We start from the raw sequence: 111,382 nt of genomic DNA, 5'->3' as shown, positions 1-111,382 counted from the left end.
AAACCCTCTCTTATCAAATCGACCTAAAATGTCCCATTGGCGCTGACGTCAGACATACCATACAAAAGTAAAGCCCCCTGCAGTAGACACCAAGCCAAGTTTGTGAGCCACTCAGCCGTTGCTTTAGCCTTCGAATTCGCGTCTTTCAAAATATTCCCCCCCGCAGCGTCGCGCGCCTGATCTAGCGTCGGTAACCAACCGAGTGAGACCTGCATGCGACTATGAACAGGTTTTTTTCGAGCCGATTAGTTGTGCCAGTTTTGTGCCAATTGCTCGTGGAATCGCGTGAAATTTGTGCCAATTTGGGTGAAAATCGTACAATGCAATTTATAACGTGCAGTATGAGCGGCGCGATGAGATGCTAAAATATCGTTTATTATCAAGGGTTATGGCGGAGACGAAGGGATTCGAACCCTCGAAACCATTCCTGGTTTACTCCCTTAGCAGGGGAGCGCCTTCGACCACTCGGCCACGTCTCCGCTGGCGGGTATATCCTTGCCTGCGCACCAGATACAAGGCGATTTTCCTGCGCTTCGCCAATTTTCTAAAAACCGACACTCATTTGATATTCCAAGCTGGGTCACATGCGAAAGAACGGCAGAGCAGCCCCTGCTCGATATGCACCCAAGCCAATGAAAAACATGCAGAAAGTCAGGATACTTGCCAAAAGCACGATGTTTAAGGCATATTTGGTCAGACATATTTTAAGCCATATCAATAAAAAGACTGATTTTTCAGAGGTTCAAACCGGGCAGTGAGCACATCGCTCACGACATATTCTATTTGGGGGAATAGACGCTTGGCCTGGTTCAGAGTTATTTTTGTTATTCTTTGTGTGTCTCTTATGCCTGTTCAGGCGATTGCCAACATCGGGACGGTTATCGGAGTTAAACAAGGCGCCAAGATCACACGCGCCGGAAATTCGCAGCCATTGGAATCGGGAATGGAAGTCGTCTCGGGCGACGCGATATCCACTGATGGCAATGGACTGGTCCAGTTGGTTTTTGTCGATGAGACAAAGATCGCGATTGGCCCGAATGCCAGTATGGTTCTGGACGTGACGATGTTGCGCGGCAACCGCAAAGCCAAGTCATTTGCGGTACAGGCACTCGGCGGCAGCTTTCGGTTTATCTCGGGCAAAAGCAAGAAACGAGCCTATTCGATCCGAACGCCGACCGCGACGATGGCAGTTCGCGGCACGACGTTTGACATGTGGGTCGTCCCCGGCAGCCAAAGCGCCATGCTGGTGCTGGAAGGAAATGTTCAAATGTGCAGCCTCAGCGGAAGCTGTCGCGCAACCGGACGGCAGTGCAGCCTGTTCGCCACGAGCGAAAGCGGAAGTGTCGGTCGCCCTGTGGATCAAGCACAGTATGAGTTGGCTTTGAGCAATGGATTTCCCTTCATTCAGTCTCAGGAAAACTTGCTCAGCCCGTTGCAGATCGACATTGGTGGTTGCGCGGGAGAGCTTGCGCCGGTCCCGGTCCTGAAGTCTGATGCTCAGTTTCAAACGCCTGGAAGACCGCGCAGGGCAGCATTCCGCGAAACGCCTCGCAATGCCCCCCCTGCCCCAGAGCCCCGGTCGCCAGAGCCACCTGCGCCGGAGCCACCTGCGTCAGAACCACCAGCACCAGAGCCACCCACGCGGGAACCGCCTGCGCCAGAACCACCTGCACCGGAACCTCCGGCACCTGAGCCAGAAACCAAGACAAACCGGTCCGGCCATGGGGATGGCAGCAATCCCGGAGGGCAAACCAGAAATTCACGCGGCTTTGGCAATCCCGGAAAGGGCAAAGGTCCGGGGCACGGAAAGGGCAAAGGTAAAGGCAATCAAGCAGCGCGTTAACAAGGGCATAGCCCGCTGACTTCGGAGGTTAACGTGACCGTGAAGCCCAAAGAAAGAACACCTCGCCGGCGTGGTTTTCGACTGGTGGGTCTGGGTCTGATCCTGATCGGATGTTTCATCAGGGTCATGGATCCTTATCCCGTGCGGATGACGCGGCTGGTTTACTTTGACATTCTACAACGCGCCATGCCCAGAGAGTACAACCCTGATCTGCCTGTTCGGGTTCTGGACATTGACGAAAAGTCTCTGGCGAATTGGGGCCAGTGGCCTTGGCCCAGAACCTTATTGGCCCAGATGGTAGAAAACCTGGGCGAATATGGTGCCGCAGCCATTGCGTTCGATATGCTCTTTGCCGAACCAGACAGGTATTCTCCGGTTCGGTTGCTGAATGATCCAGCGCTCGCTGGCGTGGTGACGGTCGAAGATCACGCGCAAAAGATGGACTATGACGTGCTGTTCGGAATGGAGGTCGCCAATTGGCCCGTGGTCATGGGAACGGCTGCTCGATTGTCTGACGAAGGCAATCAGGTCAGCCCGACGGCAGGGATTATTGAAATTGGGGAAAATCCGACCGCTGGCTTGATCTCGGTTCCTTATTGGACCCCGATCGCCGCCCCTCTTGATCGCAGCACCGCCGGGATCGGCGGCGTCAACGTCTCACCTCTGGGCGGAACGGGAATTGTACGACGGGTTCCAGTTCTGTGGGGCGGCCCGAGCGGCCCCATGCCCGGCCTGGGGATCGAAGCCCTAAGGGTTGCCATCGGCGCGCCTTTTATCCTTGCCGAAGGTGCATCCGACGAAGAAGGCATCATGCTTGCTGTCGAACTGGGGGATTTTCGCTTGCCAACAACCGAAAACGGCGAGGTTTGGATCAGGTACAGACATGACCAGACAGAGCTGTACCTCTCTGCCGACGATGTGATGCAAACCCCGGATGACCCGGATTTGAGGGCTGAAATCGAGGGTCGGATAATTTTAATCGGGACATCTGCGGCCGGCTTGTTCGACATGCACCTGACGTCATTGGGGGAATCCGTTCCCGGCGTGTCGATCCACGCCCAGATGCTGGAACAGATCATTACGGGCGAGATGCTCAGCCGGTCTGACGTGACCGCCGCACTCGAGCTTTTGTCCTTTGTCCTGCTTGGCCTGATTGTGATCGCGGTCATGTCCAGCTTTGGCGCGGTCGCCTCATTCGTCGCCGGCGGTGCGGCGGCGGGTGTTGTTCTGGGCACCAGTTGGCTGGCCTTTCAGAACCAGCTTGTCCTGTTCGATGTGACATTTCCCTTGATGGGCGGAATGGCGAATTTTGGGATGCTTGCCGGCTATTTGTTCGTTTCGACCGAGCGGGAGAAAAGGGAAATCCGGCAGGTCTTTTCCCACTACGTCGCCCCCGAGATTCTGGACGAGATGGAAGTATCCGGTCACAGTCTGCAGCTGGGCGGTGAAACGCAGGAAATTACCGTCATGTTTTCGGACATCCGGGGATTCACGCCATTGTCGGAATCTGTGTCAGCCACCGATCTTGTCGCGTTGTTGAACGAGCTGTTCTCGCAAGTGGGCGATCAGATTCTGAAGGAACGAGGGACAATCGACAAATTCATCGGTGACGCGGTGATGGCGTTCTGGAATGCGCCCCTGCCCGTTGAAGATCATCCTTGCAGGGCAGCGTATGCCGCCTTGTTGATGCGCAAAGCACTGACAGAATTCAATGCATCGGACGTTATGCGAGGCAGACCTCCGATTGCCTTGGCAACGGGCTGCGCCACGGGGCAGGCCTGTGTGGGTAATATCGGGTCGCGCAGCCGGTTCAACTACACCGTCATTGGGGATGTTGTTAACGTCGCGGCGCGGATCGAACAAAGTTGTCGCCATGTCGAATACGATATCTTGGTCTCAAGCTCGGTGCACCGCCTTGCCCGGCAGGATCTGGCGATGCTTGAGGCCGGGTTTGTCGATCTCAAGGGTAAATCCGATCTCGAAGCCGTGTACGCATTGGTTGGCGACAAAACAGTGCTCGACAGTCCGAAATTTAGAAAACTGTCAACGGCACACGGTGATCTGGTGGCTGCCATGCGGGACCGCCAATCCCACGTGCAGATCGAAAAGATGTGCCAGCGTTGTGCCATGATGGCTAAGGAAATCGAACCCGGCCTTCAACGCTTTTATCTCTCACTGCCCGGGCGGGCTGCGGATTTTCGGTCGGACGTCCAATCAAGCCAAGTGGTGTTCAGCCATCATGGTCGGGAAAGGCAGCCATCCGCATAGCGTTCATTCGGTCGCCCGTTCGGTACACTTGCATGTTCCCAGAATTAGTTCTGCTCAAACTGAACCAAGGTGTTTTCAATAAGAAACTGCGCTGCGGGCTCCAGTTGTTCTGTCGACAAGATCGAACGAAGCTCCGAGTTCAATATGTCCGTTTCCCAAGACTTCGCTGCAAGGGCAATCCACACGGCAAGCGGTGAATTCTGCTGCAACTCGCGTTTGAAAATGTCCAATATCTGCGTCTGAAACTCTGACCGGGCTGTACCGGCATCGGTCAATGCTCGGACCAAATCGCGTTTCATGTCCTGGGACAGGCTCTGCTGTTTCAGGGATGCCTCAATCGCCGTAATCGCGGCAGCACCATCAACCTCAATTCCCGCAAGCGCCCAGTCATAAAGATTCGTGTCGCCAGAGGCCAACGCCTGCTGATAGCGTGTTCTGACGGCGGCTTTGGCCGCCGGGTCTGACTGAAGGCCCAATAGCCGGATCACAGCAGGCGCGTAGGCCAGCCGGTTCACGGACCGCAATTCCTGCAGCAACGCGGCGGAAGATCCCTGATCGCGCAATTGCCGGACCATTGCATAGGGCGCACGGTGAAACTCGATCAAAGCCGCGTTTCGCAGCAACGCATCCTCATGCCCAAGATACGAGCCAAAAAAGGCGACGCGCGATGGGTCGTCGGTCTTTCCAAAAGCCCAGGACGCGCCTTGATGGCGTATCGCCTCCACGAAATTCGCACGCTCTGGCGTCATCAAGAAGCCTTTGATCCATCCCATAGACAGGCTACGTCCAGCCTTGTCCGGATATCCTGCACCGTAAATAATCAACACGCGTCTGCCGGGATCGGTGCGAAACGCGGATCGGGTCACGCTGTCGACCAGAAAGGGAATTTCCGGCAATGCGGAAAGCTGTTTTGCCGTGCCCTTCAGAATTGACACGGGTGAATAACTGAACGGGTTGTCCAAAGCCGGTGCAGCCAGAACGATAACGCGGGCGGACAATATACGATCTGCCAACGAGTATTCCGGCAGCGTTATGCAAACCGGGCATGCGGCCGACGGGCGCGGCCCGGCCAGGCTGCCTGCCAGAAATACCAAAGCCACCACTGTGACCAGCACTGAGCGCACCAAAAACCCTTTCGTTCTAAAGGCATTTGGGGGCAAGCGTACCTGAACGCCGCAAATTTTGCGAATGAACTCAGGTCATCAGAGGGTATTTCCCGACCCTAGACCGTCACATAAGGTCATTTTCAACGTCTTCAGCCGAGATACCCAACGAATCCAAACCATTCTCAAGATGGTCTGATAGGTGCGGCGTTCCGATCAGGTAATCCGCGCAGGGTGTTGATGCCTCGGCCTTGGCGGTTGCGATGGCCTCGGCCAGATCTTCGGCGAAAAAGCTTTCGCGCCCGATCCACATGACGGCGACCAGTTCGGCCTGTTCATCCTCGCTCATCCGGTCGATGAAAGCGCGCAATTCGCCCTCGGCCCGGTCCAGTTCGCGCCCCATCATGGCGACCTGAGCGACTTTTCTTGCCGAGATTTCCAACATGGCCCAACTCCTTCGTGTTCCCGGTTTCCAACCTACCAAAAACACGCTGCCGGGGCCTGAGTCTTTGATCTTACGCAAACAACCCGGGCTTATGGCTCGCGGACCCGCGAGACTGCATGATCCGGGACAGGGGCAGAGCGAAACGGACGAAACCTGGCCTTTTTCAACTTCAGTTTCAGCGCCTGCCACAGGATCAGGGCAAAAGCGCGCCGCGCGCCGAACGGTCTACGTATCAACGACCAAAGGATCGTCCGGTCCGTCAGCGCAGAACGCGGGCCGGTAAGCGTTGCAATCAACCCACCATTCTTTCGCCCGTAATCTATCCACACGCCGACCCTGTCCGCGCGGTAGTCAAATCGGAAGGTATAAGCACCTTCGATCTTCTGGAACGGTGACACATGCATCAGCTTGTCTGCCACGATCCGGTCCGAGGGCTGAATTGGCGCAAAATTTTGGTTGTGACACAGATAGCTGTGGCGCGTGCCATAGGTATTGGTCACTTCGGCCACAACAGCATAAAGCACGTCTTCCGCGTCGAAACAGAACCAGAAACTAACGGGGTTGAACACGTGACCGAAAACGCGCGGCTGGGTCAATAACATGATCCTGTTCGGCTGCGTGACACCGAGGTCATGGAATTGCTCACGCAGCCACGCGGCGCCGCGCCCTTTGCCGGGTTCTCCGCCGTGATCGCGATCCCGCCAGTTCGTCACATTTACCCCGTTGACGGTGAACAACGCGGGTGTGGGCCCGGTGTTTTCCGGGTCCAGCAGGATGTAGTCGACAGAATAGCGAAAAGCGTTTTCAATCGACCCTTTGCGGCCGTGAAACGTATGCCCTGCAATGTGATCGACCCGGTTCATGCGGCCTTTTCCATTCTGACTGTAAACCGTTCAAACGGCGGTCTTTTCCTCAAACCTTATACAGATATTCTACGAAACGAACGCCCATATGGATTATTATTTGCTGCAGAAACTGATCCATCTTGGGCAGGCCCGCGTAATGTGGTTATGTTTACCGAGATCGATACCGCGAGCTTGGATGAACCGGTGGCCGACGGGCCCCTAGCAAAAACCTGGCACGCGAAAGAACGTGTCAGGGGCAGGCCGGTGAACGAAGCAAACGGCAGTTGCAATACCAAGACCGAGTGGGTTGAACACGTCACCCGCATTCGGGATGCGCAGGATCAGGCGGCATTTGCCGAGCTGTTCCAATACTTTGCGCCACGTATCAAGGCGTTCCTGATTAAATCGGGGTCTGATGCGGCGATGGCCGAGGAATGCGCGCAAGAGGTGATGGCGACCTTGTGGCACAAGGCGCATCTGTTCGACCCCTCGCGCGCGACAGTGGCCACTTGGGTCTTCACGATCGCACGGAACAAACGCATTGACGTCTTGCGCAAGCAGCGGCGACCGGAACCCGAAGATCTGGGTTGGGGTCCCGAGGCTGAACCGGAACAACATGACGTCATTGCGTTGCAACAGGAAACCGCGCAATTGCGCGACGCATTGTCAGCGTTGCCACAGGCGCAGAGAGAACTGATCGAAAAGGCGTATTTCGGTGACCTGAGTCACCGCGAGATTGCGTCTCAGACCGGGTTGCCCCTGGGAACGATCAAATCACGTATACGGCTGGCGCTGGACCGCTTGCGCCACGCGATGAACTGAGATGATGACGATGAGCAACAAGATCAAACATCACCTGACAGATGACCTGCTGATGGCGTATGCTGCGGGCGGTTTTCCAGAAGCATTCGACCTGATGGTGGCAACGCACCTGTCCCTGTGTGACCATTGCCGTGCGCGCGCCGAGAGCTTTGAGGCCGTCGGCGGGTGCGTCCTGCAAGATCAGGACGAAAGCGTTGCGCTGAGCGACGGTTCACTTGCCGCAACCATGGCGCTGATCGCCAATGGCGCGCCGATTGCCAAGCCTGATCAACCCGGCTGTTCCGTGCTTCCCGCGCCACTACAGGATTATGTGGGCGGCGACGTGAATGACATCCAGTGGCGCGCGATTGGGATGGGCGTCAAACAAGCGATCCTGCCCACAACGCGCGAAGCCACAGCCCGGTTGCTGTTTATTCCTGCAGGGGCTGCCGTACCGGACCACAGCCACAACGGCATGGAACTGACAATGGTCCTGCAAGGGGCATTCTCGGACGAAGTCGATCACTTTGCGCGCGGCGATGTCGAGATTGCGGATGAAGACCTGCACCACACGCCAACGGCGGATATCTATGAGGATTGCATTTGCCTGGCGGTCACCGATGCACCACTGAAATTCAACAAACTGATGCCGCGCCTGTTCCAGCCCTTTCTACGCATCTGATCTGCGTCGCCGTTTTGTGTTATACAGAGACTTCGACCCTGCAATCGGAGGATGTATTCATGAAAGCACTTGCCCTGACACTTGCCTGTATCGGTTTCGCCACATCTGCCAGCGCTCAGAGCGTTGCCGACGTAAAGTTCGAGACAGGCAACTATGGCACGATGGTCAACGGAACCGTTACGGGCAAAGAATATTTTGACTACCGACTGGGTGCGAAGGCCGGGCAGGAACTGTTCGCAGAGCTTCAGGTCAGCGACACCAACGGGTATGGCGTAATTTATTTTAACATCCTGCCTCCGGGCAGTGACGGTGCCGCGATCTATAACGGGTCCATCAACGGAAATACCGCACGGGTTGAACTGCCTGAGGACGGAGATTACACGATCCGCGTCTACCTCATGGGCAATGACCGAGACTCCGATAAGACGGTTGGGTACAATCTGGACCTTTCGATCCAGTAGCGTTTAAGCTTCACTTTTACCAAGCGGCACCACGTTGGCGTGATCCTCTGGCGCGAGTTCCTCGAAATCAAAATTGTCCAGACGTTGTGCGCGACGCCCGGCTTTTTCGGCACTGATCTTGATGTCCGAGATATCCTTGGCCGCCTGTCCAAAGTGACGGTCCAGATTGGCCACGCGATCGCCCAGTCGTTCGACATCTTTGTGCAGCATTCCTAGTTCCTTGCGGATCGCACCAGCCTGTTCGCGCATTCGGGCGTCTTTCAGGATCGCGCGCATGGTGTTCAGCGTCGCCATGCAGGTGGTAGGGGACACGATCCAGACGCGCGCGGCAAACCCATCGCGGACCACATCGGGAAGACGTGCGTGCAACTCGGCATAGATCGCCTCGGACGGAACGAACATCAGCGCGCCATCGGCGGTTTCACCATCCAGAATGTACTTTTCTGAAATCGCCTTGATGTGGACCTTCACAGCGGCACCAAATGCCTTCAGGCACATTTCGACGTCGGATTTGGTTTGAGCCGCCGCCAGTGCCTCGAAATCCTCCAACGGAAATTTTGCGTCAATGACAATGGGTCCGGGCGGGTTGGGCAGATGGATAAGGCAATCCGCCCGCTTGCCATTCGACAACGTGGCCTGCAACGAATAGCTGTCAGCAGGCAGCGCCTTCGAGACGATGTCGTTTAGCTGAATCTCACCGAACATCCCGCGTCGTTGTTTGTTCGACAGAATGTCCTGCAACGACAGCACATCGCCCGACAGCTTGGTGATATTGTCCTGCGCCTTATCGATCGCCGCCAACCGTTCCTGCAATTGCGTCAGAGAGGTCGCGGTCTGTTTCGACGATCCATGCAGTGATTCCTTCATCCTCTCCTGCATCTCGGCCAGCGCGCGGGCGGATTTCATCGCGTTATCCGCCAGCCGGTCATTCATCTGCTGCTGCACCGAAGAAAGCCGCGCCTCAACCGTCTGGATCACCTGCACCTGCGCATTGGCCTGCGTGTCCGAGACATGTTGGAGTCCACCGCGCAACTGCTCCTGCCCTTGACCCAACTGCTGCACATTCTGCCCCAGATGCGCCATCTGCCGCGCCAACGGTTCTGCCATCCGCGCCGAGCGATTGGCGGCACGCAAAGACAAGAACAACAACAGCAGGATCAGCGCCACCACCCCGCCCCCGATCAGGATCACGGGGTCGTTCAACGCAACTTCTGTGCCAGCAATCTCGATCATGTCGCCTCGGATGTTCTTGTTTTATTCTTCATATCGCACGCGCGCGGTGGGTTCAACTGCGTCCGAACAAACGTTCGATATCAGCCAGTTTCAGCTCCACATAGGTTGGCCGCCCGTGGTTGCACTGTCCGGAATGGGGCGTCGCCTCCATCTCGCGCAGCAGGGCATTCATCTCTTCGGCCCGCATCCGGCGACCCGACCGGACCGAGCCATGGCAAGCGACGCGGCTGAGGATCGCCTCTATCCGCGCCTGTACGGTTTGGCTTTCGCCCTGATCGGCCAGTTCGTCAAGGATATCCAAAATCATCGCCCGGGCGTCGACCTCACCCAATATGGCCGGCGTTTCGCGCACCGCGATGGCACCGCCGCCAAAGGGTTCCAGCGTCAGGCCAAGGCGTGACAGGTCATCGGCCACGGCCATTAGACGGGCGCAGTCGCCATCGGACAGTTCTACAATCTCAGGGATCAGCAGCGCCTGCGCAGCCACCCCATTTTCCGCCATCTGATGTTTGAGCTTTTCATAAACCAACCGCTCGTGCGCTGCGTGCTGGTCGACGATCACCATGCCGTCTGCATTCTGGGCGATGATATAGTTCTCATGCACCTGACCGCGCGCCGCACCCAAGGGCAAATCCTGCGCTGGGGGCTCTTCTGTGGCCACGGGCGCAGGTTCCACAACACTGCCGCTGTAGTCCTGTGACAGCTCCGCAAAACCCGGCGCTTGGGCCTGATACGCCACCTGTCGCGCGGCGGACGAGGGGCGGTCCATCTGATACACCCGCGCCGGGGTGGGTTGCGGGGGCAGCGCGGGTTCCGGCCGCATCGCACCCAGAGTCGCATTCGCCACGGTCGAGGATGCGCGATGTCCCGCCTCGGCCAGCGTGTGCCGCAGGGCCGAAACGATCAGCCCGCGCGCCACGCCGGGATCGCGGAACCGGACCTCGGATTTCGCGGGATGCACGTTCACATCAACCAGCGCCGGGTCACAGTCGATGAACAAAGCCGCTGCCGGGTGGCGGTCGCGGCTAAGGAAATCGAAATACGCCGCCCGCAGCGCGCCGGTCAGCATCTTGTCGCGCACCGGGCGGCCATTGACGAACAGGTACTGCGCCACCGCCGCGCCCCGCGAATAGGTCGGCAGAGCGGCATACCCATAAAGGCGAATCCCTTCACGCGTGGCGTCGATCTGCAAGGCGTTCTCAGCAAATTCGCGCCCTATGACCCAGGCCAGACGAGCGTGCAGGGCATCAAACAGATCACCGTTCTCGCGGTCAGCGCGAAAGGTCACGCGCCCCTCACCCCCGCCCGAGACATCGCGCAGGGTGAAAGTAATCGCCGGTTCGGCCATGGCCAGACGTTTGACGACGTCCGTGATGGCCTGCGCCTCGGCCCTATCGGTGCGCATGAATTTCAGACGTGCGGGCGTGGCAAAGAACAGGTCGCGCAGTTCAACCACCGTCCCCGCACGCAGAGCGGCGGGCTTCACGGCGTCTGTCTTGCCGCCCGCAACGTGGATAGAAGCGGCCTCGGCCCCCGAAACGCGGCTGGTGATTGTCAGCCGTCCTACCGCGCCCAGTGACGGCAGCGCCTCGCCCCGAAACCCGAAAGTATGAATGTTCAGCAGGTCCGATCCGTCGATTTTGGACGTCGCATGACGAGACAGAGCCAGCGGCAGATCCTTGCCGGAAATCCCACACCCGTCATCGGTGACTCGGATTAAAGTCTTTCCTCCATCAGCAATATCAATGGCAATGCGCGTCGATCCCGCGTCGATTGCATTTTCAGCCAGTTCTTTCACGGCAGAGGCTGGCCGCTCGACCACCTCACCCGCCGCGATGCGATTGATCGCAGCATCGTCGAGCTGTCGAATTACGGGTCGAGTTTCGCTGATATTGGGGTTTGCCTGCGCCATACCCCTAGACCTAGCACAGTCACAGACGATTCTGCCACAGGTTTGAGGACCGGATTTTAGGGGGGCGAGGGGGCGTTCGAACAATCGCGCCGTGTCACAGAGAGGCGGCGAACATCGCCGCGATTGTCCGAACGAACCATTGTGAGTGGTGGACGTCCTTTAGCAATGATTGTTTCGTAGCACGATGAAACGCATGTGACTCTTAAACTCTGGTCGGGGTCATTTGGTGGGCGGAGATCAGCCGAAAGACCGCATCCTCACATAGCAAGATCACGCCTAGTCAAGTCGTACCGGGCGCGCTGGTCCGCGTTCGACAAGGGCCCCAAATTGCGGCGCAAGCAAGGATCAAACCCGAAACCGTTGCGATCATTCCCGCCGCGCTGACAGCATCTACAGCGCCCAACCACAACGGCCCGTACCCCGCCAGCACATAACCCGCGACAGCCGAAACAATCGCGAAAACGATACTCCAAGCGATCTGAGTTTCCAATCGGTTGGTCATCATGCGCGCCGCCGCCGGGGGGCATATAAACATCGCGATCACGATGATCGAACCCACGGCATCAAACGCCGCAACGGCCGCAATCGCCGCAACGATCACCAGAGCCATGCCAAGCGCTCCGGTCCTGATTCCGATCGTTCGGGCAAACCCTTCGTCGAAGGTAGAGATCTTGAGCGGTCTCCAGAACAGCCAAGTGAACAAGAAGACACCGGCCAATGTCAGCGCGATACGGGGCAATTCGGGCGGCAGCCCCGCCAGCGCCTGAACATCCCACACAGACGCCCATCCCACCGCGTCCAACCAGATCAAACTTTCAAGGTTCCCGTACAATGCATGTTCGACATCCAGATGAACGGTCGACGTGTCAGTTTGCTCCAGCAACAGCACCCCGGCTGCGAACATTGTGGTAAAAACGACCCCCATTGCGGCACCGGATTCAATCTGACCCAGCCTGCGGATGGCCTCGATCATGATAACCGCCACCACCGCGGCACCTGCGGCACCCAGCATCATGGGCCAGGTCGAAATCTCTCCGGTCAGCAGAAAGGCCACAACGATACCGGGTAGAACAACGTGGCTAATTGCATCGCCGATCAGAGCCTGCTTACGCAGCACCAGAAAATTGCCTGGCAAAGCGCAGGCGATGGCCGCAAAAGTTCCGATCAGCAATGGCGTTAGGGACAGGGGGACGAATTCTTCTCCGCTCATGGGGTCACTCCCTGCGGGTCGCCGATCTGACGGTCAATTTCGGTGATCTGATCTGGGGTCAGGATAGTTTCAATGTCACGCAAACCGTCATACAGGGCAGCCGTGGCCTCGTGCGACTGATCCGCCCGGACGATCTCCCACCGTTTTTCGTCGCGCAGCGCCTTTGCAGCGCGTGCCCTGCCCGCTTCTGTCGCAACCCCATCAGCCCGCACCAGCCCCGCGCTGCGCAACAGGCGAAGCGTTAACGGCTCGTAGATACTTTGCCCCTGCGCCAGCGCCAAAAGCCCTTGTCGAATATGGACCCTGCGTTGGAATCTGAGATGCCGCAAGACAGCCGCCAGTACCCCCCGCACCGGCGCAAGCAATAAGGACACTGCAAACAGGGCAAAGCTGACCAGAACAATGATCGGACCGGTTGGCAGATTGGGAGCCGAGGCCGACAGTGCCGCCCCCAGATATCCCGAAAGCCCTCCGGTCAGACCGGCCAGCAGCACTACACGTTCCGACCGCTCGGTCCAGAAACGCGCGGCAACAGGCGGAATGATCAGCAACGCAACGATCAGGATCAACCCAACGATTTTCAACCCCACAACCGTCACGGCCATGACCAGCCCCATCATTGCAAGGTCAATGCGATGCACAACATGCCCGCGGGCCGCCGCATATTCGGCGTCAAACGCCACCAGAGTCATGGGGCGGCGAATGATCATAACCAAAGCCAGCGTTGCCGCGCCACCAACCGCGATAATCATGGCGTCAGCCCACAACATGCCCGCCGTAGAGCCCAGCAAGAACCCTTCCAGCCCGGCCTGGCGGCCCATACCCATCGTCTGAATCACCGTCAGCAGGACGATACCAACTCCAAAGAACACAGACAGAACTGCACCGATCGCTGCGTCCTCGGCCAGCCTTGTGTGCCGGGTCAACCAGTTCATGCACAGAAGGCCCACCCAAGCGGAAAGGGCTGACCCAACCAGCAGACCGATCAGATTGCGACCATCGCCCCCAAGCGCGACCAGAACCATGAACGCCAGACACACGCCCGGCAGAGTCGCATGGCTGATCGCGTCACTGACAAGCGCACGTTTTCTCAGGAATAGAAACGTTCCGGTGACCCCAGCCGAAATACCCAGCAAAGTCGCGCCGATGGCGACCAGCGTGGCGTTATAGCCAAGCTGCAGGGTCAGGGCATCCCAAAGCATGTTACCCCAGCGCGCGCGAAATCTGGTCGATCTGAGCGGTAGCAAGGCGGCCTCCATACGCAGATTGGAGCGTTTCAGCGGTGAATGCCTCGGACACCGGTCCTTCGGCGACTTTGCGCGTGTTGATCAGGAAGACGTGGTCAAAATAATCCGTGGTGGTCGCCAGATCATGATGCACGGCGACAACAGTCTTACCGGCTGTTTTCAGCTCCTTCAACACCGCTATGATCGCCTTTTCCGTGGCCGCATCAACGCCCGCGAACGGCTCGTCCAGCAGGTAAAGCTCTGCGTCCTGAGCCAAGGCGCGTGCTAGAAAGACGCGCTGTTGCTGGCCGCCTGACAATTGACCGATCTGGCGGTCGGCAAAGTCGCGCATTCCCACCCGGTGCAGACAGTCCATCGCCCGCGATATGTGACGAAACCGCACCCGACCAAGCAGCCCCAACTGACTGGACAGCCCCATCAGCACCACGTCGATCACACGGGCTGGAAAACCCCAATCGACACTCGCCCGCTGTGGGACATAGGCGATCCGTTCGCGCTGTTTGTCCAGCGGCTTGCCAAACACTGTCACCTGACCGGACAAAGGCGATACAATACCCAAAGCCGCCTTTAGCAGGGTGGACTTGCCCGCGCCGTTGGGCCCGATGATCGCAGTCATCGCGCCCGGCTGAACCGTCATATCCACAGAAAAAACCGCAGGTTTCTGGCCGTATGAGACTGTCAGACCCCGGATCGCCAACGGGCTATCATCAAGACAGTCCTCCGATATCGAAACACCCTGATCAGCGGCCAGTTCCAGCATCACTCAAAACCCCGCAGACAGCTTTCCGTTCATGCCACGGTCAGGCACATCCGCACCCAGCGCCCCGGCAATCACGGTGATATTGTGATCCAGCATCCCAACATAGGTGCCTTCATAAGTTCCCGGCTCGCCCATGGCGTCCGAGTAAAGTTCGCCGCCAACGCCAACCTCATGACCCCGTGCGGCAGCACCTTCAATCAGGGCGCGCATTGACCTGTCAGAGACCGAGCTTTCGACGAATACCGCCCCAAGCTGTTGATCCACCAGCGTATCGACCAGTTCACCAATCCGGTTCAGACCGGCCTCGGACTGGGTCGAGATCCCCTGAATGCCCATCACCTCGTAGCCATATTCAGCCCCGAAATAGCCAAACGCATCATGCGCTGTGACCAACACGCGGTTGTTTTCGGGGACAGAGGCAAGGACCTCAGCAGCATATGCTTCCAACTGTTCAATCTCAGCCAGATGCACCTGTGCGTTACTTGCAAAGAGGTCAGCGGCCTCGGGGCGCGCCTCGGTCAAGGCTGCTTGCACCTCGACCACCACGTCGCGCCAAAGGGCCGGGCTCATCCAGACATGCGGGTCGAACTTGTCGGCGTAGTCGTCATGCGCCCGCAGTTTAGAGGTATCTACCCCTTCGGCCACCGCCACGACGGGGCGTTTACGGCCCAGATCATGAAAAAAATCCTGCATCTGCGCCTCAAGATACAGCCCGTGCCACAGAATGAGGTCAGCGCGGGTCATGGCAACGATATCGCTGCGGGTCTGACGATAGGCGTGCGGGTCCACGCCCGGACCCATCAGGCCTTTGACGTCGACCTCATCACCGCCAATCTGACGAACGGCGTCTGCAATCATACCCGTGGTTGCCACCACCTTCAGCGGTGCCTCGGCCCATGCCGTAACGGGCAGTGCAGCGGCAAATGCCAGCGCTGCAATAAAGGTACGACGAATCATAGTGTGACCCCGGCTTTCTATCCCCTTGAGTCTGAATATGCGAACCATTCGCAACTAAGTCAACGCTATTGCGAATTATTCGCAAGAAAGGTGATCAATTTTGTCCATTTGGTCAAAAAAATAACACCCAGGCGGCCGCCACGCCTTCCATTTAGGCGCAACCCGTGCGATTTTGGCGCAAACTTCCCAAAGGATGTGAAGATGGATACGCAGAGCTCAGACAGCCCCGTGCGCACCGCGCATCTGCCGCAAGTGACCGAACCCCGGAACCCTGGAATGGATCTGGACCTTGAATGGGTTCGGGGGGTTCAGGCCAACACCTCGGCAATCGAACGCCGCGCCGCGACCCTACCGGGCCGACGGTCGGTGAAAAAAGACTATCAGGCCGCGTGGCTGTTGAAGGCAATCACGATGATCGACCTGACGACGCTGTCCGGTGACGACACTGTGGGGCGAGTGCGCCGCCTGTGCGCGAAAGCCCGTCAACCGGTCGCACCCGCGCTGCTGCGGGCGATGGATATGCCTGCGATCACCACCGGGGCCGTCTGCGTCTATCATGATATGGTCGAAACCGCTGTTGATGCGCTGAAAGGCACTGGCATCCCAGTCGCCGCTGTCTCAACCGGGTTTCCAGCAGGACTGTCACCGTTCCACCTGCGCGTGGCTGAGATCGAAGAAAGCGTCAAAGCAGGGGCGGAAGAGATCGACATTGTCATCTCTCGCCGCCACGTTCTGTCAGGCGACTGGCAAGCTTTGTATGATGAGATGAAGGCATTCCGAACCGCCTGCGGTGATGCCCACGTCAAAGCCATCCTCGCGACCGGCGAGCTGGGCAGCCTGCGCAATGTCGCGCGCGCTTCGGTCGTGTGCATGATGGCGGGGGCGGATTTCATCAAGACGTCGACCGGCAAGGAAAGCGTCAACGCCACGTTGCCCGTCACCCTAGTGATGATCCGCGCGATCCGCGACTACTATGACCGCACCGGGTATCGGGTTGGCTATAAGCCTGCAGGTGGGATTTCCAAGGCAAAAGACGCTCTGGTCTACCTGTCACTGATCAAGGATGAGTTGGGCGACCGCTGGCTGGAGCCGGACCTGTTCCGCTTTGGCGCGTCATCGCTGCTTGGCGATATTGAACGACAGTTGGAACACTATGTCACCGGGGCATACTCTGCCGGCTACCGTCACTCCATGGGCTGAGGAAAGAACAATGACAGTCAAAGAAATCTTCGAGACCATGGACTACGGACCCGCCCCCGAAAGCGCTGCCGAGGCTTTGGCATGGCTGGTCGATCAGGGTGGCAAGTTCGGCCACTATATTGACGGTGCCTTCACCAAGCCGGGCAAAGGCTTCGAAAGCCGCAACCCGGCGACCGGAAAGGTTCTGGCCAAGCTGACCCAAGCCAAGCAGGGCGACGTGGACGCCGCCGTTTCCGCCGCCCGCAAAGCCCAGCCCAATTGGGAGAAACTGGGCGGTGCTGGCCGTGCGCGATACCTCTATGCCATTGCGCGGATGTTGCAGAAACATTCGCGCTTGTTCGCGGTTCTGGAAAGCCTTGATAACGGCAAACCGATCCGGGAATCGCGCGACATCGACATCCCTCTGGTCCAGCGGCATTTCTACTATCACGCAGGCATGGCGCAGTTGATGGAAAGCGAGTTGCCCGATGCGCAGGCGTTGGGTGTGTGCGGTCAAATCATTCCGTGGAACTTCCCCCTGTTGATGCTGGCATGGAAAGTGGCCCCCGCTTTGGCAATGGGAAACACAGTGGTTCTGAAACCTGCTGAATACACCTCGCTTACCACGCTGCTATTTGCCGATATCTGTTCGCAAGCCGGGCTGCCTAAGGGCGTGGTCAATATCGTCACCGGCGATGGCGTGGTGGGCGAGATGATCGTGGCCTCGGATGTGGACAAGATCGCCTTCACCGGCTCAACGGTTGTGGGGCGGCGCATCCGCGAAGCGACGGCAGGCTCGGGCAAAGAACTGACGTTAGAGCTGGGCGGCAAGTCCGCCTATATCGTCTTCGACGACGCGGATATTGATTCAGCTATCGAAGGGCTGGTTGATGCGATCTGGTTCAATCAGGGTCAGGTCTGCTGTGCAGGTTCGCGCCTGTTGGTGCAGGAGGGAATCGCCGATCGTTTTCATACCAAACTGCGCGCGCGGATGGACAACCTGCGCATTGGCGACCCGCTGGACAAATGTATAGACGTCGGCGCAGTTGTGGACCCGGTTCAGTTGCAGACCATCAAGGATATGGTCGAAAGCAACACCGCAGGTGACCTCTACCAAGCCAATTGCGCGTTGCCCGATAATGGCTGCTACTATCCTCCGACCCTGATTTCGGGGTTGGAAACCTCGGACCCACTGATGCAGGAAGAGATTTTTGGCCCTGTTCTGGTGTCGTCCACCTTCCGCACCCCGTCCGAGGCGGTCGAGCTGGCCAACAACACGCGCTACGGACTGGCAGCGACTGTCTGGACCGAGAATGTGAACCTCGCGCTGGATATTGCGCCGAAACTTGTTGCGGGCGTGGTCTGGGTGAATGCGACCAACCTGTTCGACGCCGCCGCCGGGTTTGGCGGCGTGCGCGAAAGCGGGTTCGGGCGCGAAGGCGGCTGGGAAGGACTGACTGCCTATACCAAGCCCAAGGGCAAGTCCAATGCGCTGACAAAGCTTGACGCCACCACCGGCGAGGGTGCGCCAGTTGATCCAATCGACCGCACCGCAAAAATGTATGTCGGCGGCAAGCAGGCGCGACCCGATGGCGGCTATTCCAAACACGTTTGGGGTAAATCGGGCCTGTTGGGGCATGTGGGTCTGGCGAACCGCAAGGACGTACGTAACGCGGTCGAGGCTGCGGCAGGCGCAAAAGGTTGGTCCAAGACTACCGGCCATCTGCGGGCGCAGATTCTGTATTACATTGGCGAAAACCTCTCGGCCCGCGCAGGTGAATTCGCCGCGCGGATCGACGCCATGACCGGCGGCAAAACCGGCGCGGCCGAGGTTGAGGCCTCGATCCAACGCCTGTTCACCGCCGCCGCATGGGCCGACAAGTATGACGGTCAGGTGCATGGCGTCCCGATCCGGGGTGTCGCGATTGCGATGAAAGAACCCGTGGGCGTGATCGGCGCGCTTTGTGCGGATGAGGCACCTCTGCTGGGTCTGGTGTCAGCCATGGCCCCGGCAATCGCGATGGGCAACCGAGTGGTGCTGGCCGCGTCCGAGCCCTTTCCGCTGGCCGCAACGGATTTCTACCAGATCCTTGAAACTTCGGACGTGCCCGCGGGCGTGGTCAACATCCTGACCGGAAGCCATGCGGAACTGGCAAAACCGCTGGCCTCGCACCTGAATGTGGATGCAGTCTGGTCGTTCTCGTCCACCGACCTGTCAAAAGAAATCGAGGTCGTCTCAGCTGGGAACCTCAAGCGGACATGGGTCAACAACGCCAAGGCAACGGACTGGAACGTGGATCACACGCGCCAATTTCTGCAGGCGGCGACCGAGGTCAAGAACATCTGGGTCCCCTACGGCGAATAGGACGGCGCGGACCGGCCTGCCTGCTTTAAACGGGCGAAAGGTCGCTCATGCGTGAACATGTTGTGACGCGGGTCACATACAAGTTCACAGCCCCACCCCAGTTTAAGGCCCATTCAATCCCAGAATGGGCCTTTTTCATGCTGAATTTTCCATTAGATTTCCCAACGTCCCTTCAACTGGTCACAATGGTGGGCGTGTTCGGGGCGGGGCTTTATATCCTGAACTACTTTCTGCTGCAGATCGGCATCGTCCGGGGCAATGGGGCCCTTTACCCCTTGCTGGTCATCATCGCAGCGGGCTGCGTTTTGATCAGCATGGCCGAAGAATTCAATCTGGCCGGGGCGATCATCCAGATGTCTTACATCGCAATCTCTGTGATCGGGTTGTTGCGCGGATACCTCTCGCGCCATCTGGTGCGCTTCTCCGAGGCCGAACGACAATTCATCTCGCAACACCTGCACTCCCTCAAACCCCATCAGGCACGCAGATTGCTGAACACGGCTGTGATACAGACTTTCGATACCGGGGATATCCTGATCGAAGAAGGTGAGACGACCGACTTTCTGGGTTTCGTCCTAAAAGGGCGCACAACGGTTCTGAAAGACGGGCAGGTGATCAATCAATGCGGTGCAGATGAGATTTTAGGGGAACTGACCTTCAGCCTTGGCCTGCCCGCGACGGCCACGGTGATCGCCACGGAACCCACAACCTGCTTGGTGTTCGACGACCATCGCCTGTCCCGGCTGCTGCGGCGAAACCGGCATATCGACGACGCATTGAAAGCCGCGCATTTCAGACATGCGCGACAAAAGCTGTTGAACAGCAACAAACACACATTACAGGCCCAGAAACGGCCCACAGCGGCCTGAACTTTAGCCGTCCAGACCTTCGGGTTTGCCGACGACCGTGAAATGTAGACCCTCGGGGTCCAGCAGTTCTGACGCGACGCGGTTCACGTCTTCCAGTGTCACCGCGTTCACCTTGTCGTTGCGGGTCGAGATATAGTCGATCGGCAGGTCATCCATCTGCATCCCGACCATGATGCTGGCAATCTGACCGTTCCCGTCAAACCGCAGCGGATACGCGCCCGTCAGATAGGTTTTGGCATCATCCAATTCTTTCTGTGTGACGCCCTCTGATGCTGCGCGCGCCCATTCGTTTCGGATAACGTCAACCGCCTCGGCGATGCGGTCGTTTGAGGACGACACCGACCCCAGATAGACCGAGGCCAGATCCTTGGGGACAAGATAAGTTGCCACGCCATAGGTCAGTCCACGCTTTTCACGCACTTCCTGCATCAGGCGACTTTCAAATCCGCCGCCGCCAAGAATGTGGTTCAGAACAAACGCCGCAAAGAAATCGGGGTCATCACGATCAATGCCCGCATGTCCGAACAGAGCGACCGACTGAGGGGTGTCGAATTCGACAATACTGATCCCGCCGGGAATGGTCACTTCGGCACGGTCTGGAATGGGTTTCCCCGTTTCGGGTAGATCGGCAAGCAGTTTGTCCAGCAACGTACCCAACTCGTCGGCAGTAATGTCGCCAACCGCGCCTACGTATAGCCGATCTTTCGCGAACACGTTCTCAAAGGCCGAAACGACGTCGTCCCGGGTCAAGGCCGTCACGCTGTCAATGGTGCCTTTCCCCTCGGACCCATAAGGGTGGTCCCCGTAGGCCATGCGCGCAAAATTGCGCCCGGCGATATCATTTGGGTCTGTCTGGTCCGAGCGCAGGCCCGACAGAACCTGCCCCCTGACACGGTCAACGGCATCCTGATCGAACCGGGGTTCGTGGAGCGTGGTGTGCAGCAGATCAATCACGTCATCCCGGTTTTCGGTCAGAAACTGCGCCGAGACCGAAACCGTATCATCGCTCGCATTATAGCTGAACGAAGCTGCCAGCGATTCCAATTCGCGCGCATAGGTGCGGGCGTCCATATCCCCGGCCCCTTCTTCTATCAGGCCGCTCATCAGATATGTGGCCCCGCGCTTGTCGGGATCATCCAAAGACGTACCACCGCGAAAGCGCAGCTCCAGCGCCGTGAAGGGGATCGAGTGATCTTCGACAAGCCATGCCGTAATCCCACCGGGCGAGGTGACCTCCTGAATGTCGATCTCGGCCCATGCGGGCAACGCGATGACAAATGCGATCAGGGTTGTGAAAATCCGTTTCATTGCGTCACCTCGTCGTCACGCATCAGCCACCCGGTCACAGAGGATTCCGGCTGCAAGACCTCACGGGCAGCTGCGATAATCTCGTCGCCGGTCACAGCCTGAAGGATATCGGGCCACGCCTGAACATCCTCGACCGTCAGCCCGCTGGTCAGGGCACGGCCATACCGGTTCCCGATGCCGTCCACATTGTCACGCGCATAAGTTTGCGAGGCGCGGAGTTGCATCTTGATCCGGTCCAGATCCTCTTGGTTCACACCTTCGGCAATAAAGTCGGCTACGGCCTGATCCATTGCATCTTCGGCCTCCTGCAGAGAAACTCCCTGCGCCGGTACGACCAAAAGATCAAAGGTTGTGTCGTCCAGGGACACCCCACGGTAGAATGCGACCGTATAAATGGCCTTTTGCTCCTCGAACTGCAGCTTTTCGTTCAGGTAAGACGTGTTTCCGCCGCCCAGCAATTCAGCCAGCAAGAACAGCGCCGCCGCTTTTTCCTGCGCGCCGGGGTCACGCTCGGGCGCAAGATAACTGCGCTGAACATAGGGCTGAGACACGCGCGAATCCTTGTAGGTCAAGCGACGTTCAGCGGTTTGCGGCGGTTCCTGAGACCGCACCCGTTCGGGTAGGTCGGGGTTGGCCGGGATGACGCCGTAATACTGATCCGCCAGTTCCTTGACCGCGTCGGGCTGCACATCGCCGGTGACCACAAGAATCGCGTTATTTGGCGCATAGTGGGTCCGGTAGAAAGACAGCGCATCTTCCATGTCTAGCGTTTCCATCTCGTGCCGCCAGCCGATGATCGGAACGCCATAGCGATGGTTCAGGTATTGCGCGGCGTTCATCTGTTCGCCAAACAGTGCGCGCGGGTTGTTTTCGGTGCGCTGGTTGCGTTCCTCGAGGATTACATCACGCTCGGTGCGGATGTCCTCGTCGGACAGGCGGATGTTGCGCATACGGTCCGCTTCCATCTGCATCATCAATTCCAGCCTATCGGCTGCAACGCGCTGATAATAGGCGGTATAATCATAGGACGTGAACGCATTGTCATTGCCGCCGTTAGCCGCAACGGTCGCCGAAAACTCACCCGGCGCAAGCGTATCGGTCCCTTTGAACAGCAAATGCTCCAGGAAATGAGCCACGCCGGACGAGCCAATCGGCTCATCCGCTGACCCAGCGCGGTACCAGACCATATGCTGCACCACCGGGGCGCGGTGATCCTCGATCACGACGACATCCATGCCGTTGTCCAGCGTAAAGGTAGTGACCGCTTCAAGGCCATCCTCGGCAAAAACCGGTGTGGCGGCGATCAGGGCGGCCGACAATGCCAGGGCCCGAACCATGGGGCATCCTCCGTTTCGTTCTGTGATCTTCAAACTACGGTGGTGTGGCGCGGGTTCAAGGCCGATGACGAAAAGTTAAGGATTATTCATCGACCGGCGGTGCCGAGGGCGTCTCTATCCCCGCACGGCGCGCGGCTTCGTTCTGAATGTCAGCATCAAGGGCTTGGCGGCGATAGATTTGCGAGTAACGGTCGACCTTGAACAGGCGCAATCTGGTAAAGCGGCCCTGCTTTTTGCGGAACGCGGCATCTTCGCTGTCGACGACCTGACGCGTATTCGCTGGCACACCATAGCGGCTGGACGCTGTCACAAGCGCCCCATCCGACGACGGAATCGGCGTATTTGGGTTCAGCTCCGCAGCATTGCCGCCCAGCGCCACGACCGCGTCCGCATTGGGCGTCGGGTCTGTCAGATTGCCTCCGCCGGGTGTCGGTGCAGGCAGAAACTGATAATCCTTCGGCTGTGTCAGCGGTTTGACTGGCAGGACCGAGAATTCATCCGGACCCGGGCCGGGCGCTTCAAGATGGCGCAAGCCAATGTCAGAGCATCCCGCCGTAGCAACGGCCAATGTCACTGCAATAATGGAACGCGGCAACCGCATCAAAGTCTCCAGCCTGTTTGAGGGGCTTTTATCGCATTTCCCCGGGCGCGTCACGAGGCCTTTTTTCCATCAAACAACACAAGTCCGATGGCACCGGCAAAGATGAACACGTCGGCAAGGTTGAAAACAAACGGGTTGTTGATGCCGCAGCAGGACATGTTCAGAAAATCCAGCACATAGCCATAAAGCACCCGGTCCAAAACATTCGCCAGCGCCCCGCCGATCAGTAGCCCGCCGCAAAACTGCATCAGTTTCGACGGTGTGGACCGCAGCAACCAGATCAGCGCACCCAGCGAGATTGCCAGAGAAATCCCAATCAGCACCCAGCGCGCCGCATCCGTATCGCCCTGAAACAGGCCGAAATTGATGCCGCGATTCTCGCCGTACTTGAACACTAACAGGGGCGGCAGAACGTCAATACTGCCCTCGGACACGCGCATGACGTGAACGACCAGATACTTACTGATCTGGTCGATCAGAAATGCCGCAAGCGCGGCCCAGAGCAGAGGACGATACCGCATCAGTGACGGAAGTGGCGCATGCCGGTAAAGACCATGGCAAGGCCCGCCTCATCCGCGGCCGCGATCACTTCATCATCGCGCATCGAGCCACCGGGCTGGATCACACAGGTCGCGCCAGCCTCTGCCGCCTCCATCAGACCGTCAGGGAAGGGAAAGAACGCGTCCGAGGCCACGGCCGAGCCGATGGTCAGCGGTTGCGGCAGCCCCAGCACGTCGGCCATGCGTTCGGCTTTCTTGGCGGCGATCAGCGCCGAATCTACGCGGCTCATTTGCCCCGCACCCACGCCCACTGTCGCGCCATCCTTGACGTAGGCGATGGCATTGGATTTGACGTGTTTTGCCACTTTCCAAGCAAACAGAAGATCGCGCATCTGTTCATCAGACGGGGCCTTTTTGGTCACGACCTTCAAATCATCCATGCCGACAAAGCCGTTATCCTTGTCCTGCACCAGCAGACCACCAGCCACTTGCCGCACGGTCTTGCCGCCTGCGGTCACGTCAGGCAGCGCCTCGGTCGTCAGCAGGCGCAGGTTCTTCTTGGCAGCAAAGATCGCTTTGGCTTCATCCGAGGCACCGGGGGCAATTACGACCTCAGTAAAGATGCCCGTGATTTCCTGCGCGGTTTCCGCGTCCAGAGGCTGATTCAATGCCACAATTCCGCCAAAGGCGGACGTGCGGTCGCAGTCGAACGCAGCCTTATAGGCGTCGATCAGCGTGGCACCCGTCGCCACACCGCAGGGATTGGCGTGTTTGATAATGGCACATGCAGCACCTTGCGCCGGGTCAAACTCGGCCACCAGTTCAAACGCCGCATCAGTGTCGTTGATGTTGTTATAGCTCAGTTCTTTACCCTGATGCTGCAGGGCCGTCGCCACACCGGGACGGTTGGTGCCATCGGTATAGAACGCCGCTTGCTGATGGCTGTTCTCACCATAGCGCAGGGTCTGTTTCAGCTCACCCGCAAAAGCACGACGGCGCGGAGCCTTGGCAGCCAGCGCATCGGCCATCCAGTTCGACACGGCAGTATCATAGGCCGCCGTGCGCGCATAGGCCGTCTGCGCCAATGTCTGACGGAACGCATAGGATGTCTGGCCGTCATTGGCCGCCAGCTCTGCCAGCAGCGCGTCATAATCTTCGACATCAACCACAACGTTGACAAAAGCGTGGTTCTTCGAAGCAGCACGGATCATCGCGGGGCCACCAATGTCGATATTCTCAACACATTCGTCATAGCCCGCACCTTTGGCGACGGTCGCCTCGAACGGATAGAGGTTCACGACCAACAGGTCGATCGCGCCAATGCCGTGTTCGTCCATCGCCGCAACGTGGGTGTCATTGTCGCGCAGCGCCAGCAGACCGCCATGCACCATCGGATGCAGGGTTTTCACGCGGCCATCCATCATTTCGGGGAAACCCGTCACGTCGCTGACATCCTTGACCTCAAGCCCGGCCTCCCGCAGCGCCTTGGCCGTGCCGCCGGTCGACAACAGTTCGACCCCGCGCTCGGCCAGTGCCTTACCCAAGTCTATCAATCCAGTCTTGTCGGAAACGGAAAGCAACGCGCGGCGCACGGGGTGAAGATCGGTCATGGGTCCAAAGGTCCTTTTGGCGTCAGTCGAAATCGGGCTCGTCCCGGTGCATGTCGCGCACGGCATAGGCTGTATCCTGAGCCTTGCTCAACGTCCACCGGATGCGCGTCGCATACTCCATTGCGCGGCCAGATAGAACGATCTGTTTTGTCGCGCGTGGCTTCAAGCGCCCCTTCTCAAGGTAAACGCTTGGTTCAACTGACAATTTTGCCACGCCATCGTGGCGGAACACCCAGATCTCACCACTTTTCAGCGCCATGGACACCGCCGCGCCACCCAGATCAATCGCAGCATCCACATCCGGGTGCAGGTGAAACCTTACGTCAAACTCGATACCTTTGAGGTTCGACGCATCCAACGCCTTGTCGAACTGCCGCTTGGCCTTGTCGGTCGCCGTCAGCAAAATATCTTCACCAGTCAGCTCGCGACCGTCAAAGCGCAGCTCGAAGGTTCTGGCATGGGTCAGACCGAACACCTTGGCGTATCCGTCGTGGCCGATCATGAAACGCGCACCCTCGATGACGTCCTCGAACTCTGTCGGCACGTCCTTGGGAGTATCGACCAGCGCCTCTTTCTCGGTGCCAGGAACCGGCCCGGTCAGGCGCGCGCTGGAATAACCATCCAGACACAGGGTTGAATGCGATGGCGTCGCCCGCCCGGCCCGGCGCCACTCCAGCCCGAAACTCTCGCCCGAGCCGCAATTCACGATCAACGGCCGCCGACCAGACGTAAGCTCGAACGCCAATGTCGAGGCGTGCGCATTGTAAGACGCCGTGCCTTTGGGCGGGGCGCTTGCATCCACGATAACGCTGGTGCGCGCTGCGTATAGCCGGGCATATCCCATCGCCAGCCCACTTGCGTGCTGGGGTCGGACCCCGCTTTGCGCCAAGGCCTGATCCAGCCGCCCTTCAAGGCCGCGACCGCCCCCATGAAACCGGGCCAGCGCACCGTCCGAATGGCGCAGGTTGCGCAGGGTCGGCGCAATACGCTTGATTGCATCTGCCTGCGCCCCGGGTGTGCCACGCCCCAGATCGCTGAGCGCCGCCGACGTCCAGGTCAGCAGGGTAAACACCTCAAGCAACTCTTCGGGATTGCGCGTTGGGATGCCGCCCTGCGTGTCAATCTGTTTTTCGCACTCTCTCGCCAAAGCCCGCAGCGCCGGGTCCGCCATCTGCTCGAGCCCTTGCAACGCCAATCCTGCCTGCACCAACCCGGCCAAAGCCTCGAACCTTGGCAAACCGGGTGTTGCGGCCTGCCATCGTTTGGACAGGAACCAGGATTGCTGCGCCAAAGCCCGAAAAAACACCTTGGACCGTTCGTCATCCATGCCGCGTAACAGAAACGCCGAATGGTTGATCCACCGTATCACCCGGCGTCCGGTCAGATCCGGTGCCCAGCCCGGACCCTGCCCACGACCATGTGCGTCGATCCAACCCCACACCCAGCGCTGCGCCTTTTCACGGGCGCGCATATCTCCAACGGCGGCTAGATCATCCAGCCACGCAAACCCGTGGCGTTCATTGTCAAAACCAGTGCTAGGCGCAGTCACGTCCCACAGGCCGGTATCCTGCGCTTCGACCAGAAACCCCGCGAACAACAGGTTGCCAGCAACCAACTGACGACCCCGCGCGAACGAGCCCACGGTGCGCGGCTCGGGATCAGCCGCGAACCCTGCAACCGCCTTGCGACGCTGACTGAGCCGCGCATAAAGACGGTTCTGAAACCGCGTCCACCGATTGGCCATGGTATCTGAGTTCGACATGCCGCTCGTTACTCTGCCTCTTGCGCTCTGCTGGCGCCTGAGACCCAACGATAGACCGCGACGCCCGTCAAGTCACCGAAAAGCGTCGCCTTATTCCGTTTTGTTCAGACAGGCGATGTAGAACCCGTCCATTCCACCGCGATCCGCCCAGTAATCGGGCCGCAGACGCAGGCCGCCCTCTTCCGTGATCCAGCCTTTTTCGACCCCGGCCACCATGACGGCCCCGCGATCGACCTGCATGTCGGGATACTGGGGCAACGCCTCTTCGATCTGAACCTCACCTTCATCGGGCAGCAGCGAACAAGTGCAATAAACCAGCCGTCCGCCGGGTTTAAGCAGACCCCACGCATGAGCCAGCATCTGCGCCTGCAATTCGATCAACCCACCAAATTCCGATCCGTCCTTGGCAAAGGGCAAATCAGGGTGCCGACGAATGGTACCCGTGGCGGAACATGGCGCGTCCAGTAGAATCGCGTCGTACTGGCCCTGATGCTCCAACGCATCCCCGGCGATGACTGTGGCCTTCAACCCGGTCCGCACAAGGTTTTCGCGCACACGCTCAAGCCGCGACTCCGAGATGTCCAGCGCTGTGACTTCGGCCCCTTCTGCCGCCAACTGCAAGGTCTTCCCGCCCGGTGCAGCGCACAGATCCAGTATTTTCTCACCCGACTTGGGTGCCAGTATTCGAACCGGCAGCGCCGCTGCCGCATCCTGCACCCACCAGTCTCCGCGATCATATCCTGGCAGCGCCGAGACCTGACCCGCGTCACGCACCCGAAGCGACCCGGTCGGCAATGCCTCACCCGGACCGTCGGTGTCGGGTTTGGTGGATATATCCAGCGGAGCGCCGTCGAAATGCGCGCTTTCCATACCCGTTACCGCCTCGGCGCCCCAAGCCATGACAAGCGGATCGCGCAACCATTCGGGCAGGCGCGGCACACGCATCTTTGGCCATGCGTCCGGCCCTTCGGCGACCACTTTGCGCAGTACAGCATTCACCAACCCTTTGAGGCGGCCATGCTTGCGCGAGCGGCCCACAATTTCGACCATGGAATTGACGACACCATGCGCCGCCTCACCGTGGCACAGCTCAACCGCGCCAAGACGCAGGGCGTTATGGACCGTCAGCGCGGGCGTCCGGTTCAGGTGATTGTCCAGCAGACGGTCGGCGCGCTCCAATCCGCGCAGGGTTTCCAGCGTCAGGCGCTGCGCCCGCGCGCGGTCCTCGGGGCTCAATCTGTCCAATGCGCCGGCGGCCAGACATTCGGACAACAGTCGCCCTTCTCCCAGAATCTGATCCAGCAGATAGATCGCGCTGCGCCGTGCTGCCGTTGCGGTGTCGGACATGAAATCGCCTTTCGATACGCCGCGCCTGCATTGCCAAGCGGGGACGGGGGCGTATATCAAGCCCAAGCACGGAAAGGAACCCGATGTCATGAGCGATGATTCCAAAGACCTGCCACCAGCCGCCCAGCGCGCTTTGGCCGAGGCCGAAGAGCGCCGCCGCAAGGCCGAGGAGAAGGCAAAAGAGAGTCCAAAGGAACTGGGTGGACGCAACGGCCCCGACCCGGCGCGTTATGGCGATTGGGAAAAGAAAGGCATCGCAATCGACTTCTGATTGCCTAGCCGCGCAACGCCCGCAGGAAATCCATGATCAGAGCGCGCTGATTTTTCGACTTTGCCCGTTCTTCGGGCCATGTCAGCCAATACCCATCCTTCGTTTCCAGTTCAGGCAAGCCCATCCTGTGCAAACGACCCTCGCGCAGGTGCGCGTCGGCCAACGGCACCGACCCCAGCACAACGCCCAATCCCTGACACGCCGCCGTCAGCGCGTGTTCCATTGAGTCAAAGCTGACTTTCGAAGGGGGCACGTCCTCGTGTCCGGTCTTGTTTGCCCAATCGCTCCAACCCGGTCGCTCACCACGCAGGTTGATCAGCGGCGCCCCCCACGCGACGTCCGGTGCAGCCATCGGAACGAGCACCTCGGGCGCGATCAGTTCTGCGTCGCGGCCGGGCCATGCCCCGCGCCCGTACCGGATCTGCAACCATGTAGGTTCCTCAGCCAAGGACGACCGACGCGCGACAGAGTCGGTCATGACCCGCACTTCGGGACGACGCGCTTGAAACCGGATCAGGCTCGGCAACACCAGCGCGTGGATATTCGACGACAAACCGGCAACGCGCAATTCACGGGGGGCTTTGCCAAACAGATCTTCGGTATTCCGCTCTAGCGCCTGCAGGCTGTCCTGCACCAGCGGCAGATAGCTTTCGCCTTCAACCGTCAGCGACACGCCGCGTGCCTCACGCACGAACAATGTCCGCCCCAGCCACGCCTCAAGGTTTCCGATCCGCTGACTGACCGCTGCCTGCGTCAAACCGAATTCTCGTGCGGCTGCCGAAAACCCGCCCAAACGCCCTGCGGCCTCGAACACGCGCAGCCAATCCAGTGGCGGTAATCCGACTTTCTTTTTAGACATAAATTTTTCCAGCCCTCAGTCGTAATAAGGTTTAATTGTGTTTATGTCACTGGACGCATATCTCCTCAAGCGTAGCCCGCGCTGATCAGGAGGCCCCTATGCTGTGTACCGCCAATCATGATGCGTCCGTTGTGACAGTAGAGTTTGATACCGGCATTCAGGCCCGTTTCCATACGATATGGCTGCGTGACAACGCGCTGGACCCAGAGACACGCGCACCCGGCAATGGCCAGCGCCTGATAACAATCGGCGATATTCCCGCCGATGTTTCCGTCGAGTCCGCAAGCGTAAAAAACGGCGACCTGCACATCACTTTTCAGCCCGAAAACAAAAGCGTGACCTTTCCCGCCGATTGGCTAGCCGATCACATCTATGACTGCGATCGACCGCTTCTCGCAGGTCGGACAGCCCCGGGTATAACGACGTGGCAAAGTGGTTTGGACGCCCCCAGCGCAGATTGGGATGAGGTTCACGCCGACCCCGCAGCCAAGCGCGACTGGCTGGCCGCCATTGCTGAATTCGGCTTTGCCAAGCTGACGAACGGCCCGTGCGAGCCGGAATCCCTGCTGAAGGTCGCAGATCTGTTCGGCTATGTGCGCAAGACCAACTATGGCCCCTATTTCGAGGTTCGGACCGAGGTGAATCCGACCAACCTCGCCTTTACCGGGCTGGGTTTGCAGGCCCATACCGACAACCCTTATCGCGACCCGGTGCCAACCCTGCAAATCCTCTATTGCCTTGAAAACAGTGCCGAAGGTGGGGACTCGATCGTGGTGGACGGCTTCCGCGCTGCCGAAAAACTGCGGGATCAGAACCCCGACGGCTTTGCCTTGTTGTCAGGTTACCCGGCCCGGTTCGAATTTAAGGGGTCTGACGGCGTTTGTCTGCGCGCGCGCCGCCCAATGATCGAACTGTCCCCGGACGGAGAGTTGATCGGCATCCGGTTCAACAACCGCTCCTCTGCTCCTTTCGTGGATATCCCGTTTGACCACATGGAAGCGTATTACACCGCCTATCGCCAACTGGCCGAGATCATTGATGACCCTGCCATGGGTGTGTCCTTCAAGCTGGAACCGGGCGAGAGTTTCATCGTCGACAACACCCGTGTCCTGCACGCGCGACTGGGATATTCCGGTGCGGGGTCACGCTGGTTGCAGGGGTGTTATGCTGACAAGGACGGCTTGCTATCGACGCTGGCCGCAATGGAAGAGGTCCAACCGGAGGCGGCGGAATGAAACCTGATTATTCGACCCTGAACCGGGACAATATCGTGGCCTTTATCGGTGACATCTTCGACCGCCGAGGCAGCGAAGAGTATCTGGGGGAACCCGTCACCATGGCCCAGCACATGCTGCAAGGCGCGACCATCGCCGAACAAAACGGAATGCCGGAAGAGATTATTGTGGGTGCCTTGCTTCATGACATCGGCCATTTCACGTCCGAGTTTGGCAGTTACCATCCCGACGACACTGAAGACCGCCACCACGAGGACGCAGGCGCGGCGGTGCTGGAACAGTTCTTCCCCTCGGTTATCACCGATTGCTGCCGCTACCATGTGGCCGCCAAACGCTATCTGTGCGCCACCAAACCCGAGTATTTCGACCGCCTTTCTGCAGCCTCAGTTCATACGTTGGAATTGCAGGGCGGCCCGATGAGCGCCGATGAAGTCGCCGAATTCGAGTCCAATCCAAACTTGAAAGAGATCGTTCAGGTCCGTTATCTGGACGAAGCAGGCAAACGCCCCGACATGGAAACCCCCGACTTCGCCCATTTCGCCCCCATGGTACAGAGGATGGTCGATCGTCATCTGGGCGCGGGCTGATCACAGGAATTAGCCTGCCCCCAATATTATGAAATTCCACCTGTCTTGTGCGGCAGACCTACGCCCTGCACGCGGTCTGGACCGACGTCTATGTTGCTTACAACTATCTGAGATTGCTGATTTAGCCCCTACAACCCCAGCACATCCACCATGTCATATTGACCCGGCGCCTTACCCTGCCCCCAGAGCGCGGCCTTCAACGCGCCGCGGGCAAAGATCGCGCGGTCGGTGGCCAGATGGCGCAGGACGATGCGCTCTCCTGGTGCGGCGAACAGGACGTCATGTTCGCCGACGATGTCGCCTCCGCGAATGGCGTGGAATCCGATATCCCCGCGCTTGCGCGCTCCGGTGATGCCGTCGCGGCCCCGATCAGACACATCGGCCAGATTGACACCGCGTCCTTCGGCTGCGGCCTCGCCCAGCATCAGCGCCGTGCCCGAGGGCGCGTCGACCTTGTGGTGGTGGTGGCCCTCGATCACTTCGATATCGAAATCCTCATCCAGCGCAGCGGCAACTTTTTTGGTCAGTTGCACCAGCAGGTTGACGCCGAGGCTCATATTACCAGCGCGCACGATCGCCGCGTGGCGGGAGGCAGGCTCAAGCGCGGCGATCTGTTCATCCGTCATGCCCGTCGTGCCGATCACATGGACACAACGTGCCTGCGCTGCCAGTGCAGCAAATTCCAGCGTCGCTTCGGGCGCGGTAAAATCGATGACAGCCTGCGCCTGTGCAAACGCCTCAAGCGGGTCATCCGTAACAGTAACACCCAGCGCCTGCCCGCCCATCGCGGTGCCCACGTCCTGACCGATCCAGTCATGGCCCTTACGCTCGACCACGCCGACCAGACGCGCCTGATCGCTGTCGGTCACGGTCTTGATCAGCATCTGCCCCATTCGGCCCGAAGCCCCTGTGATGACGATCCCCGGAATATGGGTCATGGCGTTCTTTCCCTGTTTCTGTCGGCTCAAAGCCTCCTACCCGGTTCGGGGCCGCTTGGCAAAGGTGGGATTTGGGCTTAGATCGAGGACATGGCAAAGAACAAATTCCACGATGGCCCCGGCCCGTCCCAACGGCAACTGCGTGTCGGCGAACTGATCCGCCGCACCCTGTCCGAAGTTCTGGCGCGCGGAGATGTCCACGACCCCGACCTGAACCGCATGTCGATCACCGTGGGTGAGGTGCGCACCTCGCCCGATCTGAAGATCGCCACCGCCTATGTGCTGCCATTGGGCGGCAAGGGCCAAGAAGACGTGATCGACTTGCTGGCCCGCAACAAGGGCGAGCTGCGGCGCATGATCGGCAAGAAGCTGAACCTGAAATTCTCGCCGGATCTGCGGTTCCGTCTGGATGACACCTTCGACCGTCTGGACGACACCCGCCGCATGTTCGAACAGGACGCGGTGCGCCGCGATCTGGACGAGTGAACCGCGCGCTGGTCACATTGGGCGCGGTCCTTTGGGCCGCGCAGGCCGGTGCGGTAAGCTGCGAGAAAGTCACCCACGACGCCAAGCGTTATACTGTTTGCGAGGTGGACGCCGCCAACCAGGATCTGCGCCTCTTTCTGAACGACGACAATGGCGATCTGTTGGGTCATTTTTCCTCGGTGAACGACGCGCTGGCCAGTGACGGCAAGCGACTGGCTTTTGCGATGAATGCCGGGATGTATCACGACGACCGCTCGCCAGTGGGCCACTATGTCGAGAATGGTCAGGAACAGATGCGCGTCATCGCCAATCCCGGCCCCGGCAATTTCGGCCTGCTGCCCAACGGTGTGTTCTGCATCCGCGAGGGCCGCGCGGATGTGTTCGAGACTTTAGATTTCGTTGATCAATCTCCTGATTGTCAGTTTGCAACCCAGTCCGGCCCCATGCTTGTGATCAACGGAGAGTTACACCCGCGCTTTCTGCCCGACTCGACCTCGGTTTTCGTGCGCAACGGTGTCGGCACCAGCGCCGACGGCACGCGGGCCGTGTTTGTGATCTCGGACGACTATGTCACCTTCCACGAATTCGGCAGCCTGTTTCGGGATGTGTTGGAAACCCCGAACGCGCTGTTCTTCGACGGTAATATTTCACGGATGTACGAACGGGCCAGCAATCGGTCGGACGTTGGTTTTTCGCTCGGGCCGATCGTGGGCGTGGTCGAGGACGCACCCTGAAATTGACAGGGCTTTTGTGATCCGCTAACTCGCGCGCCTTAGCAAGATTCAAGGTAAGACATGGGACGCAAACGCAAGGGCCGGGACATTTCCGGTTGGCTGGTGGTGGACAAGCCCGCGGGCATGACCTCGACCGCAATGGTGAACAAGGTGCGTTGGGCGATGGATGCCAAGAAAGCGGGCCACGCGGGGACGCTGGACCCCGAAGCAACCGGCGTTCTGGCCGTTGCACTGGGTGAGGCGACCAAGACCGTTCCATATATCACCGATGCGTTGAAAGCCTACACCTTCACCGTGCGTTTGGGTCAGGCCACCAACACCGACGATGCCGAGGGCGAGGTGATTGCGCAAAGCGATGCACGCCCCACGGATGACGATATCAAGCAGGCGCTGACGCCGTTTCTGGGTGATATCATGCAAGTGCCGCCCAAGTTCTCGGCCGTGAAGATCGACGGCCAGCGCGCCTATAAGCTGGCCCGCGATGGAGAAGATGTGGAACTGTCCGCCCGGCCGCTTTGGGTTGAGGAGCTGATCCTTGTCGACCGCCCTGATGAAGACCATGTGGTGCTGGAGATGACCTGCGGCAAAGGCGGCTACGTCCGCTCGATCGCCCGCGATCTGGGCGCGGCGCTGGGATGCCACGGACATGTGAAAGAGCTGCGCCGCATCTGGTCCGGCCCGTTCGAGGTTGAAGATGGACTAAGCATCGAACAGATCGACGAGATGGCCAAGACCACCGCCTTGGACGACTACCTGCACCCGCTAGAAACCGGCCTCGCCGACCTGCCCGAGTTGAAATGCACCCCCGAGGGTGCCACACGCCTGCGCAACGGCAATCCGGGCATGGTGCTGGCCTCGGACGTGGAATACGGCGATGAGGCGTGGGCGTCTTTGGATGGTAAGGCCGTAGCGGTCGGCATCTATAAATCCGGCGAATTGCACCCCAGCCGGGTGTTCGTCACCTAAACACCGTGCTAGGCGGGGGCATGATTACCCGAACGCATATCAAGGGGGATGCGCCCTCGACAGCCGTCTACTCCGATTGCGAAAACTACCGTTATAGCCTGACCCGCGTGTGGGATGCGGACGGGCGCAAAGCGTTGTTCGTGATGCTGAACCCGTCCACTGCGACCGAGGTGCAGAACGACCCTACGGTTGAACGCTGCGAACGCCGCGCTCGGGCGCTGGGGTTTGGTGCGTTTCAGGTCACGAACATCTTTGCATGGCGCGACACCGACCCGCGCAAAATGCGCGCCGCCGCCGATCCAGTTGGGCCGAAAAATGACGCAGCCATTCTGGATGGTGTGCAATGGGCCGATCAGATCATCGCCGCTTGGGGCGCCCACGGCGCCCATCTTGATCGCGGCCCGGCGGTCGAAACCCTGCTGCGCGGCACCGGGCAGCCGCTGTTCCATCTGGGGCTGACCAAGGACGGCCATCCCAAGCATCCGCTCTATATTGCCTATACCCAACAGCCCGAACCATGGTGATCAAGGGTTAACCACAAATCCAACTCGACTTTGACCAACCATCTGGCAACATGAGACAAATCCCCTTGATGCAGCACGTTTGCGGAGGGATGTCATGTTTCTATTCGGCTTGCTGGGCCTTGCCGCAGTTGGTGGCGCAGCCTATGCGATTGGTGATGTTTTTGAGGCCAACCTAGACCTTGAAGACGAGGAAACCGTCGAGGATGAGCCGCAGGACATTTCAGACGGCAACCTGTTGGATGTTGACGAAACCGTAGACATCCCTGCTGAAATCTCGACGGGGACAGTGATATCCGAATTTCAGGATGATCTGATTACTGCAGGGTCAGAGGAGTCGGACGTCCTGACCGGGCAGAATGGCGACGAGCAGATCAATGGGTACGGTAGCAACGATACCGTTGCAGGTGGGGAAGGTAACGACACTCTGCACGGCGGCGAAGGCGAAGACCACCTTCTTGGCGAAGACGGAAATGATGCCCTGCACGGCGAAGGCGGGGCAGATCAAATAGCGGGGGGTGAGGGGAACGATGCGCTGTTTGGGCATCTCGGCGACGACATTCTGGACGGCGGCACGGGTGAGGACGAGCTATATGGCGGACAGGACAACGACACCCTGATCGGTGGTAAAGGCGCCGATGCTCTGCATGGCGGCTATGGCGACGATCATCTGGACGGTGGCGCGGGACAGGACGTCCTGTTCGGTGGTGATGGTGACGACGTCCTGATAGGTTCGGACGATACTGCGGATTTTCTGAACGGCGGTGATGGAGATGACACCATATTGGCTGATGGCAAAGATATTGTAACTGGCGGCGACGGCAGCGACGATGTTGTTGTGACGGATCAGCAGGAACAAGCGATCACTGTCATGGATTTCCAGCCGGGGCAGGACAAGTTGCTGATCTCATGGGAGGGTGAAGAAGACCCCGACATAAGGATCGAGCCGGACCCCGAGGAAGACACGCTGACCAATGTCTCGATCAACGGCCAGCACGTCGCGCAGTTGCTGCACGCCGACGAGCTGACCACCAATGATATCCAACTGATCGCAGAAGGAGATCTGGCGCAACTGGCGGCGACAGGTTAAGCCGCACAGAATCCCTTTGCCATTTATCCCAATTCCGCTTATACGCGCGCATCCGTGCCGGAATCGGTGCGGTTTTCTCCATGGGCCTGCGCTGGACGACATCCCGGCCTGCGCCATCAACCTTAACCTTTTACAAGGAGACCCCGATGTCGATTACTGCCGCTGAAAAAGCACGCGTCATGAAAGAATTCGCAACCAAGGACGGCGACACCGGTTCGCCTGAAGTACAGGTTGCAATCCTGACCTCGCGCATCAACACCCTGACCGAGCACTTCAAGACCCACAAAAAAGACAACCACGGTCGTCGCGGTCTGCTGAAAATGGTCGCCCAGCGCCGTAAGCTGCTGGACTACCTGAAGGGCAAGGAAGAAGCGCGTTACCAGGACCTGATCCAGAAACTGGGCATCCGCCGCTAAACACCAACTGGTGTTTTCGGGTTCGAAACCCCGGATTTTTGACTTTAACGCCCACCAAACGGTGGGCGTTTTTGTTTGGCCCATAGACAAGTTCAGGCTGCGATTCGATAACCGCAACCGAACCGGGACACCTGCCAAAACCTCGGAATTCCTAAAGCCGCACCGCAGGACCGCTGATCGCGAGCCGATGTCTTGTTTTTTGGCACCAACACCCGCCTAAAATCTTAACGTTTTCTACATTTTCTTTTCCACTCCGGGCGGCTGCCCTATGATTCCCCTCAGCCCTGACACAAGTCATCATGTAATTTGCGTAATTGTTTAAGGAGAGTTTGGATGAGGAAGCTTGCCCTCTTGTCCCTGATACCACTGGTGCAAGCCGTTCCTGACGCGGCCCATGCGGATAGTACGTCTGCCGCAAGCGCGTTTGAGGGTGTCTATGCGGGGCTTGAAATTGGCGCGGCCGCAGCAGACGGAACAACGGATTTTCCGGTTCTGTCCGGCGGTACGAGAAATGCCTCGTTCGATCCCGACAACGGCCGCAGCTTTGGTGCGCTGTTTGGCTATAACATGCAGCGCGGCGATATGATCTATGGCGCTGAAGTCCGGTATTCGAACCTGTCTCATGTCGTCGAAAAGGGCGACCCCGAAACGCGGGAAGTGATGGATTTCGCTGACCTTCGTGGCCGGGTTGGGTACGTGAACGGCGATTTCATGTTCTACGGCGCTTTGGGTTGGTCATGGTCCAGATTGCGGGTCCACCCAAGTGCGCAATTTGACAGGGAAAGCCAGACAACTCTGGACGGCTTCAACATCGGCTTGGGTATGGAGTACAACTTCAACGACCGCTGGTTTGCCGGTGCAGACTACACCTATCGTGATGTGAGCGGCGATTTTGACGACGCACCAAACGACTCGGATTTTGACCTGAGCACCATCACGGCACGCGTCGCCTATCGTTTCTGACGCGCACAAAACGTCCGGCAGGTCCATAATCCTGACGGCCCGAAACAGGCCGATGCCGACAACTCGGCTCGGTCTGGCAAGCTCGTACAGCGGCGCCCCAAAGGAAAACCGATGCCCATTTTTCCGAACATCAAGGTGATCTTCGTCCACATCCCCAAATCCGGCGGATCAACTGTGACTACGGTTCTGAAACGGGACCGCTTTTTTGGGCGGCAAGTCAATCCGCGCGACCCGCGCGACAAAAATATCGACTATATCTCTCAGTACTTTGACCTGTTGGGCGCCGACGCCAATGACTATTTCAAGTTCAGCTTTGTGCGCAATCCATGGGACCGCTTTGTTTCAGGGTATCACTACGTGTGTCAAAGGCGGCCCGAAATCACCGAGGTAACTGAACATGGGTCGTTCAAAGAATTCGCGCAGGCCCTTTCCCAAGACCCTGAAAAGTTTCTGCAAATCCGTTATTTTCAACCGCAATATCTGTACCTGACCGACGCATCAGGAAACATGCCCCTGGACTTTGTCGGGCGTTTCGAACGGTTTGATTACGACCTTCGCAAGGCACTGAAACAGATCGGAATGCGACGCCTTGTTATTCGGCACCGCAAACAGTCGAAGCGCACGGATTATCGGGATTACTATGACCAGGAAACCCGCGACATTGTTGGCCGCGTGTACGCCCGGGACATCGATGTGTTCAATTATGCGTTCGAAGATGGACGCCACCGTGAAAAACCGGGTTTATTTGGACGGCTCGGGCAGTCCTAACTACAGTCCGTAGCGCCAACAAGGCCGGCACTGAGCCCGTCCGGCACAATCGCCTAATGGCATACTTAAAACGCAGAAACTTAAGAGATTTTTCAAAAAGTTCTGCAAGGTAATTGTAGGAACACTCTTTTCGAACGCTCCGGGATGGGCCATTAGTCGTTTCGTCAAACAAGGGAACAAAGTTTTTTGTTCTCGTTTAGATTCTCAGGACTGGTCGACCCTCAAATGGCAAATTTCAGCATCGCAAACGGTGACTCCGCCACGTTTACGGATACGTCCGCAGGTGACGGTTTCGTCATTGATTTTGACACACTGGACAACAGCTTCAGCATTCGGATCAACGATGTTGACCTGTTCATAGGCGGGCCAGCTGGCGCGGAGAACGAACTTCAGTTCCAAATTGTCCAAACGGAAGGGCAGACTGTCCAGTTTGCCGATGGCGACCGGTACGAAATTGACACGCCCGCCGTCTGGCAGCTTGGCAATACCAACGGCGAACCCGTCGTCCGCCTGGAGGTGAGCCCCGACGGCACCATCGAACTGTACGGTGTAAAGGAAGACAACGGTCCGCTGGTCCCGCTGCAATTGTTCAACGGGCTGACCGTCAACACGGACGCAATTGCAGCGGCCTGGAATGACAGCGGCGACAACACAATTGAGATTGACCAGTCAGAAACAGGCCCCACAAACGCGGCCGGCGAATTTATCGACGTCCTGTGTTTTGCAGCCGGAACACTAATTGAGACCCGCGAAGGCCCCGTCGCAGTTGAAGACCTGAAAATCTCGGATCAGATTCTGACCTTTGACAACGGCTTTAAGCCTATTCGCTGGATCGGGTCGCGCGCGTTGACCCGGGCCGAGCTTGACGCCCAGCCAAGGCTCAAACCCATTGTAATCAGGGCGAACGCCCTGGGGGTCGGTTACCCCAAGCGGGACTTGATTGTTTCACCGCAACACCGCGTTCTTGTTTCGTCGGTTGTCGCCTTGCGCATGTTCGAACGCAAGGACGTCCTGATCCCGGCGAAAAAGCTGATTTCTCTGGACGGTGTGGAAACTCTGAAGGCGACACCGGATGGGGTGGAGTATTTCCACATCCTGTTCGATGCGCATGAAATCATCTGGTCTAACGGGGCACCGACCGAAAGCCTGTTTACCGGGCCGGAGGCTTTGAAATCCGTCCCCGAGGATTCCAGAAAAGAGATTCTGGAGCTGTTCCCCGAATGCTGCGAGCCGCAATTCCAGACACATTCCGCTCGATATATCCCGCAGAAGGGCAAACAGGTGCGAAAGCTGGTGGAACGGCACCGGGCCAATCACAAACCCCTTATTGACTGCCTTGCGTCCTCGGCTCAGAACTAGGCGGCAACTGACCCAATCGCGGCCTTCAAGTGCGGGTTACTTCTCATTGCGCAGTCTTTAACCAAAAAAACGCCCGCCAAATGACGGGCGTTTCTGATTTCATTCGAACGTTGTTACATCTTGGCTTTCTCTGACTTCAGCGCCAGCCAGAGGCAATAGCACATGATCAGAACAACCATCGTAAACGGAATACCGGTCGAGACCGCCGCACCCTGAAGGGCAACCAATCCACCGCCCAGCAAGAGCGCGATTGCAACCAGCCCTTCCAGTGTGCACCAGAACACGCGCTGGATCACCGGAGCATCCATCTTGCCGCCCGCGGTGATCGTGTCGATCACCAGCGAACCGGAATCCGACGAGGTCACAAAGAACACCACGATCAGGATCAACGCGATCGGTGCGACGATACCATAAAGCGGAAGCTCTTTCAGGAAGCCAAACAGCGCGCCTTCGGGGGCATAGCTGTCGATCACGGTGGCGCGGACACCTTCCGCTCCGCCTGCGTTCAGCATGTCAATCGCGGCACCGCCGAAAGTAGACATCCAAAGGGCGCAAACCGCCGTGGGTGCCAGCAACGCGCAGATAACGAACTCTCGCACTGTGCGGCCCTTCGAGATACGGGCGATGAACATGCCCACAAACGGCGACCATGCAATCCACCAGGCCCAGTAGAAGGTCGTCCAGCCGTGGAAATAGCTGGTATCTTCTCGCCCGAACGGGTTGGACAAGGCCGGTAAGTGCAGCACGTAATCTGTCATGACGTTGAAATACCGCGCAATGGCTGTCCCAACACCGGTGACCGCGATCACGAACAGGAACAAACCAACGGCCATGATCATGTTGATCTCGCTCAGCCGTTTGACACCTGCATCCATGCCCAAAAGGACCGATCCCAGAGCAATCATCGTGATTCCGATGATCAGCAGCACCACAACTGTCGGGCTGGGTTCGATGCCGAACACTTCATAAAGGCCTGCGGCCACCTGCTGCGCACCCAATCCAAGCGAGGTTGTCAGACCGAACAGCGTGGCGAAAACAGCCAGGGTATCAATGATATGACCCCACCAGCCCCACACGCGCTCGCCAAGGATCGGGTAGAAGGCCGACCGTAGGGTCAATGGCAAGCCAAGGTTGTAGCTGAAGATCGCCAGTGCAAGGCCGACGGCGGCGTAGACGGCCCAGCCCTCAAGCCCCCAATGGTGGATCGTACCGACAACACCGGCATACTCATTACCGGGCACCGCGATATCAATTCCCAATGGAACTGCGTTTCCGTCCTCGGCAAAGTTGTAATAAACCGGTTCCATCACACCGAAGAACAACAAGCCGATCCCGATCCCGGCTGCGAACATCATCGCAATCCAGCCCGCATAGGAATAATCGGGTTTGGCGTCTTTGCCGCCGATCCGTACCTTGCCAACGGGCAAGACGATTAGCGCCAAACAAAACAGGGTGATTGCATCCACGGAAAGAACAAGGAACCAATCGAACGTACTGGTCAGCCATGGCCGGAGCCATCCAAAGAACGTCGCTGCGGCCTCTTGATTGGCCAATGCGATCAGAACGAACGCAAATATGAGGATACTTGAGATCAGGAATACCGGGTTATGGATGTCCAAACCGAAGGGTCGGACGTTATCCTGCCCAAGTTCGTATTCGGTTTCAAAGTCATAGATCCGAGGATCCGGATCCAGCATTTTCTTCGTCTGAGCCATTCGACTGCCCCTCTGTCCGCTAGGTGCAAACGCCAAGGTATTCGGTCGACTGACGGATATGAGTATTGTACCCCCTTGGCGCGTTTCCGTCTTTTCGACCGCGGGTTCAGTGATAACAGCTTACACTGACATCATATTTTTGCAAAATGCATTCGAATTGCCGCATTTGTACAAACAAATTCGAACGAAAGCCTGGTATGTTCGGCAACTCTGTTCCGATGGGTCGGATTGCCGTCAATTGCCCCACTATGCGGTTTCGCTTTCCTTTGGCTGCAATCTCATGTATGCGCGCGGGTATCTGAGACGTTGTGCCCTGACCCCGGCACTCGAACGGAAGATAAAATGGGGTCGGCGGCAATGGGGCCGCCATGCAAAACGGGAGACCCGGAGGGCCGGGAGTGCTCCCTTTTAGGATGCGCAAATGTTTGATGTAACAAAGAAATCAATGCAGTGGGGCGAAGAGACGCTGACACTGGAAACTGGCAAGGTTGCCCGTCAGGCGGACGGCACCGTGATCGCCACGCTGGGCGAAACCAGCGTCATGGCGAACGTGACCTTTGCCAAGCAACAAAAGCCCGGTCAGGACTTTTTCCCGCTGACCGTGCACTACCAAGAAAAATACTATGCCGCCGGTAAGGTTCCGGGTGGCTTCTTCAAGCGCGAGGCGCGCCCGACCGAGAAAGAGACGCTGACCGCGCGTCTGATCGACCGTCCGATCCGCCCGCTGTTCGTTGACGGCTTCAAAAACGAAGTTCTGGTCATGTGCACCGTGCTGTCTCACGATCTGGTCAACGATCCCGACATCGTGGCGATGATCGCGGCCTCGGCTGCTTTGACCATTTCCGGTGCGCCTTTCATGGGCCCGATCGCCGGTGCCCGTGTTGGTTTCGTGGATGGCGAATACGTCCTGAACCCAACCGTAGACGACATGCAGGACCTGCGCCTGAACCCCGAACAGCGTCTGGATCTGGTTGTGGCCGGCACCAAAGACGCCGTGATGATGGTGGAATCGGAAGCTTACGAGCTGTCCGAGTCCGAAATGCTGGGCGCCGTGACCTTCGCGCACGAGCAGATCCAGCCGGTCATCGACCTGATCATCGCTCTGGCCGAAGACGCCGCCAAAGAGCCGTTTGAATTCGCAGCACCCGACTATGCGGACCTCTATGCTGCTGTTTCGGCCGCTGGCGAAGAGCAGATGCGCGCCGCCTTCGCAATCACCGACAAGCAAGAGCGCACCGCCGCTGTTGCCGCCGCCCGTGAAACGATCAAAGAAGCCCTGACCGAGGAACAGTTGGAAGACGCTAACCTCGGTTCCGCGATGAAAAAGCTGGAAGCTGGCATTCTGCGTGGCGACGTCGTCAAAGGCGGCAAGCGCATCGACGGTCGCTCGACCACCGATATCCGTTCGATCGTTGCAGAAACCTCGATGCTGCCGCGGACCCACGGTTCGGCCCTGTTCACCCGTGGCGAAACGCAGGCGCTGGCCGTGACCACGCTGGGCACCGGTGACGATGAACAATTCATCGACGCGCTGCACGGCAACTTCAAATCGAACTTCCTGCTGCACTACAACTTCCCTCCGTATTCGGTTGGTGAAGTTGGCCGCGTTGGTGGCCCCGGCCGTCGCGAGATCGGCCACGGCAAGCTGGCATGGCGTGCGCTTCAGGCGGTTCTGCCTGCGGCGACCGACTTCCCCTACACGATCCGTATCGTGTCCGAAATCACTGAATCGAACGGCTCCAGCTCGATGGCTTCTGTCTGCGGCGGTTCGCTGTCGATGATGGATGCGGGCGTTCCGCTGAAAGCGCCGGTTGCTGGTGTGGCCATGGGCCTGATCCTGGAAGATGACGGCAACTATGCCATCCTGTCGGACATTCTGGGTGACGAAGACCACCTGGGCGACATGGACTTCAAAGTGGCGGGTACCGAAAACGGCATCACCTCGCTGCAGATGGACATCAAGGTTGCGGGCATCACACCCGAGATCATGGAGAAAGCCCTGGCACAGGCCAAGGACGGCCGGATGCACATTCTGGGCGAGATGGGCAAAGCCCTGTCCGAGACCAACGAATTCTCGGTCCACGCCCCGCGCATCGAGACCATGAACATCCCAACCGACAAGATCCGCGAAGTGATCGGCTCGGGCGGTAAGGTCATCCGCGAGATCGTCGAAGTTTCGGGTGCCAAGGTCGACATCAACGACGACGGCGTCATCAAGATCGCGTCACCGGATGGTGAATCGATCCAAAAGGCCTATGACATGATCTATTCGATCGTGGCCGAGCCGGAAGAAGGTCAGATCTACACTGGTAAAGTGGTCAAGATCGTCGACTTCGGTGCCTTCGTGAACTTCTTTGGCAAGCGCGACGGTCTGGTCCACGTATCTCAGATCGAAAACCGCCGTCTGAACCATCCGTCGGATGTTCTGAAAGAAGGTCAAGAAGTTAAGGTCAAGCTGCTGGGCTTTGACGATCGCGGCAAGGTCCGCCTGTCGATGAAAGTGGTCGATCAGGAAACCGGCGAAGAGATCGTGCCTGAGAAGAAAGAAAAGAAAGAAGACGCCGAGTAATCGGGAACTCTTTTCTTAAATAATGAAAGACCCCGGTTATGGCCGGGGTCTTTTGTTTAGTGGGCCACGCCGGACGGCCCATGCTTCATAATATGCCATTGTCCAAAGCTGTCGTTCAAATCCAGTTTGATCGCCGCATTCGCTTTGGTCGATGCATTGCCAATTTCCGCCAGAGTGAATTCGATCCCACCGGGGATGTCGATCCGCACCCGGTGCTCTCCTCCGCCGTGCGGGGCCTGAATCGGTCGTCCGGTCGAGCTGAGCACATCGCCGATGGTAACACTGGCCGTGCGCCTCTCCATGTCCATCTCGAAATCAATTGGCAAATACAGCGTCTCGTGAACGGTTTTGCACATCGCCCGAAAGACGAACCAATGGGTCGCCATTTCTTCGGTCTCTTCACCGTGGAAGACCTTTTCCAGCGCCGCGCGCTGCGCATCCGAGGCGCTTGGATCGATGATAACCTGCATCTCGCCGCCGCCTTCAAAAATCGGACCGGGCCACGCATAAATTAGTGCGGCTTTCGCCCCGACAAGGTTCGTATCGCCAAAATGCCCCTTTGAAATTTCCAGAACTTCAAATCCACGGCAGTTCCCGTGTGTAGGCAATTCTTCGAACTGACAAGGGCAGGCATAGCCGCAGTTGCAGTTCCCAAAAGCCTCACCTTCGACATACCAATCTGTAAATGCCATCGTCTTCTCCTGTAGTGCACAGTGTGAACGCTCGATGTTTGTGGCCGTGTGCCTGTTCGTCAGCTCAATCGCCATACCCTATCACAAAAGGTCGGATTCACGAACCGAGGCGCACCTGCCAGTTCGGTGCCAAACAAGGTCTTTCAGACCATGTGACAGATCAATCGCACAAGTTCTGAGGGAATTTCTGTACCTGACCGGACCTATAGTTGTATTTTGCCCTTCTTACCCTCTGGTTTCTCTTTCCCAGATTGCGTGCGTGTTCTATGCACTTGTGCATGCGCTCTTTTGTTATTCACATGTCCTCAAGTACGGCCCGGCGGCCCAACGCAGAAAAGCTTTGCGCTAGTCTGCCAAACGCCGAACTATTCGAGGCAGTGAATGGTCGCAATTCTGACCAGATCGCAGATGTAGAGTTGTTTCCCGGCAATTTGCATCGTCCCGAATACCCGTTCAATTTGCGACCAGCAGAAATCGGAGTGTTCGAAAGCCACCGCCGAATCTGGCAGAAGCTGGTGGATGAAAAGATCGACCTGGCCATCATTACCGAGGACGACCTGCGCGTTGACCCCTGCCGGATGGACGAGGCGCTGAAGATGCTCACCCCGATCGCGACACCCGACCATTACATCCGCATTCCGGTAAAGCAGCGCGAAATTGCGGCGCAGGTGCTGGCCCGGCGCAACGACATGCGACTGATCCTGCCCAAGGTGATCGGATTGCAATGCGTGTGTCAGTTGGTCGGACGTCGTGCGGCCGAGCGGCTGCTTGAGGCCACCAACAAAATCGACCGCCCGATTGACACGTTCCTACAAATGCACTGGTTGACGGGCCAGCCGATTCTGGCGCTGCTAGGCAGCGGCAATCAGGAGGTCGCCAACGAGATCGGTGGGTCCACGATTCAAACCCGCCCCCCACTTGGTGACAAAATTTCCCGAGAGTTCAAGCGCGCCGCTTACCGCGCGAAGCTTTATCAACACCCGCAGCGACCCGCGGCGTGACCGGCGCATAAGATCGAACCTATGCGCACAGCGGATAAGCGGGGCATTTAGCCCCGCCCTCTGTCTTAGCTGGGCGCCTTGGTTTTGCGCAGGTAAGGGAAGATCGTCTCAAACTCACCAAACTTTTCCTTGGCTTCTTCGTTCGAAACCGCTGGTGGAATGATCACGTCTTCGCCCGGAATCCAGTTGGCCGGAGTTGCTACGCCCTTGGCGCTCATTTGCAAGCCGTCCAAGGCGCGCAGGATTTCTGCAAAGTTACGGCCTACGGTCATCGGATAGGTCATCGACAGCTTCAGTTGCTTGTCAGGGCCAATGATAAAGACCGAACGGACCGTGGCGCTGTCAGCCGGTGTGCGGCCATCCGGCAGGTACGCTTCGGCTGGCAGCATGTCGAAAGCTTTCGAAACGGCCAGCCCGTCATCCGCGATGATCGGGAAACCGGGGTTGGCATTGCCATAAGCTTCGATGTCTTTCTTCCACTTTTTGTGGTCCTCGACGCCGTCGACGGACACACCCAGAACTTTGGTATTCCGTGCAGCCCATTCATCATTCAGTTGGGCCACGGCCGAGAATTCGGTGGTGCAGACCGGGGTGAAATCCTTGGGGTGCGAAAACAGAATGGCCCAGCTGTCACCAATCCAGTCGTGAAACTGAATGGTTCCCTGATCCGTTTCTGCAGTGAAATTCGGGACGGTGTCGTTAATGCGCAAACCCATGGGGCGTCTCCTTTCCTGCTGATAAGCCGAAATCGGCTGACGCAAATTTAATCACTTTGCCGACAAGTTAAACCAATCATTTGAGGCTGAGTGACAAAACTGCGTTACTCATACGATCGTGCATTTGGAATTGCCCCCTTGCCCCTTGCTGACCGGGGTGACAAAGTGCCCGCAAAACCGACCGGGCGGTCGGAGAATATTTGTGGAAAGGTGGAGCCATGATCGACAAGCGGAACTTCTATATTAACGGCCAGTGGGTCGCCCCGGCACAGGCCAACGATTTTGAGGTCATCAACCCCTCGACCGAAGACCCCTGCGCGGTGATTTCACTTGGAGGCGCCGACGATACCAACGCCGCAGTCGCTGCCGCCAAAGCCGCCCTGCCCGGCTGGATGGCAACCCCGGTGCAAGAGCGCATTGCGCTGGTTGAAAAGCTGGTCGAGATCTACCTGTCGCGCTTGGAAGATCTGGCGCAAGCCATGTCTCTGGAAATGGGTGCTCCGATTGATATGGCGCGCACGCAGCAGTCTGGCGCCGGTGTCTATCACCTGAAAAATTTCGTCCGTGCAGCCAAGGCGTTTCAGTTCGAACGCCCCTTGGGGGATCACGCCCCCAACGACCGGATTATCTATGAAGCTGTGGGCGTCGCCGCCCTGATCACACCTTGGAACTGGCCGATGAACCAGATCACACTCAAGGTGGGCGCGGCTGCGATTGCGGGCTGCACCATGGTTCTGAAACCGTCCGAGCAAAGCCCGCTGAACGCGATGATCTTTGCCGAGATGATGGACGAGGCCGGGTTCCCGGCAGGCGTGTTCAACCTAGTGAATGGCGATGGTGTGGGCGTGGGATCGCAACTGTCGGCGCATCCAGATGTGGATATGATCAGTTTCACCGGCTCGACCCGCGCGGGCACCGCGATCTCAAAGAACGCCGCAGATACTTTGAAGAAAGTGCATCTTGAACTGGGCGGCAAGGGCGCAAACGTCGTCTTTGCCGATGCCGATGAAAAGGCCGTTAAGCGCGGCGTGCTGCATATGATGAACAACACCGGCCAAAGCTGTAACGCCCCCAGCCGTATGCTGGTGCAACGCCCGATCTACGATCAGGCGGTCGAGACTGCCGCGCAAGTTGCCAACATGGTTTCGGTCGGGAACGCTCAGGAAGAAGGGCGGCACATTGGCCCCGTGGTGAACGAACTGCAATGGACCAAGATTCAGGATCTGATCCAGAAGGGCATCGACGAAGGCGCCCGGCTGGTCTCTGGTGGCACCGGGCGGCCTGAAGGTCTGAACAAGGGCTATTACGTGCGCCCCACCGTTTTTGCCGATGCCAACAACCAGATGACCATCGCGCGCGAGGAAATCTTTGGCCCGGTCTTGACCATGATCCCCTTCGATACCGAGGAAGAAGCCGTCGAGATCGCCAATGACACGCCCTATGGCCTGACCAACTATGTTCAGACACAGGACGGCGACCGCGCGAACCGCATGGCGCGCGCGCTGCGGTCGGGCATGGTCGAAATGAACGGCCAGTCCCGCAGTGCCGGGTCGCCTTTCGGGGGCATGAAACAATCCGGCAACGGGCGCGAGGGCGGCGTTTGGGGGCTGGAAGATTTTCTTGAGATCAAAGCTGTCGGCGGGTGGGCCGCCGAGTAAACGCCTGGCACAACGTCTGGCTCGGGCGTCCAGCCCGGGCCGCGCCCGACTCTCCCCCCGGGAGGGCGCTTTGGCGACGACAAAAGCGGCTCATGCTTCGTCCGTACTTTCAAGATAAAGCGCCCATGAAACACGTATTGCAGCGCCCTCCCAGGGTCGGACGCGCCCCTAGTGTCTAAGCATCCGCCTGCGCGGCTTCATAGGCCAGCATGGCGCGTTTGACGGGCAGGCCCCAGTGATAGCCGCCCAACCCGCCGGATTTCCGCAAGGCGCGGTGACACGGAATCAGCCAACTGACCGGATTGCGCCCAACCGCAGTACCAACAGCACGCACCGCTTGCGGAGACCCAACCCGCTGCGCGATCTCGGAATATGTCGTTACCTGCCCCGAAGGGATATGCATCAGCGCTTCCCACACTTTGATTTGCAGCGGTGAACCGATCAAGTGCAGCGGAGTTTCCCCACGGTTCGCCCCAAACGATGCCTCGACCCACGGGCGTAGCTTTTCGGTATCCTCGACGTAATCCGCCTTGGGCCAGCGGGACGTCATGTCCTCCATTGCGGCTGCCTCGCCAGTTTCCGCACCGAACGCCATGCCGCAGATGCCCTTGTCGGTGCCCATCACCAGTGCCGGACCAAAGGGGCAATCGAACCAGCCCCAATAAATCGTCAGACCCGCGCCTTTGCGCGCGTATTCGCCAGGACTCATGGATTCCCATTTCAAGAACAGATCATGCAGGCGACCGCTGCCAGACAGACCCACGTTATGCGCGGTTTCCAGCGTGGTGAAACGCTCGCGCAGCAGGGCTTTTGCATGGCCCAGCGTCAGGTACTGCTGATACCGTTTCGGTGACACCCCGGTCCAGCGTGAAAACAGACGCTGGAAATGGGCCGGGCTCATGTCCATCTGATCGGCCAGTTCTTCCAGAGACAGGGATTCGCCGCCCTGATCAATCAGTTCAATCGCGCGCCGCATGACGTTGTAGTGATATCCGCTTTCGGGGGTTTGAACATTCATGACTCTCACCTCGTATGTTGCCCGAACCATATCGCGGTGACAGCGCCCCGGCGACCCGAAACCTGCGCATTGGCTTTAGGCTTGTGTCACCGGCCCTTGGGCGGCATTAAGGCGCGGATGGCAAAACAACTTGATTATCACACGATCCGCGAGATCTTTACGCGCTTTCAGGACGCCGACCCCGAACCCAAGGGCGAGCTTGAGCATGTGAACGTCTATACCCTTGTCGTGGCCGTGGCGCTGTCGGCGCAAGCGACCGATGCGGGTGTCAACAAGGCCACGCGCGAATTGTTCAAGATCGCCGACACCCCGCAAAAGATGCTGGATCTGGGTGAAGAGGGCCTGATCGAACACATCAAGACCATCGGCCTGTTCCGCCAAAAGGCCAAGAACGTCATCAAACTCAGCCGCATTCTGGTCGAAGACTATGGCGGCGAGGTGCCCAATTCCCGTGCCGCCCTGCAATCCCTGCCCGGTGTAGGGCGCAAGACGGCCAATGTGGTTCTGAACATGTGGTGGCGGCAACCGGCACAGGCGGTGGATACGCATATCTTCCGCGTCGGCAACCGCACCGGCATTTGCCCCGGCAAAACCGTGGACGCGGTCGAGCGCGCAATCGAAGATAACATCCCCGCCGATTTCCAATTGCACGCGCATCACTGGCTGATCCTGCATGGCCGCTATCACTGCAAGGCGCGCAAACCCCTGTGCGGAACCTGTATCATCCGCGATCTCTGCGAATTTGAGGACAAGAACCTATGAAAACCTATCAGCTTACCGGTATCGGCAACGCCGTCGTGGACGTGATCTCTCAGGCCGATGACAGCTTTCTGGAGCTGATGGGCATCGAAAAAGGCATCATGCAACTGATCGAGCAGGAACGCGGCGAGGTGCTGTATGCCTCGATGGAAGGTCGGGTGCAGACGCCGGGCGGTTCGGTCGCCAACACCATCGCAGGGGCCGGGGCGCTGGGGCTGGATGCAGCCTTTATTGGGCGTGTGCATGACGACGCTTTGGGCCGGTTCTATGCGGATGCGATGAACGAAGAGGGCGTCGACTTCGTCAACCCTCCGGTGCCGGGAGGGGAACTGCCGACCTCGCGTTCGATGATCTTTGTCTCGCCCGATGGGGAACGGTCGATGAACACCTATCTGGGGATTTCGTCCGAGCTGTCTTCGACCGACGTGTCCGCGGATGTGTCGGGCAACAGCCAGATCATGTTCCTTGAAGGCTATTTGTTTGACAAGGAAAAGGGCAAGGCCGCATTTCTTGAGGCCGCGCGCACCTGTCACAAGGGCGGCGGCAAGGCCGGGATCGCAATTTCCGACCCGTTCTGCGTGGAACGTCACCGGGTCGATTTCTTGCTGTTGATCGAAAACGAATTGGATTTCGTCATCGGGAACGAAGCCGAGATCAAATCCCTGTTCGAAACCGACGATCTGGAAGACGCACTGGCAAAGACCGCGGACATTTGCCCTCTGGTTGTGTGTACCCGGTCAGGCGATGGTGTGACGGTGTTGTACGAAGGGCAACGGGTTGATGTGCCCGTCGAAAAAGTTGTGCCGGTCGATGCCACCGGCGCGGGCGATCAGTTCGCCGCCGGGTTCTTGTTTGGCATGGCCACGGGCCGCGATTACGAGACCTGCGCCAAAATAGGCAATGTCTGCGCCCGCGAAGTGATCAGCCATATCGGTCCCCGCCCCGAGGCGAACATGCAAGAATTGCTGCGGGCCGAAGGGTTACTCTGATCCCGTCTATTAGAAACCAGCTGCCGCGTCGTTCAGAGACCAATCGTATTTGTAGGAGCTGACGCGGCGCACGTCTTGTAGGCGCGTTTTCAGATCCGGATCGGCAACGGTTCGGATATAGGCTAAGACCGCCTGTTCGTTCGGTCCGAAATCTTCGCGGAACCAGATGAAGATTTTGGACAGGATCAGCCCGCCATTGTCGTTGAACCGAACCCCGCGCGGGTCGTTGATATATTCATGTTCGGCGGCGGCGAAATCACGCTCCAGCGTTTCGGCCTGCCAAGCGCGGTTCATCAGGTTGGGGCAGCCGACAGCCGCACAATTCAGCGCGTAGTGGATTCGCGGCTCGGCATAGTTGGGTCGGATGATGCGATGCTCGATATCGTTCAGGGTCAGAGTCTGCCCCGCGACCATCACCAGAGGCCGGTTCCACGGCCCGATTGACAGCGGCCCGTCCTTGATGTCGCGGATCGAGGCGACGGGGTAGTTCTCAAGGATCACATCCACCGTCACCGCGTTATACATGTTGATCCAATAGGCCAATTGCTGATCGCGGGTCAGAGCGGCAGGGTCCACCGCTTGCAACGCCGTCAGATACTCGTCCAGCCGCACCTTGTCGGCCTGCGTTACCTGCCCATAAGCCACTCGGTTCACCCCTTGCGCATCCGGAGCGACATAGCGGTTCAGGAACAGGGTCCAGTCACTGTGATCCACTCGCGCACCGGGCGGTGGCGCAGATTGCGTCAGGGCACCGTCCGGCAATGGGGCCGCAGCGGGCAGGGCCAACCGCTCGACACTGGCGCAGGCGACCAGCAGGGGTAGCAGCAAGATCAGTATTAAACGCATTGAGGCCCCCCCGGCATTGACGATGGACCTTGGGCAACGCAGCAAGGTCTGGCGGATACCCAACAGTTAGAGGCGAGCCCCGGACAGGGCTACGCCCCCTCACGTCAACGTGCAGGACGGTGATCGCATCAACCGCAACATCCGCGCGATTGACGTGTCTGGACCGACGTGGGTGCTTCGTTCTGGTTAGCGCCCCGGCCCAGCCAGGTGCGATAGGCCAGATAAAAATCTGTAAACCGAACGGCGAAATCTTCGGATACCGACTTTTGCGGAATCCCTGTCGCCAACACAGCCTGTTGCCATGCCTTCACCTTGGGATAACGCGCCAGCATGTCATGACCGCTATGCGCTTCGACGATCGAAGCGCGGTGCAATAGCGGCAGCCACGCCATATCGACATTGCCCAGCGCCTCGCCACCAAAGAACGGGTCGCTGCCCATTGTCTGTTCGACCCTAGCAAAGGCGGCGTTCAGTTTTGACAAACGTTCGGTAAACGTCGCCAAATCGGCGCTTTGCATCGCGCTGCACTGGACAAGATAATGCTTGCTGGCCTGATAGCTCCAGGCGCGGTTCAGGGCGCGTTGCTCGGGCGTCAAATCGGGTTGCAGCGGCGCGGAAATGTCATCGATATATTCCGCGATCGCGTCAGACTCGAAAAGCGGTGTACCGCCTTCAGTCACCAGAACAGGCACCTGACCTGTTGGCGAGAGGTCAAGGAACCAGTCGGGCTTGTCGCTGAGACTGATGTAATCGATCTGATAAGGTATCTGCTTGGCCTCAAGCAACGCGGTTACGCGCTGCACGAAGGGGCAGATTTTGAAGCTAATGATACGGATCATCTTCATTTCCTTTTGGTGGTTTCATCTGTCAGACGAAGCCCGCGCCAAAAAGACGACGTTCAGATCAACATTTTTTGCAGTTTTCCGATTTTATCCGCACATCCGCGATGTTTCCGCGCGCATCCATTGTGATGTCACAGCAGTTTTCAAACGCTTTTCGCAACTCAGCCCGACCTTTCTGTACGCGGGATTTGAGGGTCGAATACGGTAGACCATGTGCCACAGCGTAATCATTCTGAGACATTCCGTTGATATCTATAGCCATCAGCATATCCGCTGTTTCCGCGGGCAGGCCGCGAATGAACGGCTCAACGCAGCCTTCCAAATCCTGCCGGGTTTCGGGGTCATCGCGGTGATACCACAGGTCATCCGGGTGCGCCTGCGCGCGGCCGGACTTGCGATAGAAATCAATGATGGTGCGATCTGCGGTCTGAAAAAGCCATGGCTGCAACTTGGACGGATCCATCAGCGCAGGCAAACCAGTAAACACTTTGACCGAAATCTCTTGCAACAGGTCGTCCACATCCGCTGCATTCGCAACGCGCGAGTGCAAAAACGCCTTCAGGCGCGCACGGTACTTGGGCCAGATGTCCTCGATGCGCATGACACTTTATGACAGGTGTTCGGCAAAGGCGGCAACAACCTGTTCATAAACGTCACGTTTAAACGGCACGATCTCTTGCACCAAGCGCGAAGGCTCCTGCCATTTCCACCGGGTGAACTCGGGGTGATCGGTGTCGATATTAATCTGATCGTCGCGGCCTGAGTAGCGCAGCAGAAACCATTTCTGCTCTTGCCCACGAAAGCGACCTTTCCAGATTTTCGGGACGATATCATGCGGCAGGTCATAAGGCAGCCAACCTGGCGTTTCGGCCACGACCTCGACCAGATCAGCGGTCACCCCTGTTTCTTCCCAAAGCTCGCGCAGGGCCGCATCGCGGGGGTCTTCGCCCTTGTCCACGCCCCCTTGCGGCATCTGCCAAGCGTTCTTGTGGCGATCATTGCGCTGGCCCACGAAAATCTGGCCATGCGCATTCATCAACATCAGGCCAACACAAGGACGATAGGGCAGTTTCGCGATCTGATCAGGGGTCATGCTTGGTCTCTTTTTCCTGTAACGATCCGTCTGTATCAACTGCCGGTGCGACAGCATAGACCGTGACGCAAGGTTTCGCGTGACAAAGTTGACGCGAACATCAATCTAACGCTGAAAATCCGGGAGGGAGAGTTTGCCATGACTGCGTACCCAAATATGCTGGCCCCGCTTGATCTGGGCTTCACCACACTGAAAAACCGCGTTCTGATGGGCTCGATGCATACAGGGCTTGAGGAAACAGGCGACTGGAACCGCGTGGCCGAGTTCTATGCAGACCGCGCCCGTGGGGGCGTGGCCCTGATGGTGACGGGTGGGATCGGTCCGAACCTTGAAGGCTCGGTTCTGCCGGGCGCGTCGATGATGACCAATGATGACGAGGTTGCAAAACATTCCATCGTCACCCAGCGCGTGCACGAAGCGGGCGGCAAGATTGCCATGCAAATCCTGCACGCAGGCCGCTATGCCTATGGCCCCAAATGTGTGGCGCCCAGCCCGGTTAAATCGCCGATCTCTCCGTTCCCGCCCAGCGAACTGGACGAGGAAGGTATCGAGAAGCAGATCAGCGACATCGTCAACGCGGCTGCTCTGGCCCAGAAAGCGGGCTATGACGGGGTCGAGATCATGGGGTCCGAAGGGTATTTCATCAACCAGTTCCTCGTGACCCACACCAACAAGCGTGAGGATCGCTGGGGTGGCTCTTACGAAAACCGGATGCGCCTGCCGATCGAAATCGTGCGCCGCACGCGCGAAGCCGTGGGAACCGATTTCATCATCATCTACCGCTTGTCGATGATTGACCTTGTGCCCAACGGTTCGACCTATGATGAGGTTGTGGAACTGGCGAAGCGGGTCGAAGAGGCTGGTGCGACGATCATCAACACCGGCATCGGCTGGCACGAGGCGCGAATCCCGACCATCGCCACCAGCGTCCCCCGCGCGGCCTTTGCCTGGGTGACCAAGAAACTGATGGGCGAGGTCAACATTCCGGTGATCACCTCGAACCGGATCAACACCCCCGAAGTCGCCGAAGAGGTTCTGTCCACAGGCTGCGCCGACATGGTGTCGCTGGCGCGTCCGATGCTTGCGGATGCGGAATTCGTGAACAAGGCCATCGCGGGCCAGTCCGCGAAGATCGCGCCTTGTATTGCCTGCAACCAAGCCTGCCTTGACCATACGTTCGGCGGCAAATTGACCTCGTGCCTGGTCAATCCACGCGCATGTCATGAGACTGAACTGGTCATCGAAAACGCTGCAACTACCAAGTCGGTTGCCATCGTGGGCGCAGGTCCGGCCGGTCTGTCCACCGCGATGACCGCTGCCCAGCGCGGCCATGACGTAACCTTGTTCGACCGCGCCGCCGAAGTGGGCGGACAGCTAAACATGGCCAAGCAGGTTCCGGGCAAGGAAGAGTTCTGGGGACTGGTCGACTGGTATCGCACCATGATCGCAGATCTGGGTGTGAAGGTCGAACTGAACCGCGATGTCAGCGCCGATGACCTGACCGGATTTGATGAAGTCGTCATCGCAACCGGCGTCAACCCGCGCGACCCGGAAATCCCCGGGCAAGACCGCGAGAATGTCATCAGCTATATCGACGTTCTGCGCGACAAGGCCGAAGTCGGCAAATCCGTCGCCGTGATCGGTGCCGGCGGCATCGGGTTCGACGTGTCCGAGTTTTTGCTGGAAGACGGCCACAGCATCACCGCGGACCTGCCTGCTTGGATGAAGGAATGGGGCGTAACCGACCCGGCCGAACACCGCTCGGGTTTAGCTCCTGAAGGACCGCAGCCTGCAGCCCCGGCGCGCGAGGTAACATTACTGCAGCGCAAGAAACAGGCGCATGGCAAGGGACTGGGTAAAACCACCGGCTGGATTCACCGTGCGACGCTGAAGATGAAGGACGTGAATTTCGTTGGCGGCGTCAATTATGAGCGCATCGACGACGACGGCCTGCATATCAGCTTTGGCGAAGAGCGCGCGGACCCAACCGTTATCGCGGCAGATACGGTTGTTCTATGTTCCGGTCAGGTTTCAGAACGCAGCCTTGCGGATGCGCTAATCGAACGCGGTATCACTCCGCATGTGATCGGCGGCGCGGATCTGGCCGCAGAACTGGATGCAAAACGCGCGATCAATCAAGGGACGCGTTTGGCGGCTACGTTCTGACGCGACGATAAATTTTTTTTGCGCCATGGGAAGCCGTCTCGGAAGAGGCGGCTTTTTTGATGCCGCTTGACTCCTTATGTACATATGTACATATACAACAAATGAATCAGAAAATAGTACGTATCCAAACTGGAATTCGAATCGAAAGACGGCTTTTGAAAGTTCTGAAGGGGCTGGCAGAGTCGCTGGACATGACCCTGAGCGATCTAATCGAAGGCATGACCCTGCACAGTTTTGAAAACAAACCGGCGTTTTCCGAGGAAACGCTGGAGAAGATCAAGCAACTCAAAAGTGTCTATGACCTCGACTGGACATCCCAAGACAGCCATCGCTTCAAGGAGGACGGTGAATGAGCGCCGATATCACTAACGCATTTGAAGCACACGCCATCGACAACACTACGTTCGGACATGCCGAACACGTGCAAGTCGCATACGATCTGCTGCGCAAGTATGATTTCATCGATGCCGCGGCGATCTACGCGAAAGGAATCCGATCGCTTGCTGCCAAGGCGGGTGACCCTGACAAGTTCAATCTGACGATCACTTACGCGTTCATGAGTCTGATTGCCGAGCGTCTTGCCAATGGGCAATCAGATGACTTTGCAGCGTTCGCACAGGAAAACCCCGACTTAATGACTAAGGTTGTCCTCAACAATTGGTATACAAAAGAACGGCTGAATACGGCGCTGGCGCGCAGAATCTTCCTACTACGTGTTGCCGCCTAAATAGGTCGACCGAATGCGCACAGCCTACTCGACCGTGATCGTAATCACTTCGGACACAATTGGCGTTGCGTGTGGCACATGACCCGCATCCCCCAAGACCAGTTGCAGCGTATGTTCGCCCGGTGCCAAATCCAGTGTCACTTCGGTTTGCCCACCACCGAAATGGATGTGGTTGTCATCGGCAGGCAGACCATAGGCCAACTCATCGGCGCCGTCCTCGCCCTCACCCAGCGGTGGGCGGTCGATCAGAAGGTGGTGATGGCCGGTGTTCTCTTTCTCTGTTCCGGCTGGGGCGACGCCCATTCCACTTAGGCCGAAAACGATCGTCACGGGTGATTTTACGGTATCTCCATCCGACAAATTCACGAAATAGACCTCGGCATCCGGGTTCGAAGGTGTCTCACCTCCGGCCAAAGCAAGCGTCGCGGAAAGGGTCAGGGCAGCGATGGTAAAAAGAGCTCTCATTGTCTTCTCCATGGTCACAAATTTGCCATGCTCATCTTAACATATTTAGCCAAATTCCCATAAAAGCCTGCGTGTATTGAGTTTGTGGCGAATTAAGAAACCATCGTTTCCGCGTTTCCTATACGCAAACGATCCGAATAAAATCCCTGATATTATCCCATGTCTGCCCAGTTTCCGCCCAGATTGGCCGCAAAAATCGGTCAACGAACCAATACCTGGGGAACGAGAATGGACAGACTGACCGAAATGGAAGCCTTTGCCAACGTGGTGGACCAGGGTGGCTTCACCGACGCGGCCAAGAAAATGGGCATCTCCAAGTCGGCCGTGTCAAAGCACGTATCGAGCCTGGAGGCCCGCCTGGGCGCCCGCCTGTTAAACCGCACGACTCGTCGTGTTTCGCCGACAGAAATCGGCCTGGCCTACTATGACCGGGCGCGTCGCGTCCTGAATGACGCGGGTGAAGCCGACGCCTTGGTGACCTCGATGCAATCCGCGCCATCCGGGTTGCTTAGAATCAGCGTCGCGACAGATTTCGGCGTGAATCACCTGTCACCGGTTTTGTCAGGTTTTCTGGCAGCTTACCCGGATATCACAGTGAATATGGTTCTGAATAACCGGTATGTGGAACTAATTTCAGAAGGCTTTGATGTGGCCGTTCGAATCGGAGAGTTGGAAGACAGCACTCTGCGCGCCCGCAAGCTGACGGAAACCGTGAAACGTATGGTCGCGGCCCCAAGCTATATCGAGAAATACGGACGTCCGCAAAAGATCGACGATCTGAACGAGCACAAGCTGCTGCACTATTCCAGCCAGTCGTCCGGCAATGTATGGAAACTGACCGCGCCTTCGGGCGAAAAACGTCAGGTCCGTACTGCAGGCTGGCTAAGCGTCAACGACGGCCAATCCCTGCTGAACGCGGCGATCTCGGGCCTTGGGATCGCCCATCTGCCCAGCTATCTTTATGCGGACGCGCTGAAATCTGGCCGCGTTCAGGATGCGATGCCGTCACTGCCCGACGAGGTTCAAGGCGTCTACGCGGTTTACCCGCCCGGCCGTTTCACACAGCCCAAAGTAAGGGCATTCATTGATTTTCTGGTCGAGTCCTTCAACGACAAGGGCCCGATGGATTGGTAATTTCTCCCCAGTGAAGACTGTACGACCCGCGCATTTTGTGCGGGTCTTTTTTTATTCGGGCGAAACCGTCAACCCCATGTCGCGTGCAACCGCGCGCAGAGATTTCGTCAGAATATTCCGGCCGGGCAGGTCGTCTTCCCCACGACGCGCCAACAGCGCGATATCGCGATTGGCATTTGGAATAGCCAAGGGGCGCAGCCGAACCTCATCGCGGTAGATACCCTGCCGACGCGCGTACAAATCAGGCAAGACGGCGACTCCGACCCCCGAAGCCGCCATCAATACAATCGAATCCAGCGTTGTTCCTTCATATTCGTCCGACACGACACCGCCACACTCGGCGGCCAGCGCATATACGATTCGGGACAGACGATGGCTTTGATCCAGCGTCAGGATCAAACGGTCGCGCAGGTCTTCGGCGGTGACGCCATGCAAATCCCGCGCCAACAAGTCGTCAACGGCCACGCCGATCCACAAGGTTTCATTGAACAGACGCTGCTGCATCGTGTTGGGATGATCTTCGGGGGTTGAGATTATTAGGTCAAAGCGTCCGGCCTTTAGCCCCTGTTCCAGATCGCGTGTATTCTCTTCACGCACAACAATCCGCAGACCCGGCCGATCCCGGTGAATCTTTTTGATGGCCTGCGGCAAAAGATATGGGCCAATTGACGGCAATACGCCCAGCCTCAACCGTCCACCGACCGGCGCGTCGCTGGTCATGGCGTGGCGCAGGTCCTGAACCTCGGCCAATATCTTCTGGGCGCGTGAAATGAACGCCTCGCCTTTGGCTGTCGCGTGAACACCGCCCCTATTGCGTTCGAAAATGCGCAGGCCAAGCTCTTGTTCTACTGCTGATATCTGCGCTGACAGGCTGGGTTGGCTGACATTCAGCACGTCTGCTGCAAGCCCGAACCTGCCAAGGCGACTGACGGTGACGATATATTCAAGCTGACGCAGAGTTGGGCGCATTTCATAGCCTCAAACTATGTTAAAATTAGAAAGATAATATTTGGATAATGCATTTCGGCAAGGCACCTAGCCCAAAAACCGGGACAGGAGCCGCAAATGCCAACCGTAATCGACACGCTGTCCAGCAATTTGCTGGTGCCCACGATCCTTTTCTTCGCGCTTGGGCTGCTGGCCGCCTTTGTGCGCAGCGATCTTTCGATCCCCGCAGGTGCGGCCAAGTTCATGTCGCTGTATCTGCTGCTGGCCATCGGGTTCAAAGGCGGCAGCAATCTGTCCGAGCATGGCATCCATTTGGACCTGTTTCTAACCCTACTGGGTGGCGTGGCGCTGTCCTTTGCCATTCCGTTCGTGGCCTTTGGTTTGCTGCGAGTCATGACCCGGCTGGACCCGCTGAACGCGGCTGCGGTCGCCGGGCATTATGGGTCGATTTCGATCGTCACTTTCGTGACTGCCACAAGCCTGCTGGACCTTGTCGGCCTCAGCCATGACGGGTTCATGGTCGCCGTCGCCGCCGCGATGGAGGTGCCCGCCATCCTGTCCGCTCTGTGGCTTGCCCACAGATCAAATGGCAATGGCGTAAAGGAAGCGGGGCTTTGGCGCGATTTGCTGGCAAACGGATCGATTGTCCTACTGACCGGGGCGTTCTTCATCGGGGCCATAACCGGTGGTGAGGGGATGCAGATGATCGCGCCATTCATCGTGACGCCATTTACCGGTATCCTCTGCCTGTTTCTTCTGGACATGGGCCTTTCAGCCGGGCGGAGCTTGCTGAGTAACCGCGATAAACTGTCGGTGGGGCTGTTTGGCTTTGGTGTGCTGATGCCCCTGATCGGAGCAGTGATGGCCTGGGCAGTCGGCGCAGTGATCGGCCTGTCCGAAGGCAGCCTGTTCCTGCTGATGGTGTTATCCGCTTCGGCCTCTTACATCGCGGTGCCCGCAGCAATGAAAATCGCGCTGCCCAAGGCCGAATCCGGGATTTACCTGACCCTGTCACTGGGAGTTTCGTTCCCGTTCAACATCACGGTTGGATTGCCGCTTTATCTGTGGTGGGTGATGTGACGGATCAGTTGACCAGCAAAATCGCCTCGACCCGGCGGTTCAGGTCCCTTCCCTCGGGCGTGGCGTTCGAGGTCAACGGGGCAAGATAACCGATACCGCGCGCCTCAAGCCGGTCTGCCGCGACACCATGTTTTTCGATCAGGCGGACGCGAACCGCCTGAGCCCGCCCTGTGCTGACCGAGATATTTGCCTCGAGCGTGCCGGTGTCATCTGTGTTGCCCACAAGGGCCATCCGCACCGCTGGGTTGTCTTTCAGATATGCAGCGATCAGCGCAAGCGACGCAAAGGGGCCGTCGCCCAACGTGATCTCACCGGTGCGAAAATGCAGATCGTCCAGAATGACATGGCCGTTCTGTTCAAGATCAGCCAGCAGCCCCTGCGACTGTTCCACTGTCTCTTCGATGACAAGCGGCGGAGGGGCCTCGGCATCTGCAGGCGAAACGCGGATCATCTGAACATAACCATCGGGTGGGTTGCGGCTGACCAGCAAACTCAGCGCTTCGTCCCCGCGCGTGGCGGACAAAAAGCGATAGTCCTGAATGGCGACATACATGTCAGGCGTTGGCACAACCTCGGTTCCAAAGCGGAAGTCAAAGCCACCGCAGGTGCGCGCCTCACACTCAAACAACACATCGAACCCTTGTGCCTGAATCTGATCCCGCAAAGGTTCCAGCAACTGCAGCGTTGTGCTGGACCCCGCCTGCAAGCGCCACGTCAAACGCTCAACCCTACCTTCGACCGTTCGGGCGGGCACAGAGCCGTCGGCAAAAACCCCGGTTGGCATGTCATAGCTGTCCAGGGCACTGGTCCTGTCGCTCACCAGACGCGAACCAGAAGACATCGTCAGGTCTTGCGCGGCAGCCGGCCCGACCCACAGGGCCAGTATGAGGGTGAGGATTCGGATCATCGGGCCTGCGCGTGATATTCTTCATTGGGGGCCATCGCCGTGGCGCTGGCAACCCGGTTCGACATGTTGAAAAAGCCGGTCACATTGGCAATGTCCCAGATATCACGATCCGAAAATCCCGCGTCGCGCAGGTGCTGACGATCAGGTTCTTCGATCTCGGTGCTGGCGGTCGTCATCTTTGCCGCAAAATCCAGCATGGCGCGCTGACGCGTATCCAAAGGGGCAACACGGTAGTTCATCACCAACATCTCACCCAGTTGCGGATCGCCCGATAATTGCCGGACCGCCGCACCATGGGCCACAAGACAGTAAAAGCACTTATTGATGGCCGAGACCACGACGGCGATCATCTCACGTTCCAGTTTGGACAAGCCGCTGTCGCCCAGCATCAAATCGTTATACATCCCCGTAAAGCCATTCAGCTTGTCGATGTCGAACGCATACGCCTTTAACACATTTGGCACAAAACCCAGTTTTTCGACGCAGATATCAAAGTACTTTTGGGTTTCGGGCGGCAGCGGATCGGCCATCGGCAGGTTCAGGGCTGTTGGCAGGGTGTGATCAGTCACGTCGGGCTCTCTCCTTGGGTAAGCTGACGGTAATGGTATTCTCCCACGATCTCCATCCCAAGCGCATGATAGAGACCGTTGGCCCCATCATTCGCCTTGGTGCAGATCACGCTAAGCGTTTCAGCGCCTTGCTCCTGCGCCCAGAACGCGGCAGCGCGCATCGCCCACCGGCCCAAGCCGTGACGCCGGTGCGACGGCAAAACCTCTAACGCGTGCACCATGGCAACCGTGTCATGCGCCGCGACAAAAGCAGTTCCCGCTGGCTGGTCCGCTCGCCGCATTAACAGCCCGGTTTTCGGCCCCGGCGCGCGATCCATCACAGCCAGACGGTCGGGGCCAATACCCCCCTTGGCCCAGATTTCGTTCATGATTGCCAACAGGTCCCAGATGGCAAAAGCCGTGACACGTGGGATCGGGATATCCGTCAGATGCTCAACAGGGCAGGAATAGATGTTAACCGGGTCCAAAACGTCATACCCACGGTCCGCAAGCTGTCTGTCCAGCACCTCATCCCCCGGCCAAAGACAGAATATGCGCTTTTGCCCCATGGCCTGCATCGCAGCTTCGGCCTCTTCAATGTCAGCTATTGCCGCCGGGGCAAGCGCACTTGCAGCCGACACGCGAGAGCCCCCGCCCAACCCCCGCCGCAACCGGAACGGGCCGTGCACCTTGTACTCGGCGGCAGGCCAAGTGCCGTCGACCACGTCGCCCCAGTGCAGCGTCAAAGGTCTAGCTCTTTCGCCAATCGAGTAGTGGCTGCGTCAACACGAGCACCGTCGGTCCCGCGGATGACAACATTGGACCCGAATACGCCGTTGACCTGAAATGGATAGCTGCCAATGGAAAGATCAGGGAAGTCTTCGGCCAACACGGACAACGTCGCGGCAATGTCCCCTTCCCCGCGATCCACCCGCAGGGTTTGCGACAATAGCGGGCTGCCACGGGTCAACCCATGCAGAACGCTGGCGACCATTGCCTGAAATACCGAAGGAACCCCGGCCATCACATGCACGTTCTCGATAGTAAAGCCCGGTGCAGTTGAAACCGGATTGTCAATCAGCGCTGCACCGTCAGGGACGCGCGCCATGCGCAGGCGCGCCGCATTCAGCTCCAGCCCGGATTTCTCGTAGTGCGCCTCAAGCAGGGCACGTGCGTCGTCACGAATATCAATCGGCGTGTCGAAAGCGCGGGCCATACAGTCGGCGGTGATGTCGTCATGGGTCGGACCGATCCCACCGCTGGTAAAGACGTGGTCATGGGTTGCAGACAGCGCCTTGACCGCTGCTTCGATTGCGGCGGCCTCGTCGCTGACGACACGCACCTCTTTCAGGTCAATGCCCAGCTTGGTCAGTTCACCGGCAAGGTAGTGCATATTGGCGTCGCGCGTGCGGCCCGACAGGATCTCATCCCCGATCACCAGCATTGCGGCGGTTGGATTGGCCATGGCACGTGCCCCCCTCTTGATCGACCCTATGGGCAGGTATAGGCCCTTGGCCATGCGATTTGAAACCCCTCTTGTCCCCGCCCGCCTGATCCGCCGATACAAACGCTTTCTGGCTGATTGCAGGCTGGAGGACGGGCGCGAGGTGACCGCCCATTGCGCCAATCCGGGGTCGATGATGGGGCTGGCGGAACCAGAGCAGAAAATCTGGCTTGAACCCAATGACGACCCAAAGAAAAAGCTGAAATACGGCTGGCGGCTGGTCGATCATGAAAACGGCCATTTCACCGGGGTCGACACATCGGTTCCGAACAAAGCCCTGCGCGCAGCCTTGGAGGCGCGGGATATCCGTGAACTGGCCGCCTATGAAACCGTCCGCCCCGAGGTAAAATACGGCGAAAACAGCCGCATCGACTTTCTGTTGACCCAACCCGGCCTGCCGGATGCCTATGTCGAAGTCAAAAGCGTGACCCTGTCGCGCCTGCCGGGGCTGGCTGAATTCCCCGACAGCGTCACTGCACGCGGCACCAAACATCTGGGCGAACTTTCCGCGATGGTGGCACGGGGTCACCGGGCGATCATGCTGTACCTTGTGCAGCGCACGGATTGCGACCGGTTTGCATTGGCCGCCGATATAGACCCAACTTATGCCGACACGTTCGAAACCGTTCAGGCACAAGGGGTGGAGCGTCTGATCTACACGACACGCATCTCACCCGAAGGTGTTTGGGTACTGCCTAAGCCTTTGGACTAATTCGCAACCTAACGACTTTTACGGGTTGAGCCCTGTTCGAATGCGACGCGAACAATTGGCCGTCACTCGCCTTAAAAGTGCCACACTGCAGCAACACACACAACTTGAAGGGTGGGTCTGGCACGACAGAATCCGGCCTTCCAGTTCCGAGGCAATATCAGAGACATCAATGAAAAAGACATTTTCCGTACTTATCGCCGCGCTCACCCTGACCGCCTGTTCCGTGGACCCCCAAGCGGCGGCAACCCGCCGTGCCACACTGGTTCAAAGTGTTTTCCCAAACCCTGCTGACCAACAAGGTCTGGATCTGGCATTTCCACTGGAATCAGGTGGCGTTTACAAGACCATTGAAGTCGGCTTCTTCCCTGACGAAGTGACCGAGCCCGAAGTCAGACGCCGCGTCGCAGCATTCTGCGCAGGTCAGGCCAGCCCAAGGCTAACCGGACAAGCCGCAATCAAAAAAGACCTTGGTGTCAGCAACAGAACGCAGGCCGACGGGTCAGTCCGCCCCGTGCATTTCATTTTCTACACTTGCGTCTGAGACAAACAAAAAACTGCAAGCGTCCTCGATCATAGGGTCGGGGGGCTTGCAAAATCCGGCTCAGTTCAAGAAGCGGAAATTTCCCAGAAATGAACCGCTTATCGGACTTTTCCCCCGAAACTGACCATCTTCGCTCTGCCCAACCATGGCGCAAAGCTCTTGCCCTTGTCGGAAGTTCGCCCACCGGCTGCAGATTTTGTCTCCGTCCAGCCACCAGGTTCCGGTGTCGCGCCCAAGATGGAGGACTGTGGCCTCGAAGCTTCCGTCGCGCCGCAGAGTGGCGGTACCAGAGATATGGAACCGCTCAAACGCAATCTTTCGGCTGATGTTCAGTTCCGAGGCCAACTCCTGCGCTGTCAGGGTTCTATGGTCCTCGCGGCAGCCGCCCAGAAAGACCGCCACGGCGAAAACAAGCCATCTCTTCACATCAAGAATCTTCATTCTGCCACGCTGTACGGAAAACAGTGCTGGCGCAGCATAACAGAGGCAGACAGAGACCCTTGCTTGAAATTCCCGTGCTCAACGCCATTTGAACAGTTGAAAAAACCCGCGACCCATCGCCCTCTGGTACTTTCTGCACAAGCAGCGTAAAAGAAATGCTGCGCGAAACATTTGGAGCCTCGCACCGATGAAGGAACATCGTGGCCGTCTGACCAAGGACGGTATCCGCATCTATGAACAGGGCGACTTTGCCGGTATGCACGCGGCAGGGGCCTTGGCTGCGCGGATTCTGGATGACATTGCTGAGCATGTTTTTCCCGGTCAGACCACCGGGGCGATTGACGGCCTGATCACCCAGATGGTCGAGGACGCAGGCGCGACATCGGCCACCATCGGCTATAAGGGCTATCAGCACGCAAGCTGTATCAGCGTCAATCACGTGGTTTGCCACGGCATTCCCGGCGACAAGCGGCTAAAGGATGGCGATATCCTGAATATCGACGTCACCGTCATCGTCGACGGCTGGTTTGGTGACACCTCGCGGATGTATGTGGCGGGCAAACTGCCCCGCAAGGCCGAACGCCTGATTCAGGTGACCCATGATGCCCTGTTCAAAGGTATTGAGATGGTAAAGCCGGGCAACACGTTCGGCGATATCGGCCACGCGATTCAGGCCTATGTTGAAGCGCATCGCATGAGCGTTGTGCGAGATTTCTGCGGTCACGGCCTTGGGCGCGTTTTCCACGCACCGCCCAATGTCCTGCACTATGGCCGGCCGGGTACGGGCGCAGTTTTGGAAGAGGGCATGTTCTTCACGATCGAACCGATGGTGAATCTTGGGCGACCCGAAACCAAAACCCTGTCCGACGACTGGACGGCCGTGACGCGGGACAAGTCCCTGTCCGCGCAGTTCGAACATTCGGTGGGCGTGACGGCAGATGGATTCGACATCTTCACCCTGTCACCGGGCAACAAGTTCCACTCGACCTATTCGTCCTGATCGGCGTTCTGATCGCGCCAGAGTTTCAAGAGCAGTGTTTCAGACCCCCAAGGCGTCGCAGCGTCATGGATAAAAACCGGCGCGCGCAACGGTTTGCGCGCAGGGCCGGTATCGGCTGCGGCCTCATGTGACGATGCCCAGATCGGAGGAGTCAATACACGGTCCATGAACACAGCCTAACACAATCAGCCAAGTTCCCCAAAGGCACGCCTTATGCGTCCGAGACACCCTTCCACATCAACGTGATATGCGTATCGCCATATTTGCGGCTGTTTTGCAGGGTGAAACCTTCGGGCGGCTGCATGGGCGCGTTTTCCTCCCACACGATCAAGGCATCACCGGCGATCCAGCCGCGCAGCGCGCCGATTGCCTTTTCCCCCATGGATTTGCCGTAAGGCGGATCAAGGAAAATCAGGTCGTAAGGCGCGTCGGGATTGTCACCCAACCGGGTCGCGTCGCGGCGGATCAACTGGGTTCGGTCGGTGCTGCGGGTCAGGTCGATATTCTTGCGGATCAGCCCCTGCGCCACGCGCCCGTCATCCACGAAGGTCACATGGGCGGCCCCACGCGACAGCGCCTCAAGCCCCAACGCGCCGGTGCCCGCGAACAAGTCCAGCACTCGCAGCCCGTCAAAGTCGATCTGATGGGTCAGCACGTTGAACAGGCTTTCGCGCACCCGATCCGTTGTGGGCCGCAAATGCGCGCCCGCATCGCCCTTACCGACCGAGGTTAGGGCCCGACCGCGGAATTCTCCGGCAATGATCCTCACGCTTTGAGCAGCGGTTTTAGGTCCGCTGCGGGGTCGGTCACCACGGCGGGATCAGCCGTTTTGCCCGCGTCGATCAGACGTTTGCCGACCATATAAGCGCGCGGGTCGTTCATAGCGTCCACCGCGATCAACTGATCGCCCTTGTAATACCAGAAGGACACGGTTGCGCCTTCTCCACGCCGGGTCACAACGCGATCATAGCCGGTGTTAAGACCGGCGATCTGCAGTTTGACGTCATACTGATCCGACCAAAACCACGGCGTCGCGGTATATTCCTTGGCCGCGCCCAGCATGTTCTGGGCCACGATCTCGGCCTGATCAATGGCGTTGGGTACGCTTTCCAGACGGATACGCCCCCCGGCATGAGGGAAAGACGCGCAATCCCCAGCCGCCCAGATAAACGGATCAGATGTGCGCCCATGCGCGTCGGTCTTGATGCCGTTGTCCAGCTCCAGCCCCGCCATTTCAGCCAGTTGAGTCGCGGGCGCGATACCCACGCCCACAACGACAAAATCAACGTCAATCTCTGACCCATCGGTCAGAACCGCGCCCGTCACCTTGCCATCCTCACCCAGCAAACGGTCCAGCCCGACCCCCTCGCGGATATCGGCCCCATACCCCGTATGCAGCGCGCGGAAATAATCGCTGGTCTCGGGCGCGGCGACACGTTGCAGGATACGGTCGGCCATCTCGACTAAGGTCACTTTGACCCCGCGCTTGGCGCAAACCGCCGCAGCCTCAAGCCCGATATAGCCGCCGCCCACGATCAGCGCGCGAGCGCCGTCGGTCACGCGCGGTTCCATCTCGTCGATATGGGCCAGATCGCGCACCACATGCACGCCCGCCAGATCGCCGCCAATCGCGGCAGGCAGGCGGCGCGGGTCCGACCCGGTTGTCAGGGCTAGTTCATCATAGGATATGACCTCATCGCCCAGCGAAACAGTCTTGGCCTTCGGATCAATCACGGTCACGCGCTGGCCCAGACGCAGGGTGATGTTGTTCTCGGCGTAAAAGTTCTCGGGGCGCAAGAACAGACGCTCCAACTCCATCTCGCCCAGCAGATAAGCCTTGGACAAGGGGGGGCGCTGATAGGGCAGATGTGGCTCGGCCCCGATCAGGGTGATGTCGCCGTCAAAGCCACCCTTGCGCAGCCGCGCCACCAGTGATGCACCCGCCTGCCCGGCACCAATTACGACAATATGGCTCATCTTTCCCTCACCCTGTCGAATTCCCGTGGCCTGATCCACGCGACCACCTATATTGCGGCTAAGCCCGACTCTGCAAATCCAAACGACAGGAGCATAAAAATGATTTCAACAGGTGACACGCTGCCCGACGCCACCCTGACCCAGATGGGTGCAGAAGGCCCCGAAGAGGTTCGGATTTCAGACAAGACCAAAGGGCGCAAAGTGGTGATTTTCGCTGTGCCTGGCGCGTTCACACCCACCTGCCATTCGGCCCATGTGCCCAGCTTCATGCGCACCAAGGACCAATTCAGCGCCAAAGGCGTGGATGAGATCATCTGCGTTTCGGTCAACGACCCCTTCGTGATGAAAGCCTGGGGCGAGGCCACCGGCGCGTCCGATGCGGGCCTGACCATGCTGGCCGATGCTGCGTCCGAATTCACCAAAGCCATCGGCATGGATTTCGACGCCCCGCCTGCCGGGCTGATCGCGCGGTCGAAGCGTTATGCGATGCTGGTCGAGGATGGCAAGGTCACCGCACTGAATCTGGAAGAAAACCCCGGCGCATGTGAAATTTCTGCCGGTGAGGGCCTGTTGGACGTTATCTGACACGGTCTGGCCCCGGCACATCCGGGGCCAAAACCTCTAATTAACTTGATAGACTGCCCCGTTGCGCGAATACTCGACCTGTATTCATCAGGGAGTTGTTTATGAGGCGCAAGGTTTTCGCCCTTTGTCTGGGCACAGCAGGCGCGCTGGCCGCCTGCGGTCCGGCCCCCACCCCGCAACAACAGGCCGCCCGCCAGCATGAGATCGCGTGCCTCAGCGGCACGGTCGGCGGGGCGCTTTTGGGCGGAGTAATCGGCAACCAGTTTGGCGGCGGGTCCGGCAAAACGATCCTGACAGCTGCAGGTGCTGCGGTTGGCGGGATCGAAGGTCAGAAATTCGCATGCTGAGAGGACGCGTCATGAAATTTGGGTTGGTAACACTTTGCCTGACCGTTCTGGCAGGGACCGCTATTGCCGAGACCGCAGCAGAACTGAATGAAAATGAGCTGAAAGCGATAGACGCGAACAACGATGGATTCCTGTCCAAGGACGAATTCAACGCTTTTTCCGATTATGCGTTTCAGGCAATGGACGAGGATAAGAACGGCACCCTTGGTCTGGAAGAGGCCAAGCCGTTTCTGGACATAAAACAATTCCAAAGCGTTGACCGCAACCGGGACAACCTTATCTCTCGTGCAGAATACGACGCGCAGATGAATGAGGATTTTTCATCTGCCGATCAGAACGGAAACGGACAGTTGGACTAGCGTCGGTCGAACCGGACAGGAGCGTGCAATGAACAAATGGTTTACTCTGGGTGTTCTTGGCGTGCTTGCGGCCTGCGATGTGCCACAAGCACCCGTGGTCACAGGTCCCGACGGCCAACAACAAATCCAGATCAGCACTAGCGGCCTGACCTGTTATGAGTCGCGTTGCCTCGAGATCAACCCTGCCGCCAGATCCGTGCGCATGGTCGGGAACCGTCGAACCGGAATACCCGGCAATATTGATGTCAGCGACGGCACGGTTACCCCTGCCGAATTCAGGCGTCTGGGTGAAGTCGCCAGCCTTGCCGGAGGCATGGGCTCACGCGGGGATCGCGGTTAGGCCAGGCTATCCATCTTGCGGGCAAGTTTTGCGTCAAGCGACGACAGCCCGCCGACGTCATGCGTTGAAAGCGTCACTTCGACCGTGCGGTAGACATTGAACCATTCAGGGTGATGGTTCCACTTTTCAGCAAAAATCGCCACCTGCGTCATCCAACCAAACGCATGGACGAAATCTTCGAAAATGAAGGTTTTTGTAATCGCATCCCGGTCCTTGACCATGGTCCAGCCGTTCTTGAACAGCGGGTCCAGAAGGGGGCCGCGGGTCTCGGTCGACAATAGTTCGGTCATTGCTGTTCCTCCGGGTTCGATTTTCTGAACGGGCCGTAATCCGTTAGAATCTCGATCTCTTCTCCCACTGCGTGGGCCTCGGCGTCCAGATATTTCTTGATCGCATCGGCAAAGCCGGGGTCATTCACCCAGTGCAGACTATGCGTGCGCGTAGGCAGATAGCCGCGCGCCAGTTTATGTTCCCCCTGTGCACCGGCTTCGACCCGCGCCAAGCCCTGTGAAATGGCGAAGTCGATCGCCCTATAATAGCACAGTTCGAAATGCAGGCAGGCATGGTGTTCAACGCACCCCCAATAGCGGCCAAACAGTGTCTCACGCCCGATGAAATTCAACGCGCCCGCAATCGGATACCCTTCGCGTTCGGCCAGCACCAAGGCCATGTCATCCGCCATGGTTTCGTTTGCAATATCAAAGAATTGCCGCGTCAGATATGGCATTCCCCACTTACGTGAGCCCGTGTCCTGATAGAACCGCCAGAACGCGTCCCAATGTTCAGGCCGCAGGTCATCGCCGCTTAGGGTATGGATCTGGCCTCCAAAACTGCAAGCCTGCGCACGTTCCTTTCGGATATTCTTGCGCTTGCGCGACGATAACGCGGCCAGAAACCCGTCGAAATCGTCATACTCGTCATTCAACCAGTGAAACTGCTGTGAATGGCGAACCATTAGACCCATTTCTTCGCCCGCGGCGGCCTCCGCCTCGGTGCAGAAGGTCGCGTGAATTGAGGACACGTGATTGTCTGCCGCCAGTTGTACCGCCCCTTGAACCAGAGCGGACATACCTACCCCTTCATAGCCCGGCCGAACCAGAAACCGCCGCCCCGTTGCAGGTGTAAAGGGTACCGCGATCTGCAGCTTGGGGTAATAGCGCCCGCCCGCGTTTTCATAGGCATGTGCCCAGTTGTGATCGAAGATGTACTCGCCCTGAGAATGCGACTTGGCATACATCGGCGCCGCTCCGATCAGCATCCCGTCAAGATAGGCGGTCAGATACTGCGGCTGCCAGCCGGTGCCGCGCCCGACCGAACCGCTTTCTTCCAATGCCAGCAGAAACCGATGCGTGGTGAAAGGATCAACCGGACGACCCCCGTCCAAGGCTTCGGGGCAAGCGCAACTGTCCCACTCAGCCGCAGGAATCTGCGCGAGTGAATTCAGTACCCGAACCTCAATCTGTGCCTGATCCATGTGCCCTCCGCGTCTGATCTTTATCTGTGACGGACGGGGTTAGGTTCAACCCGGATGAGCGGCCAAATACCCCTCGAAGGTCACATTATCCGCAACCTTGCGGGCCTCTGCCTCTTGTTCGGGCGTGCGGATGGTCCAGCACAGGATCGGAACGCCCTGCGCCTTCAGTTCGGATACGCGGGGGCGCGCCAGGTCGGCGGCTTCGTGGCTGATAAAGCTGGCTCCGACCCGGTCGAAATCCGGAATGCCACGCAGATGGTCGCAAACATTCTGCGGCAACAGCTCTACCTTCGGTTCATAGGCGCAGGTTGTGATCCCACGCGGCAGATGCGGAGCGATACGCGCCAGTTCCGCCACCGAATTGGGGTTGAACGACATCAGCGCCACAGGGCCGTCATAGCCCTGCAAAGCGCGGACGGTGTCGTGCTCCAACGGGCCGACATTAGGGCCCATGGCACCATCCTGATCCTTGAGTTCGATCAAAAGAGGAACCTGGCCCGCGACGATGTCCAACACCTCGTCCAGTGCTGGAATGCCGTCATCGCCAAACAACAATGGCAGCTTCGAGGCCTCAGCCGACGAAACCTGACGGATCGGACCCGATTGGCCGGTCAAACGCGCCAAGTCATAGTCGTGGAACACCACGGCCCGATCGTCTGCTGTCAGTTGCAGGTCGATCTCGATTCCATATCCGGCCTGAATCGCTGCGCGAATGGCCGCCCGGCTGTTTTCCGGGCGGTTGTCCGAGATGTCATGCAAGGCCCGATGCGCGATCGGGGCCTGCAGGAACGCGGCTGGTAAAGCAGACGTCATGCGATCTCGAAGATACCTTCGATCTCGACCGCCACGCCCAGCGGCAACGACGCAGCACTGACGGCCGAGCGTGAATGGCGGCCCGCTTCGCCCAGCGCCTCGACCAAAAAGTCGGATGCGCCGTTGATCACCTGCGGCTGCGCAGTGAAATCTGCGGTCGAATTCACGAACCCGGTCAGCTTGATCACGCGCACCAGCTTGTCGATATCCCCACCGCAGGCCGCCTTGACCTGTGCCAACAGGTTGATCGCGCAGACCTTCGCCGCGGCGGCTCCGGCCTCGACATCCATGTCATCGCCAAGCTTACCGGTAATCAGGTCGTCATCCTTGGAAATCTGGCCCGAGACATAGACAATGTTCCCGATACGCACGAAAGGGACGTAGTTGGCGGCCGGAGCAGGCGCGTCCGGCAAAGTGACGCCCAGGCTTTCCAGTTTTGCTGCGATGCTCATGTGATGATCCTCACCTAAATTCGACTCGGGTGGACGCTAACCGGGTTCAGGGATTTGGAAAAGCACGAAACCGGCGGTTTTGGGGTTGCAGGCGCACTAAGCATAACTTCTCTTATTCCAGAGTGTTCCTCTCTGGTCACTTTACCTTGACCCTTCGTGCGGGTTAAACGCTGGCTGTTTCAATGTCTTTGTGAAACACCTATGTGTCATCAAATTGAGCCGTCAATGCGCGGCCAGAACCAGTATTGATTAAGCGTTCGGCTGTATCGCATCCGAGCATGTTGGAGTGGCAAAAACCGTGTTGAGCAGAATTCGCTTAAAGCCCGTGATCGTCCTGTCCCTTATGGCAGTTCTTGGTGCATGTGCCACACGCCCACCCGAAGGAACGCCTCCGGGGGAAACTTTCGACCCCTATGAAAATGCCAATCGGGGCATCCACAAGTTCAATCTGGGCGTTGACCGGTTCCTGTTCCGCCCGGCCTCGAAGGGATACGTCAAGATCGTTCCGGATCCGATGGTCACCAGTTTCAACCATTTCGCCGAAAACCTGACGATGCCGGGGCAGGCGCTGGATTACCTGCTGCAAGGCAATCTCAAGCAATCCGGGAATGCCCTTCTGCGGTTCGTGATCAACACAACCGTCGGCGGCGCGGGCCTATCCGATCCTGCCAGCGAATTGAATCTGCCGCCGGTGGATACGGACTTCGGCGAAACCCTGCACGTCTGGGGTGTCGGCGAAGGCGCCTATGTGGAACTGCCGTTCTATGGCCCGTCAACCCAGCGGGATTCGATCGGCGTGATCGTCAATCTGTTCTCGAACCCCATCAACTTTACCCCCGTTCGCCCCGTCGACAATATCGGTGTCTACGCCGAGGTTGTACGCCGCATGGGGGATCGGGGCCGGTTCTCGGATACGATTGATTCAATCCTGTACGAAAGCGCTGACAGTTACAGACAGGCACAGACCATCTACCTGCAAAACCGGCGCTTTGAACTGGCAAGGGACGATGAAGAGGCCTATTTGGGTCTGTATGACGATCCCTACGCCGAAACCGGGACCGACCCTGTCAGGGACCCCTACCTAGACCCCTACGAGGACCCCTATGCCGAGTAACCATCTGAACCGACGCCACTTTATCGCCACCGGCTTGGCTGGTGCGCTGATGACCGCCCTTCCTGCTTTTGCCCAGACCGAAGCCAGCGCCAAGGCGTTGGTTGTCAGTGTCGTGGATGAAATCAACCGCGTGATCGCCTCGGGTAAATCCGAAAAAGCGATGATCCGCGATTTTGAGAAAATCTTCGTGAAATATGCGGACGTGCCAATCATGGCGCGCTATGTGCTTGGGGCCGATGGCCGGTCCGCCAGCCCTGCGCAACTGAAGCAATTTACCAGCGCATTTCAGGGCTATATCTCGAACAAATACGGTCGCCGTTTCCGCGAATTCATCGGCGGTCAGGTCACCGTGCGCAATGCCCGCAAAATCAAGGCCGGGTACGAGGTTCGCACCTCAGTCAAGCTACAGGGATCGTCGCCGTTTGAAGTGACCTTCCTTGTTTCCGACAAGTCGGGGCGTGACAAGTTCTTCAACATGTTCATCGAAGGCGTGAATATGCTGCTGACCGAACGGACCGAGGTCGGGGCCATGCTGGATGCCCGCGGTGGTGACCTGAACCGCCTGATCAAGGACATGAACCGGAACAAGGTGAGCTGATCCGCCTCACACTCGGAATGACGCCGCCCGATCCCTGACCGCGCGGCGCTTTTGTTTTAATTCAGCCGTTCGCCAGTTTCCTTGGCAAAGTAGGACACCTTGCTCATGTCAAAGGCAAGGTTCAACTTTTTGCCAGCCTGCGCACGGGTTTCCGCGTGCAGACGTGCCGTGACCTGTTTGCCGCCCAGTTCCGAAACCACATAGGTATCGGCCCCCGCCGGTTCGACCATATCGACCAGACACTCGGCCTCTTGCACGCCATCACCTGCACGGAACCCCGCCTCGGCGATGTCTTCGGGGCGCAGGCCCAGAATCACATCCTGCGGCAGCGACAAATCACGTGCATCATTCAGCACCAGTTCACCGCCGTCGCGCGCGATGGCGATCTGGGTGCCCGAGCCATTCTTCCGCGCCTGCGCCGGGATCAGGTTCATCGCGGGCGAACCCATGAAATCGGCCACAAACAGGTTGGCCGGGTTGTTGTAGATCTCGGCGGGGGTGCCGATTTGCTGAACCACCCCGCCTTTCAGCACGACGATCTTGGTCGCCAGCGTCATCGCCTCAATCTGGTCATGGGTCACGTAAACGATCGACGCATCCAGCGTCTGATGCAGTTTCTTGATCTCGGTCCGCATCTCGACCCGCAGCTTGGCGTCGAGGTTCGACAGCGGCTCGTCAAACAGGAACAGCTTGGGATCGCGCACTAGCGCCCGGCCCATCGCAACACGCTGTCGCTGCCCACCTGACAACTGGCTGGGGCGGCGGTTCAACAGAGGCTCGATCTGCAAAAGCTGCGCGACTTCTTTCAGCTTGGCATCCTGCGTCGCCTGATCCACCCCGCGCACTTTCATGCCGAACGTGATGTTCTTGGCGACAGTCATGGTCGGGTAAAGCGCATACGACTGGAAAACCATCGCGATGTCGCGGTCCTTGGGGCTGACATGGGTCATGTCATTGCCACCAATGGACAAGGTGCCGCCGGTGATCTCCTCCAGCCCTGCGATACAGTTCAGCAGGGTGGACTTGCCGCACCCCGAGGGGCCGACCAGAACCAGGAAATCACCCGGCTCGATCGAGATGTTGATGTCCTTTAGAATCTCGGTCGCGCCGTAATTTTTATACAGATTTTGGATATCGAGGATCGGAGCCATGATTTATCCTTTCACAGAACCGGCGGTCAGACCGCGGATGAAATACTTACCGGCAACGACATAGACGAGCAGCGTCGGCAGCCCTGCGATGATCGCGGCGGCCATGTCGACGTTGTATTCTTTGACGCCGGTGGTGGAGTTTACGATGTTATTCAGAGCTACGGTCACGGGCTGCGTGCCCGCCTGGCTGAACGACACGCCGAACAGGAAGTCGTTCCAAATCTGCGTGAACTGCCAGATCACGGTCACAACGATGATCGGCAGCGACAGCGGCAGGAAGATCGACCAGAAAATCCGCAGGAACCCGGCCCCATCGACACGCGCGGCCTTAGTCAGCTCGGCCGGGATGGTGACATAGTAGTTGCGGAAAAACAGCGTGGTGAAGCCCAAACCGTAGATGACGTGGACAAAGATCAGGCCCGGAATGGTCCCGGCGATCCCCATCATGCCCAGCAAACGCGCCATGGGCAGCAAAACCACCTGAAACGGGATGAAGCAGCCAAACAGCATGAGCGAGAAGATGATGTTCGCGCCTTTGAACCGCCACTGAGCGACGACATAACCATTCAGCGCGCCCAGCAGGGTCGAGATCGCCACAGCAGGCACCGCGATCAGGACCGAGTTCCAGAAATAAGGCCGCAAGCCCTCGCACTGAATACCGGTACAGGCACCGGACCATGCGGTTTTCCAGGCATCAAAGCTGACCTCGCGCGGTAAGGATATCAGGGACCCGGTGCGGATTTCCTCAAGGCTTTTCAGCGATGTGGTCAACATCACGAACAGCGGCATCAGGTAATACAGCGCAAACAGGCCCAGCAGGACATAGAGCAACCATCGCAGGGCAATCTTGCCAGCGGCACTTTGGCTACGGGGTTCGGTTTGGGATTGGGGCATCGACAGATCAGTCATTTTTCGCCCTCAGTTCTGAGTAAAGATAGGGAACGACGATGGCAAAGACGACCAGCATCATGATCATCGCGGAAGAGGCCGCCTGACCGATATCACCGCGCGAAAACGCCATGGCGTACATGTAGGTTGCCGGCAGATCGGTCGCGTAACCCGGACCACCACCTGTCAAGGCGATGACAAGGTCAAAGCTTTTGATCGCAAGGTGGGCCAGCACGATGAAGGCCGACAGGAAAATCGGGGCCATCGAGGGGATGATGATCGCCGTATAAATGCGCCATGTGGGGATACCATCGACCTGCGCGGCCTTGATGATCTCACCATCCACGGACCGTAGCCCGGCCAGAAACAGCGCCATGACGAAGCCCGAGCTTTGCCAGATCGCGGCCATGACGATGGTGTAGATGGCGTAGTCGGGGTTCACTAGCCAGTCAAACTCGAAGTTTGTGAACCCCCAGCCCTGCACCATGGATTCGATGCCCAACCCCGGATTCAAAATCCACTTCCACGCCGTGCCGGTCACGATCATCGACAGCGCCATCGGGTACAGGTAGATCGTGCGGATCGCCCCTTCGACACGGATCTTCTGATCCAGTAGGATCGCCAGCAACAGGCCCAGCACCATCGCGATCACGATGAACAGCGCGCCAAAGATATACAGGTTGTTAATTGCCGTATCCCAGCGGGGCGAGTCGAACAGGCGTTCATACTGGATGAAGCCCTTGATCTCGTATTTCGGCAGCAGTTTCGATCGGGTTAGCGACACCCAAGCCGTCCATCCGATAAAGCCGTAGACAAAGATCAACACGGCAATGAACGACGGTGCCAGCACCACCTTGGGCAGGTGGTTTTCCAGCCATTCGGACATTTTTTCCTCCGGGGAAAGATGCTCTGCCCCGTCAGTATAGGGGGCAGAGCGTATTGGATCAGTAGCTGTTTGCCACTGCGTCCGCCAGTTGCTGAACCGCGTCAGCCGAGGACATTTCCGAGTTGAAATGCGCGGTTACAACATCGGTAATCGCACCAGACTGCGACCCACGCAATGCCATGCCATGAGCATAGGACGGCAGCAGCGAACCGCTGGCCGAGGTCGAGCCCATGTCTTCGGCCGACAGGTTTGCGCAGATGTCAAAGTCATCCAGCGCCACGTCGGTCCGTGCCGGGATCGAACCTTTGTTCAGGTTGAACACTTTCTGGAAGTTCGGCGCGACGATCAGCTTGGCCAGCAGATCCTGCCCGGCCTTCTTGTCATCTCCATCCACGTCGAACATGGCAAAGCTGTCGACATTGTACAGATAGCCATCACCGGGCGTCGACGCGCACAGGAAGTCCTCACCCGGCTTTTTGCCAGCCGCCAAGAACTCACCCTTGGCCCAGTCACCCATGATCTGAAAGGCCGCTTCGCCGTTCATCACCATGGCTGTCGCCAGGTTCCAGTCACGTCCCGAGAAGTTTTCGTCCACATAACCGCGCAAGGTCCGCATCTGGTCAAACACCTGCACCATTGTGTCCGAGGTCAGCGCCTCGGGGTCCAGATCAACCAGCGCCTTTTGGTAGAATTCCGGTCCGCCGATGCCCAGCAGTACAGCTTCGAACACGGTCGCGTCCTGCCAGGACTGACCACCATGAGCCAGCGGAATTACTCCGGCATCCATCAGCTTGACGGCAGCCGCGTTGAACTCGTCCCACGTGGTCGGCATCTCGATGCCATTGGCGGCCAGGACATCCGCATTGGCCCAGATCCAGTCCACGCGGTGGACGTTCACAGGCGCGGCACACCATGTGCCTTCGCACATCATATGACCCGCGATCGAGGCCGGCAGAACATCGGCCCAGCCTTCGGCTTCGGCAACGGATGAGATATCGGCCAGAACGCCTTCTTCATACCATTCCTGAATCGCCGGGCCTTTCAACTGAACAGCGGTCGGCGCGTTCCCGGCCAGAACACGGGCACGCAGGGCTGTCATTGCAGCATCACCGCCGCCACCAGCGACCGGCATGTCGGTCCAGGTGCCGCCATTCGAGGCGAACTCTTCCTGCAGAACGGCTACCGACTTGGCCTCACCGCCCGACGTCCACCAATGCAGAACTTCGGCTTCGGGGCCCGCCAGCACCGACGATCCGGTCAAAACCGCCATCGTCGATACAGTGGCAAATGCAAAACGCTTCATTTTCTGTCTCCTCCCTGAGAACTTACAGGCTGCCGCAGCAGCGATAACGGCCATACTGGTGTTCGGGTGCCGTCTGGCAACGTGAAATCCGCGTCAAGCCGCTGCGATGGTCCAAATATTCACCGCTTCTGTTACAGCGTGTTACGTTGACATTGAATCTGTTTCCGTTCGTTACAATTGATGACGCCAGGAGGCAGAGCACGGGAGGACGAATACTGTGAGCATTCCGCGGCTGTTGGTGGTCGATGACGACCCGGACATGCGGTCAATGATGACCCAGTTCCTGCAGCAAAACGGCTTTATCGCCCTGCCCGCCAGTTCCGAGGCTGAAATTCGCGCACACCTGAATGCGGGCCGCATCGACCTTATTCTGCTGGACGTCATGCTGGGCGATGAGAACGGTGTTGAAATCTGTTCCCGGCTGCGTGCCGAACAGGACGTGCCGATCATTCTGGTATCCGCTTTGTCGGCAGATCACCAACGCATGGCGGGGTACGAGGTTGGGGCCGATGACTACATCGCCAAGCCGTTCAATCCTCAACTACTGCTGGCCCGCGTGCGCGCAGTAATGCAACGGGCGCGCCGGACGCCTTCTCTGGCCTACCGCCGCCGGACTCGTAGCTTCCGGTTCGACGGGTGGCTCTATGACGGTAAACGGGATGAGGTGCACTCACCCGAGGGTTATCTGGTCGCGCTGTCGCAACGTGAAACGGCGCTGCTGAAGGTTTTGCTGGCCAATCCGCATATTCCACTGAAGCGCGACGAAATCGTTACCGCGCTGGACGTAACCGGCGACTCAGACAAGCCAGAAGCGCAAGGACGGGCCATCGACATGCTGGTTGGTCGCTTGCGGTCAAAGATCGAAGCCAATCCGAAGGACCCGCAGATGCTGCGCACTGAGCGCGGCGTTGGATACGTGTTCGCCGCAGATGTTTCGGTGCAAGAGGAATGACGTTGCGCCTGCGCAACCTCGGCTGGATCTGGGCGGTATCAGCATTTGCCGTAGGAGTGCTCTGCGCTAGCCTGTGGTTCGCGTCATCCCGCGCCTGGACCCAGTTCCAGATGCGTTCGTTTGTTGCCGGTTTTACGATCTATGAGGACCTGCGCACCGGAATGGTCTCCTCCCCTGAGTTTTCCATCACACCTTTGTCGCCTGACAATGCAACGCTTGCAGAGAGAGGTGAGTTCAACCGCGTTCCGGGTTTTTCCGACCGCCGGTTCGTGACCAACCTGTCCATCCTGACCGACAGTTCGTCCCCACTGAGTGGACGGGAACTGACGCTGGCCGTCCTGTCTGACCGGTTGGTCTATCCGGTGTCCGATATCGTTTCCGGCAGCGATCAGACCGGCCCCGAAAAGATGGGCAACCTGACCAAACTGCTGGCGACTTATTGCAGTGAGCCCATCGTGTTCGCGCAATTCGGACGGGGGCCATGGTACCAGGTGGATGGAACGAATATCTGGGGATGCCGGGCCGCGCCTGCTGACCTGAGATTGCCGGCAATCCTGTTGTGCGTTGTCGCGCTGGCGGTGATCATGACGTCGGTCGGGAACGCGTCGGATACGTTCACACGTTTTTCCCACGCTTTGCGAGAGCGCCAGCGGCGCGGCGGTCCGGACAGTTATGACACGAGCGGCCCCGCTGAACTGCAGGACATCGTATCGGCCGTAAACGCACATCTCGAAGCGGAACGCGCGCAACTGGAAAAACGTGCAACAGTTCTGTCCGGGGTCAGTCATGACCTTGGAACGCCGGCAACCCGTGTCCGGCTTAGGGCCGCCCTGATCCCGGATGACGAGCTGCGCGAAAAGCTCGAGGCGGATGTGGATCAGATGACGGGGATGATCGAAAGCGTCCTGACCTACACGCGGTCTGAACTCAGCGTTGAAGAGCCGCGCCAGATTTCACTGACCGCTTTGGTCGAAGCGGTCGTCGCTGATTATCAGGACATGGATCTGCCGGTTACCTTGCAAAAGGTCGATCCGGTGGCGGTGCAGGGCGCGCCTTCGGTCTTCATGTCCCGCCGGGGACAAGGCAGCCTGCCCGAGACACGGCGTATGCTGGTCATGGGGCGACCGATTTCCCTGAAACGCGCCTTGACCAACCTGATTGACAACGCCCTGAAATATGGTCGCCATGCCGAGGTGCAACTGGAAACGGATGCGCGCACCGCAACCATCACAATTCAGGATAAGGGCACCGATCTGTCCGTTTCGGATATCGAAGATTTGATGACCCCGTTTCGGCGTGGATCGAATACGGGATCGTCCGATGGTTTCGGGCTGGGTCTGACGATTGCCGCGACAGTTGCAGAACAACACGGAGGCGCGCTGAGTTTCGAGGCCGGCGACAGGGGCCTGCGCGCGTGCCTGCAGATCACCCGGCAATAACAGGTCAGGTCATATAGCTGCGCACCAACGCACCTGCGATCAGGGACCAGCCATCCGCGATAACAAAGAATGCCAACTTAAACGGCAGCGATACTGTCGCTGGTGGCACCATCATCATGCCCATAGACATCAGTACCGCAGCTACAACCAGGTCGATGATCAGGAAGGGCAGGAAGATCAGAAAACCAATCTGAAATGCCCGAGCAATTTCAGACAACATGAAAGACGGCATCAGAATCGAAAGCGGCGCTTGGGGCGACAAGGCAATCGCCTCCCCCTCAGGACGCAGGGCGGCCATCGCATGAAATGTATCCGGATCTAGCCAAGCCGCCATAAAGCTTCGAAATGGCTGCAGGGCGCGCTCAAGCGCCGGTTCCACATCCATTGTTTCGTCGATCATTGGGCGAATGCCGGTTGTCCAGGCTTCGGTAAAGACCGGCTCCATAATGAAATAGGTGAGAAACAGCGCCAGGCTAACGATCAGCATATTGGGCGGAGATTGCTGCAATCCGATACCTTGCCGCAGGATAGCCAGAACCGTGATCAGAAAAGGAAAGCACGTGATCATGATCGCCAGTCCGGGCGCAAGGCTCAGCACTGTGATCAGAAGGATCAACTGGATGGTCCGCGCCGAGATCGAGCCGCCCTCTCCCAGCGAGAGCGACAGCTCTTGCGCCGCCGCCAGCGAGGGCATCAAAGATACAGCGGCCACGGCCACCCAAAGCAGCAAGCGCATCAACCGATCCCGTTCTGCAAGTCCGCAATCTCGGTCAACCTCACGGCTAGCTGACCCGCCTGATCGCCATCCATCTCTTCCAACAGTCCGCGCGCCACCAAGTGATCGCCAACATACAGATCGACCGGGTCTTCGATCCGCTTGTCCAAGGTTAGCACCGCATTCTCACCCATGTTCAGCAAATCCCGGATCAGGGGACGCGCGCGCCCGACCGAGACCGTGACCTCGATCGGGACAGAGTCGAAGGGACTGGACTTTTCAGGTTTTGGGATTTGGTCGTCACTCATGGCTCAATGCCTTTTTTGCCTCAAAAACATACGCGTCGAATGCGCCTGAGATCGTTGCAAGCAGGGCGCTGCAATCTACCTCACGTTGGAATACACCGACCTGCAAGCGCGCTTGACCGGGCTCCAATGCCGGGTCTTCAATCACCTGGGTCTCGGAGGACAGACTCTCTGGCACCATGCTCTCCAACTTGGGCGCGCACCCTTCGGGCACAAAGGCCTGCATGGGCTGCCCGATGTGATCACGCGCCATTTCGGTCAACTGTTCGACCAGCCGGGCCGCAAAACCCCGATCCAGTGATTCGGGCAAAACGGTTCGCATTAGACTCTGGAACATCGGCTCCAACGACGTGGACATCCGTGCAATCGCTTCGTGATATGTGAAGGACATATCCTCAAGTGATTTGGCCAGAGTTGCAGACGCCTCGCCACGGTCCTGTTCCCGCGCCTGAAGCGCGTCTTCCCATCCTGCGCTGTAGCCTGCTTCAAACGCAGCCAGCCGCATTTCTTCCAGCGCGTCGTCATCCAGGAGATGCACCTTTCCTGTTCCAGCCTGCAGGGTGAAATCTTCCAGAAGGTGAGCAATTGACATCAGACCCGCTCCTCCTCTTCCTCAAGCCAACTGCGCAGGATTTCGACAGTCTCTTCCTGCTTGTCGCCGATCATCGCCCGCAGCCGCTCCACCGGATCAGCGCCGGTTGACGGAGCAAGTGCTGGTACGTTGCCTGCGGGTGCCTGCGCCTCAAGCGGAGCGAAATTGCCGTTGTCCCTGGTCGCAATCTCGCCGGTCAGGGCAGCATCTGGCTCGGTCGGCTGGGACGCAGGCAACAAGGAGGTCGCTTCGCTCGGTTTCGTTAGGATTGGGCGGATCACGAACAGGCCCAAAACCAGAGCGACAAACGCCAGAACCACCATCTGAATTAACGACATCGCGTCCAAATGCACTTTTTGCCAGATCGAAGCAGACGCCAAGGTCCCCTGTGGTTCAACCACCGGGAGGTTCAGGGACTTTTAAGGTAATCACGTCCCCGCGTTCGGCGTCGAAACCAACCGCTGAGGCCACCAATTCCTCAAGCGCGGCAAGTTCAGCCTGCGGCATCGGTTCGAAGCGTTCCACCCCAGCGGCATCCACCGCTCGAGTTCCGTTCACCAGAACGGCGACAGTCAGTCTTTTGACCGCCCCCGGTGCATTGTGAACCTCAAGCTCTGTCTCTGAAACCTCATAGTTCACACGTTCGCGCGTTTGCGTCGCGTTCGAGTTCGACTCATCACCGCCCGCGCCATCGCCATCCGGCAGGTTCGACGCCACCGTTACATCCGCCGATTGGTTCCGCGCACTGTCCGAGCGTTCCTCGACATCCGTGCTGATCGCGACCCGACCGTTGGGATCAAACCGACGTTCGCGTATGGATTCCGTTTTGGTCACGGTATCAACGCTGACCTCAACAACCGCGTTTCCGGCCCCGACTCGAGCTTCGACAAGGCGCAAGACCCGCTCGCGCAACTGGCGCGACTTTTCATCAGCCGTGTCCGAGGCAACAGCATTATCCTGCGCGCCAATCACGGCCCCGCTGGAATCGATTACCGCCACATTCTCGGGCGCAAGCCCGCTGACGGCCGAGGCAACAAGAAACCGGATCGCCTTGGCCTGATCCGCTGTAATTTCCGCCCCTGAAGACACCACATAGACCGACGCCGTCGGCGCGATGCTGCGTTGAAACGGATTGGTTGATCCATTCGCGATATGCACACGCGCCTGACTGATATGCGGGCTGCCAACGATGGTCCGGGCCAGCTCACCTTCTTTTGCACGCCAATAAGCAGCATCGAACATCTGCGACGTCGTGCCAAAACCGCTAAGCGAATCCAGAAGCTCGTACCCCTGCGTTCCGTTGGCGGGCAAACCTTCGCTCGCCAGTGTCATGCGCAGTTCGTCCCGCTGCGACCCCGGCACATAGATCGAGCCGCCCCGAATCTCGTAGGGAACGCCACGCTGTTCCAGCGATCGGACGATATCTCCCGCCGCGCCACTTTCCAGCCCGGCATAGAGCAAGGTCATCGACGGTGCCGTCACCAATCGCGACATCGCAAGGACGCCCAAAAACACCAGCACAACCGCACCGGCAAGGATGATTTGTTTACGCCTGTCCAAACTAGCCCAGACAGTTCCGATCTGCTGCACGCTCACCTCCGACTCGCCGACATTCTGCCCGGCGCATCCCTTGTTTGGACGATTGCCCTTAACAATCGGTTAGTCCCTGCCGGGTTATGACGATCGCAGAACGGATGAATGAGGACCTCATGACCGACGCGACCGCAGAACAGGCAGAAATCCCGAAAAAATCGGGGAAAATGGGGCTGATCATCGGGCTGATTCTGGCGATGATTGGCGCAGCAGGCGGGTATTTTCTGACCACCTCGGGGGCGTTGCCAATCGGGACCAAGACCAGCACGCATGAGGCCAAGGAAAAAAAGAAAAATACGCCCGGAATGGCGTTGCCCGATGTTGGCCTTGTCGACCTTCCGCCAGTGATCGTTTCGGTAAATACAGGCGCGTCCCGCCACTTGAAATTTCACGCTCAACTTGAGGTGAGTTCTGAATTCCTGGGTGACGTCGAAAAAGTGAAACCGCGAATCATGGACGTTCTGAACGGATACCTGCGCGCGGTCGAAATCTCAGACCTCGAAGATTCTCTGGCGCTTATGCGTATCCGCGGACACCTGCTTCGGCGCATCGGAATAGTCGTCGGAGAAGATCGCGTGCGCGATGTCCTCGTCATGGAATTCGTACTGAACTAGGAGGCGAAGTTGGAACTGATCGCAGATATGTTGCTTGTTGCGGGGGCCCTTGGTGCGGGTTTGTACTGCTTCGTTCTGTCCCGGCGCCTGAGGCGTTTCACAGATCTGGAAAAAGGGGTCGGCGGCGCGGTGGCTGTCTTGTCGACGCAGGCGGATGAATTGAAGAAATCACTGGATGCAGCGCGGGCGGCGACTGACAAATCTGGGGATGACTTGAAGGACCTGACCCAGCGAGCAGAAACAGTTGCGCAGCAGTTGGAACTGATGATGGCGTCGATGCACGACGTCATCACGGAAGAACCCAAGCCCGAAGCCCCCACCAAAGCCGAAACTGATACTGCGCCAGAGGCCCCAGAGGCTGAGATTTCACCAGACGTCGCTCACAGAGCTGACACATCAGAAGATGATGCGGATCACGTCCAGAAACCAGAGCAAGACAGCCCCGCCAAACGACCGGTTGGCCTGATGTTCATGCGGCATGGTCGTAATCGGGGCGAGGTCACAGGATGAAGCGCGAACCTGCCAACCGACCCAAAGGTGGTGTTCTTGCAGTGATATCCGCTTTGATGGTCGGCTCAGCCGCGATTCGAGTGGGACTTGAAGCCGGACCTGCCCTCGCCAAGACCACCGAACCAACGGCATCCGAGCCCGCCAATACTCAGGTAGACCGGCCCGGGGCGCAGGAACTTCTGACCGCGCTGTTGCGCCGCGAAGAAGCGTTGAAAGACCGCGAGGCGGCGTTGCAGGTCAAGGAAAAGGCCCTGAGTATCGCGGATCGGGCCATTGCGAGCAGGTTGGTCGCCTTGCAGGAGGCCGAAGAAAACCTGCGCGAAACGCTGGCCTATGCCGAAAAAGCCGCCGAAACCGACCTGACACGCCTGACTGACGTTTATCAAAGCATGAAGCCGAAAGACGCCGCAGCCTTGTTTGAAACGATGGACCCGGGGTTTGCGGCAGGTTTCCTGTCGCGCATGCCACCCGATGCGGCAGCGGGCGTTCTGGCCGGGCTCAGCCCCGAGGCGGCTTATACGATCAGTGTCATCATGGCCGGTCGAAACGCCTCAGCCCCCCAAGAATGACCTGAATCTTAACACCCGCCTTTGACTCTGCTGGAGATCACACATGATCGGACTAATCGGAATTGTCGTCATTTTCGTCATGGTATTTGGTGGCTATCTGGCTGCTGGTGGCAAGATGGCAATTATTTTGAAATCGCTACCGTTTGAAATGATGTTGATCGGGGGGGCGGCTGTCGGTGCTTTTCTGATCAGCAACGACCTGAGCGCTGTGAAACACACCGCCAAGGACATCGGCAAAGTGTTCAGGGGCCCGAAATGGAAGCCGGAAGACTATCGCGATCTCTTGTGCCTGTTGTTTTCCCTGATCCGAATAGCAAAGGCCAATCCGGTCGAGGTGGAACAGCACATAGAAGATCCCCAAAATTCATCTTTGTTTTTGGCCTACCCAAAAATTCAGTCAGACAAGGAGGCCGTTGATCTGATTTGCGACACGATGCGCTCTGCGTCGATGAACTATGACGATCCGCATCAAGTGGAAGAAGTGCTGGAAAAGCGGATGGAGGCGAATTTTCATCATGCCATGCATTCCAGCCACGCCCTTCAAACGGTTGCTGATGGCCTGCCCGCTCTGGGGATTGTCGCCGCTGTTTTGGGTGTGATCAAGACAATGGGCTCCATCGACCAGCCACCCGAAGTTCTGGGGAAACTGATTGGCGGCGCCCTGGTCGGGACGTTTTTGGGAGTTTTCCTGGCTTACGGTCTGGTCGGACCCTCCGCCGGCAAGCTGAAAGCCGTCGTTGAGGAAGACAACCATTTCTACCAACTGATCAGGGAGGTTCTGGTCGCCAATTTACACAACCACAATCCTGCAATGTGTATCGAAGTCGGACGTCAGAACACGCCCACCCATAACCGACCGGGCTTCTCCGAGCTGGAAGATGCGTTGAAAGAGCTCAAGCAGGCCGCGGCATGATCAGGGCAGGAATACTCGCAGCGGTTCTAATGGGATTGGCTCGGGCGGCAGTCGCGCAGGATGTTCCGGTTCGGTCAGGTGAACACGAAGGTTACACACGGCTGGTTGTGCAGGTGCCCGCGAACACGGGCTGGACCCTTGCACAGACCAAAAACGGCGCGCGCCTGAGCGTCGCGTTGGATGGCGTGAAATTCGATACCCGCTCGGTCTTTCGCCGGTTGACGCAAGATCGTCTGGCGGCGATTTCACAGAGCACTCCGGGAGGAGCACTGGAAATGCAATTCGGTTGCGACTGTGTCGCGTCCTCGTTTTTGCACAACAAGACGATGATCGTGGTGGATATTACTCCGGCGGCACTGCTCCCGGAAATCAGCGGCGATATTCCACCCCCGCTGCTGCCCAAAACGACCCCGGCGCAAAACCCGTTGAAGCAAACACAACTGCCGGAGGCGTTGTCGCTGCCACTATTGAGCTTGAATGCGCAACAGCTTGAAAGCCAGTTATCGACCCGGCTTCTACAGGGTGCCGACCGCGAACTCGTCGACCTCAGGATTGCTCCGGTTGGGCCCAGAGCGTCCATCGCGCAAGAACCTGTGCTTGCGCCGATGGATCCGGGCGCAAATATCACCGTGACTTCGGCTTTGGATGAATTGGATGAATTTCTGGATGCAGGCATTATCCCGAATGAACGCCAGCCTCAGTGCCTGTCCAGCGCAGACCTAAGCTTTAGGACATGGGGCGGAACGAAGCCGTTTCCAGAACTGGTGTCAGCGCTCCGGTCAGCAATGTATCAGGAATTCGATACCCTCGATGAAACGAAGGTATTGGAATTGGCAAAGCTATACGCGTCCCATGGGTTTGGCGCAGAAGCGATTCAGGCATTGGGCTTGTTGGACCCGAATTCGCGTGAATCAGAACGCATCAACGCGATCGCGCAGTATATGGACGACGGTCAAGTTTCCGGGTCAAATCCGTTCAAAGGCCAGCAAGGGTGTGACAGCGACGCGGCATTGTGGGGGGTGCTGACCGAAGGGAACCTATCGGGTGATGTTCGGTTGAAGACAGTGGAACAGACCTTCCAGCGCCTGCCGAAACATCTACGGCGTCAGGTAGGTCCGGCCTTGGCCGAGATTTTGACTGAAGGTAAGGAACTAGAGGCCGCCCGGCGCGTATTGCGGGCAATTGACCGGGTTTCGGATTATTCCACGGCAAGAGCGTCGCAGGCCAAGGCGACCGTCGCAACGGCGGAGGGCGATGGACAACGCGCCGAAACACACCTGGCGGACGTCATCTCATCTTCGGACACAACGGTAGAGGCTCCGCTGGCCCTTGCACGACTTGTCGAGAAACGGTGGTTCGACAGAGGCTCTGTTTCTGCGAAAGAAGTCGAATTGGCTGCCTCTTACGCTGTTGAATTCCGAGGTTCAGAGTTTCAGCCCATGACCCAGCGCACCCATGCAGTTGCCCTAAGCCTGAATCATGAATTTGATCAGGCGCTGAACCTTCTGGGGGAAATCCCTAAGGACGCGGAGTATGAGGTCGCATTAAACCGGGTCACGCAAATGCTGGTGGAACGTGCAGATGACACGACTTTTTTGCGCCGCACGCTGATCATGTCGAAAAGAAACACCTACGCTCTGTCGACAGAAACCGCCGTCGCGGTAGCAACCCGGTTGGCATCGCTTGGTTTTGCGGGTCCGGCCCATTCCATGGTAAGTCGTATTCAAGACAAGACGCAAAAATCGGATCGCGCGCGTGTTCGGGCCCAATCTGCCTTGCAGAGTAACCGACCGCATCAGGCGCTGCTTGAACTGGCTACAACCCCGTCTACGGATGCTGTTGATCTTAGGGCACAGGCGTTGCAGGCAACGGGCGACTTCGCCGCCGCGGCCAACGTGTTAAGGGCCTCGGGTCAGCATGAAGCGGCTAACAGATTATTCTGGTTGGCCAATCTTAATGATGAAGTAAAAACTGAACATGACGATCGGTTTAGCCAAGCCAGCCAATCCACTCAGTTCCTTTCGCAACCTTTGACCCGCAGCCCGGACAGGCCTTTGGCCGATGCCAGAGAGCTATTGCAGCACAGTGCCAATACCCGACGGGAGATTGCTGCGCTCTTGTCGAAAGTGGCTGAATGAAAACTGGAGGAATGGAAAAATTTGTTTTGTTAGAGCCTTTTTCGATCGATTATCGAGTAACGGGGTGAAAGATTAATTGTGCCAAATCAGAATAGCGGCTTGTCGGTTCGCACCATCCCAAAATGGCAGTTCGGATGGCATTCGCCCTTCGCTCACCCACCACAGGCGCGGCAAATTCTGTGTATTTGGCGATTACGTCTTCGCGTTCAAAGGGTACTTCGGGACCGCCGCGGGCATGAACATCGCCCGAATCCAACACTCGTCCATCTGTGGTCTGGATGCTTACATCCGCCCATCTGCCTTTCGGAAATCGCTCAGCGTGGCGCTTGGACCGAGAGGTATGAATGCGCGCCATGAACTCGGCAACAGACGGGTCGGCCAGGCCAGCCCCAGAAATATGCTCGACCCCAATCCGTCCGTAAATCGCCTGAACCGCCACGGCAAAGGGCAGGGAATACTGCGCCTGTGACGTCGTTTTGGGCATTCCCCCAAACAGGCACACAGCCTCATCAAAACTGTTGATCTGGATGGACAGAATTTGGTCGTGCGTCAGATCATTCGACTCCATGACCGCGCGAACCGCATCAATCGCCGCGTGCGCCCAGCGGCAGATCGGATAAGGTTTTACATATTGGTGTTCAACCTGCCAGAACTGACCCAGATCAGCCCAATGAGATGCCGCAGATTGGGCTTCAATCGTGATGGCCGGGGCGCCGGTAAATCCCTTTTCGGCTAGAACAGCGGCGGACAGCCCAACCAGAGTCCCCCAGCCAGAGCCGTCGTGCAGCATCGTTGGATTCGCAATTTCCCGCATCATTTGACTGCGCGGGCCGTGATACTCGGCGATCCCCATCGCCTGTCGCAATTGTTCCGATGTATGCTCTCGCAAGCGCGCGGCCATTGCCGCCACACCCAGCGCGTTCCACGCACCCGATGTATGATAATCGTCGACCGAGGCGTGCAGCGATAACCCGGCGCGCCCCGCAACCTCATACCCGGTGATCACGGCAGCCAGCGCGTCGGGTCCGGTCAGGTCGGGGCAATGCTCGGCGAGGGCGACTAGCGTGGGCAAGACGACAACGCCGATATGCCCCTTGGTCGGGTTGTACCCGTCATGCCCGTCCAGATTGTCGGTTTGGGTTGCCATGGCATAGGCAGCCCCTGCCATGCTGACCCGACGCCCATCGAACATCATACGCGCGCTAAAATCTTCCTGCGTGCTGGCATACAGCACTGACGCTGTTTCACGGGCGATCACCCCCGCCTCCATCGGACCAGAGGCGATCAGGATACCCATAGTGTCCAGCATCATCAGGGCGGCAGCGTCCATCGCGCTTTGCGGCAATTGGTCCGCTGTCCGGCGCAGTGCAAAATCCGCGACTTGGTCGAACGTCCCCGTCATTTTACCGGGTCCGCCACAGGTTGCCTTATGTCCCGAAGCCGCAGACCTGACGGATCAAATGGCGGCTCAGCCAAAAGCGTGGCCTTGTGCGGTCTGCCCAGGATGAAAATACTCACCGTATCTCCGGGCTTGGCAACCTTGGGGTTGGCATAGCCGATCGCCAGAGACTTCCCTACGCTGTAACCGAATGCGCCAGAGGTCACCCGCCCAATCGGCGTTCCCTCCGGGGTGAAAATCGGCTCGCCACCAGATGCATCGGCATTGGTTGCCTCCACTTCAAACATCGACAGAACCTCGCGTGGGGTATTGTCTTTGACGGCCAGATACGCGTCCTTGTGCAAGAAAACCTTGTCCAGCTTGATCAGCCCGGCTAGCCCAACTTCTTGCGGCCAATATTCCTGAGAATACTCCCGCCCCCAGGAACCGTATCCCTTTTCAATCCGCAATGACCCCAACGCGCGGCCGCCAACCGGGCCGCCGCCCAAGTCATTCGCGGCCTCCAAAAGTGCAGAATAGAGCCTGATTTGATCTTCTTCGGCGCAATGAAGCTCCCACCCCAGGTCACCGGTAAAGCTGACGCGGATGGCAAGACAGGACACACCCGCAACCTCGATCCGGCGGGACCGCATAAAGCTGAACCCTTCGTTTGACAGGTCCGCATTCGTGAGGCGCTGCAACAGGTCACGCGACTTTGGCCCTGCCACGTTAAAGCCCGCAATACGGTTCGTGGCGACTTCGAGCGTTGTACCTTCGGGCAGATCGACCATGTTGAAGAACCGCTGGTGATAGCGTTCTGCCATGCCCGAGCCGATCATCATGTACTCGTCCTCGGCAGTCTTGGTGATGGTGAAATCACCCGCAACTCCGCCGCGCACCGAGATCATGGGGGTCAGACAGGACCGCCCAATCTGAGTCGGCACACGGTTGGCGACCAGACGATCCAACCAATCATACGCGCCGGGGCCTTTGACGATGTAGTTGGCGAAGTTCGAGATGTCGATCACACCCACATGTTCACGCAACATCTGCGCCTCGCGGCCCACAGGTTCCCACCAGTTCTGGCGTGTAAAGCCGTTTGTGTCAGTCACTCCGGGTTGCTCGGCAAACCAGAGCGGGTGTTCCCAACCGCAGTTCAGACCAAAGACACAGCCCAAGTCTTTTTGCATCTGATAGGCCGGGCGCAGACGAGCGGGACGTCCCGCGCTGCGTTCTTCATTCGGGAAGTGGATGGCGAAACGGTGCGTATAAGCGTCTTGGACACGCGCCTTGGTGAATTTCTTGTCGGCCCAGTCGCCAAAGCGCGCCAAATCCCACGCAAACATGTCATATTGCGGCTCGCCCTCGATCATCCACTGTGCTGACAGCAGGCCAAGACCGCCCGATTGCGAAAATCCGGGAATGATCCCGGTGCAGCAGAAATAGTTCTGCAACTCGGGCACCGGCCCCCAGATCGCGTTGGAATCGGGCGACCAGATCATAGGGCCGTTGATCACCCGTTTCACACCCGCGGTCGCGGCGACTGGCACACGTTCGGTGGCACGAATGACGTTTTCCATGATCCGGTCCAGATCGTCGGGGAACAGATCGTGGGCAAAGTCCAGCGGCGTGCCGTTTTCGGCCCAAAACTTCATGTCTTTTTCGTAGGCACCGATCAGCAGCCCGTTGCCCTCCTGCCGGAAATAGTACTCACCGTCCCGGTCGGCGATGGATGGCAGGCGGCGGCCCAAGGCGGCGACCTCATCAATCGCTTCGGTGACGAAATACTGATGTTCGGTGGGTTGCAAAGGCAATTCGATCCCGGCCAGCGCCGCAACTTCCCGCCCCCATAGACCGCCTGCATTGACCACCCACTGTGTGTGGATGTCCCCCTTTTTCGTGCGCACGATCCACGAGCCGTCGGATTGCTGTTCAGTGCCTAGTACAGGGCAAAACCGCTCAATCGAGGCGCCCATCGCGCGGGCGCCAGCAGCATAGGCGTGGGTCACGCCCGAAGGATCGACATTGCCGCCATCCGGTTCGAACATGATGCAACGAATGTCATCGAACTGTGCCAGCGGGTGCAATTCCATCGCTTGTTCGCGGCTAATCTCGTGGAAATTCAGGCCATAGAATTTTGCCTTAGCCTCTTGCAGACGCAACTGGTGTTCGCGGTCCTCGGTCTGCGCCAGATAAAGCGAACCGGACTGGAAAACTCCACAGCCCTGCCCGGTTTCCTTCTCCAGCTCTTTATACAGGTTCATCGTATAATGCTGGATGCGGGTGATGTTGTTGTTATCGTGCAGCCCGTGGATATTGGCCGCCGCGTGCCATGTGGACCCGCTGGTCAGTTCATCGCGTTCCAGCAGGACAACATCGGTCCAGCCGAGCTTGGCCAGATGATACAGGATCGAGCAGCCGACCAGCCCCCCTCCGATCACAACGGCTTGTGCGTGGGTTTTCATCGGCGTGACCTCCTGCTGGCGCGCGAATAAACTCTTACCAGAAAGTCAGCCACAGGTTCCGGGGGCCTTATGTTCTGTTCCCGACGCAGAATGTCGGGAACAGGTAAGTTCTACCTCGAATAATTCTCAACCAGAGTTGAGTTAATACGGCGCCTCGACGTCGTTCATCGAAACATAGACGGTCTTCATCTCACTGAAGTGGTTGATCGCCAGTTTCGAGTTCTCGCGCCCCACACCCGACATCTTTGAGCCGCCAAACGGGGCCTCGACCGGGGCCAAGTTGTAGGTGTTGATATAGCAGGTACCCGCCTCGAACCCGGCCACGATACGGTGCGCGCGGGTCAGGTCGTTGGTGAACACACCTGCGGCCAGACCGAACTCGTTATCATTGGCGCGGGCCAGAACCTCGGCCTCGGTGTCGAAGTCCAGAACCGACATGACCGGGCCAAAGATTTCCTCGCGGGCGATAGTCATGTCGTCGGTGACATCGGCAAAAACGGTGGGCTGCATATAGAACCCGCCGCCCTCGATCCGGTCGCCGCCATAGACCAGACGAGCACCTTCGGCTTTGCCTTTTTCGACATAGCCCAGCGCGATGTTCATCTGGTTTTCGCTGACCATGGGGCCGAAATTGACGCTTTCATCCAGCGGGTCGCCTATTTTCGCTGCAGCCAGACGTTCGGACAGGCGGGCAAGGAATTGATCCTTGATGCCTTTCTGCACAAAGACGCGGGTGCCGTTGGAACAGACCTGACCCGAGGAGTAGAAATTGCCCAGAATCGCGCCCGAAACAGCGTTTTCGATATCCGCATCGTCAAACACGATCATCGGGGATTTGCCGCCCAGCTCCATCGTCACGTGTTTCATGTCGGCGGCGGCGGCGGCATAGACCTTGCGGCCCGTGGGCACCGATCCGGTCAGCGACACTTTGGCCACGCGCGGGTCTGTTACCAGCGACGCACCCACATCACCGTAACCCTGCACGACGTTGTAGATGCCTTTGGGGGCCCCGGCTTCGATTAGAATCTCGGCCACTTTCAGCGCGGACAGGGGCGTGGTTTCCGACGGTTTGAACACCATGGCGTTGCCACAAGCCAGCGCGGGCGCGCCCTTCCAGCACGCGATCTGTGTCGGATAGTTCCACGCGCCGATGCCGACGCAGACGCCCAGCGCCTCGCGGATGGTATAGACAAAATCTCCGCCGCCCAGCGGGATATGTTCACCGGTCAGCGAGGCCGCCAACCCACCGAAATATTCCAACGCGTCAGCCCCGCTGGTGGCGTCGGCGACCAGCGTTTCCTGCAGTGGTTTGCCGGTATCGTGGGTTTCCAGAATAGACAGCTCGCGATTGCGTTCACGCATGACGTCAGCGGCACGACGCAGAACCCGGCCACGCTCGGTTCCCGACAGCGCAGCCCATTCATTTTGAGCCATTTTCGCACTGTTTAGAGCCTGTTCAACAACTTCTGCCGTGGCGGAATGCAGCCGGGCGATAATCTCTCCGGTTGCGGGAAAGATAACGTCGATGGGGGCGCCATTGGTGTCTTCGACGTATTCGCCGTTGATAAAATGGCTCGCCTTGGGCTGGAATTTCATGACCGGGTCCTTTTCAGAAGTCTTTCTTCGGCTCTAGCTTTTATTGACTGACCAGTCAATAAACGTAAACACGGCAAACTCTCGCTGATGTGAATCACCGCCCTCTTGAATAGAAAAGTTAATGTTCCATTTATGTTCCACATAGTCAGAGGAACATTCCGATGTCTTACGCCACGCAAAATTCTGCTCTGAACGGCCCATCAAACGACTATCACTTGCTGCCCGTCACTGATCGGCAAATGCGCTATGCGCGCGCGATCGCTCATCAGTCAGCTTTGGAAATCCCTGTCGGAGCACAACGGGATCGTCGGGCCATGTCGCAGTGGATTTCAGCGCACAAACCGCATGATCCATCACCCTTTGCCAATTATCCGACCGGCAAGCAGGTGGCCTATGCCGAGCGGATTGCCCGCAGCAAACGCAGACAAATCCCGCAGGAGTGTTTTCGGGACAAACATGCGATGTCGCTGTGGATCGACCACAACAAATAGCGGATCAGTTTTCGCTGTGTGAGCGGGCGTAAATCCCTACCGCTGCGGCCACAAACAGGCCCAACAAGATATAGCCGGTGATAGCTTCGGCCACGGCCAAACCGCGACACATTCCGGCGGGGTGTAAATCCCCAAACCCAACTGTGGTGAAAGTCACGTAAGAGAAATACAAAACATCAGTTGGGCCGCGCGCGCCTACGACACACAGGTCGTAATAACCGAACGACCCATAGACAGCCGCAAAAAGAAAGGGGACGACCTGAATGAAGGAAATCCCCATCAGCAGCAGTTGCCGCCGGGGAGATTTGACCTGGGTCATGTAATACCAGGTCTGCGAAACAAGCCAGATCGTCAACAGAACGGTTGTTGCTGTGCCGATCTTGTCGCCCGCCGTGGTTTCACTTAATCGCGACAGCCCGTACCATGCGATGAAGCTGGCGACCACCAACCCAAGGGCAGCAACCAAGGTCGACTTCCACTCTTCCAGAGTAATCGGGTCGCGGTGCATGAAACCTCCGTCAGTATGGGACACGGTTAATCATCGGGTCAGAGGCGCATACCCGCAACCTGAAAAATCAGAGGTTTAGGTCGTGCCCAGATGCTCGTGCCCGCGTTGACGCGCCAGTCCGATCTGTTTCTGCCGCTCGCGAAAACGCATTTTGTCCGCCTCGGACGTTTCGTTGATGCACCGGTGGCAGGACACGCCATGCTCGTATTCAGGGCGTTTCATATCTTCGGGCAGGATCGGACGTCGGCAGCCGTGACACAGATTGTGGGGGCCTTCGACCAGCCCGTGCCCAACAGACACACGATTGTCGAACACGAAACACTCGCCCTGCCATGTGCTGTCTTCGGCGGGCATTTCCTCAAGGTAACGCAGAATGCCGCCTTTCAGGTGATAGACATCCTCAACCCCCTGCCCCAACAGGAAGTTGGTCGATTTCTCACAACGGATCCCGCCGGTGCAGAACATGGCAACGCGCTTGTTGTGGAAACGATCCTTGTTCTCCTCCCACCACGCCGGGAATTCGCGGAAACTGGCTGTTTCAGGGTCTATTGCGCCTTCAAACGTGCCAATCGCAACCTCGTAATCATTACGCGTGTCGATCACCACAACATCGTCCGAGCGGATCAGGTCATTCCAATCTTCGGGCTCAACATAGTTGCCAACTCGGGCGCGCGGATCGACATCCGGCTGGCCCATGGTCACGATCTCTTTCTTCAGGCGCACCTTCATCTTGCCAAAAGGTGGATGATCGGCGGTGGCCTCTTTCCATTCAAGGTCCACGCATCCCGGCAATGCCTTGATATGGGCCAGCACCGCGTCGATCCCGGCACGGGGGCCTGCAATGGTTCCGTTGATCCCTTCTTGCGCAAGCAGCAACGTGCCTTTGACCGCTTGCGCGCGGCATAGCTCTAGCAGAGGAGCACGCAGGGCAGCGTGATCCGGGAATCGGGTGAAGTGATAGAGGGCAGCGATGGTATACATGCTCGCGGTCTAAACCTGCATTCAAAGAGTCGCAAGGGACCGGATTGACGCCCCCCCTGCTTGCCGCCTACCGATAAGACAACGCAAGGAGGCCCCGATGACCCACGCCCTGATCGTAATCGACGTCCAGAACGACTTTTGCCCCGGCGGCGCGCTGGCCGTGCCCGAAGGGGATAAGATCGTTGCCCCCATCAACGCCATGATGAACGCTTTCGACGCGGTCATCCTGACGCAGGACTGGCATCCGGCAGGGCATTCGTCTTTCGCCAGCTCTCATTCAGGCAAAAATCCTTTTGATATGACGGAGATGCCCGATGGCCCGCAGGTATTGTGGCCGGATCACTGTGTGCAGGGGACCAAGGGCGCAGCGTTTCATCCCGACCTGCGCAGCGACGGCGACCTGATCATCCGTAAGGGATTTCGCAGCGACATCGACAGTTACTCCGCCTTTTTTGAGAATGACCAAACCACACCCACGGGCCTTGAAGGATATCTGAATACACGCGGCCTCAGGAAACTGACCATGGTTGGGCTGGCCACGGATTTTTGCGTTCACTTCTCGGCAGTGGATGCAGCGCGGCTTGGGTTTGACGTGACAGTGCGCATGGATATGTGCCGCGCCATTGATCTGGACGGCTCGTTGGCGGCGGCCCAATCGGCAATGCGCAATGCAGGTGTGACGTTGACCTAGGGAGTCGACCCTGAATCCGCCAGGTATTTGAGTATGACAAATATGACCACGGCCAGGCCCAATGCGACACCGACCCGTGCCGGTACGGTCCGACGTTGGGGTGTTGCAGGCGATTTGTAACGCGGATTGGGTGTCCAATCGGCCACCTTTCTGCGCTGCCCGTTCCGCGGGCGGGCAGTTTTGACGTCACGCAGGAACTTCCAAAAGTCAAATTCACCGCAATATTCGCCCTGAACCCCAAGATCACGAATATTGGCAAACAAGGCGCGTAGAATCCGCTCACGCTCGGCCTCGTCACGCGGACGGTAAAGGCCGTGCAGCAACTCGCTGCCGGTGGCGTCCAGACCAAAGCCTGCATCCTGGAAGATTTTGCGAATCTTCGGCGAGGTCGCACGCAAGGCGTCCGCCGTCTTCACGTCGCGGAACATCGCGCGCAATACCGGCTTTTGCGAATACCCATCCGCGCCCGCTTCCAGACCACCATCCCCCGGGTCGACTACAACGATGTCAAAATCGTACTCGAGAACCATTCACTATTTAAACCTCGTCTTCCCTTCCATACTTTTCACTAACAAGCGAAAAGAACTCACAATATGCTCGCTTTGTGACCTGACATTGTCATTGTCCCCGAACGAGCGACTCTTGCCATTCAACGCACCGATTGATCTAACAACGGAAATCGCAGGAGTTCCTCATGGTCGATATTGCGGCGCGCGTGTACAATCATAAATGGCAGATTGACCCAATTGTCCGGTCTTTAATCGACACAGATTTCTACAAACTGCTGATGTGCCAGTCAGTGTTTCGAAATAAGCCCCAAACGGATGTGGTGTTTTCGCTGATCAATCGGTCGAATCACATCCCCCTGGCCCAGCTTATCGACGAAGGCGAGCTGCGGGAACAGTTGGATCACATCCGCTCACTAAGCCTCAGCCGGGGAGAAAGCACGTGGTTGCGGGGCAATATGTTCTACGGCAAACGGCAGATGTTCCGCTCGGATTTCATGGAGTGGTTCGAGAATCTGCGCTTGCCGCCCTATCACCTGGAACGCAAGGGCGATCAGTACGAACTGACATTCGAAGGCAAATGGCACGAGGTCATGTTGTGGGAAATCCCCGCCTTGGCCGTTTTGATGGAGCTGCGGTCCCGCGCCGTGCTGAATGACATGCGCCGGTTCGAGCTTCAGGTGCTCTATGCCCGTGCGATGACCCGCGTTTGGGAGAAAATCGAACAGCTACGCGGGATTGAGGGGTTGGGCATTGCCGATTTCGGAACGCGTCGCAGGCATTCCTTCCTGTGGCAGGATTGGTGCGTCCAAGCCATGATCGAAGGGCTGGGGCCTGCGTTCACGGGTACGTCGAACTGCCTGATCGCCATGCGGCGCGAGGTTGAAGCCATCGGCACCAACGCGCACGAACTGCCTATGGTCTATTCGGCGCTGGCTGACACCGATGAGGCACTGGCGCAGGCGCCTTATGATGTTCTCAGCGACTGGCATGACGAGCATGACGGAAATCTTCGCATCATCCTGCCTGACACCTATGGCACGCAGGGGTTTCTGGATCGCGCACCTGATTGGCTGGCCGGATGGACCGGTATCCGCGTAGACAGCGGCGATCCGGCCACTGGCGCGGAAATAGCAATCCAATGGTGGAAATCGCGCGGCGAGGATCCAATGGAAAAGCGGGTGATCTTTTCTGACGGGTTGGACGTAGACAAAATCCGCGAGCTGCACAGCCAGTTTGCAGGGCGCACCAAAGTGTCGTTTGGCTGGGGCACGCTTTTGACCAATGATTTTCGCGGGCTGGTGCCCGATGACGCGCTGGCCCCGTTTTCCTTGGTGTGCAAAGCAGTCTCGGCCAATGGCCGCCCAACGGTCAAACTGTCGGACAACCCGGAAAAGGCAATGGGCCCGGCGGACGAAATCGAGCGCTACAAGCGCGTGTTCGGAGTGGGCGCGCAAGAGTCGATCGAGGTGATTGTTTAGGCTCTAACCATGGAAACTTGCCACCGTTTTGAGTTGTGAGAACCCAAACAGCGCCTCGAATCCCTTTTCGCGGCCATGCCCGGATTTCCCCACCCCGCCAAAGGGCAGTTCCACGCCGCCACCGGCGCCATAATTGTTGACGAAAACCTGACCCGAGCGCAGACGTTTCGCCAATCGCATCTGGCGAGCACCATCGCGGGTCCAAATGCTGGCCACCAGACCATAGTCGGTTCCGTTGGCAATCTGCACGGCGTCTTCCTCGGAATCAAAGGGGATCAAGACTTGCACAGGGCCGAATATTTCGTCACGGGCCAACGCGTGATCGGGCGGCACGTCAGAAAACAGCGTTGGACGGACATAGGCCCCATCGGTTGGCGCGTGCTCAACGATGCGACCCTGCGCAGCGACTTTCAGGTCCACCCCCTTGGACAAAAACCCTTCGACGATGTCCTTTTGACGGGCAGAAATCAGGGGACCGAGCCGCAAATCCTCATTCGCTGGTCCAACGGTCAGATCGGCATAGGCGTCGGCCATACGGGATTTGACCTGCTCATACACTCCACGCTGCACCAATATGCGGGATGAGGCTGAACATGTCTGACCCGCGTTCTGAATTCCTGCGTTCACCAGAAACGGCAGGGCGGCGTCCAGATCGGCATCGTCAAACACCAGTTGCGGGGACTTCCCGCCCAATTCCAGAGTCACCGGCACCACATTGCGGCCTGCCGCCTGTTGCACCAGCGCACCTGTGGCCACCGACCCGGTGAACGAGATATGGTGCACGCCTGGATGACCGGACAATGCAGCACCAGCCTCGGCACCCAAACCGGGCACCACATTCAATGCACCTGCTGGCAACCCAGCCTCTTGCGCCAGATGTGCGAAGGCAAGTGCCGTCAGACAGGCTTCTTCGGCAGGTTTCAGGACGCAGGCATTGCCCATCGCCAGCGCCGCCCCGACCGAACGGCCAATGATCTGCATGGGGTAATTCCACGGCACGATATGGCCGGTCACCCCATGCGGCTCTCGCAAGGTGTAGACGGTGTAGCCTTCCAGATAAGGGATCGTGTCGCCCATGACCTTGTCGGCGGCACCGCCATAGAACTCGCAATACCGCGCCAGCGCCACAGCGTCAGCGCGGGCCTGTGTCAGGGGCTTGCCGACATCCATCGCCTCTAAAGCTGCCAGATCATCGACCCGTTCCAATACCAACTGACCCAATCGCGTCAGGATGCGGCCCCGCTCCAGCGCGGTTTTACGGCCCCAGTCACCGTCCAGGGCCGATTGCGCGGCTTGGACCGCTGCGTCGATATCTGCAGCCTCGCCGCGGGCGATACGGCAAATCTCAGCCCCGTCAGAAGGGTTGACCAAAGGTAAGGTCGACCCCGAGGTGGGATCGACCCATGCGCCTCCGATCAGACAATGGGTTGGGTTGAACCAGAGAGGATTGGGCATTTCGATCTCCTATTTCGGCTCTAACATTTGGAATCAAGCCACCTGACTGCCGATATCTGGCAGAACAGGCGCGGCGTCGATCAGGGTTCGGGTATAGGGATGCTGGGGGTCGGAAAAGACCTGCTCGGTCTCGCCCTGCTCAACAATTCTACCGGCCTGCATCACCATCACGCGGTCAGTGATTGTTCTGACGACACTAAGATCGTGACTTATGAACAGATACGTCAGGTCATATGCCGCGCAGAGCTCAGCCAGAAGGTCGAGGATTTGCGCGCGTACGGATACGTCAAGCGCTGAAACAGCCTCGTCGAACAGGATCAGCTCGGGCCGGATAATCAAGGCGCGAGCAATAGCAATGCGCTGCCGCTGACCGCCCGAGAATTCGTGAATGTACTTGTCGGCATCTCTGGGACTGAGGCCCACGGCACTAAGCATTTCGTCGATCAAGTCCTGACGCGCGGCCCCTTTGGGCGGATTTTCCAATACGTGAAACGGTTCTGTGATCAACCGCGCGACCCGGTGGCGGGGGTTGAAACTGCCATAGGGATCTTGGAACACCACCTGCATCTTTCGCCGCACGGCTGGGTTTGGCTTGTGGCCCGCAAAAACGGGCTCCCCGTCCAGTCGGATTTCCCCGAACTGAATCTCCTCTAAACCCAAAATCGCTCGTGTTAGGGTCGATTTGCCACATCCAGATTCGCCGACCAGTCCCAAACGCTCCCCACGATTGAGAGTGAAGCTTACCTGATCGACGGCACGGTGATGACCGGGTGTATCAAACAAGCCTTTCCGGGGAAGGCGATAATCGCGGACAACCTGCGTAACCTCAAGCAGCGGGCGCGGGCTTATCGTGTCGGGTAGGGAAACCTTGTGACCAGACGCCTCGAACAGCATACGTGTGTAGGGGTGCTGCATGTCGCGCAACAGGTTTTCCGTGGCCCCTTCCTCAACAACTTCGCCGTGACGCATAACGACGATCTTGTCGGCCAGATCGGCCACGACCGCCAAATCATGCGTGATCATCAGCAAACCCATGCCATATTCGCTGACCAACCCCCTGAGCAGATGGAGGATCTGCGCCTGCGTGGTGACATCCAGCGCCGTCGTGGGTTCGTCCGCGATCAACAGCTTCGAGCGCAGCGCGATGGCCATGGCAATCACGACACGCTGGCGCTGACCGCCCGACAACTCGTGCGGATAGCGGGTCAGCGGGAAACGGTCAGGTGGCAGACCCACCCGGGTCAGAACCTCTTCGGCGCGTTCACGGGCCTTTGGGCGGGGCATCGCCTTGTGGATCAGGATTGTCTCCATCACCTGATCCCCGATGGTCTTGACCGGATTCAGCGCGGTCATCGGCTCTTGAAACACCATTCCGATCGCAGCGCCGCGCAGGGCACACATTTCAGCCTCGGGGCGGGTCAAAAGGTCATGGCCTTCCAGCCGGATTGCACCTGTTGCCTGTCCCCCGTTCGGCAGCAACTGCATCGCGGCCAAGGCAGTCATCGACTTGCCCGACCCGCTTTCGCCCGTCACGGCCACAATCTCACCCGGGGCGATGGACAGGCTGACCTGTTTCAGGATCGGCACGCCGTGGATAGTCAGATACAGGTTTTCAATATCCAGCAAGCTCATGTGCGCGCCACCCTTATTCGGGGATCCAGCCAATCACGCAGACCGTCCCCTAAAAGGTTCAGACCCAGCACAGTGACGATAATCGCAAGCCCCGGAATCAGAGCCAAATGCGGGGCAAAACTGACCATTGTCTGTGCGTCGGCCAGCATCCGGCCCCAACTGGGCGTTGGCGGTTGCGCCCCCAGACCGACATAGGACAGGCCCGCCTCGGCCAGTATGCCCAGCGAGAACTGAATGGTCCCCTGCACGATCAGCAAATTGGCGACGTTGGGCAGAATATGTTCGGCTGATATCCGGGCGGCACCTTTGCCAGACACACGGGCGGCAAGGATGAACTCACGCTCCCACAGGGACAGCGCCGCGCCGCGGGTGATACGGGCGAAGACGGGAATGTTGAATATGCCGATCGCGATGATTGCGTTGACCGCCCCCGCCCCGAACGCGGCAGTGATCAGGATCGCGATGACCAGTGAAGGAAACGCAAATACTAGATCATTGCCGCGCATGATTAGCTCATCCAGCCACGATCCATTGCGCGCTGCTGCCGCCAATCCCAGCGGCACACCTAGCGCCATGCCGATACCCACTGCGACCAAGGCCACCGCAATGGACGTTCGCGCACCGACCATGATCATGGAAAACATGTCGCGGCCAAAATGATCCGTTCCGAACCAGTGCTGCGCATTTGGTGGTTGCAGCTTGTCCGGGATACTCAGCGCGGCATAGTCGTAAGGCGTCCAGACAAAAGAGACCAAGGCCGCCAGAACAACCAGCGACGACAAAGCCGCACCTAGGATCAGGTTGCGGCTCATGTCCGGCTCCTCAGGCGGGGATCGACGGCGGCATAGGCCAGGTCGACCAGAAAATTAACGGTGATGACGGCAAACACCAGCAGCATGACCACCGATTCCACAACGATCAAATCCCGGGCCGAGATCGCCTGAAACACCAACCGCCCGAGGCCCGGAAGGTAGAACACCTGCTCGATAATGATCGAACCGGCCAGCAGGAACGAGAATTGCAGCCCGATAATGGTCAGCACCGGGATCAATGCATTGCGCACGCCGTGCCTCCACAAGGCTTGCCTGCGCGTTAACCCCTTTGCACGGGCGGTGCGCATGAAGTCTTCGCCCAGAATATCCAGCAGGGATGACCGCATCACCCGCGCCAGAATCGCCGCTTGCGGCAAGGCCAGCGCGATGGCGGGCAGGGTCAGGGAATGCAGGCCGGTCCAAAACCCGGTGTCCCACCCTGCGAACCCTCCGGCATTGAACCAGCGCAGGTTGATGGCGAAGATCAGCACCAGCATCATCGCAAACCAGAAATTGGGAACCGCGATGCCCAGTTGCGTGGCACCCATCACGGTCAAATCCCCCGGTTTACCCCGTCGCGCGGCGGCATAGATACCAGCTGGAAAGGCGATCAGGGTCGACAGGGTCAGCGCGTATAACGCCAATGGCAGCGACACCCACAACCGGTCGGCGATCATCTGCGAAACTGGCGTTCGATATGTGTAGGAGGTTCCGAAATCCCCCATCAGCATCCCGCTAACCCAGTTAACGTAACGCTGAATCTTCGAGCCATCCAATCCAAGCTCTGCACGCAGCGCGGCCAACGTGTCCTCTTGCGCGTTGACGCCCAGCATAAAGGATGCAGGGTCGCCGGGCGCAACCTCGATCACGGCAAAAATAACCGCCGAGGCCACGGCCAGGCTGATCATCAGAGATATCAGACGTTTAAGTGCATAACGGAGCATTGGTGCCACGTTAGGATCACATATCGTCCGGGTCCAGCACCTAAGGGATCAGAAGATAGGCAAAAACCGCGTAACCCACGATAGCGGCATAGCCCAAAGGATAGATCCACTTGATCGCATAGTTGTCCAGCTTGCGCGCAGCCTCTTCTCGGCCCGACACTTTGAGCTTGCGCAGGGCCACGTTGAACACAATCAAAGCCCCGGTCATCAGAAACATGCACTGCAGAACAAAATCCAGAAACGTCAGGTAACCCAGCTTGGGCAGATCAGCCGAGATTGCCCAGTTGAAGGCCACAAACACCAAAAGGTTACCTCCGGCGATTTCAATCCGCCTGCGGTATTCGTCCAGAAAGAACAGCGCCCAGCCGACGGTGATCAGCACCAGCATCGGCAGGAAAACACGGATCACATAGTAGGTCAGGTGACGACTGCCTTCAAAGACCAGCGCGATCTGATCACTGTCCTGCCCCGACAGGCCCGGAACCGTCGATGCTTCGACACGGGCGTTTCCAAGAACCCACTCTTCCTCTCCCAGCATGTCGCCCAGGCCCGAGTGATCCTCAAGCGGATAGTAGGACACGTATTCCGATGGAAAGATTGAGACAACTTCAAAGAAGAAATCCTGCGTGTCGAACGGGTATTTGCGAAAATCGAAATGCGGGGCCTGCAACGTCAGATTGGATTTCTCGACATAGACCACACGACCATCATACCGCAGCGAGGCGGCGGACTCGTGTATCCACTTGTTTGACTGCTGGTTGTGAATGACGAAAGCGGGCAGCACGGCCCCGATACTTGCCGCGTGGTCGGCAAGTGCAGGTGGATTGAAAACCCGAATATCCCGACCCAGGGCCTGTTGGTCGAAGGCCAACGCTGGATCGGTCCATTCCACCCGCAGCACGACGACCGCGCCGTAATTCTCGGCCTTTTGGTCGACGCTGGTAATCTGGTCAATCCTGATGCCGATACCAACCTGCAAAGGGTTTTCCGGCGTGCCTGCCAGCGCATCCAGCCGCCCGCCAAGCGCGTTTTGTGCCTGCGCCTGCCCGCCCATGACCAACACGAGGCAGGTTAGGGAAACAAGCAAACAAAGGGCGCGATACACAATCATAGTCATCAGGATTCTTCTGAAAAACAGGGGCCACTCATGGAGGCCCCTGAATAGTTATTCAGACCAACTGATTTCCGTCAGGTCGATGGCGGCCGTCGGCGCGTTCTTCCACAGGCCCTGCACACCCGCCCGTGCAACACCCAACTTGGCAAGCTGGAACAGGTATCCATTGACATAGTCGTTCGAGATCAGCCTTTGGGCTTCTCCCAGCAGCTTTTTACGCTCATCCGGGTCTGTGGTTTCGTTCAGCGTATCCATCAAAGTTTGAAAATCGACGCTGTCATACTGGAAATAGTAATCCGGACGAGCATAGATCCCGATATCCATGGGTTCCGTATGGCTAACAATCGTCAGGCCAAAATCCTTGCCCTTGAACACGGATTCCAACCACTGCGCCCATTCTACGTTGATGATTTCGGCCTGAATTCCTACCTCGGCCAATTGTGCTGCGACGATCTCGCCGCCGCGCCGGGCATATGATGGGGGCGGCAGGTGCAGCGTGGTTTCGAACCCTTTTTCATACCCCGCATCGGCCAGCAACTGGGCGGCTTTCTTGGGGTCATAGGCCGATTTTCCGGTCAGATCGACATAGGCCGGGTTGTGCGGGGCAAAGTGGGTTCCAATCGGTGTGCCATAGCCGAACATGGCCCCGTCGATAATGGCCTGACGGTCAATGGCATGCGCCACGGCCTGCCGCACCCGGATATCATCAAACGGTGGCTGCTTGTTGTTGGTCGACAGGATGGTTTCGCCTTCGGTAGATCCGACAAGCACCTGAAACCGCGGATCAGCCTCGAACTGAGGCAGGTTTTCAGGCGCGGGGAAGTTGTCGAATACGTCCACATCCTCGGCCATCATCGCGGCAAAGGCGGCGGTGGGATCCGAGATGAACTTGAACGTGGCGGTCTCAAGCGCTGGTTGCTCACCCCAGTAATCCGGGTTTCGGTTCAGCGTGATGCTGTCGCCCTGAACCCATTCGCCAAAAGTAAATGCGCCGGTTCCGACAGGGTTGGTCTTTATGTTCTCGATACTCTCGGGGGCCACGATCACCGCGTCACCCCAAGCTAAATTGAACAGAAAATTCCCGTTCGGGGCCGAGAGTGTGACCTTGACGGTCAGGGGGTCCACGACCTCGACGCTTTCGATACCGGCGAACAGGGCTTTTTGCGCATTGGCACTGTCTTCGGCGGTGGCGCGATCAAGGCTGAACTTGACGTCTTCGGCATCCATCGTTGTGCCATCATGGAACGTAACCCCGTCGTGCAGCTTGAAGGTATAGACCGTGCCGTCCTCGGAAATCTCCCAGCTTTCCGCCAGGCCGGGCACGACCGACCCGTCACCCATGAACCGCGTCAGACCTTCGAAGATATTCGTGTACACAACCGAATCGATGGCCTGCGCCGCGGCGCTGGTCGGGTCCAAATGCGGTGGTTCCAGTTGCATTGCGATGGTTATGTCGGACTTGGCCAAAGCCTGCGTTGCAAACAGGCTGGCACCCACCGCAAGGGCCGAGGCAAAGGACCGAAACATCTGCTTTGTCATAGAAATAACTCCCCACTGAATATCCGCGACCCCTTGGTTTCCGGGCCTTTCAAAGACCAATGTCACTTTAAACCTTAGGTCAATCAAGGGATTGTTGGCGCAACCGGGGTTTCTTAGCCCGTGTCCGATCTGCTATGCCGCGCTGCAACATGAATCCCGGAGGAGCGATCATGAGCGCCACCGCCCGCAAAAAGGCCCCGAATGCCGAGGATATCCGCGCCCGTAAAGGGGGCGAACCTCTGGTCAGCCTGACCGCCTATACCACGCCCATGGCACGGCTGATGGATGACCATTGCGACTTTGTTTTGGTGGGCGACAGCGTCGGCATGGTGCTGCATGGTCTGGAATCGACCCTTGGGGTGACGATGGAGATGATGATCCTGCATGGTCAGGCCGTCGCGCGCGGTTTGAACAATGCGATGATGGTCATTGATATGCCTTTCGCCAGTTACGAGCATTCACCAAACGAGGCTTTCCGCAACGCTGCCCGCCTAATGGCTGAAACGGGCGCAGGCGCGGTCAAGCTGGAGGGCGGAGTCGAGATGGCCGACACCATCCGCTTTCTGGTCAAACGCGGCATCCCCGTAATGGCGCATATCGGCCTGACGCCGCAATCCATCAACACGCTGGGCGGCTACAAGGTACAAGGCCGGGACGACCAGGCCGAGGCTGTTCTGGCCGATGCCCAGGCCGTTGCCGAAGCGGGCGCGTTTTCCGTTGTGCTTGAGAAGGTCCCGCAACGGCTGGCCGATCGGATTACGGCTGACATCGCAATCCCCACGATTGGCATCGGTGCCTCTGCCGGGTGCGACGGTCAGATTCTGGTGGTGGATGACATGGTCGGCTTTTTCACCGCCTTCAAACCGAAATTCGTCAAACGCTATGCCGAGCTTGGCCCGCTGGCGGAATCGGCGATCACCGAATACGCAGCCGAAGTCCGCGCACGGACTTTTCCTGCCGAGGAACACGTGTTCTCTGATCAGGCTCCGGCCAAAGGACCCGCTAAATGACTGCACCAATCCTGCGCCGCCTGACGGATCTGCGCGCGTTGACGACTCAGTGGCATAACAATGGTGAAAAGATCGGCGTCGTACCCACGATGGGCGCGCTTCATCAGGGGCATCTATCGCTGGTCGAAGCGGCCAAGGCGGGCTCGGACCGGGTGATCGTGACCATTTTCGTAAACCCCAAGCAATTCAACAACCCCGAGGATCTGGCCAAATATCCGCGCACTGAAAACGAGGACGCGCAGAAACTGGTCCCTTACGGCGTCGACGCGATCTATGTGCCCGACCCCGAAGAAATCTATCCGCAGGGGTTCGCCACCACCGTTTCCGTCGCGGGCCTGACCAATGTGATGGAAGGCGAATTCCGCCCCGGCCATTTTGATGGCGTGGCGACTGTGGTTGCCAAGCTGTTTCTGCAAACGCAGGCGGATCGCGCCTATTTCGGGGAAAAGGACTATCAACAACTGATGGTCGTGCGCCGCATGGCACTTGATCTGGACATTCCGGTCGAGGTGATCGGCTGCCCCACGGTTCGCGAACCCTCGGGGCTGGCGATGTCGTCGCGCAATTTGCGCCTATCGCCGGAAGGGTTGGACATTGCCGCCAACAAACACCGGATCATGCGCGACCTTGCCAAGGAATTGGCCGATGGGGCGCAGTTCGACACTTTGGCTGCGCGGGCTGAAACGGAATTGCTGGCCGCAGGGTTTACGCAGGTCGAGTATATTCAGCTACGCTGCGCCGATACGCTTGAGCCGTTGACCCATGCATCACGCCCTGCGCGCCTGTTTGCGGCGGCCTGGGCGGATGGCGTCCGGTTGATCGACAATATTCCGGTCTGAACGCTCTGGCACCCGCGTCCTTGTTTGCGCTAAAGTCCCGCAAAACAAAACGGGAGGGGCGCAGGCGTGACCTTTATTCTTGCCATTGATCAGGGCACTACATCTTCGCGGGCCATTTTGTTTGACGCGGATATGCAACGCGTGGATACCGCACAGCATGAGTTCACCCAGCACTTTCCGCAGGAAGGCTGGGTCGAGCATGACCCTGAGGAAATCTGGGACAGCGTTCTTCGGGTTTGCCGCGAAGTGATGGACAGTGCCGGTGCGACGCCGGATCAGATCGCCGGGATCGGGATCACCAATCAGCGCGAAACAACCGTTGTCTGGGATCGCGCCACAGGCAAGCCGATCTACAATGCCATCGTCTGGCAGGACCGCCGCACCGCCGAAATCTGCGCCCGTTACAAACAAGCGGGTTGCGAAGACGATGTCACCGCCCAGACCGGGCTGCTGCTGGACCCGTATTTCTCGGGTACCAAGGTGAAATGGCTGCTGGATACCGTACCGGGCGCGCGGGACAAGGCCGAGGCCGGAGAATTGATGTTCGGCACCATCGACTGTTTCCTGATCTGGCGCTTGACCGAGGGACGCAGCCATGCCACCGACGCCACCAACGCCGCCCGCACCCTGCTGTTCGACATCCATAACGGAGAATGGAGCGCCGAGATCTGTGATCTTCTGGATGTTCCGATGAATATGCTGCCCAAGGTGCACGACTGTGCCTCGGACTTTGGAACGACAACCCTGTTGGGCGGCGAGATTCCGATTTTGGGCGTCGCAGGCGATCAACAGGCCGCGACGATCGGGCAGGCGTGTTTCAAACCGGGCATGATGAAATCCACCTATGGCACCGGGTGTTTTGCGCTTTTGAATACCGGCTCAAAGCCCGTGGAATCCAAGAATCGCCTGCTGACAACTATCGCCTACCAACTCAATGGTCAGCGCACTTACGCTTTGGAAGGGTCAATATTTGTCGCCGGGGCCGCTGTGCAGTGGTTGCGCGATGCGCTGCAGATCATCGAGTCTGCGGCCGAAAGCGGCGAGCTTGCGCAACAGGCCGACCCAAACCAGAACGTCGTTCTGGTTCCTGCCTTCACCGGTCTGGGCGCGCCTTATTGGAAACCGGATTGCCGGGGTGCTGTTTTTGGCCTGACCCGCAACTCAGGACGCGCCGAATTTGCCCGTGCGACGCTGGAAAGCATTGCCTACCAGACGCGCGACCTTTGGCATGCCATGCAGGGGGATTGGGGCCAAGACACCAAGGTGACCTTGCGTGTGGATGGCGGGGCCAGCGCATCGGACTGGGCCATGCAGGGTCTGGCGGATTACTTGGGGGCTGCCGTAGACCGCCCCGTCATGCAGGAAACGACGGCACTAGGCGCAGCTTGGCTGGCTGGAATGCGCGCGGGGCTTTACCCCAAGCAACATGAATTCTCGGAAACATGGGCGCTGGACCGCAGATTCGAACCCGAGTTGTCAGAAGAAGACCGAGATGCCGCCTACGCACGCTGGCAACGGGCAGTGTCAGCAGCGATGGCATTCTGAAAAGGCTGAAGGGTCAGCTATGATCCTTCATCAACCGCTGTTTCTGACGTGACCAATCCCGTTTGGCCTGGGTTTCGCGCTTGTCATGGGTCTTTTTACCCTTGGCGATCCCGATCTTCACCTTGGCCCGACCCTTGTGATTGAAATACAAAACCAGCGGCACCAGCGTCATGCCCTTGCGCTGGGTCGCGTTCCACAGGTTCGACAATTCCTTGCGTGATACCAACAGCTTGCGGCGGCGACGTTCTTCATGCTTGAAGACCTTCGCCTGCTCGTAGGGGGCGATATAGCTGTTGACCAGCCACAACTCTCCATCATCGACCGAGGCATAACTGTCCGCAATGTTCGATCCCCCGGCCCGCAGGGACTTGACCTCGGACCCTTCCAACACGATGCCGCACTCGATATCGTCCTCGATCGCGTAATCGAAACGTGCCCGCCGGTTTTCGGCGATGACTTTGTAATTCGGGTCTGTCTTCTGCTTGGCCATGACGCGTTGATTTAGGCGGCTTAAGGCGGCCTTGCAAGCCCTCAGGTCTTAGCCGAGATGATCAGGTCGGGGCCAAAAATTGTGTCGGCATGGTTATGCAGGTAGATCTTGAGCCATGGCGTGAACCGCGCCGGGTGGCGCTGCACCTCGGCCAGAAGGTCGTGATAGTCGATCCAACGAATATCCATCACTTCGTCAGGGTTCGGCTCGATGGTCAGGGGGCCGCGCACATGGGCAAGAAAAACGTCAACCACCTCATGTTCGATCATCGAGTTGCCGACATCGGCGTGATACTCCAGCCGGTGGCGGTATTCGGGGTATAGGCCAGTGATCCCCAGTTCTTCGCGCAGGCGACGCACGGCGCATTCCGAGGGTGTCTCGCCCCAATCGGGATGGGTGCAGCACGTATTCGCCCAGAGGCCCGGCGTGTGGTACTTACCCATCGCCCGACGCTGCAGCAGAATTTCGGTGCCACGCACGACAAAGACCGACACCGCCTTGTGCCGGAGACCCTTTTCATGCGCCTCCAGTTTGTCCACGGGGGTCAACTCGCCATCAACCCAGGCCGGGATCATAATTCCCATTTGATGTCTCCTGCTACCGATCCTACTGAACGGCCGGATAAAATCTTCTGGCTGTCGCCGGACCGGCTTGGCTGTGCAGTTGCATCCCACCGGTGCATTTGAATCCACATAATTCCAAGGTGGCGCTGATCGACTTAGTTATCAACCGCACGAAAGGCCGCAGGTAGCTGCGGCCTTCGCTCAACTTCCCAAGCTTGTGGATGCAGACGTTATTCGCCCGAAACACTAACAATATAAGCGTACACATCCTCGGCACCCGACTTCAGCCGGAATGTCATTTTGGACTTGGCCGCCGTGTCATCCAGATAGGTTTTCAAGAAAGCCTTGGGGTCCTGAGCGTATTCAACAAATGTTGTCTCGTCCCAGACCAGACCGTTTTCACCTGCGGCGGCAAGGCTGTCACCATATTTGAACCCCTCAACCGTTCCGGCCGTGCGTCCGGCAATACCATAAAGGTTCGGGCCGGTCTTACCGCCCTTGACGATTACTTCTCCGGCGGGGTCGGCGATCAGGTGGCAGGACTTGCACTTGTTAAAAGCTTTCTTGCCAGCGTCTGCGTCGCCTTCAGCAAATGCAGGAACGGCCAAAAGGCCCATGAGTGCGGTTGCGAGGATGCGATTCATAGCTTTGCTCCGATACAAATTGGCTGACATGAATGGAAACCTGCAAGAGAGCAGAGTCAACGCGCAGATTGCCGCGTACGAAAGTCGGAAATCACACCGATCCCAAGTCGGCAGCAGCCGCACCATCCTGTTGGGACCAGCAAGGCAAAAGGTCGCCCTCTG

Annotated in this window: 115 protein-coding genes, 1 tRNA gene and 1 pseudogene (1 of these 117 running past the window's edge); 52 read left to right on the top strand and 65 right to left on the bottom strand. The window is 58.3% G+C overall.

Features of this window, described 5'->3' with window-relative positions; all coding sequences use genetic code 11:
* Positions 1 to 389 precede the first annotated feature (389 nt).
* Positions 390 to 479 (bottom strand) — tRNA-Ser (locus tag GOV88_RS10465).
* Positions 480 to 799: 320 nt separating this feature from the next.
* Between GOV88_RS10465 and GOV88_RS10460 the strand changes: the two genes are divergently transcribed.
* Together GOV88_RS10460 and GOV88_RS10455 are read left to right on the top strand one after the other, a co-directional pair.
* Positions 800 to 1,843, top strand: coding sequence for a FecR domain-containing protein (locus tag GOV88_RS10460; protein ID WP_254449210.1), 1,044 nt, complete (start codon positions 800 to 802; stop codon positions 1,841 to 1,843).
* A gap of 33 nt (positions 1,844 to 1,876) precedes the next feature.
* Positions 1,877 to 4,111 (top strand): CHASE2 domain-containing protein, encoded by a 2,235-nt coding sequence (locus GOV88_RS10455; RefSeq protein WP_371808230.1) that lies wholly within the window; start codon positions 1,877 to 1,879, stop codon positions 4,109 to 4,111.
* 44 nt (positions 4,112 to 4,155) lie between these two features.
* Here GOV88_RS10455 and GOV88_RS10450 read toward each other — a convergent pair whose 3' ends face one another.
* From GOV88_RS10450 to GOV88_RS10440, 3 genes are all read right to left on the bottom strand, one after another.
* Positions 4,156 to 5,235, bottom strand: a complete 1,080-nt coding sequence (locus GOV88_RS10450; RefSeq protein WP_171240379.1) for a hypothetical protein — start codon at positions 5,233 to 5,235, stop codon at positions 4,156 to 4,158.
* Positions 5,236 to 5,341: 106 nt separating this feature from the next.
* Positions 5,342 to 5,659, bottom strand: coding sequence for a DUF3775 domain-containing protein (locus GOV88_RS10445; protein ID WP_171122860.1), 318 nt, complete (start codon positions 5,657 to 5,659; stop codon positions 5,342 to 5,344).
* A gap of 89 nt (positions 5,660 to 5,748) precedes the next feature.
* Positions 5,749 to 6,522 carry a DUF1365 domain-containing protein gene (locus tag GOV88_RS10440; RefSeq protein ID WP_171124251.1) on the bottom strand — a complete coding sequence of 258 codons (774 nt, stop codon included), beginning with the start codon at positions 6,520 to 6,522 and terminating at the stop codon, positions 5,749 to 5,751.
* A gap of 147 nt (positions 6,523 to 6,669) precedes the next feature.
* Between GOV88_RS10440 and GOV88_RS10435 the strand changes: the two genes are divergently transcribed.
* From GOV88_RS10435 to GOV88_RS10425, 3 genes are read left to right on the top strand one after another with little or no spacing between them, the layout of a single operon-like run.
* Positions 6,670 to 7,326: a sigma-70 family RNA polymerase sigma factor gene (locus GOV88_RS10435; protein ID WP_171124670.1), complete on the top strand. Its 657-nt coding sequence runs from the start codon at positions 6,670 to 6,672 to the stop codon at positions 7,324 to 7,326.
* A gap of 10 nt (positions 7,327 to 7,336) precedes the next feature.
* Complete coding sequence (locus GOV88_RS10430) at positions 7,337 to 7,987, top strand: ChrR family anti-sigma-E factor (RefSeq protein WP_171240378.1); 651 nt, start codon at positions 7,337 to 7,339, stop codon at positions 7,985 to 7,987.
* A gap of 59 nt (positions 7,988 to 8,046) precedes the next feature.
* Complete coding sequence (locus GOV88_RS10425) at positions 8,047 to 8,448, top strand: hypothetical protein (RefSeq protein WP_171240377.1); 402 nt, start codon at positions 8,047 to 8,049, stop codon at positions 8,446 to 8,448.
* 3 nt (positions 8,449 to 8,451) lie between these two features.
* Here the strand turns inward: GOV88_RS10425 and GOV88_RS10420 are convergent, their stop codons facing one another.
* The 6 genes from GOV88_RS10420 to GOV88_RS10395 form a co-directional block, all read right to left on the bottom strand.
* Positions 8,452 to 9,681, bottom strand: a complete 1,230-nt coding sequence (locus tag GOV88_RS10420; RefSeq protein WP_171122871.1) for a DNA recombination protein RmuC — start codon at positions 9,679 to 9,681, stop codon at positions 8,452 to 8,454.
* 52 nt (positions 9,682 to 9,733) lie between these two features.
* On the bottom strand, positions 9,734 to 11,593 hold the full coding sequence (mutL, locus tag GOV88_RS10415) for a DNA mismatch repair endonuclease MutL (protein ID WP_171240376.1): 1,860 nt from the start codon (positions 11,591 to 11,593) through the stop codon (positions 9,734 to 9,736).
* A 280-nt stretch (positions 11,594 to 11,873) separates the two neighbouring features.
* The gene (locus GOV88_RS10410) at positions 11,874 to 12,803 is read right to left on the bottom strand and encodes a metal ABC transporter permease (RefSeq protein WP_171240375.1); all 930 of its coding nucleotides are present in this window, start codon (positions 12,801 to 12,803) and stop codon (positions 11,874 to 11,876) included.
* Positions 12,800 to 14,005 carry a metal ABC transporter permease gene (locus tag GOV88_RS10405; RefSeq protein WP_171240384.1) on the bottom strand — a complete coding sequence of 402 codons (1,206 nt, stop codon included), beginning with the start codon at positions 14,003 to 14,005 and terminating at the stop codon, positions 12,800 to 12,802. Before GOV88_RS10405 ends, GOV88_RS10410 begins: the two co-directional genes overlap by 4 nt.
* Before the next feature lies 1 nt (position 14,006).
* Positions 14,007 to 14,810, bottom strand: a complete 804-nt coding sequence (locus GOV88_RS10400; RefSeq protein ID WP_171240374.1) for a metal ABC transporter ATP-binding protein — start codon at positions 14,808 to 14,810, stop codon at positions 14,007 to 14,009.
* A 3-nt stretch (positions 14,811 to 14,813) separates the two neighbouring features.
* Positions 14,814 to 15,767 carry a metal ABC transporter solute-binding protein, Zn/Mn family gene (locus GOV88_RS10395; RefSeq protein WP_171240373.1) on the bottom strand — a complete coding sequence of 318 codons (954 nt, stop codon included), beginning with the start codon at positions 15,765 to 15,767 and terminating at the stop codon, positions 14,814 to 14,816.
* Between the two features lie 201 nt (positions 15,768 to 15,968).
* On the opposite strand from GOV88_RS10395, the gene deoC reads away from it, so the two are divergent.
* The 3 genes from deoC (at position 15,969) to GOV88_RS10380 (ending at position 20,180) form a co-directional block, all read left to right on the top strand.
* Positions 15,969 to 16,967 carry a deoxyribose-phosphate aldolase gene (deoC, locus tag GOV88_RS10390; RefSeq protein WP_171240372.1) on the top strand — a complete coding sequence of 333 codons (999 nt, stop codon included), beginning with the start codon at positions 15,969 to 15,971 and terminating at the stop codon, positions 16,965 to 16,967.
* Between the two features lie 10 nt (positions 16,968 to 16,977).
* A complete protein-coding gene (locus tag GOV88_RS10385; protein WP_171240371.1) occupies positions 16,978 to 19,311 on the top strand; it encodes an aldehyde dehydrogenase family protein in 2,334 nt (777 codons plus the stop codon).
* Positions 19,312 to 19,448: 137 nt separating this feature from the next.
* Positions 19,449 to 20,180, top strand: a complete 732-nt coding sequence (locus GOV88_RS10380; RefSeq protein ID WP_171240370.1) for a cyclic nucleotide-binding domain-containing protein — start codon at positions 19,449 to 19,451, stop codon at positions 20,178 to 20,180.
* 3 nt (positions 20,181 to 20,183) lie between these two features.
* Here GOV88_RS10380 and GOV88_RS10375 read toward each other — a convergent pair whose 3' ends face one another.
* From GOV88_RS10375 to GOV88_RS10345, 7 genes are all read right to left on the bottom strand, one after another.
* Complete coding sequence (locus tag GOV88_RS10375; RefSeq protein ID WP_171240369.1) at positions 20,184 to 21,488, bottom strand: pitrilysin family protein; 1,305 nt, start codon at positions 21,486 to 21,488, stop codon at positions 20,184 to 20,186.
* Positions 21,485 to 22,825, bottom strand: a complete 1,341-nt coding sequence (locus tag GOV88_RS10370) for a pitrilysin family protein (protein ID WP_171240368.1) — start codon at positions 22,823 to 22,825, stop codon at positions 21,485 to 21,487. Before GOV88_RS10370 ends, GOV88_RS10375 begins: the two co-directional genes overlap by 4 nt.
* Before the next feature lie 82 nt (positions 22,826 to 22,907).
* Positions 22,908 to 23,426, bottom strand: coding sequence for a DUF3035 domain-containing protein (locus tag GOV88_RS10365; RefSeq protein ID WP_171240367.1), 519 nt, complete (start codon positions 23,424 to 23,426; stop codon positions 22,908 to 22,910).
* A 50-nt stretch (positions 23,427 to 23,476) separates the two neighbouring features.
* Positions 23,477 to 23,947, bottom strand: coding sequence for a signal peptidase II (gene lspA / locus GOV88_RS10360; protein ID WP_171240366.1), 471 nt, complete (start codon positions 23,945 to 23,947; stop codon positions 23,477 to 23,479).
* A complete protein-coding gene (purH, locus tag GOV88_RS10355; RefSeq protein WP_171240365.1) occupies positions 23,947 to 25,536 on the bottom strand; it encodes a bifunctional phosphoribosylaminoimidazolecarboxamide formyltransferase/IMP cyclohydrolase in 1,590 nt (529 codons plus the stop codon). Before purH ends, lspA begins: the two co-directional genes overlap by 1 nt.
* Before the next feature lie 22 nt (positions 25,537 to 25,558).
* Positions 25,559 to 27,298, bottom strand: a complete 1,740-nt coding sequence (locus GOV88_RS10350) for a heparinase II/III family protein (RefSeq protein WP_171122897.1) — start codon at positions 27,296 to 27,298, stop codon at positions 25,559 to 25,561.
* A 90-nt stretch (positions 27,299 to 27,388) separates the two neighbouring features.
* Positions 27,389 to 28,645 carry an RsmB/NOP family class I SAM-dependent RNA methyltransferase gene (locus GOV88_RS10345; protein ID WP_171240364.1) on the bottom strand — a complete coding sequence of 419 codons (1,257 nt, stop codon included), beginning with the start codon at positions 28,643 to 28,645 and terminating at the stop codon, positions 27,389 to 27,391.
* 88 nt (positions 28,646 to 28,733) lie between these two features.
* On the opposite strand from GOV88_RS10345, the gene GOV88_RS10340 reads away from it, so the two are divergent.
* On the top strand, positions 28,734 to 28,916 hold the full coding sequence (locus GOV88_RS10340; protein ID WP_171240383.1) for a DUF1674 domain-containing protein: 183 nt from the start codon (positions 28,734 to 28,736) through the stop codon (positions 28,914 to 28,916).
* Positions 28,917 to 28,920: 4 nt separating this feature from the next.
* On the opposite strand, the gene GOV88_RS10335 is transcribed toward GOV88_RS10340, so the two are convergent.
* Positions 28,921 to 29,775: a LysR family transcriptional regulator gene (locus GOV88_RS10335; protein ID WP_171240363.1), complete on the bottom strand. Its 855-nt coding sequence runs from the start codon at positions 29,773 to 29,775 to the stop codon at positions 28,921 to 28,923.
* Between the two features lie 98 nt (positions 29,776 to 29,873).
* On the opposite strand from GOV88_RS10335, the gene GOV88_RS10330 reads away from it, so the two are divergent.
* Positions 29,874 to 31,010 carry a TauD/TfdA family dioxygenase gene (locus tag GOV88_RS10330; protein WP_171240362.1) on the top strand — a complete coding sequence of 379 codons (1,137 nt, stop codon included), beginning with the start codon at positions 29,874 to 29,876 and terminating at the stop codon, positions 31,008 to 31,010.
* Positions 31,007 to 31,597, top strand: coding sequence for an HD domain-containing protein (locus GOV88_RS10325; protein WP_171240361.1), 591 nt, complete (start codon positions 31,007 to 31,009; stop codon positions 31,595 to 31,597). The genes GOV88_RS10330 and GOV88_RS10325 overlap by 4 nt, the downstream gene beginning before the upstream one ends.
* A gap of 128 nt (positions 31,598 to 31,725) precedes the next feature.
* On the opposite strand, the gene dapB is transcribed toward GOV88_RS10325, so the two are convergent.
* Positions 31,726 to 32,535: a 4-hydroxy-tetrahydrodipicolinate reductase gene (gene dapB / locus GOV88_RS10320; RefSeq protein ID WP_171124214.1), complete on the bottom strand. Its 810-nt coding sequence runs from the start codon at positions 32,533 to 32,535 to the stop codon at positions 31,726 to 31,728.
* A 90-nt stretch (positions 32,536 to 32,625) separates the two neighbouring features.
* Between dapB and rbfA the strand changes: the two genes are divergently transcribed.
* The 9 genes from rbfA (at position 32,626) to GOV88_RS10275 (ending at position 39,838) form a co-directional block, all read left to right on the top strand.
* The gene (gene rbfA, locus GOV88_RS10315) at positions 32,626 to 33,021 is read left to right on the top strand and encodes a 30S ribosome-binding factor RbfA (RefSeq protein WP_170379347.1); all 396 of its coding nucleotides are present in this window, start codon (positions 32,626 to 32,628) and stop codon (positions 33,019 to 33,021) included.
* Positions 33,018 to 33,755, top strand: a complete 738-nt coding sequence (locus tag GOV88_RS10310; protein WP_171240360.1) for a phosphodiester glycosidase family protein — start codon at positions 33,018 to 33,020, stop codon at positions 33,753 to 33,755. The genes rbfA and GOV88_RS10310 overlap by 4 nt, the downstream gene beginning before the upstream one ends.
* Positions 33,756 to 33,815: 60 nt before the next feature.
* Positions 33,816 to 34,721, top strand: coding sequence for a tRNA pseudouridine(55) synthase TruB (gene truB / locus GOV88_RS10305; RefSeq protein WP_171240359.1), 906 nt, complete (start codon positions 33,816 to 33,818; stop codon positions 34,719 to 34,721).
* 20 nt (positions 34,722 to 34,741) lie between these two features.
* Complete coding sequence (locus GOV88_RS10300; RefSeq protein ID WP_171240358.1) at positions 34,742 to 35,245, top strand: DUF1643 domain-containing protein; 504 nt, start codon at positions 34,742 to 34,744, stop codon at positions 35,243 to 35,245.
* A gap of 94 nt (positions 35,246 to 35,339) precedes the next feature.
* A complete protein-coding gene (locus GOV88_RS10295; RefSeq protein WP_171240357.1) occupies positions 35,340 to 36,332 on the top strand; it encodes a calcium-binding protein in 993 nt (330 codons plus the stop codon).
* Positions 36,333 to 36,478: 146 nt separating this feature from the next.
* Positions 36,479 to 36,748 (top strand): 30S ribosomal protein S15, encoded by a 270-nt coding sequence (gene rpsO, locus GOV88_RS10290; RefSeq protein ID WP_171122921.1) that lies wholly within the window; start codon positions 36,479 to 36,481, stop codon positions 36,746 to 36,748.
* 333 nt (positions 36,749 to 37,081) lie between these two features.
* A complete protein-coding gene (locus GOV88_RS10285) occupies positions 37,082 to 37,711 on the top strand; it encodes an outer membrane protein (RefSeq protein WP_171240356.1) in 630 nt (209 codons plus the stop codon).
* Positions 37,712 to 37,822: 111 nt separating this feature from the next.
* A complete protein-coding gene (locus GOV88_RS10280; protein WP_171240355.1) occupies positions 37,823 to 38,479 on the top strand; it encodes a sulfotransferase family protein in 657 nt (218 codons plus the stop codon).
* 225 nt (positions 38,480 to 38,704) lie between these two features.
* Entirely contained in the window at positions 38,705 to 39,838 is a 1,134-nt protein-coding gene (locus tag GOV88_RS10275; RefSeq protein WP_171240354.1) for a Hint domain-containing protein, read from the top strand.
* A 113-nt stretch (positions 39,839 to 39,951) separates the two neighbouring features.
* Here GOV88_RS10275 and GOV88_RS10270 read toward each other — a convergent pair whose 3' ends face one another.
* Positions 39,952 to 41,553, bottom strand: coding sequence for a BCCT family transporter (locus tag GOV88_RS10270; protein WP_171211670.1), 1,602 nt, complete (start codon positions 41,551 to 41,553; stop codon positions 39,952 to 39,954).
* Between the two features lie 421 nt (positions 41,554 to 41,974).
* Here GOV88_RS10270 and pnp point away from each other — a divergent pair, with 421 nt between their 5' ends.
* The gene (pnp, locus tag GOV88_RS10265) at positions 41,975 to 44,122 is read left to right on the top strand and encodes a polyribonucleotide nucleotidyltransferase (RefSeq protein WP_171240353.1); all 2,148 of its coding nucleotides are present in this window, start codon (positions 41,975 to 41,977) and stop codon (positions 44,120 to 44,122) included.
* Positions 44,123 to 44,178: 56 nt separating this feature from the next.
* Here the strand turns inward: pnp and GOV88_RS10260 are convergent, their stop codons facing one another.
* Positions 44,179 to 44,814, bottom strand: a complete 636-nt coding sequence (locus GOV88_RS10260; protein WP_171122936.1) for a DUF1326 domain-containing protein — start codon at positions 44,812 to 44,814, stop codon at positions 44,179 to 44,181.
* 266 nt (positions 44,815 to 45,080) lie between these two features.
* On the opposite strand from GOV88_RS10260, the gene GOV88_RS10255 reads away from it, so the two are divergent.
* Positions 45,081 to 45,815, top strand: coding sequence for a glycosyltransferase family 25 protein (locus GOV88_RS10255; RefSeq protein WP_371808229.1), 735 nt, complete (start codon positions 45,081 to 45,083; stop codon positions 45,813 to 45,815).
* Positions 45,816 to 45,880: 65 nt separating this feature from the next.
* Here the strand turns inward: GOV88_RS10255 and GOV88_RS10250 are convergent, their stop codons facing one another.
* On the bottom strand, positions 45,881 to 46,531 hold the full coding sequence (locus tag GOV88_RS10250; protein WP_171122940.1) for a peroxiredoxin: 651 nt from the start codon (positions 46,529 to 46,531) through the stop codon (positions 45,881 to 45,883).
* 218 nt (positions 46,532 to 46,749) lie between these two features.
* Between GOV88_RS10250 and GOV88_RS10245 the strand changes: the two genes are divergently transcribed.
* Positions 46,750 to 48,189: an aldehyde dehydrogenase family protein gene (locus GOV88_RS10245; RefSeq protein WP_171240352.1), complete on the top strand. Its 1,440-nt coding sequence runs from the start codon at positions 46,750 to 46,752 to the stop codon at positions 48,187 to 48,189.
* Positions 48,190 to 48,364: 175 nt separating this feature from the next.
* Here the strand turns inward: GOV88_RS10245 and GOV88_RS10240 are convergent, their stop codons facing one another.
* On the bottom strand, positions 48,365 to 49,207 hold the full coding sequence (locus GOV88_RS10240; protein WP_171240351.1) for a bifunctional helix-turn-helix domain-containing protein/methylated-DNA--[protein]-cysteine S-methyltransferase: 843 nt from the start codon (positions 49,205 to 49,207) through the stop codon (positions 48,365 to 48,367).
* Positions 49,208 to 49,324: 117 nt separating this feature from the next.
* Between GOV88_RS10240 and nth the strand changes: the two genes are divergently transcribed.
* Together nth and GOV88_RS10230 are read left to right on the top strand one after the other, a co-directional pair.
* Entirely contained in the window at positions 49,325 to 49,969 is a 645-nt protein-coding gene (nth, locus tag GOV88_RS10235; protein WP_171240350.1) for an endonuclease III, read from the top strand.
* The gene (locus tag GOV88_RS10230; RefSeq protein ID WP_171122949.1) at positions 49,966 to 50,955 is read left to right on the top strand and encodes an adenosine kinase; all 990 of its coding nucleotides are present in this window, start codon (positions 49,966 to 49,968) and stop codon (positions 50,953 to 50,955) included. Before nth ends, GOV88_RS10230 begins: the two co-directional genes overlap by 4 nt.
* Before the next feature lie 9 nt (positions 50,956 to 50,964).
* Here GOV88_RS10230 and GOV88_RS10225 read toward each other — a convergent pair whose 3' ends face one another.
* The 4 genes from GOV88_RS10225 to GOV88_RS10210 form a co-directional block, all read right to left on the bottom strand.
* Positions 50,965 to 51,801 carry a DUF547 domain-containing protein gene (locus GOV88_RS10225; protein ID WP_171240349.1) on the bottom strand — a complete coding sequence of 279 codons (837 nt, stop codon included), beginning with the start codon at positions 51,799 to 51,801 and terminating at the stop codon, positions 50,965 to 50,967.
* A 128-nt stretch (positions 51,802 to 51,929) separates the two neighbouring features.
* On the bottom strand, positions 51,930 to 52,640 hold the full coding sequence (locus GOV88_RS10220; RefSeq protein ID WP_171240348.1) for a glutathione S-transferase family protein: 711 nt from the start codon (positions 52,638 to 52,640) through the stop codon (positions 51,930 to 51,932).
* Between the two features lie 64 nt (positions 52,641 to 52,704).
* Complete coding sequence (gene sigZ, locus GOV88_RS10215) at positions 52,705 to 53,244, bottom strand: RNA polymerase sigma factor SigZ (RefSeq protein ID WP_171240347.1); 540 nt, start codon at positions 53,242 to 53,244, stop codon at positions 52,705 to 52,707.
* A gap of 6 nt (positions 53,245 to 53,250) precedes the next feature.
* Positions 53,251 to 53,736, bottom strand: coding sequence for an RNA pyrophosphohydrolase (locus tag GOV88_RS10210; RefSeq protein WP_171122956.1), 486 nt, complete (start codon positions 53,734 to 53,736; stop codon positions 53,251 to 53,253).
* 138 nt (positions 53,737 to 53,874) lie between these two features.
* Here GOV88_RS10210 and GOV88_RS10205 point away from each other — a divergent pair, with 138 nt between their 5' ends.
* The 3 genes from GOV88_RS10205 to GOV88_RS10195 all read left to right on the top strand — a co-directional run bounded on the left by GOV88_RS10205 (position 53,875) and on the right by GOV88_RS10195 (position 56,629).
* Entirely contained in the window at positions 53,875 to 55,902 is a 2,028-nt protein-coding gene (locus GOV88_RS10205) for an NADPH-dependent 2,4-dienoyl-CoA reductase (RefSeq protein ID WP_171240346.1), read from the top strand.
* Positions 55,903 to 56,057: 155 nt separating this feature from the next.
* The gene (locus GOV88_RS10200) at positions 56,058 to 56,255 is read left to right on the top strand and encodes a hypothetical protein (RefSeq protein ID WP_254449209.1); all 198 of its coding nucleotides are present in this window, start codon (positions 56,058 to 56,060) and stop codon (positions 56,253 to 56,255) included.
* A complete protein-coding gene (locus GOV88_RS10195) occupies positions 56,252 to 56,629 on the top strand; it encodes a hypothetical protein (protein WP_171240344.1) in 378 nt (125 codons plus the stop codon). Before GOV88_RS10200 ends, GOV88_RS10195 begins: the two co-directional genes overlap by 4 nt.
* Positions 56,630 to 56,653: 24 nt before the next feature.
* Here the strand turns inward: GOV88_RS10195 and GOV88_RS10190 are convergent, their stop codons facing one another.
* Complete coding sequence (locus GOV88_RS10190; RefSeq protein ID WP_254428737.1) at positions 56,654 to 57,094, bottom strand: DUF4399 domain-containing protein; 441 nt, start codon at positions 57,092 to 57,094, stop codon at positions 56,654 to 56,656.
* 228 nt (positions 57,095 to 57,322) lie between these two features.
* Between GOV88_RS10190 and GOV88_RS10185 the strand changes: the two genes are divergently transcribed.
* A complete protein-coding gene (locus tag GOV88_RS10185; protein WP_171122965.1) occupies positions 57,323 to 58,228 on the top strand; it encodes a LysR family transcriptional regulator in 906 nt (301 codons plus the stop codon).
* Positions 58,229 to 58,279: 51 nt separating this feature from the next.
* Here GOV88_RS10185 and GOV88_RS10180 read toward each other — a convergent pair whose 3' ends face one another.
* The gene (locus GOV88_RS10180; RefSeq protein WP_171122967.1) at positions 58,280 to 59,197 is read right to left on the bottom strand and encodes a hydrogen peroxide-inducible genes activator; all 918 of its coding nucleotides are present in this window, start codon (positions 59,195 to 59,197) and stop codon (positions 58,280 to 58,282) included.
* Positions 59,198 to 59,293: 96 nt separating this feature from the next.
* On the opposite strand from GOV88_RS10180, the gene GOV88_RS10175 reads away from it, so the two are divergent.
* The gene (locus GOV88_RS10175; protein WP_171240343.1) at positions 59,294 to 60,256 is read left to right on the top strand and encodes a sodium-dependent bicarbonate transport family permease; all 963 of its coding nucleotides are present in this window, start codon (positions 59,294 to 59,296) and stop codon (positions 60,254 to 60,256) included.
* 4 nt (positions 60,257 to 60,260) lie between these two features.
* Here GOV88_RS10175 and GOV88_RS10170 read toward each other — a convergent pair whose 3' ends face one another.
* The 4 genes from GOV88_RS10170 to GOV88_RS10155 are packed head-to-tail and all read right to left on the bottom strand — an operon-like array spanning position 60,261 to position 63,176.
* Positions 60,261 to 61,163: an OmpA family protein gene (locus GOV88_RS10170; protein WP_171240342.1), complete on the bottom strand. Its 903-nt coding sequence runs from the start codon at positions 61,161 to 61,163 to the stop codon at positions 60,261 to 60,263.
* The gene (locus GOV88_RS10165; RefSeq protein WP_171240341.1) at positions 61,160 to 61,732 is read right to left on the bottom strand and encodes a peroxidase-related enzyme; all 573 of its coding nucleotides are present in this window, start codon (positions 61,730 to 61,732) and stop codon (positions 61,160 to 61,162) included. Before GOV88_RS10165 ends, GOV88_RS10170 begins: the two co-directional genes overlap by 4 nt.
* Positions 61,729 to 62,457: a GNAT family N-acetyltransferase gene (locus GOV88_RS10160; protein ID WP_171240340.1), complete on the bottom strand. Its 729-nt coding sequence runs from the start codon at positions 62,455 to 62,457 to the stop codon at positions 61,729 to 61,731. Before GOV88_RS10160 ends, GOV88_RS10165 begins: the two co-directional genes overlap by 4 nt.
* A complete protein-coding gene (locus GOV88_RS10155) occupies positions 62,454 to 63,176 on the bottom strand; it encodes a molybdopterin-binding protein (RefSeq protein ID WP_171240339.1) in 723 nt (240 codons plus the stop codon). Before GOV88_RS10155 ends, GOV88_RS10160 begins: the two co-directional genes overlap by 4 nt.
* 52 nt (positions 63,177 to 63,228) lie before the next feature.
* Here GOV88_RS10155 and sfsA point away from each other — a divergent pair, with 52 nt between their 5' ends.
* Complete coding sequence (sfsA, locus tag GOV88_RS10150) at positions 63,229 to 63,927, top strand: DNA/RNA nuclease SfsA (RefSeq protein WP_171240338.1); 699 nt, start codon at positions 63,229 to 63,231, stop codon at positions 63,925 to 63,927.
* Between the two features lie 169 nt (positions 63,928 to 64,096).
* Positions 64,097 to 64,468: a lipoprotein gene (locus GOV88_RS10145; protein ID WP_171240337.1), complete on the top strand. Its 372-nt coding sequence runs from the start codon at positions 64,097 to 64,099 to the stop codon at positions 64,466 to 64,468.
* Positions 64,469 to 64,528: 60 nt separating this feature from the next.
* On the opposite strand, the gene GOV88_RS10140 is transcribed toward GOV88_RS10145, so the two are convergent.
* Positions 64,529 to 64,894 (bottom strand): hypothetical protein, encoded by a 366-nt coding sequence (locus GOV88_RS10140; protein WP_171240336.1) that lies wholly within the window; start codon positions 64,892 to 64,894, stop codon positions 64,529 to 64,531.
* A gap of 202 nt (positions 64,895 to 65,096) precedes the next feature.
* Here GOV88_RS10140 and map point away from each other — a divergent pair, with 202 nt between their 5' ends.
* Positions 65,097 to 65,909 (top strand): type I methionyl aminopeptidase, encoded by an 813-nt coding sequence (map, locus tag GOV88_RS10135; protein WP_171122985.1) that lies wholly within the window; start codon positions 65,097 to 65,099, stop codon positions 65,907 to 65,909.
* Here map and GOV88_RS10130 read toward each other — a convergent pair.
* From GOV88_RS10130 to GOV88_RS10120, 3 genes are read right to left on the bottom strand one after another with little or no spacing between them, the layout of a single operon-like run.
* On the bottom strand, positions 65,897 to 66,076 hold the full coding sequence (locus GOV88_RS10130) for a hypothetical protein (RefSeq protein ID WP_171122987.1): 180 nt from the start codon (positions 66,074 to 66,076) through the stop codon (positions 65,897 to 65,899). The two genes, map and GOV88_RS10130, sit on opposite strands and share 13 nt — an antisense overlap.
* A 44-nt stretch (positions 66,077 to 66,120) precedes the next feature.
* Positions 66,121 to 66,678: a 16S rRNA (guanine(966)-N(2))-methyltransferase RsmD gene (gene rsmD, locus GOV88_RS10125; RefSeq protein ID WP_171240335.1), complete on the bottom strand. Its 558-nt coding sequence runs from the start codon at positions 66,676 to 66,678 to the stop codon at positions 66,121 to 66,123.
* On the bottom strand, positions 66,675 to 67,886 hold the full coding sequence (locus tag GOV88_RS10120; RefSeq protein ID WP_171240334.1) for an NAD(P)/FAD-dependent oxidoreductase: 1,212 nt from the start codon (positions 67,884 to 67,886) through the stop codon (positions 66,675 to 66,677). Before GOV88_RS10120 ends, rsmD begins: the two co-directional genes overlap by 4 nt.
* 99 nt (positions 67,887 to 67,985) lie before the next feature.
* Here GOV88_RS10120 and GOV88_RS10115 point away from each other — a divergent pair, with 99 nt between their 5' ends.
* The 4 genes from GOV88_RS10115 to GOV88_RS10100 all read left to right on the top strand — a co-directional run bounded on the left by GOV88_RS10115 (position 67,986) and on the right by GOV88_RS10100 (position 69,517).
* Positions 67,986 to 68,471 carry a peroxiredoxin gene (locus tag GOV88_RS10115; protein WP_171211657.1) on the top strand — a complete coding sequence of 162 codons (486 nt, stop codon included), beginning with the start codon at positions 67,986 to 67,988 and terminating at the stop codon, positions 68,469 to 68,471.
* Between the two features lie 101 nt (positions 68,472 to 68,572).
* Entirely contained in the window at positions 68,573 to 68,818 is a 246-nt protein-coding gene (locus GOV88_RS10110) for a glycine zipper 2TM domain-containing protein (RefSeq protein WP_171240333.1), read from the top strand.
* 11 nt (positions 68,819 to 68,829) lie between these two features.
* Positions 68,830 to 69,177, top strand: coding sequence for a hypothetical protein (locus GOV88_RS10105; RefSeq protein ID WP_254449208.1), 348 nt, complete (start codon positions 68,830 to 68,832; stop codon positions 69,175 to 69,177).
* A 28-nt stretch (positions 69,178 to 69,205) separates the two neighbouring features.
* Positions 69,206 to 69,517, top strand: a complete 312-nt coding sequence (locus tag GOV88_RS10100; RefSeq protein WP_171122999.1) for a hypothetical protein — start codon at positions 69,206 to 69,208, stop codon at positions 69,515 to 69,517.
* Here the strand turns inward: GOV88_RS10100 and GOV88_RS10095 are convergent.
* The 4 genes from GOV88_RS10095 to GOV88_RS10080 are packed head-to-tail and all read right to left on the bottom strand — an operon-like array spanning position 69,514 to position 72,256.
* Positions 69,514 to 69,807: a 4a-hydroxytetrahydrobiopterin dehydratase gene (locus GOV88_RS10095; RefSeq protein ID WP_170387748.1), complete on the bottom strand. Its 294-nt coding sequence runs from the start codon at positions 69,805 to 69,807 to the stop codon at positions 69,514 to 69,516. The genes GOV88_RS10100 and GOV88_RS10095 overlap by 4 nt on opposite strands.
* A complete protein-coding gene (locus GOV88_RS10090; RefSeq protein ID WP_171240331.1) occupies positions 69,804 to 70,991 on the bottom strand; it encodes a GNAT family N-acetyltransferase in 1,188 nt (395 codons plus the stop codon). The genes GOV88_RS10095 and GOV88_RS10090 overlap by 4 nt, the downstream gene beginning before the upstream one ends.
* A 45-nt stretch (positions 70,992 to 71,036) precedes the next feature.
* The gene (locus tag GOV88_RS10085) at positions 71,037 to 71,804 is read right to left on the bottom strand and encodes a glycerophosphodiester phosphodiesterase family protein (protein ID WP_171240330.1); all 768 of its coding nucleotides are present in this window, start codon (positions 71,802 to 71,804) and stop codon (positions 71,037 to 71,039) included.
* Positions 71,801 to 72,256, bottom strand: coding sequence for a RidA family protein (locus GOV88_RS10080; RefSeq protein ID WP_171123005.1), 456 nt, complete (start codon positions 72,254 to 72,256; stop codon positions 71,801 to 71,803). The genes GOV88_RS10085 and GOV88_RS10080 overlap by 4 nt, the downstream gene beginning before the upstream one ends.
* Positions 72,257 to 72,599: 343 nt before the next feature.
* Here GOV88_RS10080 and GOV88_RS10075 point away from each other — a divergent pair, with 343 nt between their 5' ends.
* Both GOV88_RS10075 and GOV88_RS10070 read left to right on the top strand, forming a co-directional pair.
* Positions 72,600 to 73,370, top strand: a complete 771-nt coding sequence (locus tag GOV88_RS10075; protein ID WP_171240382.1) for a VacJ family lipoprotein — start codon at positions 72,600 to 72,602, stop codon at positions 73,368 to 73,370.
* Positions 73,360 to 73,968, top strand: a complete 609-nt coding sequence (locus tag GOV88_RS10070) for a phospholipid-binding protein MlaC (RefSeq protein WP_171124150.1) — start codon at positions 73,360 to 73,362, stop codon at positions 73,966 to 73,968. Before GOV88_RS10075 ends, GOV88_RS10070 begins: the two co-directional genes overlap by 11 nt.
* Positions 73,969 to 74,024: 56 nt before the next feature.
* On the opposite strand, the gene GOV88_RS10065 is transcribed toward GOV88_RS10070, so the two are convergent.
* Genes GOV88_RS10065 through GOV88_RS10050 form a run of 4 tightly spaced genes read right to left on the bottom strand, consistent with a single transcriptional unit; the run spans position 74,025 to position 78,196 of the window.
* The gene (locus GOV88_RS10065) at positions 74,025 to 75,119 is read right to left on the bottom strand and encodes an ABC transporter ATP-binding protein (RefSeq protein WP_171123009.1); all 1,095 of its coding nucleotides are present in this window, start codon (positions 75,117 to 75,119) and stop codon (positions 74,025 to 74,027) included.
* A 3-nt stretch (positions 75,120 to 75,122) separates the two neighbouring features.
* Entirely contained in the window at positions 75,123 to 76,028 is a 906-nt protein-coding gene (locus tag GOV88_RS10060; RefSeq protein ID WP_171124147.1) for a carbohydrate ABC transporter permease, read from the bottom strand.
* Positions 76,021 to 76,893, bottom strand: coding sequence for a carbohydrate ABC transporter permease (locus GOV88_RS10055; protein WP_170387762.1), 873 nt, complete (start codon positions 76,891 to 76,893; stop codon positions 76,021 to 76,023). The genes GOV88_RS10060 and GOV88_RS10055 overlap by 8 nt, the downstream gene beginning before the upstream one ends.
* 58 nt (positions 76,894 to 76,951) lie before the next feature.
* Entirely contained in the window at positions 76,952 to 78,196 is a 1,245-nt protein-coding gene (locus GOV88_RS10050) for an ABC transporter substrate-binding protein (protein ID WP_171240329.1), read from the bottom strand.
* 217 nt (positions 78,197 to 78,413) lie between these two features.
* Between GOV88_RS10050 and GOV88_RS10045 the strand changes: the two genes are divergently transcribed.
* Positions 78,414 to 79,148 carry a response regulator transcription factor gene (locus GOV88_RS10045; RefSeq protein ID WP_171123016.1) on the top strand — a complete coding sequence of 245 codons (735 nt, stop codon included), beginning with the start codon at positions 78,414 to 78,416 and terminating at the stop codon, positions 79,146 to 79,148.
* A complete protein-coding gene (locus GOV88_RS10040; RefSeq protein ID WP_171240328.1) occupies positions 79,145 to 80,587 on the top strand; it encodes a HAMP domain-containing sensor histidine kinase in 1,443 nt (480 codons plus the stop codon). The genes GOV88_RS10045 and GOV88_RS10040 overlap by 4 nt, the downstream gene beginning before the upstream one ends.
* 4 nt (positions 80,588 to 80,591) lie before the next feature.
* Here the strand turns inward: GOV88_RS10040 and fliP are convergent, their stop codons facing one another.
* The 4 genes and pseudogenes from fliP to fliF form a co-directional block, all read right to left on the bottom strand.
* Positions 80,592 to 81,323 (bottom strand): flagellar type III secretion system pore protein FliP, encoded by a 732-nt coding sequence (gene fliP, locus GOV88_RS10035; protein ID WP_171240327.1) that lies wholly within the window; start codon positions 81,321 to 81,323, stop codon positions 80,592 to 80,594.
* The gene (locus tag GOV88_RS10030) at positions 81,323 to 81,610 is read right to left on the bottom strand and encodes a FliM/FliN family flagellar motor C-terminal domain-containing protein (protein ID WP_171240326.1); all 288 of its coding nucleotides are present in this window, start codon (positions 81,608 to 81,610) and stop codon (positions 81,323 to 81,325) included. Before GOV88_RS10030 ends, fliP begins: the two co-directional genes overlap by 1 nt.
* On the bottom strand, positions 81,603 to 82,199 hold the full coding sequence (locus GOV88_RS10025) for an ABC transporter ATP-binding protein (RefSeq protein ID WP_171240325.1): 597 nt from the start codon (positions 82,197 to 82,199) through the stop codon (positions 81,603 to 81,605). The genes GOV88_RS10030 and GOV88_RS10025 overlap by 8 nt, the downstream gene beginning before the upstream one ends.
* A pseudogene (gene fliF / locus GOV88_RS10020) lies at positions 82,199 to 83,789 on the bottom strand (flagellar basal-body MS-ring/collar protein FliF). The gene GOV88_RS10025 and the pseudogene fliF overlap by 1 nt, the downstream one beginning before the upstream one ends.
* Positions 83,790 to 83,908: 119 nt before the next feature.
* Between fliF and fliL the strand changes: the two are divergent.
* The 5 genes from fliL to GOV88_RS09995 are packed head-to-tail and all read left to right on the top strand — an operon-like array spanning position 83,909 to position 88,536.
* Positions 83,909 to 84,406 (top strand): flagellar basal body-associated protein FliL, encoded by a 498-nt coding sequence (gene fliL / locus GOV88_RS10015; RefSeq protein ID WP_254449207.1) that lies wholly within the window; start codon positions 83,909 to 83,911, stop codon positions 84,404 to 84,406.
* 9 nt (positions 84,407 to 84,415) lie between these two features.
* Positions 84,416 to 84,916 (top strand): DUF6468 domain-containing protein, encoded by a 501-nt coding sequence (locus GOV88_RS10010; protein WP_171211648.1) that lies wholly within the window; start codon positions 84,416 to 84,418, stop codon positions 84,914 to 84,916.
* Positions 84,913 to 85,485, top strand: a complete 573-nt coding sequence (locus tag GOV88_RS10005) for a MotE family protein (RefSeq protein ID WP_171123032.1) — start codon at positions 84,913 to 84,915, stop codon at positions 85,483 to 85,485. Before GOV88_RS10010 ends, GOV88_RS10005 begins: the two co-directional genes overlap by 4 nt.
* Before the next feature lie 43 nt (positions 85,486 to 85,528).
* Positions 85,529 to 86,398 carry a flagellar motor stator protein MotA gene (motA, locus tag GOV88_RS10000; RefSeq protein ID WP_171240323.1) on the top strand — a complete coding sequence of 290 codons (870 nt, stop codon included), beginning with the start codon at positions 85,529 to 85,531 and terminating at the stop codon, positions 86,396 to 86,398.
* Entirely contained in the window at positions 86,395 to 88,536 is a 2,142-nt protein-coding gene (locus GOV88_RS09995) for a hypothetical protein (RefSeq protein WP_171240322.1), read from the top strand. The genes motA and GOV88_RS09995 overlap by 4 nt, the downstream gene beginning before the upstream one ends.
* Before the next feature lie 49 nt (positions 88,537 to 88,585).
* Here GOV88_RS09995 and GOV88_RS09990 read toward each other — a convergent pair whose 3' ends face one another.
* The 3 genes from GOV88_RS09990 to betB form a co-directional block, all read right to left on the bottom strand.
* A complete protein-coding gene (locus GOV88_RS09990; RefSeq protein ID WP_171240321.1) occupies positions 88,586 to 89,938 on the bottom strand; it encodes an MmgE/PrpD family protein in 1,353 nt (450 codons plus the stop codon).
* Entirely contained in the window at positions 89,935 to 92,379 is a 2,445-nt protein-coding gene (locus GOV88_RS09985; protein ID WP_171240320.1) for an FAD-dependent oxidoreductase, read from the bottom strand. The genes GOV88_RS09990 and GOV88_RS09985 overlap by 4 nt, the downstream gene beginning before the upstream one ends.
* Positions 92,380 to 92,520: 141 nt before the next feature.
* Positions 92,521 to 93,975, bottom strand: a complete 1,455-nt coding sequence (gene betB, locus GOV88_RS09980) for a betaine-aldehyde dehydrogenase (RefSeq protein WP_171240319.1) — start codon at positions 93,973 to 93,975, stop codon at positions 92,521 to 92,523.
* A gap of 161 nt (positions 93,976 to 94,136) precedes the next feature.
* Here betB and GOV88_RS09975 point away from each other — a divergent pair, with 161 nt between their 5' ends.
* Positions 94,137 to 94,466, top strand: a complete 330-nt coding sequence (locus GOV88_RS09975; RefSeq protein WP_171240318.1) for a hypothetical protein — start codon at positions 94,137 to 94,139, stop codon at positions 94,464 to 94,466.
* A gap of 4 nt (positions 94,467 to 94,470) precedes the next feature.
* Here GOV88_RS09975 and GOV88_RS09970 read toward each other — a convergent pair whose 3' ends face one another.
* Positions 94,471 to 94,974, bottom strand: a complete 504-nt coding sequence (locus GOV88_RS09970; protein WP_171123045.1) for a potassium channel family protein — start codon at positions 94,972 to 94,974, stop codon at positions 94,471 to 94,473.
* A 75-nt stretch (positions 94,975 to 95,049) separates the two neighbouring features.
* The gene (locus tag GOV88_RS09965; protein ID WP_171123047.1) at positions 95,050 to 95,955 is read right to left on the bottom strand and encodes a rhodanese-related sulfurtransferase; all 906 of its coding nucleotides are present in this window, start codon (positions 95,953 to 95,955) and stop codon (positions 95,050 to 95,052) included.
* 97 nt (positions 95,956 to 96,052) lie between these two features.
* On the opposite strand from GOV88_RS09965, the gene pncA reads away from it, so the two are divergent.
* Entirely contained in the window at positions 96,053 to 96,646 is a 594-nt protein-coding gene (gene pncA / locus GOV88_RS09960) for a bifunctional nicotinamidase/pyrazinamidase (protein ID WP_171240317.1), read from the top strand.
* Here the strand turns inward: pncA and GOV88_RS09955 are convergent.
* Positions 96,643 to 97,176, bottom strand: a complete 534-nt coding sequence (locus GOV88_RS09955; RefSeq protein WP_171240316.1) for a hypothetical protein — start codon at positions 97,174 to 97,176, stop codon at positions 96,643 to 96,645. The two genes, pncA and GOV88_RS09955, sit on opposite strands and share 4 nt — an antisense overlap.
* Positions 97,177 to 97,340: 164 nt before the next feature.
* Between GOV88_RS09955 and pncB the strand changes: the two genes are divergently transcribed.
* Entirely contained in the window at positions 97,341 to 98,633 is a 1,293-nt protein-coding gene (gene pncB, locus GOV88_RS09950) for a nicotinate phosphoribosyltransferase (protein WP_171211640.1), read from the top strand.
* A 3-nt stretch (positions 98,634 to 98,636) separates the two neighbouring features.
* Here the strand turns inward: pncB and GOV88_RS09945 are convergent, their stop codons facing one another.
* Genes GOV88_RS09945 through GOV88_RS09920 form a run of 6 tightly spaced genes read right to left on the bottom strand, consistent with a single transcriptional unit; the run spans position 98,637 to position 106,129 of the window.
* Positions 98,637 to 100,088 (bottom strand): aldehyde dehydrogenase family protein, encoded by a 1,452-nt coding sequence (locus tag GOV88_RS09945; protein WP_171240315.1) that lies wholly within the window; start codon positions 100,086 to 100,088, stop codon positions 98,637 to 98,639.
* Between the two features lie 33 nt (positions 100,089 to 100,121).
* The gene (locus GOV88_RS09940; RefSeq protein WP_171240314.1) at positions 100,122 to 101,720 is read right to left on the bottom strand and encodes an ABC transporter ATP-binding protein; all 1,599 of its coding nucleotides are present in this window, start codon (positions 101,718 to 101,720) and stop codon (positions 100,122 to 100,124) included.
* Positions 101,717 to 102,532: an ABC transporter permease gene (locus GOV88_RS09935; protein ID WP_171240313.1), complete on the bottom strand. Its 816-nt coding sequence runs from the start codon at positions 102,530 to 102,532 to the stop codon at positions 101,717 to 101,719. The genes GOV88_RS09940 and GOV88_RS09935 overlap by 4 nt, the downstream gene beginning before the upstream one ends.
* Positions 102,529 to 103,476, bottom strand: coding sequence for an ABC transporter permease (locus tag GOV88_RS09930; RefSeq protein ID WP_171240312.1), 948 nt, complete (start codon positions 103,474 to 103,476; stop codon positions 102,529 to 102,531). The genes GOV88_RS09935 and GOV88_RS09930 overlap by 4 nt, the downstream gene beginning before the upstream one ends.
* Before the next feature lie 40 nt (positions 103,477 to 103,516).
* Entirely contained in the window at positions 103,517 to 104,593 is a 1,077-nt protein-coding gene (locus GOV88_RS09925) for a hypothetical protein (protein ID WP_254447348.1), read from the bottom strand.
* Positions 104,594 to 104,641: 48 nt separating this feature from the next.
* The gene (locus GOV88_RS09920; RefSeq protein WP_171124106.1) at positions 104,642 to 106,129 is read right to left on the bottom strand and encodes an ABC transporter substrate-binding protein; all 1,488 of its coding nucleotides are present in this window, start codon (positions 106,127 to 106,129) and stop codon (positions 104,642 to 104,644) included.
* 170 nt (positions 106,130 to 106,299) lie between these two features.
* Here GOV88_RS09920 and panB point away from each other — a divergent pair, with 170 nt between their 5' ends.
* The 3 genes from panB (at position 106,300) to glpK (ending at position 109,523) form a co-directional block, all read left to right on the top strand.
* Positions 106,300 to 107,139, top strand: a complete 840-nt coding sequence (panB, locus tag GOV88_RS09915) for a 3-methyl-2-oxobutanoate hydroxymethyltransferase (RefSeq protein ID WP_171240311.1) — start codon at positions 106,300 to 106,302, stop codon at positions 107,137 to 107,139.
* Positions 107,136 to 107,978 (top strand): pantoate--beta-alanine ligase, encoded by an 843-nt coding sequence (gene panC, locus GOV88_RS09910; protein WP_171240310.1) that lies wholly within the window; start codon positions 107,136 to 107,138, stop codon positions 107,976 to 107,978. Before panB ends, panC begins: the two co-directional genes overlap by 4 nt.
* Before the next feature lie 66 nt (positions 107,979 to 108,044).
* A complete protein-coding gene (gene glpK / locus GOV88_RS09905) occupies positions 108,045 to 109,523 on the top strand; it encodes a glycerol kinase GlpK (RefSeq protein WP_171123062.1) in 1,479 nt (492 codons plus the stop codon).
* 13 nt (positions 109,524 to 109,536) lie between these two features.
* Here glpK and smpB read toward each other — a convergent pair whose 3' ends face one another.
* The 4 genes from smpB to GOV88_RS09885 form a co-directional block, all read right to left on the bottom strand.
* Complete coding sequence (smpB, locus tag GOV88_RS09900; protein WP_171123065.1) at positions 109,537 to 110,013, bottom strand: SsrA-binding protein SmpB; 477 nt, start codon at positions 110,011 to 110,013, stop codon at positions 109,537 to 109,539.
* 41 nt (positions 110,014 to 110,054) lie between these two features.
* Positions 110,055 to 110,597, bottom strand: coding sequence for an isopentenyl-diphosphate Delta-isomerase (idi, locus tag GOV88_RS09895; protein WP_171123067.1), 543 nt, complete (start codon positions 110,595 to 110,597; stop codon positions 110,055 to 110,057).
* A gap of 209 nt (positions 110,598 to 110,806) precedes the next feature.
* The gene (locus tag GOV88_RS09890) at positions 110,807 to 111,220 is read right to left on the bottom strand and encodes a cytochrome c family protein (protein ID WP_171123069.1); all 414 of its coding nucleotides are present in this window, start codon (positions 111,218 to 111,220) and stop codon (positions 110,807 to 110,809) included.
* A 91-nt stretch (positions 111,221 to 111,311) separates the two neighbouring features.
* On the bottom strand, positions 111,312 to 111,382 hold the 3' end of the coding sequence (locus tag GOV88_RS09885; protein ID WP_171240309.1) for a P1 family peptidase. 970 nt of this gene lie beyond the right edge of the window; only the last 71 of its 1,041 coding nucleotides appear in the window; the start codon falls outside the window, past its right edge; the stop codon is at positions 111,312 to 111,314.

It is taken from the genome of Ruegeria sp. HKCCA5491 (assembly GCF_013034565.1).
GTDB lineage: Bacteria > Pseudomonadota > Alphaproteobacteria > Rhodobacterales > Rhodobacteraceae > Ruegeria.
The sequence above is the reverse complement of the archived record's forward strand: the minus strand, read 5'-3'. Positions and strand labels throughout refer to the sequence as shown.

Excerpts from the sequence above, each read along its gene's own strand:
- GOV88_RS10375 (WP_171240369.1), bottom strand. The coding sequence starts at position 21,488 with ATGAAACGGATTTTCACAACCCTGATCGCATTTGTCATCGCGTTGCCC.
- GOV88_RS10185 (WP_171122965.1), top strand. The coding sequence starts at position 57,323 with ATGGACAGACTGACCGAAATGGAAGCCTTTGCCAACGTGGTGGACCAG.
- GOV88_RS09890 (WP_171123069.1), bottom strand. The coding sequence starts at position 111,220 with ATGAATCGCATCCTCGCAACCGCACTCATGGGCCTTTTGGCCGTTCCT.
- GOV88_RS10365 (WP_171240367.1), bottom strand. The coding sequence starts at position 23,426 with ATGCGGTTGCCGCGTTCCATTATTGCAGTGACATTGGCCGTTGCTACG.
- GOV88_RS09940 (WP_171240314.1), bottom strand. The coding sequence starts at position 101,720 with ATGAGCTTGCTGGATATTGAAAACCTGTATCTGACTATCCACGGCGTG.
- panC (WP_171240310.1), top strand. The coding sequence starts at position 107,136 with ATGACTGCACCAATCCTGCGCCGCCTGACGGATCTGCGCGCGTTGACG.
- GOV88_RS10325 (WP_171240361.1), top strand. The coding sequence starts at position 31,007 with ATGAAACCTGATTATTCGACCCTGAACCGGGACAATATCGTGGCCTTT.
- GOV88_RS10345 (WP_171240364.1), bottom strand. The coding sequence starts at position 28,645 with ATGTCCGACACCGCAACGGCAGCACGGCGCAGCGCGATCTATCTGCTG.
- GOV88_RS09930 (WP_171240312.1), bottom strand. The coding sequence starts at position 103,476 with ATGCTCCGTTATGCACTTAAACGTCTGATATCTCTGATGATCAGCCTG.
- GOV88_RS09925 (WP_254447348.1), bottom strand. The coding sequence starts at position 104,593 with ATGACTATGATTGTGTATCGCGCCCTTTGTTTGCTTGTTTCCCTAACC.
- GOV88_RS09935 (WP_171240313.1), bottom strand. The coding sequence starts at position 102,532 with ATGAGCCGCAACCTGATCCTAGGTGCGGCTTTGTCGTCGCTGGTTGTT.
- GOV88_RS09970 (WP_171123045.1), bottom strand. The coding sequence starts at position 94,974 with ATGCACCGCGACCCGATTACTCTGGAAGAGTGGAAGTCGACCTTGGTT.
- GOV88_RS10075 (WP_171240382.1), top strand. The coding sequence starts at position 72,600 with ATGGCAGTTCTTGGTGCATGTGCCACACGCCCACCCGAAGGAACGCCT.
- GOV88_RS10330 (WP_171240362.1), top strand. The coding sequence starts at position 29,874 with ATGCTGTGTACCGCCAATCATGATGCGTCCGTTGTGACAGTAGAGTTT.
- GOV88_RS10070 (WP_171124150.1), top strand. The coding sequence starts at position 73,360 with ATGCCGAGTAACCATCTGAACCGACGCCACTTTATCGCCACCGGCTTG.
- GOV88_RS10220 (WP_171240348.1), bottom strand. The coding sequence starts at position 52,640 with ATGATCCGTATCATTAGCTTCAAAATCTGCCCCTTCGTGCAGCGCGTA.
- dapB (WP_171124214.1), bottom strand. The coding sequence starts at position 32,535 with ATGACCCATATTCCGGGGATCGTCATCACAGGGGCTTCGGGCCGAATG.
- GOV88_RS10095 (WP_170387748.1), bottom strand. The coding sequence starts at position 69,807 with ATGACCGAACTATTGTCGACCGAGACCCGCGGCCCCCTTCTGGACCCG.
- GOV88_RS09990 (WP_171240321.1), bottom strand. The coding sequence starts at position 89,938 with ATGACGGGGACGTTCGACCAAGTCGCGGATTTTGCACTGCGCCGGACA.
- GOV88_RS10260 (WP_171122936.1), bottom strand. The coding sequence starts at position 44,814 with ATGGCATTTACAGATTGGTATGTCGAAGGTGAGGCTTTTGGGAACTGC.
- mutL (WP_171240376.1), bottom strand. The coding sequence starts at position 11,593 with ATGGCGCAGGCAAACCCCAATATCAGCGAAACTCGACCCGTAATTCGA.
- GOV88_RS10435 (WP_171124670.1), top strand. The coding sequence starts at position 6,670 with ATGTTTACCGAGATCGATACCGCGAGCTTGGATGAACCGGTGGCCGAC.
- GOV88_RS10120 (WP_171240334.1), bottom strand. The coding sequence starts at position 67,886 with ATGAGCCATATTGTCGTAATTGGTGCCGGGCAGGCGGGTGCATCACTG.
- GOV88_RS10025 (WP_171240325.1), bottom strand. The coding sequence starts at position 82,199 with ATGTCAATTGCTCACCTTCTGGAAGATTTCACCCTGCAGGCTGGAACA.
- GOV88_RS10275 (WP_171240354.1), top strand. The coding sequence starts at position 38,705 with ATGGCAAATTTCAGCATCGCAAACGGTGACTCCGCCACGTTTACGGAT.
- GOV88_RS10335 (WP_171240363.1), bottom strand. The coding sequence starts at position 29,775 with ATGTCTAAAAAGAAAGTCGGATTACCGCCACTGGATTGGCTGCGCGTG.
- GOV88_RS10110 (WP_171240333.1), top strand. The coding sequence starts at position 68,573 with ATGAGGCGCAAGGTTTTCGCCCTTTGTCTGGGCACAGCAGGCGCGCTG.
- GOV88_RS10295 (WP_171240357.1), top strand. The coding sequence starts at position 35,340 with ATGTTTCTATTCGGCTTGCTGGGCCTTGCCGCAGTTGGTGGCGCAGCC.
- GOV88_RS10155 (WP_171240339.1), bottom strand. The coding sequence starts at position 63,176 with ATGGCCAATCCAACCGCCGCAATGCTGGTGATCGGGGATGAGATCCTG.
- nth (WP_171240350.1), top strand. The coding sequence starts at position 49,325 with ATGGCAAAACAACTTGATTATCACACGATCCGCGAGATCTTTACGCGC.
- GOV88_RS10105 (WP_254449208.1), top strand. The coding sequence starts at position 68,830 with ATGAAATTTGGGTTGGTAACACTTTGCCTGACCGTTCTGGCAGGGACC.
- pnp (WP_171240353.1), top strand. The coding sequence starts at position 41,975 with ATGTTTGATGTAACAAAGAAATCAATGCAGTGGGGCGAAGAGACGCTG.
- pncB (WP_171211640.1), top strand. The coding sequence starts at position 97,341 with ATGGTCGATATTGCGGCGCGCGTGTACAATCATAAATGGCAGATTGAC.
- GOV88_RS10340 (WP_171240383.1), top strand. The coding sequence starts at position 28,734 with ATGAGCGATGATTCCAAAGACCTGCCACCAGCCGCCCAGCGCGCTTTG.
- GOV88_RS10250 (WP_171122940.1), bottom strand. The coding sequence starts at position 46,531 with ATGGGTTTGCGCATTAACGACACCGTCCCGAATTTCACTGCAGAAACG.
- GOV88_RS10385 (WP_171240371.1), top strand. The coding sequence starts at position 16,978 with ATGACAGTCAAAGAAATCTTCGAGACCATGGACTACGGACCCGCCCCC.
- GOV88_RS10225 (WP_171240349.1), bottom strand. The coding sequence starts at position 51,801 with ATGCGTTTAATACTGATCTTGCTGCTACCCCTGCTGGTCGCCTGCGCC.
- deoC (WP_171240372.1), top strand. The coding sequence starts at position 15,969 with ATGGATACGCAGAGCTCAGACAGCCCCGTGCGCACCGCGCATCTGCCG.
- GOV88_RS10380 (WP_171240370.1), top strand. The coding sequence starts at position 19,449 with ATGCTGAATTTTCCATTAGATTTCCCAACGTCCCTTCAACTGGTCACA.
- GOV88_RS10145 (WP_171240337.1), top strand. The coding sequence starts at position 64,097 with ATGAAAAAGACATTTTCCGTACTTATCGCCGCGCTCACCCTGACCGCC.
- GOV88_RS10180 (WP_171122967.1), bottom strand. The coding sequence starts at position 59,197 with ATGCGCCCAACTCTGCGTCAGCTTGAATATATCGTCACCGTCAGTCGC.
- GOV88_RS10190 (WP_254428737.1), bottom strand. The coding sequence starts at position 57,094 with ATGAGAGCTCTTTTTACCATCGCTGCCCTGACCCTTTCCGCGACGCTT.
- GOV88_RS10280 (WP_171240355.1), top strand. The coding sequence starts at position 37,823 with ATGCCCATTTTTCCGAACATCAAGGTGATCTTCGTCCACATCCCCAAA.
- GOV88_RS09975 (WP_171240318.1), top strand. The coding sequence starts at position 94,137 with ATGTCTTACGCCACGCAAAATTCTGCTCTGAACGGCCCATCAAACGAC.
- rbfA (WP_170379347.1), top strand. The coding sequence starts at position 32,626 with ATGGCAAAGAACAAATTCCACGATGGCCCCGGCCCGTCCCAACGGCAA.
- GOV88_RS10270 (WP_171211670.1), bottom strand. The coding sequence starts at position 41,553 with ATGGCTCAGACGAAGAAAATGCTGGATCCGGATCCTCGGATCTATGAC.
- GOV88_RS10300 (WP_171240358.1), top strand. The coding sequence starts at position 34,742 with ATGATTACCCGAACGCATATCAAGGGGGATGCGCCCTCGACAGCCGTC.
- GOV88_RS10040 (WP_171240328.1), top strand. The coding sequence starts at position 79,145 with ATGACGTTGCGCCTGCGCAACCTCGGCTGGATCTGGGCGGTATCAGCA.
- GOV88_RS10420 (WP_171122871.1), bottom strand. The coding sequence starts at position 9,681 with ATGATCGAGATTGCTGGCACAGAAGTTGCGTTGAACGACCCCGTGATC.
- GOV88_RS10115 (WP_171211657.1), top strand. The coding sequence starts at position 67,986 with ATGATTTCAACAGGTGACACGCTGCCCGACGCCACCCTGACCCAGATG.
- GOV88_RS10230 (WP_171122949.1), top strand. The coding sequence starts at position 49,966 with ATGAAAACCTATCAGCTTACCGGTATCGGCAACGCCGTCGTGGACGTG.
- GOV88_RS10395 (WP_171240373.1), bottom strand. The coding sequence starts at position 15,767 with ATGATTCGTCGTACCTTTATTGCAGCGCTGGCATTTGCCGCTGCACTG.
- GOV88_RS10080 (WP_171123005.1), bottom strand. The coding sequence starts at position 72,256 with ATGAGCATCGCAGCAAAACTGGAAAGCCTGGGCGTCACTTTGCCGGAC.
- betB (WP_171240319.1), bottom strand. The coding sequence starts at position 93,975 with ATGAAATTCCAGCCCAAGGCGAGCCATTTTATCAACGGCGAATACGTC.
- GOV88_RS10240 (WP_171240351.1), bottom strand. The coding sequence starts at position 49,207 with ATGAATGTTCAAACCCCCGAAAGCGGATATCACTACAACGTCATGCGG.
- GOV88_RS10065 (WP_171123009.1), bottom strand. The coding sequence starts at position 75,119 with ATGGCTCCGATCCTCGATATCCAAAATCTGTATAAAAATTACGGCGCG.
- smpB (WP_171123065.1), bottom strand. The coding sequence starts at position 110,013 with ATGGCCAAGCAGAAGACAGACCCGAATTACAAAGTCATCGCCGAAAAC.
- truB (WP_171240359.1), top strand. The coding sequence starts at position 33,816 with ATGGGACGCAAACGCAAGGGCCGGGACATTTCCGGTTGGCTGGTGGTG.
- GOV88_RS10425 (WP_171240377.1), top strand. The coding sequence starts at position 8,047 with ATGAAAGCACTTGCCCTGACACTTGCCTGTATCGGTTTCGCCACATCT.
- GOV88_RS10170 (WP_171240342.1), bottom strand. The coding sequence starts at position 61,163 with ATGATCCGAATCCTCACCCTCATACTGGCCCTGTGGGTCGGGCCGGCT.
- GOV88_RS09920 (WP_171124106.1), bottom strand. The coding sequence starts at position 106,129 with ATGACAAAGCAGATGTTTCGGTCCTTTGCCTCGGCCCTTGCGGTGGGT.
- GOV88_RS10085 (WP_171240330.1), bottom strand. The coding sequence starts at position 71,804 with ATGACGTCTGCTTTACCAGCCGCGTTCCTGCAGGCCCCGATCGCGCAT.
- map (WP_171122985.1), top strand. The coding sequence starts at position 65,097 with ATGAAGGAACATCGTGGCCGTCTGACCAAGGACGGTATCCGCATCTAT.
- GOV88_RS10430 (WP_171240378.1), top strand. The coding sequence starts at position 7,337 with ATGAGCAACAAGATCAAACATCACCTGACAGATGACCTGCTGATGGCG.
- GOV88_RS10370 (WP_171240368.1), bottom strand. The coding sequence starts at position 22,825 with ATGGTTCGGGCCCTGGCATTGTCGGCCGCCCTGATCGCCGCCACACCG.
- panB (WP_171240311.1), top strand. The coding sequence starts at position 106,300 with ATGAGCGCCACCGCCCGCAAAAAGGCCCCGAATGCCGAGGATATCCGC.
- GOV88_RS10285 (WP_171240356.1), top strand. The coding sequence starts at position 37,082 with ATGAGGAAGCTTGCCCTCTTGTCCCTGATACCACTGGTGCAAGCCGTT.
- GOV88_RS10100 (WP_171122999.1), top strand. The coding sequence starts at position 69,206 with ATGAACAAATGGTTTACTCTGGGTGTTCTTGGCGTGCTTGCGGCCTGC.
- fliL (WP_254449207.1), top strand. The coding sequence starts at position 83,909 with ATGACCGACGCGACCGCAGAACAGGCAGAAATCCCGAAAAAATCGGGG.
- GOV88_RS10050 (WP_171240329.1), bottom strand. The coding sequence starts at position 78,196 with ATGAAGCGTTTTGCATTTGCCACTGTATCGACGATGGCGGTTTTGACC.
- GOV88_RS10400 (WP_171240374.1), bottom strand. The coding sequence starts at position 14,810 with ATGCTGGAACTGGCCGCTGATCAGGGTGTTTCGATATCGGAGGACTGT.
- GOV88_RS10405 (WP_171240384.1), bottom strand. The coding sequence starts at position 14,005 with ATGCTTTGGGATGCCCTGACCCTGCAGCTTGGCTATAACGCCACGCTG.
- GOV88_RS10350 (WP_171122897.1), bottom strand. The coding sequence starts at position 27,298 with ATGTCGAACTCAGATACCATGGCCAATCGGTGGACGCGGTTTCAGAAC.
- GOV88_RS09955 (WP_171240316.1), bottom strand. The coding sequence starts at position 97,176 with ATGGTTCTCGAGTACGATTTTGACATCGTTGTAGTCGACCCGGGGGAT.
- GOV88_RS10245 (WP_171240352.1), top strand. The coding sequence starts at position 46,750 with ATGATCGACAAGCGGAACTTCTATATTAACGGCCAGTGGGTCGCCCCG.
- GOV88_RS10255 (WP_371808229.1), top strand. The coding sequence starts at position 45,081 with ATGCACTTGTGCATGCGCTCTTTTGTTATTCACATGTCCTCAAGTACG.
- GOV88_RS10005 (WP_171123032.1), top strand. The coding sequence starts at position 84,913 with ATGAAGCGCGAACCTGCCAACCGACCCAAAGGTGGTGTTCTTGCAGTG.
- sfsA (WP_171240338.1), top strand. The coding sequence starts at position 63,229 with ATGCGATTTGAAACCCCTCTTGTCCCCGCCCGCCTGATCCGCCGATAC.
- GOV88_RS10445 (WP_171122860.1), bottom strand. The coding sequence starts at position 5,659 with ATGTTGGAAATCTCGGCAAGAAAAGTCGCTCAGGTCGCCATGATGGGG.
- purH (WP_171240365.1), bottom strand. The coding sequence starts at position 25,536 with ATGACCGATCTTCACCCCGTGCGCCGCGCGTTGCTTTCCGTTTCCGAC.
- GOV88_RS10210 (WP_171122956.1), bottom strand. The coding sequence starts at position 53,736 with ATGACCCCTGATCAGATCGCGAAACTGCCCTATCGTCCTTGTGTTGGC.
- idi (WP_171123067.1), bottom strand. The coding sequence starts at position 110,597 with ATGGGAATTATGATCCCGGCCTGGGTTGATGGCGAGTTGACCCCCGTG.
- GOV88_RS10090 (WP_171240331.1), bottom strand. The coding sequence starts at position 70,991 with ATGGATCAGGCACAGATTGAGGTTCGGGTACTGAATTCACTCGCGCAG.
- pncA (WP_171240317.1), top strand. The coding sequence starts at position 96,053 with ATGACCCACGCCCTGATCGTAATCGACGTCCAGAACGACTTTTGCCCC.
- rpsO (WP_171122921.1), top strand. The coding sequence starts at position 36,479 with ATGTCGATTACTGCCGCTGAAAAAGCACGCGTCATGAAAGAATTCGCA.
- GOV88_RS09945 (WP_171240315.1), bottom strand. The coding sequence starts at position 100,088 with ATGCCCAATCCTCTCTGGTTCAACCCAACCCATTGTCTGATCGGAGGC.
- sigZ (WP_171240347.1), bottom strand. The coding sequence starts at position 53,244 with ATGCGCATCGAGGACATCTGGCCCAAGTACCGTGCGCGCCTGAAGGCG.
- GOV88_RS09965 (WP_171123047.1), bottom strand. The coding sequence starts at position 95,955 with ATGTATACCATCGCTGCCCTCTATCACTTCACCCGATTCCCGGATCAC.
- GOV88_RS10195 (WP_171240344.1), top strand. The coding sequence starts at position 56,252 with ATGAGCGCCGATATCACTAACGCATTTGAAGCACACGCCATCGACAAC.
- GOV88_RS09985 (WP_171240320.1), bottom strand. The coding sequence starts at position 92,379 with ATGAAAACCCACGCACAAGCCGTTGTGATCGGAGGGGGGCTGGTCGGC.
- lspA (WP_171240366.1), bottom strand. The coding sequence starts at position 23,947 with ATGCGGTATCGTCCTCTGCTCTGGGCCGCGCTTGCGGCATTTCTGATC.
- GOV88_RS10030 (WP_171240326.1), bottom strand. The coding sequence starts at position 81,610 with ATGAGTGACGACCAAATCCCAAAACCTGAAAAGTCCAGTCCCTTCGAC.
- fliP (WP_171240327.1), bottom strand. The coding sequence starts at position 81,323 with ATGCGCTTGCTGCTTTGGGTGGCCGTGGCCGCTGTATCTTTGATGCCC.
- GOV88_RS10175 (WP_171240343.1), top strand. The coding sequence starts at position 59,294 with ATGCCAACCGTAATCGACACGCTGTCCAGCAATTTGCTGGTGCCCACG.
- GOV88_RS10205 (WP_171240346.1), top strand. The coding sequence starts at position 53,875 with ATGACTGCGTACCCAAATATGCTGGCCCCGCTTGATCTGGGCTTCACC.
- GOV88_RS10130 (WP_171122987.1), bottom strand. The coding sequence starts at position 66,076 with ATGGACCGTGTATTGACTCCTCCGATCTGGGCATCGTCACATGAGGCC.
- GOV88_RS10440 (WP_171124251.1), bottom strand. The coding sequence starts at position 6,522 with ATGAACCGGGTCGATCACATTGCAGGGCATACGTTTCACGGCCGCAAA.
- motA (WP_171240323.1), top strand. The coding sequence starts at position 85,529 with ATGATCGGACTAATCGGAATTGTCGTCATTTTCGTCATGGTATTTGGT.
- GOV88_RS10410 (WP_171240375.1), bottom strand. The coding sequence starts at position 12,803 with ATGAGCGGAGAAGAATTCGTCCCCCTGTCCCTAACGCCATTGCTGATC.
- GOV88_RS10060 (WP_171124147.1), bottom strand. The coding sequence starts at position 76,028 with ATGACTGATCTGTCGATGCCCCAATCCCAAACCGAACCCCGTAGCCAA.
- GOV88_RS09995 (WP_171240322.1), top strand. The coding sequence starts at position 86,395 with ATGATCAGGGCAGGAATACTCGCAGCGGTTCTAATGGGATTGGCTCGG.
- GOV88_RS10055 (WP_170387762.1), bottom strand. The coding sequence starts at position 76,893 with ATGTCCGAATGGCTGGAAAACCACCTGCCCAAGGTGGTGCTGGCACCG.